The following is a 110,263-nucleotide window of genomic DNA, read 5'->3' as shown; positions in this document are numbered from 1 at the left end:
TCGTGCCGTTGCATCGCCTGATATCAGTCACCATCGGAGTGCCGAATGTCGCGGAGACGGCGGCCTACTACACCGACTTCGGGCTCGAACCCGCGGGGGAGGGGTGGTTCCGGACGCGGGACGGCGGCCGTCAGCTCCGGCTCGTTCCGGCGGCCACGCGCCGGCTGGTGGAGCTGCGGGTCGCGGCCGACTCCGCGGACGATCTGGGGGCCGCCGGTAGCCGCCTGTCCCGCCTCGGCGTGCCGTACGACCTGAGCGACGCGTCGCTGACGGCGGTCGAGCCGGCCACCGGTGTACGGGCCGTGCTGGAGGTCGCGTCCCGGCTCGTCCAGGCGCCCGTTCCGGCGACGGCCTACAACGGCCCCGGCCGGGTGGAGCGGACGGGTGAACGCGCGCCGGGGGTGGTGCGTACGAGCGCCGTCCGGCCGCGCAAGCTCGGGCACGCCGTGCTGGGCACGACCGATTTCGCCATGACCACCGCGTTCTTCCGGGACGGGCTCGGCTTCCTGACCAGCGACCTGATCAAGGACGCGGGGATCTTCCTGCGCTGCTCGACCGACCATCACAACGTGCTGGTGCTGGCGGCGCCGGTCAGCTTCCTGCACCACACCTCGTGGCAGGTGGACGACATCGACGAGGTCGGGCGCGGCGCGTACGCGATGCTGGAGGACCATCCCGAACGGCACGTCTGGGGCCTCGGGCGTCACCACGCGGGCTCGAACTTCTTCTGGTACCTCAAGGACCCGGCGGGCAACTTCTCCGAGTACTACTCCGACATGGACTGCATCGTCGACGACCAGCTCTGGACGCCCGAGACGCTGGAGGGTGCCAAGGGCCTGTTCAACTGGGGTCCGCCGCCTCCGCCGTCGTTCCTGCGTCCCGACGACCTCGCCGCGCTGATGACCGGCGCCCACGGCGGGTGAACGTGGACACTCCCGTACTCATCGCAGGAGGCGGCCCGGTGGGGCTCGCGACCGCGCTGGAGCTCGCCCACCACGGCGTCCACAGCCTCGTCGTGGAGCCCAGGGCGGAGGTCTCGTGGCTGCGGCCGCGCGCCAAGACGACCTCGGCGCGCACGATGGAGCTGTTCCGGCGCTGGGGCCTGGCCGCGGTGATCCGCGAACGCGCTCCGCTGCCGGTGTCCTGGTCGGACGAGGCGGTGTTCGCGACCAGTCTCCTCGGCCGCGAGATCACGCGGTTCCGGGGTTGCTTCGGCCTGGACCTCACCGGAGACGACCTGGTCGCCGAGCCGGGCCAGCAGGTCGCCCAGCCCCTCGTCGAACAGGTGCTCCGCGAGGCTGTGGAGGCCTCGCCGTACGCCATGCTGCTCACCGGATGGCGCGTCGAGACCCTGCGCGAGGACGCCGAAGGCGTGTCGATCACCCTGCGCAACGACGGCACCCTGCGCAACGATGCCGCACTGCGCAACGAGGAGCAACGAACGGTCCGCGCGGCCTACGTCGTGGGCTGCGACGGCTCCCGGAGCGTGACACGCGAAGCGATCGGGGCACGCTACGAAGGCCGCGACGACGCGCGGCCCAACTTCAACGTCGTCTTCCGTGCCCCTGGCCTCGCCGAACGCGTGCCGCATGGCCCGGCGGTGCACTACTGGATCCTGAGCCCGTCCCAGCCGGGTCTGGTAGGACGCCTCGACCTGGCTGACACCTGGTGGTGCATCGGCCAGGGCGTCACCCGCGAGGAGGCCGACCCTCTCGGCCTTGTCCGCGCCCTCGTGGGCGACGACATCCAGGCCGAGATCCTGGCGACCGACCCGTGGAAGGCCAGGATGTTGCTGGCCGACCGGTACGCGAGCGACCGGGTGTTCCTCGCCGGGGACGCCGCGCACCAGAACCCGCCGTGGGGAGGTCACGGCTTCAACACCGGTGTCGGTGACGCGGTCAACATCGGCTGGCGGCTCGCCGCCGTCGTCAACGGCTGGGGCGCGCCCGCGCTGCTGCACGGCTACGAGGCCGAACGACGCCCGATCGCCCAACGAACGATCGCCGAAGCCGCCCGGAACATGGCAACCCTCAGCCCCGAACTCACCGACCCGCGCCTAGCTGGCGACGACGCGACGTTCAAGTCAGCCCGGCCAGGCGTAGCAGCGGCCGTCCATCGCGCAAAGGACAGTGAGTTCCACAGTCTCGACCTCGTCCTCGGCTACACCTACGCAGGCTCGCCGCACGTATCAACCGGAGCAGGGGAACGCCTTCCCCACCGCTGGCTAGCACCAGGCGTCTCGCTCTACGACCGCCTAGGAAAGGCCTTCACCCTGATCGGCGACTCATCAACCCTAGCCGCGGCCGACATCACCAAGGTCGCCGCCGAGCTAAGCATCCCCCTGACCACCTGGCACGACCCCACCCGCGTCGGCCTAGCCCTGGTCCGCCCCGACCAGCACGTGGCCTGGACCAGCACTACCGCAGACGAAGACGGCCGAACGGCCCTACTCCGCGCCACAGGGGCCCATCCGGACGGTCGTCGAAACGTCCGGATGGGCCTAGTCGGCAACTAGGGAGTCGTTCGGAAATAGGCGGCGGCGCGGTTGGGGGAGTCGGGCGCGGCCCAGGCGCTGGCGAACCCATGACGGGTGGCGACGAGACCCATCTGCTCGCCCAGGAAGAAGCCGCGCGGGCTGGACGCGTCAGGGATGCGGGGAGCCTGGCGCATATCGAACGAGCTAGTGGTCAGGCGCTTCTCCCGCCATTTCGCCGCAGGGCTCGTGCACAAGGCCATGCAGTGGGCCAGCCAGCGGTCGGTAAGCAGGGGTACGTCCGGGTCGTTGTGGCGGAAGTCTGAATAGGAGACGGCCAAGGTTCCGTCGCGGCCCACCTCTGCCGAGACGGTGAACGCCTGCTGGTTCGCGATGGGGGCCGTGGTCGGAGTCCTGTTCACCTTGACCGGCTCAGACCACGTACGTCCGCCGTCGCGCGAGGAGGCCAGGGCGATGCCGTCGACGCGATCGCCGTTGAACCGCGCGTCCTGCCAGGCCACGTACAGCCGTCCGGTACGGGGGTCCAGCGCGACGTCGGACAGCAGGCTCGTGGTGTGCGAGACATGGTCGCCCGTCTCGGGATCCTGGATCGCGATCTTGGTCTTCATCTCCGCGATCTTCTGCGGCGCTGACCACGTCCTGCCGCGATCGGTGGAACGCGCCGCCTGCAGGGTGTACTCGCTCAAGCCGGGGCCGCCCCTGAAGCGGATGTGAGTGTGCACGTCCAGGAGCGTCCCGTCGCGGAGCACGGTGAGACGATGCCCGGTGACCATGGTGCCCTCGTCCGCCTCCACCACGACACGCGGCGGCTGCCACGTTCGCCCGCCGTCAGTGCTGCGGCTGATCCAGCCGAGGTTGCGGGTCCGTGCCGCCGCCGGGAACCGCGGGCCGGCCACGTACATCACGTCGGCATCTCGCGGATCGGGCACGGCCGGGCCGGACGCGACGCCGCCGCGCAGCGGATCAGCTTCCTCCAGGATCACCGAGACGCCGCTCCAGGTCCGGCCGCCGTCATCGGAACGAGCCGACACGGCCGCCGACGACGAGTGATCGGCCATCGTGACGCCGCCGGTGACCACGAGCCCGCCATCGCGGGTGAAGGTCGCCATGGGGTCGTCCACGTAGTCGTAGCGACCGCCCGAGCAGCGGGTCAGACCCGGCACCACCGAGCGCTTCCAGGTACGCCCACCGTCGCGCGTGACCGCGAGGACCACGCCGCGATGGTGGTCCTGCGGCCACACCGCCGCGAGACGGCGCGGATCGGACGGATCGGCGGCCAGCGCCGGCTCGATCGCGCCGTCGGCCTTCTCCGCGTCCAGACCTCCCGGCGCGCAGCGGGAGAACGGGCTGGCCCCCGACAACCGGGACCGCTCACCCGCCACCGCATCGGGCACGGCGAGCCCCACCAGCATGGGCGCGACCAGAACGGGCAGAAACATGCGCATCGCGAACTCCTCTCAACGGATGATCGCGATTGTCCGAACCCCCCACCGCCCCTGTCGTCCTACACCAGCGGTAACCGCAGATACCCCCACAGGCGCAGCCCCCACCCCCGCCCTACGCCCACGCACCCCGCACCGGCAAACTCCAGCCACGGCCGAGCCGAGCGCCGACGCCCGATCCGCCGACGCCGGACCTAAGCCCTGAACGCCGCCATAACGCGCGCCACAGGCCCCAATACCTCTGGCCCTCAGTCACGCGGCGAATCGCGCCCATACGATCTTGCCGCCTTCCGCGATCGGCCGGGTTCCCCACTCGACGGCGGTATCCGCGATCGTCAGGAGACCCCGCCCGCCAAGTCTGTCGGGGGTCGCCGCTTGTATCGCAGGGACGCCCGGTCCTTGATCCCACACCTCAATGACCGGGTCGTTCTGCTCATTTCGGAAGACTCGGATGATGATCTGTCCGTCGCCGTGCTGGAAGGCGTTCGTGACCAATTCAGAGACGACGAGTCGGCCGATGTATTGATCAGTGATTCCACCGCCCGGCTGTACGTTCCTGATCGACGAAGGGGTGCTGCTTCGCGAGGTCGGCAGCCCCGAGATCATGCGCGGTCAGCTCCAGCTCCTGACCGACGGGGCATATGAGAACATAACGGTACAAGTCGTACCGATGCGAGGTGATCACCTTGGTAACGCCTCTCCTCGTTCACCATCGCCGTGATGGAGGACCAGCGAGAGATCGCCTACGTCGAAAGCGTCGCTCGTGGCTGGACGATGGAAGACGGCGAAGATCTGTCCGCGATGCGCCGTGCGCTACGCGAGGTCAGAGCCCGTGCGCTCCCCATGAACATGTCGATGGACCTGATTCGCAGGACGGCGGAAGAACGATGGAGCAGCTAGGTATCTGGCGCAAGAGCAGCCACAGCGGAGGCAACGGCGGTGAGTGTGTGGAGGTGGCGAGCCTGCCTCACGCGGTCGCCATCCGTGATTCCAAGGACCCGGACGGCGGTCACTTGGTGATCGATCGGGCGTCCTTGCGTGCCCTGATGGCGCAGATCAAGCACTAGCCAACGCAGGCGACCCTCGGTCGCCGTGGGCCTCGTTGCGGCTCAGCCCTCGCCTGAACATGTCGATGGACCTGATTCGCAGGACGGCGGAAGAACGATGGAACAGCTAGGCAACTGGCGCAAGAGCAGCCACAGCGGAGGCAACGGCGGTGAGTGTGTGGAGGTGGCGAGCCTGCCTCACGCGGTCGCCATCCGTGATTCCAAGGACCCGGACGGCGGTCACCTGGTGATCGATCGGGCGTCCTTGCGTGCCCTGATGGCGCAGATCAAGCACTAGCCGACGCAAACGACCCGCGGGCCGCCGTGAGCCCGTTGCGGCTCAGTTGTCGTGCTGTGGCCACCGCGAATCGCCGCGTTCGGTCTGACGCTGAGCACCGACCGGAACGCCGCACAGGCGGCGGGGACGGGTCAGGAACCTGGTCGGGATGCTTCGACGAGCAGGGTGCCGACGTGGTCGGGCTCGGGTGCGGGTTCGATCCGGGCGTGCACGTCGGTGAAGCCGTGGGTGTGCAGGATGCCGCTCCAGGTAGCCGGTTCGTAGGCCCACCGGTAGACCCATACCTGGCGTCCGGTGAATCCGTTGCCGTACATGCCCTGGACGCCATAGCTGCCGGGGACGGCGGGCGCCTGGGAGAACACCAGCCGCCCACCGGGGTCAGGCGGTCCAACGGGGAGATCACCAGAACCGTCGACAGCCGCCGCAGCGTGTCGACGGTTCTGGTGCCGGGCGCCGGTCTCCAACCGCGACACCGTCGACGCCGAACAGCACAACCGTTCCGCGAGCTGGGCCTGCGTCCAGCCCCGGGCTGCCCTGACCGTCCGTATCACCGTGCCGATCCGGTTGCGCACGGCGACCTCTCACCACCAGCAGACAGTCCCCACCGTTATGCCCGCCCCGGGCACATCACCCACATCCGGTTACGGACCGGTCAAACACCACCGTCTGCCCTAGCACGTGACAGAGCACGAGATCCCTCGCGAAGGGCAACCTAGATCACCGGTCGGGTCTGCAAGCTGACCACAGCGGCCGACGGTGTCTTGCACGGTCGTGAAACGTGCTCGGGGCTTAGGGGTTGACCACTGCCATCCAGATTGGTTCGGCGCGGGTTTGCATGAGGTCTACGGCGCGTTCGGCTTCGGTCAGGGGGAAGCGGTGGGTGATCAGCTCTTCGGCGTCCAGGGTGCCCTCGCGGAGCATGTTCAGGACCTGTTGCACGTCGGTGCGGGTGCAGGCTCGGGTGCCCACGAAGCGCCAGCAGTTGGCCATCCAGACGCGAGCGGGGATGGACAGCGGGCCGTTGTTGCCGCCCATGTGCACGAGGATTCCGCCGGTCGTCATCGCCAGGGTCGCCTGGGTCATCACCGGGCCGTCCGGAACGAAGTCCAGCACGCCGTCGATGGGGCCGAGGTCGCGGAGGCGGCGGGTCAGGTCCTCGACCGAGGGCAGGTCCTCCAGGGCGACCGTCTCGGTGTGCAGGCCGCCCGCGAGGCGGCGGACGGCGGTGAGGCGTTCGGCGCTGCGTCCGACGAGGATCAGGCGGCCCACGCCGAAGTGCGGGGCCAGCTTGACGGCGGCGGTGCCCATCGAGCCCGTCGCGGCGGTGATGACGAGGGTGGAGCCGAGGGGGAGCGCGGCGCACTTGTAGGCGCGGACGGCGTTGGCCAGGTCGTGGACCTTGGCGCCGACGTCGAAGCTCACACCGTCCGGCAGCCGGTCGACCAGCCAGTACGGGACGCGGACGTACTCGGCCAGGCCGCCGTCGTGGTACTCGGCGTACAGCGGCATCGGGACGTCGCTGAACGCGGCGTGCCCCACCATCGCCTGCTGCGCGCACATCATCTCGCGGTCGGTACGGCAGTAGACGCAGCTGCGGCAGGTGAGGTTGGGGTGTACGCGGACGCGGTCGCCCATCGAGACTCCGGTCGCCTCCGCCCCCACGGCGACGATCGTGCCCGCGGCCTCATGGCCGAGCGTGGTCGGCAGGTGCTTGAACGCGCCCATCCTCAGCAGCTTCATCATGCCGGGCGCGAGCCCGGCCGAGGCGACCTTGACCAGGACGTCGAGCGGCCCCGGTTCGGGAACGGGCGTCTCGGTCAGGTGCAGCGCGGTGGAGCCCTGAAGCGCGCGGGCGGCCAGCATGACGTTCATGAATCTCCCAGGTGGCGGTCGAGGAAGGCGTGGGTCCGGCCCCAGGCCTCGGCGGCCGGTCCGGTCCGGTACATGTGCGGCCGGGCGTCGCACGCGAAGGCGTGCCCGGCGCCCTCGTACACATGCTGCTCGAAGTCGGCGCCCGCGTCCCGTAGCGCGGCCTCGATCGCCGCGATCTGCTCGGCCGGGATGGTCGGGTCTTCGGCGCCGACGTGCAGCAACATCGGCGCGGCGATCGACTTCGCCCGGTCCAGGACGGCGTGGGGACCGGCGGCGATGCCGGGACCGTAGAACACGACCGTCGCGGCCAGACCCGGGATCGCGGTCGCGGCGGTGAACGCGGCGCGGCCGCCGAAGCAGAAGCCCACGACGGCGGTACGGCCCGTGGGAATGCCCTCGCCGGCCGCCAGGTGATCGAGCACGGCGCGCACGTCCATGGTGATCGCGTCGGCCCCGATGGCACCGATCAGCGGCATCGCCTCGGCGTGCTGGTCGTAGCCGAGGGTGCCCACGCCGTTGCGGTGGAAGAGGTCGGGCGCGAGGGCCAGGAATCCCCGGGCCGCGAAACGCCGGGCGATGTCCTGGATGTGCTCGTTGACGCCGAACGCCTCCTGGAGGACGACGACGGCGCGCCGGGCGGGTTCGGGGGGCCGCGCCACGTACACGCGCATCGGGCCGTCGGCGGTGGCGGCCGTGATCCAGTCGTTCATGTCGTCTCCTTCAGAGCGTCGTAGTAGCGGGCGGCGCCCGGGTGCAGCGGGATGGGCGTGCGGCCCATCGCCACGGGGTCGAGCGGGTAGGTGACCGGGCTGCGCTCCGGCGGGATGTGGCGGTACTGGCGTTCGAGCAGCTCGCGGGTCTCGCCGAGCACCCAGGCGATCGCGTACGCGACGTCCTCGGGCAGGTCGGACCGCGTCAGCACCAGGAAGTCGGAGAAGTCCAGGGTCTGGAAGCGCGGGCAGCCGGGGAAGTAGCCCTCCTCGATCACGGCCGACGGCCACGAGAAGTCGTCGCGCAGCCCGTCCAGGACGTCCTGTTCCACCTCCAGGAAATGCATGTCACCCCCGAACCGCTGCCAGTGCGGAAGCATGACGGCCTCGTGGATGACGGCGTTCGCGCGGCCCGTCAGCACGTGGTCGAACGACTCGAACGGCCGCTCGTCCTCCAGGAACGAGCCGCCCCACCCGGTCACGTCCACGCCGGAACGTTCCAGCAGGGCGTTGGCGGCGAGGCCGACGTAGTTCTCGCCGTCGTTCACCGAGGTCGCGAGCGTGAGCGCGGGCTTGGCCTCGCGGAGTTCGGCGAACGAGGTGATGCCCAGCGACCGGTGCACGCCCATCACGAGCCGGTCGCGTTGCGGAACGGTGCCGAGGGCCCGCAGCTCGGGGAAGCTCTCACCCGCGAACGCCCCGCGCCCGTCGAGCGCTGCCGCGGTGAACGCCGCGGGCGTCGTCAGGGCCACGTGCACCTCGCCACGGCCGACGGCGCGGGCGGCGTCGGAGAAGCCACGGCTGTTCCAGATGGCGACCTTGGTGTACGGGCCGCAGCGGTCGGTCAGCTCCTGCGAGATCCATCCGCAGACCCGATGCAGATTGGCCATGCCCCAGTCGCCACGCAGATGCAGCGTGAGCGACCGTTCGATCTTCGGCTCGGGTGGGTGGGCGCTGACGGCGGTGGTCGTCGTCGGCCGTGCGTCGGCGGCGGCCTTCGGCTCGGGCGGCCGTGCGTCGGCGGCGGTCTCCGGCTCGGGCGGGTGTGCGCTTGCGGCGGCGTCGGTCATGGCGTCCTCTCTCGTCGCGGCTGCGGCGACACGGTCGAATGGCGGGCCAGGGCGGCGCCCACGCGCGCGGCCTGGGTCGCCGGGAAGACGGCGGCGATGTAGCGGTCGGGCTTGACCAGAACGAAGCGTCCGGTGGCGCCGCCCAGCGCGGCTTCGAGCCGGCCGTCGGCGTCGGCGATGGCCTGCCGTTCGCCCTGCGGGCGGGGGAGCCGTTCGCCGAGCGACACCTCGACGTGCGTGATCGGAAGGGAGTCCGGGAAGGCCGCCGTGACGCGGTCCCAGTCGCCGCCGCCGACATCGACGCCGAGGACGGCCAGGCCGGTGCCGAGCACGTGGTCGAGCAGCAGCGGACGCAGGCTCGGCGGGACCAGGACGCGCGGCTGGGGGAGCTGGGTGCCGACGAGCCCTTCGTCGCCCGTTCCGGTACGGACCACGAGGCCGCCGGTGTGAACGGGACGGGGGCGGAACCGCATCTCGCTGAGGTAGCGCCGTCCCCATGGCGTCAGCAGGAGGGCGCGCACGGCGCCGTCACGGAGGCGGCCACGCAGCGGGTCGGTGGTCATGACGACCCGGCCGAGCCGTTCGGAGAACGCGACCATGGCGGTGGCGTGCGGGCGGCGTTCCGGCTCGTAGGTGTCGAGCAGGCTCTCGGCGGCGCGGCCGTGCCAGACCTCCGCCAGCTTCCAGACGAGGTTGGCGGCGTCGCGTACCCCGGAGTTGAGCCCCTGCCCGGCGAACGGAGGCATCATGTGCGCCGCGTCGCCGAGCAGGAAGCAGCGCCCGTCGCGCCAGCGGTCGGCGACCACCGCGTTGAACGTGTAGTTGGTGCAGCGTTCGACCTGCTCGGGGGTGATGTCGCGGTACGGGGCGACGAGCCGCTCGATCGTCGCGAAGTCCGGCTTGGTGCCGCCTTCCCCCTCGCCCGGCCGCAACCGGAACTCGTAGCGGCAGCGCCCGTCGCGGCCGGGCACGATCACGGTGGGGCGGTCCGGGCGGCCGAGATGCATGCCGTAGCGCTCGTCGTGGTCGTCGCCGACCGTGTCGGCGACCAGCCAGACGTCGCGATGGCTCGTGCCGGTCATGTCGATGCCCCGCAGTTCGCGGATCGTGCTGCGGCCGCCGTCGCAGCCCAGCACCCAGCTCACCGGCAGGTCGACGACCTCCCCGGCGTTGTCGAGATGGGCGATCACGCCGTCGGGCGCCTCGGTGAGCGCGACGAGTTCGGTGGCGAAGCGCACGTCCACGCCGTCCCGTTCCTTGAGCGCCTGCAGGAGCAGGCGCTCAAGCTCGGGCTGGGCGAACTGGTTCTTGAACGTGTAGCCGAGCCGGTAGGGCTCGGGGCCGCGGGCATGGAAGAGCGGCCGGCCCTTGCGGTCGTAGTAGCGGGTGCCGGTGCCCGGGACCACGATGCCGAGCACGGCCTCCGCGAGCTCGGCGGCCTGCAGCGTGCGCAGCGACTCGTCGTCCAGGCTGATCGCCTTGGCCTCGTCGCTGGTGGTGGCGTTGCGTTCGACGAGGACGACCGGCACGTCCCGGGCGGCGAGCAGGTTCGCGGTGGTCAGCCCGACGGGACCCGCGCCGACGATCAGGACGGGAAGGTTCATGTCACGACGTCCTTTCGGGCGAGGTACTCCCACCCCGCGTGGAGCTGGCGGGCGTTCCAGCACTCCGACTTCTTGGCGGCGGCCTCGGCGGCGTCCGAATACACCCGGACCGGCCCGGCCGCCATCGCCCTGAGCTGCACCTGGCAGGCCCGGTCGAGCAGGACGGCGTGCATCACCGCGGCCTGCACGCTGGTGCCCGCCGCGACGAGCCCGTGCTTGGGCATCAGGGCGGCGGGCGCGTCGCCGAGCGTCTCGGCGAGCGCCGCGCCGAGCTCCGGGGTCTGCACGAGCGCGCCGGTCAGCGTGAAGCGCGGCACGTCCCGGCCGCCGAACAGCGTGCCCTCGTGCGAGATGGGCAGCAGGGGAGTGTCGAGCGCGGCGAACGCGACGGCGGCCTGGGCGTGGGTGTGCACCGTGCACTCCAGCTCGGGTCGGCGCTGAAGGATCTCCAGGTGGATGGGGCATTCCTTGTGCGGAGCGCCCTCACCTTCGAGTACCTGCCGGTCGAACGAGACGAGCTGCACCCGTTCGTCGTCGATCTCCTCGAAGCCCCAGCCGGGCGCCTTGATCCAGATTCCGCGGCCGTCCGGGTCGCGGACCGCTACATGCCCCCAGACCATGTCGGACTGGCCGGCCGCCGCCAGCGCCCGGCTCGCCCGAACCGCCATCGCCTTGGCCTCCGCGGGCGTCCTGGCCGCACCACCGCCTTGGCCGCCCTCGGCTGTCACGTCCGCACCGCCGCCAGCTTGCATGGCCGCCCCGCCGCCGCCTTGGTCGGGCGTCATGGCACCACCACCGCCAGCTTGCATGGCTGCACCGCCGCCATCTTGCTCGGGCGTCATGGGTGCACCACCGCCATCCAGATCGGTTCGGTGCGCCGCCGCGTGGCGGCGAAGGCCTCGTTGACGTCGGCGAGCGCGTACCGGTGGGTGATCAGGTCGTCGGCGCGGAGGGCCCCGGAGCCGAGCAGATCGAGTACGGCGGCGGTGTCGGTGCGGGTGCAGGCGCGGGTGCCGACGACCCGCCAGCAGTGGTGCTGGAGGTCACGGGCCGAGTACGGGAAGGGCGCGCGGTTGCCGCCCATGTGCACGAGCGTGCCGCCGGTGGCGAGCGCGGCCGTGGCCTGGGCGGTGCCTCCGCCCTGCGGCAGGAAGTCGAGCACCGCGTCGGCGCCGTCCGGGACGAGGTCGCGCAGCCGGCCCGTCAGCCCGCCCTCGGTCTCCCAGTCGCCGTCCAGCTCGTCCAGGGCGACCGTGTCGGCAGGCAGCGAGCTCAGCTCCCGCACCCGTTCGAGCCGCTGCGCCGAACGGCCGACGAGCACGAGCCTGGCCGCTCCGAAGAACGGCGCGAGCTTGACCGTGGCGGTCCCCATCGTTCCGGTCGCGGCCGTGACCACCAGCGTGCCGCCGGGCGGCAGCGCCGCGCACTTCAGGGCACGGACGGCGTTGGCGAGGTCGTGGGTCTTGGCGGCCACGTCGAACCCGACGCCGCCGGGCAGCACGTCCACCAGCCATGACGGCACGCGCACGTACTCGGCGAGGCCGCCGTCGTGATAGCGCTCGTACAACGGCATCGGACCGGTCCCGTGCGCGCCGTGGCCGATCATGGCGACCGACGCGCACATCTGCTCCCGGTCGCCGCGGCAGTACCGGCACGTGCCGCACGCGAGCACGGGATGCACGCGCACCCGGGCGCCGGCGAGCCCGGGGTCCGCCTCGTCGCCCACCGCCACGACCGTGCCCGCGATCTCGTGGCCCGGCACGGTCGGCAGGTGCTTGAACGAGCCGCGCTCCAGCAGCTTGAGCAGGCTCGGCGCCAGTCCGGCCGAGGCCACGCTGACCAGGACGTCGCGCGGTCCGGGCTCGGGCACGGCGACCTTCTCCAGCCGGAGCGTGCCCGTCCGGTCGTGGACCCGGGCCGCCGCCATCAGCGTCATCGCAGCCGCTCGATCTCGTCCGCGGACAGCCGTCCGGCCGTCTTGGTGCTCTCGGAGACCTGCGGCAGCTCGCGCGCCGACACGACGGTCAGGTGCGCGCTCGGCTCGTGGTGGATGCTGGTGAACGCGATGCCGACCGGGACGCGCACGAAGTCGCCCGGCTCCAGCAGCACCGTGCCGCGCTGCGTGACGAGCGTCCGCCGCCCGTCGATCTGGTACTGGATCTCGTCGGCGTTGCGGATGCGGCGGTAGACGCGGCCGTCGGAGGACTCCTCGTACGTCCGCCCGATGTGAACGTGGGACGAGGTGTACAGCCAGGTCGTCCCGGCGGCGTTCTCGGGCTTGAGGATGCGCAGCCGTTCGGGCTCCTCCTTGGCATGCTCCAGCAGCGCCAGCTCGTCGGTCGGGGCCATGACCACGTCGTGGCCCGGCCCGCCGAGGCACTCGGTGATCAGCTCGTTGGTGATGACCGGCTCCCAGCCCTCGAACGGCGGGATCAGCACCTCCGACGTCCGGTACTCGGGATGGGCCTCGACGACCGGGGCGGGCACGTAGAAGAGGATGTGGATGTCCTCGCGGCCGAAGTTGTCGTGGGCGACGCCGACCGGCAGCCGGGAGAAGTCGCCCGGCACGAGGTCGACGCTGCCGAGGTCGGTCATCAGCGTCCGCACGCCCGTGACCTGGTAGGACATCTCGTCCACGTCGCAGTTGCGGTGGTAGAACGGCTGCCGGTTGTTCATGGTCTGCCATTCGAGTCGCATGAACTCGCTCTCGTAGACGCCGCGCGGGTGGGCGAACGGCTGGTCCACGTACTCCGGCGGGAAGTGCACGACCTGGATCTCGGGGTGGTCGCGCCAGCGCTTGCGGCCGTCGGGCGGCATCAGCGGCCCGGCCAGCAGGAGCTCTTCCTTCCGCTCGAACACCCGTGGCGAGTCCGTGAACGGGAAGGTCTCGAAGTGCTCGTGCACGATGCCCATGTCAGTTCTCCTCGGTGGACGCGGTGAGAGTGGGAGCGGACGCGGCGGACCCGGACGCGGCGGACCCCGACGCGGCGGACCCGAACGCGGCGGACCCGGACGCGGCGGACCCCGACGCGGTGGACGCGGTGAGGTGGCCGTTCTCGCGGTAGTACGCCTCCGCCCCCGGATGCAGGGGTACGGGCAGGTCGCGGCAGATCTCGCGCATGTCGACCGGGCCGGTCATGGCGCGGGTCGGCCCGGTGAAGCGGGCGGAGATGGTGTCCTTCTGCTCGTCGATCGCCCGGACGGCCAGGTAGGCGAGCTCGTCCGGGAGGTCCTCTGCGCAGTAGAGGATCCACCCGGAAAAGTCGATCGTGGGAACGTCCCGGTCGAGCCCTCGCAGCCGTCCCCGTTCCAGCACCCCGGCAGGCATCCCCATGCCCGTGCAGTGCCGGAGCACGTGCTCCTCCAGCGGCAGGAACCGCAGGTCGTACAGGGTGGTGAGCTTCTGCCAGCGCACCGTCATGATCGCCTCGTCGAAGACGGCGTCGAACGACGGGTCGGCGGGCACGGCGTCGGGGGAGTTCTGCGAACGGGGCCGGTCGCGCAGCACCTCGCCGCCCCAGCTCTCCAGGTCCTCCTGGGTGAAGCCGTGGCAGGCGAGGATCTCGTCCATCACCCAGCGGGCCGGGTGCCCCATCTCGCGAGTCGGCATGGAGATCTTGAGGGGCCGCCGTTCCGCCGCGATCTCGCTCAGGCTGGTGATCCCGGTCTCCGCCCGCACCGCGAGGGCGAGCCGGTCGTCGTGGGGGAACGCGGCGATCGCCCGCAGCGGCAGCGGCTCGTCGTAGGGCCCCTTCCCCTCACACGCCATGGCCAGCGCCCAGTTGGGGGTGGTGATCCCAAACTGGTAGCGCCCCGAGGCCACCAGGCGCGGCCCGTCCATGGCGAGCGCGGCCGGCGGCGTGCCGGTGACGGCGGCGATCGTCGAGCCGTCCGGGAGCGGGCTGCCGTAGCCGCCCATGCCGTTGGCCAGCAGGCTGCCGATGTTCATCCAGTTCTGGCCGGGACAAAGGATCTTGATGTCGACCGCTCGCACGTTCCGCCCTCCTCTCACGCGAGACCGCCTCAGGCCTCGGCCCGCACGGTGTTACGCAGCGTGCCGATGCCGCCGATCTCGACCTCGACGACGTCACCGTCGGTGAGAAAGACCTGAGGATCGCGACGGTATCCGACGCCGCCCGGGGTGCCGGTGAGGATCACGTCGCCGGGCTCCAGCCGGGTGAACTCCGAGGTCACCCGGATCAGCTCGGGCACATCGAAGATCAGCCGGTCGGTGGTCGAGGACTGCATCTCGCGCCCGTTCAGCCGCAGGGCGATGTCGAGCTTGCCGGGGTCGAGCTCGTCGGCGGTCACCAGCACGGGTCCGAGCGGGGTCGAGCCGTCCCAGGCCTTGCCCTGCATCCACTGGTGGGTCTTGTACTGGTAGTCGCGCATGGTGACGTCGTTGCAGATCGTGTAGCCGAGGACGTGCCCGAACGCGTCGTCCCGCGAGATCCGGCGGCCCGCTTTGCCGATCACCACCGCCAGCTCGGCCTCGTAGTCCACCTGCGCCGACTCGGGCGGGAGCGTGATCGGCGCGCCGTGCCCGATCAGGCTGGAGGCGAACTTGGGGAACAGCACCGGGTAAGTCGGCAGCTCGCGTCCGGTCTCGTCCACGTGCGAGCGGTAGTTGAGCCCGACGCAGAAGATCTTCCCGGGCCGGGCGACCGGCAGCAGCGTCAGCGTGTCGAGCGGGACGCCATCCTCCTCGGCCCGCGCGTCGAGCAGGGCGCCGGGGGAGGCGGTCCGGTCGATGCGGTCGACTCCGCGGAGCCGGTGAACGTGCGTGCCGTCCAGCCTGCCGATCGCCTCGGCTCCGTGGTCGTCCAGATAGGCGACGAACCGCATCCCGTCTCCTCACTCTGTCCTGTTTTTCAGGGCAGTCATCCTGTATTTCGAAACAGATTAGGGCTGGAGGGGGCGAGGGTCAATGAGTTAGCCTCGTTCCATATCTCAGGATCTACATCCTGAATCCTAGGACAAGGAGCGTCAGATGGCCATCGCCGAACTCGGGCACACCGGACTCTGGGTGAACGACCTCCCCGTGATGAGGGACTTCTACGAGCGCGTCCTCGGCCTCACGGTCACCGACGAGGACGACGAGCTGGGCATCGTCTTCTTCAGCTCCCGGCCGGAGGAGGAGCACCACGAGTTCGTCCTCCAGCGCGGCCGGACCGCGGAGCCCGGCGCCAAGCAGCAGCACCAGATCTCCTGGCGCGTCGACTCGCTGGAGGACATCCGCGCGTTCCACCGCACGTTCGAGGAGGAGGGCGTCGAGGTCCAGCAGGAGGTCACCCACGGGAACGCCTTCGGCATCTACTTCTTCGACCCCGAGGGCAACCGCAACGAGGTCTACCTGCGCCTCGACCGGGACGTACGGCAGCCGTTCCGCAAGTCGATCGACTTCGGCCTCCCCGCCGAGGAGATCTACGCCGAGGCCGACCGCCTCCTGGCCGACGACGGCCCGGCCTACCAGCCCGTGCAATAACGACGGAAGGCGCGGTGCAGGATGCACCGCGCCTTCTCCGAGCAAGGCCCTCGCTAGCGCTCGGACAGCCCCATCGAGGCTCCCGCCCCGAACCCCAAGCTGGGGGGCAAGCCCCCCAGACCCCCCACCCCATCCGTGGACCAAGCCCTCGGCAACCGACCCGTTAAACGCGGAATGCCCGAGGGAGCCTCAGCGCCGTATGGGAACCGGAGGGCGAGGAACCGGGGGCGTTCCGGCGTCTCTAGACCGTCAGGTCCCAGGCGACTGGCTCGCCGTTCGCCATGATCCAAACCGTTTGAGTGTGGCCGTCGGTGCGGATGCGGAACTGTTCTTGCGGCGGGCTTCCCGCAGCGCGCCACAGGCCGACGGACGTCTCGACGTCGTCCCACAGGTGCGCCGGTCCCGTCTGCCGCACAGTCCAGCCGCCGTCGGGCTCGGGTGTGAGCGACGCGGCCGAGTCGGTCTCGGCGTCGATGAGGTAGTCGACCCATGCGCCGTCGCCGATGCGCCGGGACTGCCATTGCGCGCCGGGTGCGCCGAGCTGCGCCACGAACACGCCGGTCCAGTCATCGCGGATGTCCGGGCCGACGACGGCCGGCCGCGGCTCGGCGTCGGCGAGCGCCTTGGTCATCTCGGTCCAGTGCTCGTCGCTGATCGAGGGTGCCGCCTGTGGTCGGGCGATCATGAACGAGATGGTTCCGGACAGGAATCGGCCCTCGGCCGCGCCGTCCTCACTGACGTTCAGGACGGCGAGCCCGTACCCGTGAAGCCATCCGGTCATCGTGACCAGGATGCGCCCGCCCGGCCTGGTCTGGTCGAGCCATGCGCGTGGGACGTGCCGGACCGAGCACGTCGCGATCACGCCGTCGTAGGGCGCGTGGTCGGGGGCGCCGTCGAGGCCGTCGCCGATCACCAGGTTCGGGGAGAATCCAGCGCGGCCCAGAGCGGCGGCGGCGCCGGCGGCGACATCAGGGTCGACCTCGACCGAGGTGACATGATCGTCGCCGAGCCGATCGCACATCAGCGCCGTCGAGTACCCAGTCCCCGTGCCGATCTCCAGCACGGTCGTGCTGTCGTCGACGGCGAGATGCTCCAGCATGTGCACGACCAAGCCCGGCAGCGTCGACGATGACGTCGGGTTGCCGCTGAGCGGCTCGGTCACGTCCTGCGGTACCAGGTGCCCATCGAGTTGGGTCACCAACGTCTCATTGCGATAGGCGAGGTCGAGCCATCGACCGACGTCGTGCTCGCCAATGACCGGTTTCCAGCGGGTGCCCTGGTCGGTGTCGGTGCGCTGGAAGACTTGGGGTACGAACAGGTGGCGCGGCACCCGTTCGACGGCGCGTCGCCATTGCGGCGAGTACAGGTCGCCGGAGCGTTCGAGCTCGTCGGCGAGTGTGTGCCGCAGGGACACGGCGCGTGCGTTGATGTCGTTGGTCATGCGGTCCCCCGTTCGAGGAGATCGGCGAGCGCTGACGTCATGGGAAGGCCAGTCTCGTCTTCCAGCCACGCCCATTGACCGTTGGGATTGCACTCCAGGAACACTGCCTCGCCGTCGGGGCGTAGAACGAGGTCGAACGCGCCGAAGACCAGTCCGAACCGGTTGAGGTAGGCGGCGATCGGCTCGGTCATGCCGGGCGGCGGGTCGGTGGCGGTGTAGGTGAGCGCGTCGTAGTTCTGTCTCCAATCCAAGAGGTCGCCGGAGTCGATCCGTACGCAGAACACGTGGTCGCCGATCGCAGCCACCCGTAGGTGCCCGACGGCTGGAACGCGGCTTTGGAACAGGTGCGCGGTCGCCTCGACCGACTCGTCGAGCTCGGCGGGTTCGACCTCGGTGACCCAGATCGTTCGGGCCACGCCGCCCTCGCGGTACGGGCTTCCGCGAAGCGGCTTGTAGATGATCGGTCCGTGCTCGGCGGCGAACGTCCAGGCTTGGTCGAGATTGTTGGTGATCAGGGTCGGCGGGATGGTGAACCCGACGTCGGCCGCGACAGCGAGTTGCGCGGGCTTGAACTCGGCGTCGGCGATGGCGTGAGGATGGTTGACGTACAGGCAGTCAGGTAGGGACGCCAGCACGCCACCGAGCCCGTAGCGGGCTTGCAGGGCGGCAAACCGCGCGTCCTGCTCGTCGAGGCCGGGAAGGGTGAAGCCGCGCGGTCGGCGGTAGTACAACGACCGCACCGCGCCGAGCTCGACCTGGCGCGAGGCGGTCGTCATGATTCCACGCAACCCGTCACCGTCGATCTTTGCCGACAGGCTGAGCGCGTGCGGGAAGTCCGCGGTGTCGAACCGCAGGAGGGGCACACCGCGCCGGTTGAGCTCGGTGACGACGATGTCGGCGGTCACGTCGTCAGGTTGAGTGACGATGAGTACGGGACGAGGTTTGGTCATCAGTCCTGGTCGGCGTCCTGGCTGTGGTCTTCGTCCTGGTCGCCGTCCGAAGAGGTCCGCGTTCTCGTTTCCGTGCCCGTGTTGGACCTCTTGTGCTTGGCTTCGACGAAGTCGCCGTCGCTGGTGGCGCCCGTCTGTGTCACAGGGTCGATCTGCGTCGCGACAACCCCGACGTCGATCGTGTGGGGGTAGGGCGCCATGCGGCGCAGGCCCCACGGCCGCGCGGCGCGGGGGGCGTCGGTCGGCGACGGGGCAGCGGGCAGACGGTCGGCGTTCTGGTACATCGGACAGCACTCCTGGGAATCGGGGGCGAGCCGGCGGCACCGGTTCCCGCCGTGCCGTGTTGACCGGCAAGGGCACAGGCGCTCGCGGCGCGGCGTCTCCTTGACCAAGGCGCCGACGCCTGTCTGGGGAGTCGTGGTCGTCACAGCCCCCACCTTTCGGCGTGCTTAGATGTCGAACTCTCCCGCCTTGATGGCGGCTACCAGGTGCTCCCATTGTGCTGGGCTGAAGGCCACAGCCTCGCCCGCTGCCATGCCGGTCAGCAGGACGGCGCGGCCCGAGGGGGCGATCGCCACCTGGGCGCACGGCTCGGCGCAGTCGGCGCAACCGCTTGGTGACCTGAACCGGTAGCCAGGCCCGTACCCAACCGATGGGTCGTCGCGGTCCAGCCGAAGTAGCCGCCGTGACCGGGATCGCACGTCTCGCCACAGCGAGGACCGAGGCGGTGTGGCTCCGGCCAGGGGCGCGTATCCCCGGTGTGTGCCCCGCATGGTGAGTCTCCTTCACGATGGGCAGCGGACACGGGCGGTCTTGGACTTCCACCCGGAGGTCGGGAAGCGGTACCGCTTGCCGTCGGGAGTGACGCCCCGGAGCCAGAACCGCACCTGGTAGCGACCAGGTTCGCACTCCGACACGCTGATCGGGTATTCCTTCCGCTTTCCCGGTGCGGGGATGTCGGAGTCGACGACGTCGTTGATGTCGATCCATCGGTGCTGCTGGTTCTCTCGACGCAGCTGAAGGTGGATCGAGTGCTCGCGTTGACGTTCGACGCACTTGACCGCGACGATCGCCTTTACGCCTGCCAGGTCGCCGCTGCGGAAGCGTTGCGGCCACTTGAAGACCCAGGCGTCGCAGCCCTTTGGTGAACCGCCGCTGCCGCTGCCGCCGGTGGCTTTGCCGCATTCCTCGGCGGCCCCGAGCGATACCGCGGCGATGAGCGCTAGCACGGCGGCCCGGATGGTGTTCGAGGTGTACATGGCCCCTCCTCACGGTGGGCCCGCAGCCCCGGGGTTGGGGGAACTTCACCCGGGGTCGCGGGAGGCTTACGTCATGTCCGTCAGCGCGGCGCGCCGGGCTTGTAGAGCGGTCGCCCACAGCATGAACACCAGCTGCCCGAGCTGCTCGGCGTCCATCCGGTTGAGGACCGCGTCGGCTTCGTCGTGGCTGCCGCGTGCCCGCGCTTTGACGTACGTGCGGGCATGGCGCAGCATCACGCGATGGATGCCGCGTGCCTTGACCCGAGTACCGGCCGAGATCCCCAGGGCCATCACCCGCGCGTACCCGTGCCGCTCCGAAGGCGCGAGCCGCCCCACGTCCGCCACACCTGCGATGACCACGCCCGCCGCAACGGCGTCCCGCTGGATCGCGTCCGCCAACACCTCGGCCATCACCGGCCCGGCCACCGCCCACCCCGGCGCGACCTTGACCCGCTCGAAGTAGCGCAGCGGCCCCTCGACCGCCCCGGACACACCCGCCATGATCAACGCCTCGCACTCCGCGCGGACCTGACCCCGGTCAACCACAAGGGATCCCTTCCTTCATTTCGGGGGATTTAGGAAAGCTGTTGGCAGATCAGGTCGGCGGCGGCCACCACGTCGTCCACCGGGGCGATGTCCGCCCCGACGTAGGACCCACGGCGCCACACGAACCGATCCCAATAGGCGCCGACCTCACGTCCGGGCCCCAACGGCACCGCGCACACCCACATCTGCACCCCGCGGCCCTCGGTGTGCCAGCCACGGCCCTCCAGCTCGGCCGCCAGCGCCTCGACCGCCGCCCGGCGCCGCGCGATCTCCGCACCCGGCAGCACCATCACGTCGCGTACGGGCCGTACGGCCCCGACGTCGCAATCAGGCGGACGCGTCGCTCAGCATCCCGGGTCACCTCGTCGGCGGTGCCCAGCAGATACCCCTGACGGCCCAAATGGCGGGCGAACATCGGCCGCACCGCCGACAGCGCGCGCTGCAACGCGGCCGTCGCGTCCATCTCCGGCTCGCCGCCAAGCTTGGTCTCGGCCTCGTCCTGGACGAACGACAGCACCAGGTCCACGATGCGCGGATGGAGCCGCTCTTTCCCGGCTTCCTCGAACGCGCCGAGCACGACCGGAAACATCTTCAACGGCGTCGCCTTCGGCGCCTCCGCCGCCGTGGCGAGCCGCCGGGCGGCCTCGTCCTCACCGACGCCGTCCGGAAAGTGCGGGCCGCTGCTACTCACTGGCGCTCACCCTGGCGAGCTGGGCGTGCAGATCGTCCGGGCTGTCGGCCTCGAAGCACGAGGCGCCGTGCTGAACCAGCTCGCCCCGCTCGGGGGCGCGGGTCGCCCACCATCGACCGGCGCTGCTGGTGATGATCGACCAGTCAGGAAACTCTCGCCGTAGCTGGTCCTTGATCTCCGCTACCGTCGTCATCAGCCGGACTCACTTCCGGTCAGGCCCTCGGCACACCGGCGTTCGCCCGCCGGCCGAGGGCCGTTCGTTCGCGTCACCCCTCACGCTTCCGGCCCGGCTGGCTACTGTGGAGATGGTGTCCGGTGTCTGTCCGGCATGGACACCACCGACACCAGGTCAACCCCGGGCAAAGCGGGTGAGGCGATGACCTTCGGCGAGAAGCTGGCCGCTCTCATGGCCGAACGCGGCATCGGGTTGCGTCAGCTGGCACGCCTGGTCCCGTGCGACCACGGGCACCTGTCGAAGCTCCGCTCCGGTGACAAGACACCCTCAGCGAAGCTCGCCGACCGTTTGGACGAGCTTCTGTGTGCTGATGGCGCCCTAGCCGGCCTTAGGCCATCCGCGCCGACTCACCGGACACTGCACAATGGCCCGTTGTTCGACCGCGAGGGACTGGTGTTGCTGGCTCCTCCGACCGAGCGTGGACGCCTGGCTGACGCCGACTATGTGCAGACACTCCGCGAGGACAACCAGCGCTTGATCAGTATGGACAGCCTGCACGGTGGGAACGATGTCCTGCCGTTAAGCCTCCGGATCTTCCGATCGGCGCACGCCAAACTGGCCGCTGGAAGCCACGAGCGCACCGTTCAGCGGGACCTGGAGGCCGCCGCTGGCGAGACCGCCGAGATAGCAAGCTGGATCGCCTACGACGCGGACAAGCAGGAGATCGCTCGGCAGATCATCCATGAGGCATTGTTCCTGTCCCGTCTGGCCGGTGACCGGTCGATGGAGCAGTTCGAGCTATCTCACCTGGCACTACTCGCCTTGCACGAGCGGCGGTCCCGCGAAGCACTGCGGATCTGCGAGGCCGTCCAGGATGATCCCAGGATGCCGCCGCGTGTAGGCGCCTTGTTCGATCTACGCCGAGCCCGCGCACTCGCGCAGATGAACGATTGCGCCGCTGCGTTCCGGGCGCTAGAGCAGGCCGCCGCCACCATCGGCGAGAGCATCACCGAACGCGACCCGTCGTGGACGTGGTGGCTGGATGACGCCGAGCTGGCATGGCATCGCGGGATGCTGCACATCGAGCTGGACGAATGGGGGCGCGCGGTGGACTGCATGGCCGCCTCGGCGCGAACGCGAACGAACGCACGACGGCTGGCCAGCACCCGGACCCGAGCGCGATACAACGACCTCGCACATCTGCTTGAGGCCCTGGTGCACGTACAGCAGTGGAACGCTGCGGAGTCGGTCATCGCCGACGTGCTCGACCAGGCGGCCGAGGTCGGGTCGGCCCGCACCGCCAAGCTCCTGCGCGGTGTGGTCGCCCAGGTCGCCCGGGACCGCGCACCATCCACGGTCGCGGACGCCAGCGAAGACCTGCGCCAGTTGCTCGCGGTCGTCGATCCTGCCTGAGCGGTTTGACGAGCTCATGACGGCATTCGAGCCGTACGAGGACGTGCCCGAGGTTCGGGAGCTGGTGGCGATGGTCAGGGGTCACTGACGTCGAGCACGGCGCGGACGAGACTGTCGGTGTCGGTGAGGTCGTCTAGGACGAGCTCGGCGCCTGCGGCTCGGAGATCTGCGGCGTCGCTGGAGCCGGTGGCGACGGCGACGATGCGCGCGCAGGATGCGGCGCTGGCTGTCTACCCGGCGCGAAACTGGCAGGCTCGCACGCAGGTCGAGCTGCACCGTGCCGGTGTGCTCATCCGTAGCGGGGATGTCGACGAGGGTGCCCGCCACCTGGTAAGGGTCCTGGGGGCCGTGCCGGGCGAGCTCCGCCATGACGGGCTGCTGCACCACAGCGCCGTAATGTCTCTGAAGATGGCTCCACCCGCTCAGGCCGCGCGGGCGTCGATCGCCGAGGCCCGCGAACTTCTCGCCGCCAAGGGAGACGCATGACCCCGCCGAACCTGTCGATCAGCCGCCATGATCCGACCGAGGCGCTCGACATCCTCGACAGCGTGATCGTGCCGGTCTACGTCGCCAGCCACCCTGACGTGATCGACCGGCCGTTCTACACCGCGGAACGGTTCGCCGAGCGGTTCCCCGGCTACGCCAAGGCCCCCGGCTTCGAGATCGCCATAGCCCAGATCGATGGCCACCCGGTCGGGCAGGCCTTCGGCTACACGCTCCCTGCCACCACGCGATGGTGGAACGGCCTCACACCGTCACCGCCTGAGGGCTTCGCTGACGAGAGCGGCAGCCGGACGTTCGCGTTCAACGAGTTGATGGTGGTTCCGGAGTGGCAGGGCAAAGGCGTCGCCCATGCCCTGCACGACGAGCTCCTGAACGGCCGGGTCGAGGAGCGCGCCACCCTGCTGGTCCGCGAGGACAACGACTCGGCGCAGACGGCCTACCGGCGGTGGGGCTGGGAGAAGGTCGGCAAGCTGCAGCCCTTCGCGGACTCGCCGCACTTCGACGCGATGCTCATCTCGCTGCCTCTGCACCCGTAGCCGCGAGGGATGGGGTTCACCCACCCCGAAACCGGTTTCGCCCCCGGTATCAAGGTGGCCTGCAAGGTTTCGGATTTCGGAGTCGCCGAAGCACCCCTCAAATCTGCCCTACAGCGGCCTCTGAGAGGGTGCCAGGCCGAAACCGTTCAGCCCTCCAAAGACACCTTCTGCCGTGTCGGAAGGTCTTCAGTCGGATGCCCTTCGCGCCGCCGCCGGCACCCCGCCGGTTGATCTGGCGGGTCGCCACTCCGTACGGCTTCAACGCGCTCGCGAGCGTCGTGGACGCCGCCGCGCGGGCCCCTGCGCAGCTGCGTCTCGTCGAGCCCTTCGACATTCAGCCACGTCCCATAGATCTCCGGGCGGTAGGCGGCGAGGGCTTCGATGAGGCGGGCCGAGTGCACCGCGTTCTCAACCGCCAGCCATACCTCACGGATGTGGTCGATGAGGTCGCTCTGGTCGACCGGGTCGGACGCCTCGCCCGCGGCCTGACCGGTGAGCGTCCCGGCGGCGATGCGCAGTGCGAGCGCCCGCTTGCCGATGTGTTCGGCCTCGGTCTGCTTGATGAACGCGGCGCGTACGGTGCCGCCCTCGCGGCCACGGAGTGCTCTGCTCGCTGACCGAGATCTCGGTGGCGCGTAGCCCGCGCTCGTGGGCGCCGGTGCCGAGCACGTTGTTGTTCGCGCGCCAGTCCATCGCCGCCAAGCAGAGCCGGGTGCCGACCCTGGACGACACCGACGACGGTAGCGACGGGGCGTCGGGGTTCTGGATGAGCAGGATCAGGATGATGCCGTACGCGCGACCTTTCTTGATCAGCCGCGTGCACAGATCGGCGGCCTCGTCCTTGTACGCGGGGTCGGTGAACAGCTCCTGCGCCTCGTCGACCACGTGCGGAGATCGTCTTTGCTGGGCGTCTGCTTGCCAAGCTCGAGCTTCGAGACCCTGCTCTCGTGCCAGCCGGCGAGTTCGGCGAGGCGCCGCTGCGGGAGCCGCGAGTCCTTTCGCAGCCCGCGCAGCCGCACGCCGAGCGCCTCGCGTGGTTGCTGGGGAGATGTAGACATGTGAACCGGTCACACGCTCCGAAGGAACTCGTCCCGGGTGGCGGACGCTTTCCACGCGATGTCTCGCCACTTCTGGTGTTGCTCGACGGTGGCCGCGTCGTCGACCAGTTCGGCGCCGAGCAGGCGGTCATCAGTGTCGAAGTGCAGGACGGCGACTCGATCATCATCGAGCAACCAGGCGTCATGCGGCGGCCTGACCGGCAGGCCGAGCGCCTCGGCCAGGCCGCGCTTGAGATACCGGATCCGCTCACCGGCCCGGAGGTTCCCCTGAACAGACCAGAGTGCATAGCGCGAGTAGTCACCGAGCGGGACCGTCACCACTCGGACGCGACGGAACGGGCGGCCCTCGGCCGCCGCGGCCCGCGTCATCGCTCCCCACTCGTGCGCGCCGAGCAGGTAATCCTCGTCCGGGTCGCCGGCCAGGAACCGCCGTATCGGCTCCTGCTCGGACGGCGCGTTGTAGCGGTCGCGCGTCTCCAGCCGGAACGCCGAGCGCCGGACGGCATGGAACATCGCGCCGAAGGCATCCCCCGTCAGCAGGTCGGCCACGGTCATCCCTTCGTGTGGTGGTCGTAGTAGTGCTCGATCAGGTGCCGGACGAGAGACGGTTCGATCTCCACCACGGTCTCGTCCTCGGCGAGGTCGCGGACGTCGCCGATCGCTGCCGTATCAGTGACGATCTTCCCTTGGACCACGTACGTACCGCAGTCAGTGGCGTACATCGCTGGGCAGCCACCTTGGTCTGAGTCCGAGGAACCGTGGCCGCATGGTCTTACCTCCACCTAGCTGCTTGCGGGGACTTGCCCACCCGCGGCAGCCTGAGTGCACTTCCGTCAGCCCGTCAATCGCCCTACAGCCACACGGAAACGCGTGGCAACCGCACCCTGTCACCCAGGGGCGGGCGCTGGGTACGCCTTCCGGGCCGCGACGGTCAGACCGCTGATCTCGGCCAGGAGTTCCGCGTCGTGACCATCATCGGCCGCATGTCCGAAGTCGCCCAGCGGCTCGGCCACAGCCGCTTCGAGGGCGATCCCCATGCCGGCGTTCTCAGCGGGTACGGGCGTTCCAGTCCGGATCGCTGGAGCACATCACCCGCGCGGAGACTTCGTGAGCCCTTACCCGACCCGCATGTCCGACCATTGGTGGTGGCGCCCGGGAGTACGGCCCGGTCGGTGTCTGCTCGTCTTGCACATCCTGCTGCACGACCAGCCCGATGCCCGCGACGTCGTCCGCCAGTGCCAGGACAAGCTGGCCGGTCTGGACATGGTCCCCGAGGAGTGGCTGCACATGACCACGCAGATCGTCGGGTTCGCGGACGAGATCAGCTCTACCGAGGTCGAGCAGATGATCCACGAGACGCGGCTCCGCTTCGCGGCTCTGGCGCCGGTCGCGGTCCAACTGGGCCGGCTGTGGTTCCACAGCGAGGCCGTCATGCTCGGCATCCACCCGCCGCAGGATCTCGATCCCGTTCGCGAGGCGATCCGCGACGCCGTCGCCGAGTCCGTTCGCGTGCATCAGCTCGCGGACGAGCCCGAGTGGACGCCACATGTCTCGGTCGCCTACAGCCATGGCGACGGCCCGGCAGAGCCCGTTCTCGACGCGCTCGCTGCTCGGCCGGAACCCCGCGCCCTGCGTGTTCACGAGGTTCATCTCGTCGAGCAGGTGCGCGTCGGGCGACTCTACCCCTGGGACGTGCGCACGGCCCTCACGGTCGGCCGATTCCCAGCCCGCCGGAGGACCTTGGAGTCCCTTCAGCCCCCTCTGTGGGGAGTGAGCCGACAGACCCGGGATCGTGGCGGTCGGTCCCTACTATGGGTGTATGAGCGTGACGCCGAACCTCGCGGACCGTCTTCGATCTGTGCGCAAGCGGAGGGGGCTCACGCAAAAGGATCTCGCTGACCTGTCAGGAGTCTCCTTGTCGTTGATCCGGAAGCTCGAACAGAACGAGCGCGACGACACGAGGCTTGAGACGCTCCGAAAGCTCGCTCGCGCTCTCGAGGTCTCCACGTCCGGCCTGATCGTCCGGCCAGAGCACAAGGAGACGACGGCCGGCCAATGGGCGCCGGTGAGAGACGCCTTGCTCAGGCGGAACGGTCAACCTGAAGAGACGCCCACGGTTGAAGGCGTGCGGAGTGCGGTGGAAGCCGCCGAGCCACTCTTCACGGATAACAAGTACAGCCAACTCGGGGCGTTGCTTCCTTCCCTCCTCCGGGATGCCGAAGCCTTGGGTAAGCCGGGACGGCCCGTGCGCTCCCGTGTCTTGCACCTGGCCGGCTTGCTTCTGATCTCAACCCGTCAGTTCGATGCGGCGGACATCGCCTTGCGGCGTGCGCTTGATGATGCGCCGGGCAGGCTCGAAGAGGCAGCGATCTTCAACACCCGTTGCTGGCTGTTGATGCGCCGGGGAGACCTAGCCGCGACACTCGAACTGGCCGTCCGCTCAGCGGATGAGATCGAGCCTCGACTTTCGCGCGCCACGCCGGAGGAGCTCGCGGCGTGGGGCGGACTGCTGTTGCGTGTGGCGACGGCAGCATCCAGGAACAACGAACCGGGCGAAGCAGAAGACGCATTGCGGTTTGCCCAGGCCGCAGCAGTTACCTTGAAGAACGAGTGGGCTCCTCCGTCTGATCCGTTGCGTACATTTGGCCCAATCGCCGTAGCGACCCGGCGGGCTGAAAACTACATGATCGAGGATCGGCCCGATCGTGTCCTAGTGCTGTCTGAGAAGATCCCCAAGTCGGGATTCAGGGCCAGGGCCTCCAGCCGGAACCGCCACCGACTCGACGTGGCGAAGGCGAACGTGCAGCTCAAGCAATACACAGACGCGTTTGAGGTCCTGCAAGAAGTACGAGCGATCAGTCCGGAATGGATCGTCAATCAGCGCATGGCGCGAGATGTCCTTGGCAAGATCGTGACCAAGCGGCGGACGCTTACACCTGAGATGCGAGAGCTGGCTGACTTCGTCCATTTGGAGTACTGACCTCAGCAAATAGCGCTGGGGGGTACTTCGGGCTGTGCCCTGTTCAGACTGCCAATGACAGGCCCTGTAGGGCGTCTTAATTTCGCTGTCATGAGCTTCGACAGGCCACGCACCAACGACGCTCCCTCTACACAGACTCCGCAGCAGCGTGCGGAGGTGCTCCGGCAAGGGCACCGGGAACGCTGGCTGCTGCTGTGGTCGGTGTACGAGATGACCGAGATCGAGCATGTTTCGCGGCCGGTCCGGTGGGATCAGCGAACGCGGTCGTTTCCCGGGGTTCCGTCGTGATCGCCATTCTTCCTTCGAACCTGATGGAGATCGCTGTCGCGATCATCGGTTACGGCGCGGTGTGTATGGCGGTCGCGTTCGTGCTCGGTTTCATCGCGGGGAGCACGTGAGATGGATGGTGCTACTGCCCCGCAGATCCAGCGGATCGTGATGCGGCTTGCCGTCGAGGTCGTGAAGGTCGCCTATCAGGAGGCTCTCGTCAGGCACGGGATGTTCCCGGGCACCGTGGCTTTGATCGACTGCTACACCCAAGAGCATCTGGCGGCGTTGGACAGCGATCCCGAAAGCCTTCCCGGCGACGTCATCTATCAGTTGCTCGATGCGGCCGAGGATCTGATGGACGGCTCCGCGTGCCGTGACCTGCCGGAGCATTCACCGCCGTAGAGATTCCTCCGGGCGGGTGGTGTCAGTTCGTTCTCCAACGATTCCCGTGATCTGTCCGCCCGGAGGTTCAGACGCGGTAACCGGCCGCGTCCTGAGGCTTCTTAGGAGGAAGCCCGATGCCTGTTCACGTGACGCAGACTGTCACTGATCCTCGTGACCTGATCGACTCGGAGGTGTTCGGTCGGCTCGTTGATGGTCTCGCGAGAGAGAACCTGTTGAGTTCGGCTCTGGCCGACCGCGTCATGGTTCAGACGCTGGCGTTCCTGTTCGCCTGCGCCAACAACGAGGGGACCAAGCTGGCCCCGTCGCGGATGGTCGACCTGGGATGGCACATGTTCATCCTGCACACTCGCGAGTACATCGAGTTCTGCGATCGGGTCGCGGGCCGGTACGTCCACCACGTTCCCCAGAGCGGCGCGTTGGAGGTCCACGCGCCTGCGGTCGCCGCTACCCTCGCGGCCATGCGCGACCTGGGCCTGGTGGTCGATGACGAGCTGTGGCCCGTGGCTGGCGATTGCTCGCAGTGTCACGCCGGATGCACCGACTCACCTTAGGGACTGACGTTGCCCCGTACCCCTTGGCTTGACCTACCCGCTGATCTGCGTGCGGCCGTAGAGGCCCGCGCGGGCAAGGTGGACCGGGAAGACCCCTCGGATGCTGGGATCAATTCCGAGATCACTTCGACCCTGCACACAGTGCGGGGTCGGGTCTTCGTCAAGGGGTCGGCCGATGAGCGGGCGCGTAGAAGCCTGCGCAACGAGGCTGCGGTCAGCCCACATGTGTCCGCGCTTGCCCCCCGGCTTCTGTTCGATGTGGAGGCCGGGGGGTGGCGGCTGCTGGCGTTCGAGCATCTGGACGCCCGGCCGATCGACTACGGTCCTGGATCTGGGGACCTGCCGAAGCTTGCTGAGCTGATCGGGCACCTTCAGCAGACCCCGCGACCTGCGGTAACGACGTTGCCGTTCGAGCGTCGTTGGTCCCAGCTAGGGGACGCCGGGCTATTGGCCGGTGATGCGCTGCTGCACACCGACTTCAACAGGGCGAACGTGCTCATCACCCAAGAGCGGGCCTATCTGGTCGATTGGGCCTGGAGCTGTAAGGGCGCCGCCTGGGTGGATCTGGCGTTCCTCGCGGTCCGCCTGATCGCTGCTGGCCACCACCCCGCCGACGCTGAGCGATGGGTCGCTCAGATTCCCGCGTGGAAGACCGCGCCCGCCGAAGGGATCGACGCCTTCGCCACGCTCCACCTTCGGCTGTGGGAACGAGCCGTACAGCGAGAGCCCCGGCCTGCCTGGGTCGAACTAGCGGCCACCGCTAAGACATGGGCCGCCTACCGAGGTTTGTAGGGTCTGGCACCACCTAACGCTCTTGATGGCCCCGGTCGGGACGACCTGGGGCCGGTTTCGGCTCGATCGTTCGTAGGGTTCCCACAAGGGTGTTACACGGCTGCTGGGACCGGCGCTTGGTTCGGGGTGGCTCTGCGAGGAAAGCCGCTGGCAAGTCGATCGACTTCGGCCTACCAGCCCGTCCAGTAGCCCGAAGGCGCGGTGCCAACGCACCGCGCCTTCCCCATAACAAGGCCCTCGCTGCGCTCGGACAGCCTCATCGGGGCTCCCGCCCCAAACCCGACCTGAGTTCAAGGGGTTGTCGCAACATCTGAGGTGTAGGAGTGTGCGATGGTGCTCCCCGAAGCGCCGACGCTCGTCAATCGGCGATGGTCGTCGACCACCGTCCGCGGCGCCGGGTTATCGCCCCATCGGGCGCGACCATCGCGTGGGCGCCGTTCACCGGTAGGTGCCCCTCACGGAGCCATCGTGTCCGGATGGCGTCGAGCAGATCCCACAGGCGGCGTGGCCCACCCTGGTGCACGGTCACCTGACCGTCGGGCGCTTCGACGGCACGCGTCCAGGAACCGTCGGGGTGCGCCATGATCGCGGTTCGGGTGTCGCATCCTTCCCGGTAGTCGTGGTCGATGCCGGGTGCGGTGACCCCGAGCATGGACCACAGGTCCCACGCTTCCATCACGTTGACGACCGGGAAGCGGCCGGCGGCGACGTGCTCGCCCTCGGCGGTGCGTGCCACTTCGATTCGGTCGACGAGCTCGGGCGGGTAGTCAAGGCCGGTCCGCGTGGTCATGAACCCGGCTCGGTCCCATTCGATGCGGCCCTCAGCGCCACCGTCGGGCGTGCGGTCGGCCGTGAGCAGCAGACCGGCGCCCGCGATCGAGGTGACCAGTCGGCCGCCGGGACGTAGCGCGGCGAGCCACGACGTAGGGATCGGCCGAACCGAGACGGTCGCGATGATCCGATCCCACTCGCCGTCGAGCGGCCCGGTAGCATCCAGCGTCCGGACGATGGGACGGTATCCGGCGCGGTCGAGGCGTTCCTCGGCCGGCGCGACGAGGTAAGGGTCGACGTCGATCGAGGTGACCCGGTCGCCGCCTAGACGCGCGGCGAGCACGGCCGTGCCGTAGCCCGATCCGGTACCGACGTCGAGCACGTGCATGCCGTCGATAATGCGGGCGTGCTGGAACATCGACACCAGCAGACTCGGGAGCGTGGCCGAAGACGTCGGAGCGCCGATCGCTCGATTGCCGGGATCGGCATCGTCGGCATGGACCCCGCTGACCCGGGTGACGAACGACCGATCGGTGTAGGCCGTGTCCCGCCAGGAGTCACGGTCAGCCGCCCCGATGCGCACTTCCCAGATCGCCGAGCCGTAGGGACCAGGCGCCGGTACGAGCGATGTCCACCAGCGCGGCACGAACTCGTGCCGTGGGATGGCCGCGACGACCGGGCGCCACCGCGACGTGGCATGGGGTGACCTGCTCGGCGAGCCTTTCGGCGTGCGGTTTCCAGTCCATCGGCTCAGATTGACCGCACCGATCCGCCTAACCCGGGATCGCGTCGACGACCTCGACCCAGCGGTCGCCGGTGAGCAGCGCGGCGAGCGCGGACTCGCGAACGTTGCCGGCGTCGAAGTCGCGGCCGAGCACGCACGGCATCAGGCGCCCGTTAGTGTCGATCGCCGCGCGGCCGTCTCCGCACATGCCGCATAGGTCGTCGAGTCCGCCCTCGGCCGAGTGCTCGACCGACCGGGCGGGCGTCGTCGACGTTGTAGTTCGTGATGCCGATCCCGAGGATCTGCTCGACGGCGCCGTCGATGTCCTGGTCGTCGAAGACCTGACGAGCTCGACCTGATCGGGATGTCGCGACGCACGACCTCGCGCAGGTTGCGTCATAGGCTCCGGGCGGGCGCAAGAGGCGGTCGTGCTCGTCGGAGTTGGCCGCGAGGACCACGAAGTATTCGCTGTAGAGGGCGAACTGCTGCCCCTTCGCCATATCCAACGAGGAACCCCGGATGCCGCGGTCGCCTCCCCATGCCCCCGCCGACCCTCCTGTTGCAGGTCTTTCGTATGGCTCGGGCGAGCAACCAAACGGGGACTTGTGCGTGTAAGGGACGTGGAAATCGACATAGTGGCAGCGATGAGTCATGCCAGATCGAGATCGACGCCGGGCGAGCACGCGGCCGCATCGCCGGCGGCGGAGGTCCTGACCTCGCTGTTCCGCGAGCACCAGCTCGCCCTCGTCCGCACCGCGCTTCTGATCGTCGGTGACCGGGCGACGGCCGAGGACGTCGTCCAGGACGCGTTCGTCGACCTGCACCGCAGGATCGACAAGCTGACCGAACACGACCGGATGCTCCCCTACATCCGCGCCGCCGTGGTGAACAAGTGCCGGTCGGTGCTACGCCGTCGCAAGCTCGCCCTACGCGTCGGACGGACGCACGAACCTCCGGTGTGGTCGGCCGAATCGGCGGTGCTGCTCGGCGAAGACCGCCGCGAGGTCTTCCTCGCGCTGCGCCGCCTGCCCCAACGGCAACGCGAGGCGCTCATACTCCGCTACTACCTGGAGCTCGACGAGGGCGAGATCGCCGAGGCCATGGGTGTCAGCCGGGGAACCGTGAAATCCACCACCTCGCGGGCGCTCACGGCGCTCGCCAAGCGCCTCGGGGAAGAAGCATGACCAGGACCGAAGACCGCCTGCGCGCCGCCCTCGACGACGCGGCGCAGACCGTGGCGCCCGATTCGCTCGTACCGCTGACCGTTCCGCCGAGGCGCAGGTTCACCTGGATGGCCCCGCTCGCGGTCGCCGCCGCGCTGGCCCTCGTCGTCTTCGGGGTCACGACACTGATCCCCAAGCCGTCCGACGAGCCCGACAGGACGGCGTTCGCGGGAGCTCCCACCCATCTCCTCGCGATCCGCAAAGGGCAGGCCGTGGTGCTGGACGGCACCGGCCGGAAGGTCGCCGACGTTCCCGCCGCCCAAGGCCGTTACGAGGGAGTGGCCGCCACCGCCGACCGCCGGACGTTCTTCCTCGCCGCCGCGGCCGGCAAGGACGAGTACCTGCTCTACCGGGTCGAGATCGCGGCGGACGGATCACCCTCCCGGCCCCGGCCGCTGCCCGGAGGGGCGGTCCGGCTGGCCGTGCACTCGTTCGGCTCCGAGAACGGATTCGCCGCCGCCCCCGACGGCTCGAAGGTCGCCCTCGTCGGCCTGCAGAGCCACCCGCGCACCACGGCCGTCGTCATCGACGCCAGGACCGGTGCCCGCCGGACGTGGAGCGCCCCCGGCTCCGGCTGGATCAAGAGCGTGTCCTGGTCACCCGACAACCGCACCCTCGGCTTCCTGTGGTGGGACGGACAGGCCCTGACCAAGAAGGCCACCCTGCGCCTCCTGGACACCTCCCGCGACGGCACGGACCTGCTGGCCTCCCGCCCCCTGCGCACGATCGAAGTGTCCGGCCCCGGAATCCCGGCCCACGGCGAGATGAACGTCTTCACGTTCAACCCGGACGGCGAGACGCTGACGGCACAGGTCCAGGGCGCGGAATACGGACCCGACGACGTTCCAGAGTCCGCACTCGCCGGGCTCTCGGCTCGTACGGGAGAACCCACGGGTTGGACGGCCCGCCTTCCCGTCGACTCGTTCTTCGTCAAGACGGACGCCTCCGGTAACCACTTCCTCCAGGTCGACGACGGCAGGCTCGGACGTGTCGACAACGGCAGGTTCTCGTGGATCACCAAGACCCACGAGGAGTACGAAGACGCCTCGTGGTGAACCGCCGCCGCTGATCTACGAAAACCTGCATGGATCAAGGTAGATTTTCGAGGAAACGTCGGGTAGAGTTCCTGTCATCGAAGAGAAACAAGTCCATGAGACGTGGCAGAGGACGAACTGCCCGGTGAGATGGATGGCACGAGCCGGACGTGCCGGGGCCAACGCAGTGCAAGGGGCCCTGGCAGCCGGTATCGGGCCAGGCGGCCAACGGGCCGCGCGCAACATGGCACGAAGTACAGGTAGTGATGTCGAGGAAGGGAGTGTTCGGCGCCATCGGGATCGCCCGTCGCAGGCTGTGTTGACGCCGCGCGGGTACCGCAGTTCCACGGACAAGGTGGTGGTCTACGGTCACGCATTCGCGATCCCCGCGTCCCCGCTCTGGCGAGCGGCTGACGCGGAGCAGGACCGGCCGTACGGCCGGATAGATGGTGTTGTACCTCAAAAGGGGCCCCGGTGCCGCAGTTGGCACCGGGGCCCTCAGCGACTTCCCCGGCAACCACTTCCGCGACGAGCACGGAAGGGTTGATGGAACCTCACACCGCACGACCCGGCCACACCCCGGCCGGAAATCTCAAGGACCGCGCCGTCACGCTGGACGACCAGCTTGACGACAGGCTCAACGACGAGGACTACCCGGCCTACAGCATGGGCCGCGCCGCCGAGCTCCTCGATGTCACCCCCGCCTTCCTGCGCAACCTGGACGCCGCCAACCTGTTCGTCCCGCAACGATCACCCGGCGGCCACCGGCGCTACTCCCGCTACCAGCTACGCCTGGCCCAGCGCGCCCGCGACCTGGTCGACCAAGGCACCCCCCTGGACGCGGCCTGCCGCATCATCATCCTGGAAGACCAGCTCGCCGAAGCCCAACGCATCAACGCCCAACTCCGCCAACACACCGACCAACCCCCCACCTGATACGTCGTCCCAGGGCGCGGGCGGCGAGGGTCGCGCGGGCGGGGCCCAGGACGAATTCGGCCGTGCGGTAATCGGAACTGAGACTGGGATCCGAACCGGCCGCCCGGTGTGCGGCGATGCCATCACGAGCCGTACCCGCACAGCGCGATGCCTGACGAGCGGATCCTGTTGGCGTTGTGCGGCTCACGGCGCGGTCGCCTCACCCAACAGGACGGGACCCCCGTCGACGCCGACCTGCACACCGTCCTCGCCAGGTAATTCGGCCGTGCCGCTAGTCGGTCTGGCCGTGGAGCCTGGTACGTGCTGCTCGTCGGTCTGGCCCGTGGAGCCCGGGACGTGCCGCTAGTCGGTCTGGCCGGAGCCCGGTACGTGCTGCTTGTCGGTCTGGCCCGTGGAGCCCGGTACGTGCTGCTCGTCGGTCTGGCCCGTGGAGCCCGGGACGTGCCGCTTGGCCGCTGGAGCCCGGGAAACGAAGGGCGACTGTTGGATCACATCGGTCGTGCGCGCAGGATGGGCTCGGCGAGGAGGCGGGCGGCGAGCGTCTCGTCGCAGCCGACCACGGTGTACGAGAGGTCGGGGTCGCTTGACAGGCACCAGGTGCGGTCGGCGGGCCAGAGCATCGTCACGGGCTGTTCGTAGTCCCAGCGGGCCTCCCATGCGGTGTACACCAGGTCCTGGAGGGGGCCGGCGACGAGGAGGTAGGCGATGTGCCCGCTTGCCCGTTCGGCCAGATCGTCGAGCGACGAGTCGCCGGGGCTGTCGGCGGACACGGCGTTGTCTGGCGGCGACGCCGGACCGGGACCGGTGGAAGTGATGAGGAGTTCGGTGCCGGAGCCAGGGTCAGCGTCATAGGACGCCAGGCAGGCAGGGGCGCCGGGGCCGGTGGTCGTGAGGAGGATCCGGTCGAGGACGGTCTTCTGCGTGTCCGACGGGTGTCCTTCGGCTGAGGACGGCCCATGGAAGGGCGCCGTCAGGCCGCTTGTGGCCGGTTCGGCGCCGGGATGAAGCACCGCGATCGTACGTTCGTAGGCCGCCGGCAGCGGAGGGCCGTCAGCCTGTTCGGCCGAGGCAGCGACCCAGGCGGCGAACCAGGCGAGCTGATCCGGGGCGATGCGTTCGATCATGAGACAAACCTATATTGCCCCAGGGCCGACCGCATTCTCGGATTGTGAGACGGTGAGGGCGGTCGCGGAGGGCGTTTTGCTGCCTGACGTGCACAAAGCCCTATAGAACGGGCGATTGACGAAAATTATCTCGTTCGCTGTGCTTCGTGTCGATACAGTGCGTTATGCCCCGCGGCCATGTCGGCTATCGTGCCCCCGTCCCGCGACGAGGTAGCGGGGGTGGCTGAGGGAAGGCTGGATCTGTCGACGCAACCGATGTGCCGTGACAACTTACATCCCGCCCTCATGGTAATTGGTCTCATCATTTGAGAATGTGGTCAGCTCCTGATATTTTCCCCCATGACTGCCCCTACGCAGCAGGAGGCAAGATGAAGAAGCTATTGAGGATGACCTGCTTTTCCACGGCCCTCGCGATTAGCGCAGCCTCGTTCTCTCCATCACCCGTCCACGCCAGCCCCGGCTCTCCGGCCGCGCCCGTCGCTGGAAGCCTCGGCGCGGAAGTGTCTCAGGGCTCCGCCGTCGATGACGAGACCTTCACTATCACGGCCCAGTCGACCGGGGCGAGCCTCCAGGGCGGCGCCGCCGCGAGAATCACCTGCACGGGCTCGTTCAAGGGCAACAGGCCCTATGACTCTCCGCATCCCGGGGCGAGCTCGAAGAAGCGGAAGATCAACGCACACCTGTCGGTCACCTGCACCGGCGTGGGTGCCGGAGCGACGCTCGTCACGGTCAGTTCACGGATGACCGATGGCCGCCGAGCGGGCAAGGCGAGCACGGGCAGAGGCTTCCGCAAGGCCCGGACCGGCGGCGACCTCGCCTGTGTGTCGAGCAAGCGCGCCTATCGGGCCTTGGGCCTCGTGATCATCAAGTTCCCCCCGCGGTACAGCCCTCCGTCAGCGAGAGCGACCCCACGCAGCATCGCCAAGGCCTTCAAGAAGAACAGGAAGGGAATCTGCGTCAAACCCTGACTGAGCATTAAATGAGGCTTACCCGAAACCCCTATCCCATACGTCCATAGTGGCGCACTGACCTGCGGAAGCGCTAGTCGGTGGGGGTTTTGGGTAAGCCTTAATGCTGGAATGTCTTGTGAACGGGTTATACCGGCACTCGATTCACTCAAAGATTCGAGTTGCGTCGCGCCCCGAATTGACGCTATGACGGCGTTGCTGAGCGCCTGGCCCGACCGCCGTTAGATTTCTCTCTACGTTCGATGGCCCTGGCGCTTTGCCACCAGTTGCGTCCTTTGTCATCAGTGGGCGATCTGGGGAGCTGTCCAGCGAACACCCGGGACCTAGCGGTCAACAACCGCAGGTCCCGGCAGCCGGACCGTGCGGTACGTGCCCGGTACGGCTGCTAGGCAGCGTGTTCCATGGCTACGTGAGCCTGGGGGCCGCCGGTGCGTTCAGCAACAGTCGACGCCTCGTGGTCCAAGGCGCTGGACATGGCTTGAGGTTGGACGAGAGCCGGATGCGCGAGGCCGATGAGGCGTGGGTCCGAGTGGCGGTTCGACCTGACTTGCTGCCGCTCGGTGTTCCCGTCGCACCGCGAGGCCCCCTAGAACCACCAGTCGAGCCAGTCCAGCATCGCGATGGCAGCAAGAGCAGCGGCCAGGCCGGCTATGTCGCCCCAGACCACGCCCTTGCGCACGGCTTGAATGACGACGAGCACGAGCGCCAGTGCCCCAAGAACAAAGAAGCCGTTGCCAGCCCACGCCCACAAGCCCTGGTCAGAGACCCAGTGCAGCCCACGGCCGATCAACCCGGGGATCAAGCAGAGCGTGAGCTCGAAGATGCCGACCCGTTCATCGACATCCTCCTCGGACGGCTCGAATGTCATGACCTCAGCCAACCGCGTCGGCACCCCAAGAACCTCCTGCAGACGGACGGATTCGCTCTCAATCCTGAGATTGAGACGCCATCAGCCTGGTGCGGTCGTGTCACGAGATCGGGACACGGCCATGACGTGGCCAAGACGGCCGTGGAATGGACTTGTGTTGCCTGGCCCGCGGAGGGCCACAACAAAGGAGTTGTCTTATTAAGAAGCTGCGAGTTCCGGCGGCCTCAGCCGCACACCACCGCATCAGCGGACGAGCAAGCAAGCTGGCGGCGATCGGGGTGGCCGCTGCCGTCTCGGCCACTCTCGTCAACGCCCCCTCGGCCTCGGCCTCGGCCTCCGCTTCACCGTCGACCGCGCGGGCAGATGCGCCCGCCGCGGCTGCCGCGCCGGTCAGGGAGAAGTGCAAGACCGTTCCCGAGGGCTTCTTCTGCGTCGGGGTACGGCCAGGGAAGAACAAGAAGTACGGCGCCGTGACCGCCCACTACGTCAAGCTCAAGGGCCGCATGCGCCTCGTCGCGTACTACATGCGCCGACCTGGCAAGAAGTACGCGCACATGCGCACGTTGGCCGTGAAGCCCGGCTCGCAATCAGAGGTCGGCGGGATCGAGCGGCTCAAGCGCGGTTGCTATCAGGCGCTGCTCGTTCTCGGCAAGCGCAACTACTCGACCGGATGCCTGCAGTACCGGGGCTACTGATCAACTGACGCCGTGGTTCGGCGGGCGGGTGGGCTGGCTCCCCGCCGATCGCACCGCCTCACTGCCCGGTGGCTCCGGGACGTCGGCCCGAGTCCATCCGGACTCGGGCCGACGCGCACGATACGCCGGAACGGCGAGCGACGGGCAGATTCGCGGCGAACCGCTCCGCTGGTCGGCGGGGAATGTCCTCCTGACCGGGCTGAATTCCTGTCATCTCCGCGCCCAAGGACTGACTCATGCCGATGAGAAGCTGATCAACGGCATGAGGACGGGATGTCTCAAGTACTTACAGCTGCCTGCCGGTGACGCTTGTCCTGGCTTCTGTGCTAGCTGAGATCCCGGACGCTCACGAATCCCAGTGTGGTGAGGCCTTCGGATAGGTACAGGCGTTCGGAGGCCGCGTTTGCTCGGGCTTGGAGCACTTTATTGGCGGCGCCGTTCTGGTGGGCCCCAGGCCATGGCCACGGCCTCGAACAGGTCCGCAGAGAGGGCTTGGGGACGTACGGGCCCAGAGTTGGAACGTATGGCGTCTGTACCACTGGGTTCAGCCAGTCCCACTGGAAACGCATGCCCGCAAGCGCAACCATGACCCGCAATGCGACGCCCCGACCCGCAATGCGACGCCCCGACCCGCAATGCGACGCCCCGACCCGGTAAGCGCCGGGGCCGGCTTGGTCGGGCGGCCCCACAGTCAGAGCGCGCTCGGCGCTCGTTTGTGAACCCTGCTGAGGGCCCAACCAGACTGCGACCAGGTCAGATCACCGGGCCACACCGCCCACACTCAAGATCAACGGTCCAGACGCAGTCGCTTTATCTTGTTCTCCTAGTACGTCCGTTCGATCTGGATGCGGAGGAAGTAGCGGTGCGCCCCGAGCGCCCCGGTCGCTGAGCGCCGTGAGGTCGACGGCCAGGTACTCCGCGAACGCGGTGTGGACGGCGGGCTCGGAAGCCTTGTTGCGTTCCGCGTCGCCGAGCGGCGAAGACGGGCATTGACGGGTGGATCATTGCGAGGAGACAGGCGCCCTCACGCACGCGGGCGGCGGTCACCTCGGCGGAACGTGCGGTTCTGGTCACGTCCGGCCTCGGCTCTGCTCTCAGTTCCCGCACACCACGTGAAAGCAGTCGCCGACCAGCATGTCTTCAATGTCTCGTTGTGACACCAACGAGGGCGCCACGGCGGGATCACACGACGATCACCGATCGCCCGAACCCCATCTCGTGCTGCTCGGCTTGGTGGTTGCTCATCCCGGATGAACGTTGTGAGCGGGTCTTCCGTGTTCGCCGCGGTCGCGCTGCGCGGCGTCCCCCGTCCTGCCGCCGCGCCCGTCGGCACCGGAAAGGTCGCCGGGCCCGCGTGAAAGCGATCCGGGGGGCGAGCGAAGTAGAAGTGATGACCATCCTCTTGGAGGTGCCCATGCCGGACCCAACGGAAAGGGCGGCAGCGTGACCGCTCCACCCGACACGGCCCCGACGGACGCGGAACTGCTCGCCGCGTCCGTCCGCGACACCGACCGCTTCACCGCCGTCTACGACCGGCATTACGCCGATGTCCACCGCTACGTCGCCGGTCGCCTCGGCCCGCAGACGGCCGACGACGTTGTGGCCGAGACCTTCCTCGCCGCGTTCCGCGGCCGTGCCGCCTTCGACCCGTCCCGCGGGTCCGTCCGGCCCTGGCTGTTCGGCATCGCGACCAATCTCATCGCCCAGCACCGCCGCACCGAGACCCGCCGCTACCAGGTGCTCGCGCAGGTCGGCGTGGACCGCCACCCCGGCGGCCACGACGACCGGGTCGCGGCCTCGGTGTCGGCCGAACGGCTCCAGCCGTCGCTGGCCCGCGCGCTCGCCGCGTTGGCCCCCAAGGACCGCGACGTCGTGCTGCTCAAGGCCCTTGCCCAGCTCACCCACGAGGAGATCGCCGACGTCCTCGGCATCCCGTACGGCACCGTCGGCTCCCGCCTGAACCGGGCGCGCAAGAAGCTGCGCGCCGCTTTGCCCGCGCACACGGAAGGACTGTGACCATGGACGAATTCCAAATGATCGCCACGATGCTGGATGAGCCGCCCACGCCGGAGAGCGAGGCCGCCGTTCGCCATCGCCTCCTCAACGGGGTGCGCGAGCCGGAGCGGCCGGCGCGCCGCGCCTGGCGGCGTCCCGCACTGTGGAGCGGCTTCGGCCTGGCCGCCACAGCCGCCGTCGTCACGGGGGCCGTCGTCCTGTCGTCTGGGACCACCCCGCGCGCGCCCGATTCCGACCCCGGGCCCGCCGCCGCGCAGCCGATGTCGGCCAAGACCGTGCTGCTCGCCGCCGCCGAGCACGCGGAGGCCGCACCGGCGACCGGCAAGTACTGGCACGTCCTGACGGTGCAGTCGAGCGCCTTCTGGAACGAGCCGGGAGACTACTGGATGCTCGGGCGGCAGCTGATCGGGGTGTGGAGCCGACCTGACGGCCGGTCCTGGACTGGACACCGGGGACTCGGCGGCGTGCCCATGACCGCCAAGGACGCGCCCGCCTTCCGGCGGGACGGCTCGCCCGACCCGAACCCGATCTCGCCCGTGCTCATCAAGGAGACCGGGACGAAGACCTTCCTGGTCTGCGACAGGGAGATGACGTTCAAGCAGGTCCAGGCGCTGCCAACCGAGCCCGGCAAGCTGAAGAGCGCTCTGAAGCGGGCGATCCCGCGCAACCATCGCACCGCGGGCGACACCGCGGACGAGGTCTTGAAGAACTGCGTGACCGACCTGCTCAGCTTCGTCCCCGCAACGCCGAAGGTGCGCGCCGCCGCCTACCGGATGCTCGCCGCCATGCCCGGGGTCACCGCCATGGGCGAGGTCACCGACGAGCGCGGCCGCAAGGGATTCGGGCTGCACGTTCGGGTCATGCGCCGCGTCGCCGACACCGTGATCATCGACCCGCGTTCCTCGCTCGTGCTGAGCACCTCGCGCACCGTTCCCAGCGTTCCCGGCAAGGTCGACAAGGTGCTGTACCTTCAGGCCGGCTGGACCGACAGCGACCCGAGGATCCCCACCCTCCCCTAAAGCGTGAACGTGAACGGTTCGTCGGCCGTTCACGTTCGAGCACCGGCACGAAAGGGGCCCCGCCGCTCGGGCGGGGCCCTTCACAATTCGCGCGTACACCAGGTTCCTGCACATCGCGCGAGGGGCCGTGCGCGCAACGCTCACTGCGGTTCGTCCGGGGTTCATCCGATCCTCACCAGGCTACGGTGGAGATGTTGACCTGTTGCCCGACCGGTGGCGGGCAACGAAAAGACGGGTCAACCCGGGGCGAAACGGGTGAGGCGATGACGTTCGGAGAGACGCTGCGTCAGCTCATGGCCGAGCGGGAGATCAGCCTGCGCAAGCTCGCCAAAGCGGTGCCCTGCGACCCCGGCCACCTGTCGCGGATATCCAACGACCGCAAGCCCCCGTCTCCCGAGCTCGCCCAGCGGCTTGACGAGCTGCTCGGAGCCGGGGGCGCGCTGGTGATGGCGTCACGGCTTCGGAAGGCGACGAACGGGGATCTGACTCCGGAGGACGAGGAACGCCTCCTCTTGGCTGCCAGGAAGCCGACCCGTGCCGACATGACCGTGGTGGACAACCTGGCGACCATTCTCTCCGCGCAACGCCGGACGGAGGACGTCGTCGGCTCTGCCCCGCTCATCGAGCCGGTGCGCGCGCAGGTGCGTGCTGTGGCGGAGATGGTGAAGGAGGCGCGCGGTCCGATGCGGGCGCCGCTGCTCGACGTCGGCGCGCAATGGTCGCAGTTCGCCGGCTGGCTGCACGCGAACGTGGGCCGCCCCGACCGGGCGCTCGGCTACCTCGGCATGACGCTGGAGTGGGCGAGCGAGCGCGGTGACCGGGCCATGGTCGGTGCGGTCATGTCATGGCGCGGGTACGTCGCCGAACGGGCCGGGCAGATCGGACCCCTGATCGGCCTGTCCCAGGCAGGCCAGCGGCTCCGCGACTCCGTGGGACGGGTGTACGACCTCTACCAGGAATCCCGGGGCCATGCCCTGCTGGGTGACGCCGACGAAGTCGATCGGCTCACCAGCCTCGCCGCCGAGGAGGCCGAGGGGCAGCGGCCCGAGAACGGACGCCCCTGGGAGTATTACTACTTCGCGCCCGGGTTCTTCACCATGGAGCACGGCGTGGCCTACCGGATTCTCGGTCGCACCGATCCGAGCCGCAACGCCGAGGCCGTCGAGTTCCTGACTCGGGGCTTGGGTGAGCTTCCGGCGGAGATGCGGGAGTCGGAGTGGGCGGGGGAGTTCGTTTACCAGCTCGGTCGTGCGTACCTGCAGGCGCGCGAGCGGGAGGAGGCCGGGCGCTTGGCCGTCGAGCTGGCCGGGCTGGCCGAACGGATCGGGTCCGAGCGCATCGCGCGGCAGGCCGCCGCGCTTCACGCGTGACTCTTCGCCTCATTCCCTTGCGGCGACCTTCGACCCTCCACCCGCTTCGCCGCGGCCGGGCACGTTGGGCCGGGCGATCGCGGGCGCTCTGGACGACGCCGGACTCGCGCCCGAACAGATAGGCGTGGTCCTCGTCGACGGCCGACCCGACCTGGACGTCGCCTGCGCTCTCTTGATCATGCGCCACGGCCTCATTCCCGGCGTGCCCTACCAGCCCGACCTGCCACCGGCGTACGACCTCGATCTGGTCACCGGAGAGCCCAGACCGGCGGATGTCCGGCACGCGCTCGTGATCGCACGCGGCCACGGCGGATTCAACGCGGCACTGGTCGTCAGCACCGTGAAGAGAGAGGCGCGGTGACGATGAGGGCGAGGCGCCGGACGGTCAGGTGATGACTGAGATTCGGTCGGCGGGTAGTTCCAGCCACACTGTGGCTCCCGGGTCGGCGGTCAGGTGGGGGTCCTGGCGTGTGACCCAGGTCGAGTCGCCGACGCGGACGTGGCAGTCGACGCATTCGCCGACGAACATCACCCGCTCCACCTCGCCCTTGACGACGTTCGGTATCGCCGGTTCGGAGAGGTGCAGCCGTACGGCTTCGGGGCGTACCGCCAGGAGTACGTCTTCGCCTGGCGACGTGCCCGGGTCGGAGGTGACGTCGAACGAGCCGGTCGGGGTATCGATGCGCCCGGCGGCCGCGCGGGTGCCCTCCAGGAAGTTGGTGGTGCCCACGAAGTCGGCCACGAAGCGGGTCGCCGGGCGCTGGTAGACCTCGCGGGGCGTTCCCTCTTGGACGATCTTTCCGGCCTGCATGACGGCGATCCGGGTGGACATGCTGAGTGCCTCGTCCTGGTCGTGCGTGACGAAGAGGGTGGTGATGCCGAGCTCCTGCTGGAGGCTCGCCAGCTCCGCCCGCATCGCCTGCCGCAGCTTGGCGTCCAGGTTGGACAGCGGCTCGTCCAGCAGGAGGAGCTTGGGGCGGCGGACGAGGGCGCGTGCCAGGGCGAGCCGCTGCTGCTGGCCGCCGGACAGCTGCGTCGCCATCCGGCCCTCGTAGCCCGGGAGGTGAACGGCCGCGAGCGCGTCCTCGACCCGCTTCTTGATCTCCTTCTTCGGGACCTTCGCCACCTGGAGGGGGAACGCGGCGTTGTCGAAGACGTTCATGTGCGGCCAGATGCCGTAGCTCTGGAACACCATGCCGATGTCGCGGCGGTTGGGAGGGACGAAGCGGCCCGTGTCGGTCACCACGGTGCCGTCGATGACGATGCGGCCCGCGTCCGGGCGTTCGAGCCCGGCGACGGCGCGCAGCGTCGAGGTCTTGCCGCAGCCGGACGGGCCGAGCAGCGTGTAGACCTCGCCCTCGCGGATCTCGAAGCCGACGTCGTCGACGGCCTGCACGGTGGTGCCGCGGTCGGCGAACCCCTTGCGCAGCCCCGCGACCGCGAGCGGTGTGCCCGTCATGAGATCGCCTTTCCTTCGTTCTTACGCGTGAGCAGGAGGAACAGCACGACGACCGGGGTCATGAAACCGATCATCAGCAGGGTGAGGGCCGAGGACGCGCCCACCTGGCCGGTACTGAAGAGCGTCCAGGACGCCACCGAGAGCGTCAGGGTGTCCTGGCCGCCGATGAGCGTCGGCACGGTCAGGTCGCGCAGGGTGAGCAGCGCCAGCCACAGCCACGTGTACGTCAGCACCGGGCGCAGCAGCGGCAGCGTGATCCGGCGGACGGCCGTCCAGGTGGACGCGCCCGACATCGCGGCGGCCTCCTCCAGCTCGACGTGGATCTGCAGGAGCCCGGCGTTGAACATGCGGGTGCCGAACGCGAGCTGGATGAGCGCGGTCACCACGACCAGCAGCGTCAGCGTGCCGTACAGCCCGTACCAGCCCTCGGTCCAGTACAGCGCGGCGATCATGGCGCCGAACGCGAAGACCGTGCTCGGCACGGCCTGCGGCAGGAACGCCACCAGGTCGTACACGTACCGGTGACGGGCCCGCGACCGGACCACGACGAACGCGAACGCCAGGCTCATCAGCACCGCCAGCGTCGGCGCGAGCACCATGAGCTTCGCCGACGTCTCCAGGCCGCGCCCGACGAACGACCAGTCCAGGTGCCGGTAGTTGTCGAGCGACACCACCTCGAACGCCGTGGCCGACGGCTTCTGGACGAACGGCAGCAGCGAGATCCAGACGACCATCAGCATCGGCAGCACGATCGACCAGAGGAAGTAGCCGCCGACCAGCAGCCACGCCGCCCACCGCCAGCGGCCCAGCTGGATGCGGGCCGGCCGGTGGCCCTTGCCGGCCACGACCTGGTACTTGCGGCCCGAACGCAGCGTCCGCTGGTACCAGAGGCTGAACGCCAGCCCGAGCAGGATCATCACGCCGCTGAACGCCGCGGGCACCCCGTACTCCGGCTGCCCGGCGGACGGGTTGGTCGCCACGTAGAGATAGCTGCTGAAGACGTAGATCCGGTTCGACAGACCCATGATCAGCGGGATGTCCAGCGACGAGATCGCGATCGTGCCCGCGAAGAGCGCCGCGCCCAGCAGGCTGGGGTAGATCAGCGGCAGCGTCACCCGGCGCAGCACCGTCCACGGCCCGGCGCCGGACGCCCGCGCGGCCTCCTCCAGCGACCCGTCCAGAGCGCGCAGGCCGCTCGACACCATCGTGAAGACCAGCGCCGACAGCGCGAGCCCCTCGACGAAGCCCATGCCGACCAGCGACACGATGTTCACCGGGGCCTTCGACAGCCCGAACGCCTCCATGAGCCACTGGTTGATCGCGCCGATGCGCGGATGGAACAGGAAGATCCAGCCCATCGCGGTGAAGAAGCCGGGGATGAGGATGCGCAGCACCATCACCGTGCCGAGCGTCCGGCCCCAGCCGAAGTCGGTGCGTTCCACCAGCAGCGCGATCGCGGTGCCGAAGAACAGCGCCACGACAAGGGTCACGGCGACGTAGACGACGGTGTTCTGCACGACGTCCCACACCTGGGCGTCGCCGAAGAGCGCCCGGTGGTTGCCCAGGGTAAACGCGCCGTCCGGCGAACCCTGCGTGCGGAAGCCGAGGTAGACCACGAGCGCGAGCAGTCCCGCCACGCACAGCGCGGGCACGCTGATCAGGGCCGCGAGCACGCCCGTGGCGGTCGGCCTCCGCCGCGGCGCCCGCGATGCCTCGGCCGTGGTGAGGTCGTCCGGACGGGTCTTGAGCTGGGTCATTTGGCCGTCAGGAGTTTGATCAGCTCACCCTTGAACCTGGGGTTGTAGAGCTCGGGATGGGCGAGGGTGAACTCGTAGTCGACCCGCGTGAACCGCACCCCCTGCCCCTCGAACTCGGCGAGCTGCTTGGCGGTCTGGCTGCCGGCAATGCGGCGGTTGTCGGCGAAGTCGTGCTTGAAGACGACCTTCTGGGCCTCCGGCGTCAGCAGCCAGGTGACCCACAGCTTCGCGGCGTTCGGGTGCCGGGCGTTCTTGGGAACGGCGACGTAGCGGGTGGAGGTGATCGCGGCGTCCTTGAGCACCGCCGTCTTCAGCGGCGCGCCCTGCGCGGCGAACACGTCGGCGATGTTCTTGCCGCACGAGATCCACATCGCGGCGAACTCGCCCGACGCGATGCGGTTGAGCTCGCCGCAGCCGAGGAAGCCCGCGGCCTTGAAGTTGCCCAGGTACGTGCGCAGGCCGGCCGCGCCCATGCCCTCCTTGGCGCCGAGCACGTTGAACTGCGCCGCGTACGGGGTGCTGGCGACCGGCTTGCCGACCTTGAGCACGTCCTGCGCCGTAGTTGGCGGTTGGTCGAGCTGGGTGGTGTTGTAGGTGAAGCCGGGAATCAAGTCCACGAACGTCAGCGCGGTGCTGTCGGAATTCGCCAGTCCCTTGGTCCACGGCGCGAACTTGGCCCAGTCGACCTTCTCCAGCACGTCGTCGCGCTTGGACCCGAGGCCGAGGACGAGCTCGGGGCTGCCGAGGTAGGCGTCGGTCGAGGCGGGCGACTTGGCCTTGTACTCCTGCGACAGCTTGGCCGCGTTGCCGGGCTGGTTCTGGTTCGGGGTCAGCGTGATCTTGATGTCCAGCCCGTACGCCTGCTTGAACGTGTCGATCAGGACCTTGCCGGTGTCGCGCCCGTCGAAGCCCCAGTTGAGGTCGAGCGCGCCCTCCTTCTTGGCGGCCGCGACCAGTTCGGCGAGCGCCGGGTTGGCGGCCAGGCGCTGCTTGGCGGCGTCGGCGGCCTGGGTGGCGGCGACCTTGTCACCGCCGTCCGACCCGCAGCCGGCCGTGGCCGCCGCGATCAGTGCCCCCAGTGTCACGGCCGTGATGACGGGCCGCGACCTCAGCCGCCCGGGCCTGCCCAGTTGGAGCCTCATCCGAACCCTCCTCCTCGGAACTGTCCCGTTTTGCGGGACAGTAGTCCTGAATTATGCAACTGAGGTGGAGTCAGGACAAGGGGTCCGGGGGGTTGTCCTGTGATGGGCGACACAGTTCCTAACATACGAGACACCGCTCTGAGCTGGGAAGACGTGCTTCACCGGGGCCTGCGAAAAGACGTGCCCGGAGGGACAAAAAACAGCGGCCTCGGAGACGCTTCGAGGCCGCTGTACGCGGAATCATGGCCTTACAGACCCCAGCCCGTCACACCGTAACCAGCGGCCCGTCCGATCAGGACGCAACCACAGCGGCCCGTCCGACCGGGACGTGACGACGGCGAGACGGGTCGGTCGGGACGTGACGACAGCGGATCGTTCGGGACGTGACGACCGCGGGCTGTTGGGTCGGGACGTGACGGCGGCGGGTTGTCGGTCGGGACGTGACCACGAGCGAGCGGTCCGGTCGGAACGCGACGACGACGAGATGGTCGGTCGGGACGTGACGACGGCGGGCCGTTCGGTCAGGACGTGACGACGGTGAGACGGTTGGTGATTTCGGTGGCGGCCGCTCGGACGGCGTCCGCCACCTCGTCCACGCGCTCGTCGGGAACGCGGTGTGACAGCGCCGCGATGCTCACCGCGGCGACCACCGCGTCGCCGGAGTCGCGAATCGGCGCGGCGATGCCCAGGACGTCGGCGTCCAGCTCACCGCGCGTCACGGCCACCCCCTCGGCCTTGATCGTGGCCAGCCGTTCGCGCAGCACGTTCGCGTCCGTCACCGTCGCCCCGGTGAACCGCGGGAGCCCGCTCTGCTCGATCACGTCGGTGATCTCGGCGTCGGACGCCCAGGCCAGCAACACCAGGGCCGCCGCGCCCGCGTTGATCGGCAGGACATGGCCGCGTTCGTAGGAGAGCCGCACCGGGTGGTCGGTCTCCTCGCGTTCCAAGCAGACCACCGTCGCACCCGCACGGCGGGTCAGCAGCACCGCCTCGCCGACCGTCTCCACCAGTTCCCGCATCACCGGGCGGGCGATCTCCGACAGCCCGATGCCCTTGCGGGCCAGCCGGGCGAGCTCGAAGACCCGCGGGCCGAGCCGGTAGCCGGCGGGCCGCTGCTCCTCTATGAAGCCGGACGAGACCAGGCTCTGCAGATAGCGGTACGCGGTCGAACGGGCGACCCCGAGCTGGTCCGCGACGTCCTGGCCGGTCACCACGAGCCGGGAGTCGTCGAAGAGCTGGAGGATGTCCAGGGCGCGGTCGGCGGTGGAGTTGCGCTCCCGATAACCGCTCGACCGGGCGGACCGCTGTCCTGTCATGCAGGAGACGTTACACGAATTGTAGGTATTCAACCCCGGCTCGGTGCATCACGCTCATGGCTCCGCGTCAGTGGCTCGTGATGGCCAGGACGGCGTTCTGACCGCCGAACGCCGCCGACAGGCTCAAGGCGAAATCGTACGAGTGGTGGCACGGAGACGTCGGGAGGACGAGGTCGGTGGGCTCCGGGTCGGTGAGGTTGACGTTGGGCGGCACGACCTGTTCGCGCAGGGCCAGGGCCGTGAACGCCGCCTCCACCGCCCCTGCCGCTCCCAGAAGGTGCCCGGTGACCCCCTTGGTCGAGCTGACCGGTGGGCCATGCGGCAGGTTCCGGGCGAGCAGCGCCGCTTCGAGCCGGTCGTTGACCAGGGTGGACGTGCCGTGGGCGTTGACGTAACCGACGTCGGCGGGGACGGCGTCCGCGTCACGGAGAGCGGCGTCGATGGCGGCCTGCGTGCCGTGGCCGTCCGGGTGGGGACGGGTGATGTGGTGGGCGTCCGAGGTGGCACCGAAGCCCGCCACGTACGCGTGGGGGGTGACGCCCCGGGCGCGTGCGTCGGCCTCGCGTTCGAGAACGAGCACACCCGCGCCCTCCGCGCAGACGAAACCGTCCCGGCCCTTGTCGAACGGACGCGACGACCCGGCCGGATCGTCGACCCTCTGCGAGAGGGCGCCCAGGCGGGCGAACCCCGCGACGACGGCCGGTGTGACGATCGCGTCCGTGGCTCCCGTCAGGACGACGTCATAGCGGTCGGCGGCCAGCAGGTCGCGCGCGACGCCGATGGCCGTGGCCCCGGACGAGCAGGCCGTGGCGACGACCATGCCGGGGCCGGTGGCGCCCACGAAGGCCGACAGCTGACCGGCGACCATGTTGGGAAGCATCTTGGGCAGCAGCAGAGGCGAGACGAAGCGCGCGCCCTGCGCCTGGAGGACGGCGTACTGTTCCTCGGCGGTCTCCACGCCCCCGGTGGTGTTGCCGAGCACGACGCCGACTCGGGCGCCGTCCCAGCTCGCCGGATCGAGTCCCGCGTCGGCCACCGCCTCCTGCGCGGCCACCAGGGCGAACTGGCTGAACCGGTCGGTTCTTCGCGCCAGCACCGGGTCGAGGAGCGCCTCGCCGTCGAAGTCGGGCACGCGGCAGCTGAGCGCGGCGGGAACCTGCCAGAGCAACGGGTCTACCGCCGCCATGGTCTCGGTGCCGTTGCGGACGGTGTCCCAGCAGACCTTGGTGCCGATCCCGGCAGGCGTGAGCAGACCGATGCCGGTGATCGCCGCCCGCGACCGCCCGGCCTGCGAGCGGTCGGCGTGCGAAGGGCTCAAGAGGGGACTTCCTGGAGGCCCTGACGCCGTGCCGCGAGGAGATCGGAGAACTGGCCGACCGTCAGCGACGCGGTCCGGGCGAGCTCCTCCTCGCTGAACGCGATCCCGAGGTGCTGCTCGACGAGCAGGCCGAGCTCGACCAGCGCGAGGGAGTCGACACCCGCGTCCTCCAGCGACGACTCCGGCCTGATGAGGCTCTCGTCCAGCTTCAGCTGCCGGACGAGCAGTGTCTTCAGCTCAGCGAACACGTCTTCCTCCGCGGTGGTCTCAACGTGCGCGACAGGGCGAGAATCTCACCGCGGTCACTACGGGTGTTCAGATGAATGCGTATAGTCTCACCATCCGATGGGGGAGAAAGCAACTAACCGTGGTCTCTCGGCAGGCGCACGCCAGCCCCAAGGAACGTGATCTCATGAAGGCCCCGCAGTGCGCCTGAGCTCGATAGACGACTTCACACCCGAACCGGGGCGTCTGGTCGAATGGACGGCCCGCGCGGGCATGGTAACCGGCGCCTCACCCGATCCCGCTCCGCCCTCGTACTCCCAGCGGTTCCACATCGACTGGCACAGGGCCAACGTGGCAGGCGGCGCCAGGCCTTCGTCGTGGTTGACGGCCGTCTTCGATCTCCCCGGTCCGCTGGACGCCGAGGCCATGGCGGCGGCGCTGGAACACTGGGTACGCAGGCATCCGACGCTGCTCACCTGGTTCCGGATGGACGACGGGCGGCCGCAACGATATGCCGTCCGTTCCGCCGACTTCAGCCTGGCTCCGGTGGCGGTGGGCACGTTCGACAGCGGCGCGGGCATCCGTGACTTCCTGCAGCGGCAGTTCGACTCGCGCATCGATCCGCTGACCTGGCCGCCGTTCGTCGTGGCCGCAATCGACCGGGCGGACTCGGCCACCCTGTTGTTCGCGGTCGACCACACGCACACCGACGGCTATTCGCTGATTCACATCTTCAGCGAGGTGCGCGCGCTGTACGAGGCCGAACGGGCCGGAACGCGCGCCGAGCTTCCCGAGGTCGGCAGCTATGTCGACTACTGCGCCTCGGAGGTGACACGCGCCGCCGAGATCACCGGTGACTCGTCCTCCGTCGGCAAGTGGCTGGAGTTCGCCCACGCGTGCGGCGGCACCCCGCCGGGCTTCCCCCTCGACCTGGGGCTTCCGCCGGGAGGGAGGGCCCCGGGTGTGTCCTACGCGATGGAACTGTTCGACGAGACGAAGGCCGGCGCGTTCAACGCCGCATGCGTACGCGCCGGAGCGAGGTTCTCCGGCGGCCTCCTCGCCGCCCTCGGCATCGCCAACCAGCGGCTCGCCGGACAGGAGCACTACCGCGGGCTCATGACCCTCCACACCCGCACCGAACCTCGATGGCTGGTCGCCCAGGGATGGTTCACCAACCTCGTGCCGGTGCAGTTCCCGGTGGCCGGAGCCTCCACGTTCGCCGATCTGCTGCCGAGGGCGCAGCTGGCGCTCCTCAGGGCGGCCAAGCTCAACAACGTCCCTTTTCACTGGATCGCCCCGATACTCGCCGAAAAGCTGAATCTCCTGGGCGATCCGCGTTCGGTGGTACCGATGACCTCGTACATCGATGTTCGCCGCGCCCCCGCCTCGAAGGACTTCGAGGCGGCACGCTTCCAGGTGGTCGCCGGGCACAGCGAGTTCGACGAGGTCTTCATATGGATCAATCGTGACTGGCACCGCACCACCTTCACCGCCGTCCACCCGGACACGTCCGTGGCCAGGCAGAACGTTCACCGCTACGCCGAGCTCGTGCGCGGCGTCCTACGCGAGGTGGCCGACAAGGGCGACGCACCGCTGTAGCAGCGCCGCACGAGGCGTCGAACGGTGAACGAGGACGACCGTCACCCGCGACCGGCGCGGTTCCGGGACTCGCCGTTCTTCCCGGCCACGGTGATCGTCCTGATCGTGAGCGCGGCGGCGTCGTTCTTCGCCGCCTCGTACACCTACGCGATGGCCGCGCCGACGCCGACCAGGATCCCCGCCGCAGTGGTGAACAGCCCCGACGCGGCGAGACAGCAGCGGTTCCTGACCGCGATGAACAAGGCCCTCGGATCATCGCTGCGCCTCGTTCCCTACCGCACTTACGACCAGGCGCGACGCGCTCTGGACGCGCAGAACGTCCTGGCCGTCGTCGACTTCCGCGACGGCAGGGGAACCGAACTGGACGTGTCAGGCGCGTCCGGCGCCCAGGTCGCCGAACTGCTGAGCGACGCCGCGCCCCAGGTGGCCAGATCGGTCGGCGTCCCGATCACCGTTCACGACCGGCATCCCCTGCAGCGCAGCGACCCGCGGGGCCTCACCGTCTTCTACATCTGCCTCGCCGCCATGATCATGGGCTTCATGGGCGCGGTGCAGCTCGTCACGCATGCCTCCAAACTGAGCTTCCGCGCACGGACCGGCTTCACCGCCGCCTACGCGCTGCTGGGCGGCTTCGGAATCTGCGCGATGGTGGACTGGGCGTTGCACGCGCTGGAACTCCCGTTCGCACAGTCATGGCTGATCCTGGCGCTGGCCATGTTCACCTCCGGCATGGTCTTCACGATGTTCCACACGCTCATCGGACGCTGGGCGATCATCCCGACGTGGGCGGTCATGGTGCTCGTGGGCAACCCGTCCTCCGGCGGGCCCGTACCGTGGCCGCTACAGCCCCAGTGGCTCGCGCAACTGGGACACTGGCTGCCCCCGGGAGCGACCGTCAACGCACAGCACACCGCCATCTACTTCCCCGGCCACCAGCACCTGCTGCCGTTCGTCGTTCTGACGGCATGGGCGGGCACCAGTACCCTGATCTCCTGGCGCAAGTCAACATCCTCGCCCCGCAAAGCAGAACCTCCGCCGCACGATCCGGAATCGCCGCCGCACGACCCGGAATCGCCGTCGCGTGACGCAGAGTCTTCGTCGCGCGTTGTGAATGCTTCGCGTTCCGGGCAGGGTGACGAACGAGCCCGCGGCCCTGCCGCGGGCCGCGCGTCTCACCGCACGTCAGCGGGCGAAGGCGATGGCCGTCGCGGAGCTGATGGCGACCGCCAAAACCACGATGACCACGGGTGAGGACAGTGGTCTCTGGCGCCTGCGTGGCTCGGCCTGTTCACGTTTGATCCGGGGTGGCGCGGGCGTGGCCTTGCGGGGCGCCGGGCGCCGGGGAGGGGCGGCCCTGACCGGCGGTGGCGGGGCAGGGGGAGGCGCCGCCACAGGCCTGGGGCTCGTGGAGGGGGCGGGTGGGGGTTTGGGCTTGGGTTTCGGCCTTGGTCTGGGCTTGGGCGGCTTCTTGGGCGGTGGGGGTGGCGGGGACGTGCTCGGCGGCGGTGGCGTGGGCGTGGGTTCCGGCGGAGGCGGGGGAGGGGTCTTGACCGGAGGCCGGCAGCAGCGGGGACGGTCGATGCTGACGCAGGCGGTGACGTCGGCCTCCATGTGGATGGTGACCTCGGTGCCCACGCAGACCGAGAAGCCGGGCGGTGGCGGATCGATGATCACGGACGAGGAGCTCAGCCCCGCGAACAGGCCGGCGGTGAGCGCCGCGGCCACTGTGACGGGCATGGTCAGCCGCTCCCGGGGATGCGCTGGAGTTCGTCGAGGATGGCGGTGAAGGCGTCCGGCTTGACGCCCAGCGCGCCGGTGAACGTGTGGGAGATGTCGAAGGTGAGGTACATGCCGATGCCCAGCAGCGCGGCCATCAGCGCCAGCGGCAGGATGCTCATGCCGCGCGGGCGGGCTCCGGCCAGGATCGGGAAGAGCAGGACGATCAGCCCGGTGAGCAGGGTGACGGCCAGCAGTCCGGGGGGCGGGGTTGTCTTGGCGTCCATGGCCCGCTGCCGCCGCGCGGAGGTGATGTCGGCGATGTCGTCCAGGACGGCGGCCTGGGTGTCCTTCTGGTCAGTGCTCTTGGCGGGGAACGCGGCGACGTCACGGCGCAGCCGTTCCAGCCGGGTCCAGCCGTCCGGGCTGAGCCTGCCGTTCGCCATCAGCCGCCATTCCTGCGTACGGACGAACTGGGCGTAGTCGTAGAGTTCGGATCTGACCCGATTGCTGTAGGTGGGGGGCAGGTCCGTGGCCGACCAGGCGCCTTCCACGATCGCCTGGCTTTCGGCGTAGGTGTTGAGCCTGGCCGAGTCGGTCGTGGTCCACGGGACGACGATCGCGATGGCGAACGCCAGCAGGAACAGAGCCGACAGCATGGCCCCGGTGTGGCCGGTGGTCGGCCCGTCGGGCGCCTCGTCATCGGTTCCGGAACGGACGCGCCGGACCAGCAGGGCGGCGATGATCACCAGGCCGACGGCCGAGGCGGCGGCAATGAAATAGACGGTCATGCACAACTACCTACCGTAGTTATGCCATAACCATGAGCTATCTTTGCGTATGTACTTGTGTTGCGCAGGGTTATTGTCTCGCCACAATGCCTGCTTCCGACACCACCGGCCGGGATATCACATCGCAGACATCTGCGTCAGGTCTGGAAAATCCACCATGTCACCTCTGCTCGGCACATGGCGGTACGAATATGGGTGATCCAAGCCCGCACAAGTAACCATTCCTTGAAGGAATCTTCTCGTTGATCTTGCGAGTGTGATTTGACTGGCCTGGGTAAGCCATGGCCTGTCGATCTTCACCGATTGGAGGTGAACGGAGATGTTCGTTTCATCGACGGCCGCATGTTGTGCGGCCGCCACAGTCGCACTTACGCTGACTCCGGGGAACGCGGAAGCGGCCGAATATGTCCCACCTGACAAAGAGCGACCTCCGGCGGCCTGGGAAGTCGAAGGCCCGGAGCGGGACGTTCAGGCGAAAGGCAGCCAGGCCCACCGCGTACGCACATCGGTCGCATGGCACAACCGCCGGCCGACGAACGCCCGGCTGCTGGCATCCCTTCAGCAGTCGGTGCGCCGCCAGCGGGCACGTATGGAAATGCATTGGCGACGACGCGCCGACCGCGCGATCGCCTTCGCGCTCGAACAGAAGGGGCGCCCCTATATCTGGGGCGGCACAGGCCCCCGCGGCTTTGACTGCTCCGGGCTCGTTCAGCAAGCCTGGCGCCGTGCCGGAATTTCGATCCCGCGGGTGGCCGCGGACCAGTACAACAGAGCCCGCCACCGTGTCGCACGCCATCGGCTCAAGCCCGGCGACCTGGTGTTCTTCAACCGGCTCGGACACGTGGGCATGTATCTCGGCTCGTCGAAATTCATTCATTCACCACGACCGGGACGACGCGTCAGTGTCGATCGCTTGAGGGGCTACTACCGACAGCGCTATGTGGGCGCCGTCAGGCCCGGTTGGCGACCATTGCCGGCGATCCCGTCAAGGCTTGGCTGACCCCGTTGTGCCGCGCGCCCGCTGCGCATCGGCCCGCGCGCAGCGGGCGCCGGTTCACGCGAACCCATTGGCTCCATTTCCGCCGCCGGGCTGATGTCGACGACCTTGACCTGCCGGTCGAAGTCCTCTTCCGTCACAATGGCGAGCTGGGCTGCGACGTCGGATTCGGCGGGGCCAACGGCCAACGCGACCAGCAGAGTGTCGGTGTCTTCCGCGGGGTTCATCACGAACGCGACGTCGACCTGCCCGCGTTCGATCTGAGAACGCGCGGTCGCCTCGTCCTCGACCACGACGGCGTGCACCGGAGTGCCGTGCAGGCCGTTCAGCTTGGCGAGGATCTGTCCTCGCGCCTGAACAGGAGCGACAACGGCGGCCGCAATCGTAGGCGCGGACGGAAAAAGCAGAGCCCCAACCCGTGCCGTGAAGAACCCGAACTGAACCAGCAGGACTGCGGCCACCAGCGCTCCCACCGCAGGCGTCACCACCGCGCGAAGGCCAAAGGGCCGCGAACCGGCGTCACAACACGATTCGGAACCGCTACTCATGGTGATGATCCTATGAGGGGCCGGGACGGCTGCCGCGAGCGGTATGGACGGCGATTGACGGGTAAGCGGTCCCAGCAATGCAAACAGAGGGGGAGAGATGGCAGAGCGCGCCGACGGCAAGGTTCTTCATCCAGGGCAGAAGGCCGAGCAGAGCGGAACCTACGAATGTGATTCCGGCTGCGGCCACCGCTGGAGCACCGACGTCAAGGGGCAGCGGCTTCCTCCGCTCCCCGACGACTGCAAGGGCGACAACTGGATTCCCGCAGGGGCCCCGCTGGACCGAGGCCCGGGCGCGAGTTCCGGATCGGAGAGCCAGCCCCAGGAGAGAGTCGTCCCCGGCATGGGCAGCGCCACCGAGGGATACGACTCCCTGGCAGGAGGCGGCACCCGGCACGGTGACCCACTGAGCGGCATAGAGAAGGCCGACTGACACTCGTACCCGGCGTCCACGATCTCGCCAGGATCGCCCGGGCGAAGCTAGACCGCGCGGCAACCGCCCTAGCCCGCCCCCGCGATCAAACCACCGCCCTCGATATCGAGTCGTGCAGAGCCGGATGTCTGTTCTCTGGTCCCCGGACCATGCGCGCCAGGCGACCTCCGGCTGCGGCCCGTTCCACGGCCCGGCATCACCGATGACCACCACCGGCCCGGACGTCGCCAAGCCAAGCACGGCCATCGCGTGACCAGTGCGGCCTGGAGATCGGCGGTCGCGCGCTGGCGTTCGCCTCCATTCTGCCGCCCGCCTGGCTCGCCGGGACCGCGACCCTCACGGTCGCCAAGATCCTGGAGAACATGGAGATCGGGCACAACGTCATGCACGGCCAGTGGGACTGGATGCGCGACCCGAAGATCCACTCCACGACGTGGGAGTGGGACAACGCCTTCCCCGCCGAGCAGGTGGAAGGGAAGCACTCCCACAATCCGCAACCACCGACGGCATCCCCAGCATGATCACACCACCGCCACGCCGCGGCAGTGCCACAGGGCTGCGCGCTGCACGGCCACGTGACGGCCGTTGCGCCTAAGAGCTCCTAACGCAAAGGGTCTAGCGCGGCCCGGGCAGCAGGCGGTGGCTGGGGAGCATGGGCCACAAACGACAGCCACCCCCGTGGATCGTGTCGGATGAGCCATGGACCGCACCCGCGGGTGATCGCGTCAGGAGCTCCAAGCGATACAGCGGGGCGGTACGCTTCCCGCCGCGCTGGAGCGGCTTCGTGTCCTGGTCGTCCAAGCCGACCGAGCGTTGTGCTGACCGGCTCAGGCGCGATCGTGGGCGGCGTCGTCCATCGGTACGGTCATCGGTCCGCCGCGCCATGACGGCGCGTCCCGGCGGCCGGAGCACACCTCGAAGGCGGCCCGGGCCAGCAGGCGGGTGGAGTCGAGCACTGGCAGGGGCGAGTCGTCCGGCGTGATCAGCAGCGGGATCTCGGTGCACACCAGGGCGACGGCGTCACAGCCCTTCGCCGCCAGCCTGTCGATGACGCGGACGTAGGCGGCGCGCGAGCTGTCGGAGAAGACGCCGTTGACCAGCTCGCCGAAGATGATCCCGTCCACGAGCGCACGGTCCTCGGCCCCGGGCACCACCGCCCCGATCCCGCGCGCGGCCAGCGTCCGGGGATAAATCTGATCGCCCATCAGGTACTTCGTGCCCAGCACACCGACCCGTTCGCGGCCCGCACGCGCCGCGGCCTCGGAGACCACGTCGGGAAGGTGGAGCCCGGGGATCGGCAGTTCCTCACCCGGCACCTCCAGGGCGATATGGGCGGTGTTGTCCGGGCAGACGAAAAAGTCCGCCCCCGCACGGGCCAGCCTGGCCGCGCTCAGCGCGAGCGTGTCCCGGATAGCCGGATAGTCGGCCTCGTCCCAAGCGTTCATGCTGCGCCCCATGGCGATGCAGTCCACGGTCACGTCCGGATGCTCATGCGGGCCCAGTTCGTGGAAGCCCTCCTGGCAGAACGCCCGGAAACAGAGCGCCGCGCCCTCGGCGCTGTGCGCCAGAATGCCGAGCTTCTTCATACCGAACCACCCCTTGATCTGTGCATTCACCTGCACAGAGGAAACCAAGCGGTGCCTTAATGCGCAATATACAAAGCGGAAGATGAGCAATATGCACGGTCGAAGGTCGGTGCGAGTTGGGAGAGTGGGCACTATGCGAAACGACGACCTCCTCGATGTGACCGACGCCCGCCTTCTTCTGGCCCTGGCCGACAACCCTCGCGCCACGGCCATCGCCCTTGCCGAGCAGGTGGGCCTGTCGCGCAACACCGTCCAGGCCAGGCTGGCCAAGCTGGAGGAGAGACGGGGGCTGGGCTCCTTCGAGCGGCGCGTGTCTCCCGCGTCCCTCGGCTACCCGCTGACCGTCTTCGCCACCGTGCAGGTCCTGCAGCGCAGGCTCGGCGAAGTGGCGGTGGCACTGACCGGCATCCCCGAGGTCATCCAGGTGCACAGCGTCAGCGGACCGGCCGACCTGCTGGTCTACGCCGTCGCGGCCGACACCGACGACCTCTACCGCATCGCCGGGATGATCCTGGCCATCCCGGGCGTCGAGCGGACGAACACCTCTGTGGTCACCCGCGAGATCGTCGGCTACCGCGTCACGCCCCTGCTGAACCGCCTCGCGGAAACCCGTTAGGCGGCCGATCCCCGCGGCCGAACGTCCCACCTGGCCGCTCCCAGACCCCGCGATGCTGATCATCGCCGAATGCTCCGACGCGCATTGCGTGAAGAGCTCAAAGACCCCCGCGTGACGAGCGGCTGTACCTAGAGCGCCCGCGTGACAGGCGCCAGCATGACCGATCGCTGCGCCACCCACGTGCCGACCGCCCACGTGCCGACCGCCCACCCGCCGACCGCCCACCCGCCGACCGCCCACCCGCCGACCGCCCAACCTGACGGCCGCCCACGTGTCGGCCGCCCACGGCCGGCCGCCCACCCGCCGACTATCCACCCGCCGACTGCCCACCTGTCGGCCGCCCACGTGCCGACCGCCCACGTGTCGGCCGCCCACGGCCGGCCGCCCACCTGTCGGCCGCCCAACCTGACGGCCGCCCACGTGTCGGCCGCCCAACCTGTCGGCCGCCCACGTGTCGGCCGCCCACGGCCGGCCGCCCACCCGCCGACTATCCACCCGCCGACTGCCCACCCGCCGACTGCCCACCTGTCGGCCGCCCACCTGTCGGCCGCCCACGTGACGGGCGGCTGCGTGCCGGACGCCTGTGCCTAGGGCGGTCGCGGTGAGGGGCGCTAGCGTCACGGGCGCAGCTGCGTGTCGGGCGGCCCGGTGTCGGACGGCCACGTGTCGGACGGCTGTGCCTAGGGCGGTCGCGGTGAGGGGCGCCAGCGTGCCGGGCGCCAGCGTCACGGGCGGCTGCGTGTCGGGCGCCAGCGGTTGCGTGTCGGGTGGTCACCGGCTCCGGGCCTGCGGATGCCGGGTGAGCCTCTCACACATCCCGGGCCAGGCCCGAGGCGCGGGAGGTGCAGGCGCGGCGCGGACGAGGTGTGGTCGCGGGCCTTGCCCTGCGACTTCCGGTGACAGATGCCGGGCGCGTCGAGGTCCGAACGGCCATTCGCTTCGTGCGGGACGGTCTGCGGCTGCAACGTGGGCCCAGGCCGTAGGCGGTGGAGGCGGAGGCCGCGCTGACGGCTTGTGGTTGCCAGGGTCTCGCCATGTGAGCTCCGCTGGCGTGCCGAGCCTTCGCCGCAGCTCAGGCGGCCTTGCTTGCACGCTCTCCTCGACGGCTTCCATGAGCCGCCTGGTCGGTCGGCGGGACGCCCGCGACACGTGCGGATTACCAGGCTGCGGTGGAACGTGTTTGGACACCTCGACGGGCTCGTTAGGTCGGCAGCTTGGTGTTGTTGTGGGGATTTGTCTCACTTATTCGCGCGGATGGTTAGGGTTCTGGGGCTGTGTGGGGTGAAGTTCGGCTTGGAGGGCGTATTGGCTTGATGGTTTGGGAACTCTTTTCCGTTGGTTGACCTGTCGGGGGGCGGACAAAACGGACGGAGTATTCGGATGCGGCGAGCGTGGATCGTGGTCTGTGCCCTGGTGCTGGTGACGGTGACTTCGGAGCCGGTTCGGGCTTCGACGTTGCGTTCGTACCCCGGGAGAGCGTGTGTGTTCTACGCACCTTTCGCTGGCATCGGCCATGTCGGATGGGCGGTGCTGGCCGAGAATGGGCAGTGGTACGGCGGAGCGACGGAAAGTACGGACGGCTGGCCTCTGCCGCCGGGGAGAAGCTGGCTTGCGGGGCCGTACGACTGGCCCCGATTGCTGGAGGTCTTCCGGGTCAAGCGGAAATTTTCCCCTTATCGGGCATTCCGGTGCCGCAATGTCCGCAGCCAGGGATCGGCGGCGGCATTGGCGAGGTTCCGCTCTCTGGTGGACGTCCCATACCACGTGTTCACCAACAACTGTCTGACTAGGACCGTGCGAACGCTGCGGGCCTACTCTAGTTGGTTCGGCGGTATGCATAGCGGAGTCGGAAAAACGCCATGGGAGTACTACCGCAGCGGTCTTAGCGCGTACGGCTGGGAACCCTCGCGGAGGTTGTGACAGAAGGCCCGGGCGGGGGAGAGCGCGGTTCCCCCGTCCGGGCCTCTGGTCTGTGCTAGAAGCAGGACAACAACAGGAGCAAGCCATAGCACTTGTAGACAGGCCCAGCGCCGTCACCGTGGTGGTGGTGACCACACCCGTAGTCTCGGCAGTCGCTCACGGCGCTGGCCTTTGACGAGGTGGCGGCGTTCGCCTGCGCCGGAGGCGTCGCGGCAAGGGTGCCGGCGAGAAGCCCGGCTGTCGCGACCGTCCCGGCAAGAAAGTGCCTTGTATTCACACTGCTCTCCTCTGTGTCGCAGCGGCTAGACGCTGTGCAATGCCCGCCCGACCACTGTGTGAGTTGATCTTTCACTATCAGTGATAAGCCGGAATTGTGCCGGGCCGCAAGCCTTGTCCGGTAGATCTTCCTTTGATTGTTCTTGTGGGAGGGCGCGTGAGTGCTGGCGAAGTGTGGGAGATGCCCCCACGGGCCATCCCAAAAGATGATCAGGATGGAGCAAATGGGTGGGGGCGAAACCACCCAAAAATACCAGTTGGTAGTCAGCAGGTTACAGAGAGGGATGTGAAGGGGTATGGTCGGCGTGAAAGAAAGTCAATGCCCCCGGCCGGGCAGGCGAAGCCGTGTTACAGCTCGCCACGGAGGAGATCACCAACGCGCTCATCGACTTGGAACAGCTAAGCGCCGCCCCCGTGTCTTGGCGTGCGCGCTGATGTGCCATCCGTCCCACAACGTTCCAGGGGAGCCCTCGCGATCCCAGGCTTGACATTGGTAACGGATCGTTCCCCCTGGGCCGTGCTAATCGCTGACTGCCAGAGGTGTCCGACCCCCCGACGTACGTTCCGGCCGCCACCGGGGCCGTCGCTTATCGGTTCACCTGGACGGAACATCAGATAGACATTACTCACCACACGGTGAGATTGCCGGGTCATGTGCAGAACCCGAACCGATGCCCACTCCCGGAGGAAGGGCGTATTGCCCACGCCCTTCCTCCCCATGGAATTGGCCGCCCCCTACAACCGGTGTGCACCCACCGTGGGGCGGCCTTCGGCAAGCTTCCAAACCGGGTGTCGTTTCGGGTGCTGCCCTTCAACGATCCGGCTGCTTCGTGCCGAGCAGCTGAATCGAAATCGGTGCTCAGCTGGGCAGGCGGCAGCACCCGGCGGAGCTGGGCATCGTGACGCGGTCTGATCAGCCCGCCTCCTCCAGGGAGGACCTTCTTGCTGGACGGGCGTTCTAGGGCCTGTCCCATGATCATGTGATCGGACAGTCAGTCCTTAAGGGGTTGGGGGCACGGGGCCGGAGAGACTGCGAACGTGCGCGGATGCTAGCTTCCTTCCCCGTGATGGAACATCAGGACGACATCAGGGCGGCCTACGACGGGGTCGTCGAGCTGTATGCGTCGATGTTCGCTAATCGGTTGGAGACGCAGCCGTTCTCGCGGAACATGATCGGTACCTTTGCCGAGCTGGTGCGCGGGACGGGGAACCTGCGGGCAGTCGACGTCGGGTGCGGGCCTGGACATCTGACGGCCATGCTGCACGATCTGGGGCTGGATGCCTTCGGGCTCGACCTCTCCCCGGGCATGGTCGACCACGCCCGGCGGGCCCATCCGGCGCTGCGGTTTGATGAGGCGCGGATGGAGGCCCTACCGGTCGAGGACGGCGCGCTCGGCGGTGTGCTGGCCCACTACGCGATGATCCACACCCCTCCTGGGGAATTGCCCGCGCTGCTTGCCGAGCAGGTGCGTGTCCTGGCACCGGGCGGCCTGCTCCTGGTCTCGTTCTTCGCGACCGACGGCCCGGAGCCGGTCCGCTTCGACCACAAGGTGACGCCCGCCTATAGCTGGCCAGTGGACCGGTTCACCGAGTTGCTCGCCGGGGCCGGGCTCGTCCCGTTCGCCCGGCTGCTCCACGACCCGGCCTCCGAGCGGGGCTTCCTCGACGCCCACTTGCTGGCCCGCCTCCCCTAGATCGTGCCCGTGGTCTTTGGGGGCGGTTTGGTGTAGATCATCTTTGTGGATGAGGAACGTCTGAAGCGTCATGATCTTACGGATGCGGAGTGGCTGCTGTTGGAGCCGCTGCTGCCGCTGCAGACCGTGCATGGAGCTCGTTGGAATGATCATCGGACGGTGATGAACGGGATCTTCCATCGGACGCGTACGGCCACGCCGTGGCGTGACCTGGCGCTCTGTTATGGCAGGTGGAAGACGGTCTACAACCGGCATCGCCGGTGGTCGCTGGATGGGACGTGGGAGCGGATCCTGGACGGGCTGCGGGCGGGCTGCGACGAGATCGAGGGCGAGGATTGGACGGTCAGCGCGGACTCGACTGTGGTCCGCGCGCACCAGCACGCGGCCGGGGCGCGGCACGCTCCGGCCGTCGACCTGCCTTCAAAGGGGCTTGTAAGGGATCATGAAGTGACGTCGGCGGGCCGGGAGGCCCTGGGACGGTCACGGGGCGGGCTGTCCACAAAGATTCACCTGGTGGCCGATCGGCGGTGCCGACCGATCAGCCGGATCCTCACCCCGGGCCAGCACGCGGACTGCCCGAAGTTCATCCCGCTGCTGAAGTCCATCCGCATCCCGCGCCGTGGCCCTGGACGACCCCGCAACCGGCCGGCCCGGGCGATGGCCGACAAGGCCTACTCCTCTCGCACCAACCGCCGCTACCTGCGCAAACGCAACATCAAGGCCGTCATCCCGATGAAGAAGGACCAGGCCGCCAACCGCACGAGACTCGGCTCCAAAGGCGGCAGGCCCCCGGTCTTCGACCGGGAGGCCTACAAAGAACGCAACACCGTCGAGCGCTGCGTGAACAAACTCCGCCAGCATCGTGCCGTGGCCACTCGCTACGACAAACGACAACGCATCTACCAGGGCACCATCGACGTCGCCTCGATCCGCATCTGGCTCCGCGACCCCGTCACATGATCACGGGACACGGCCTAGTTCGCGGATGAGTTGGCGTTTGCGTCGTTGGGGTGCGAGGCGGTCGTGGTAGCCGGTCGCGCCTGCCGACCGGGCGGCGATGACCAAGGCCAGGTCGAGGACGTTTGCGGCCGAGCCCACCAGCGCTCCGGCGTAGGCCTTGTCGGCCCCAGGCGCAGGCCATCTGGGGCTGATCTGCGCGGAGCTGGAAGTACAGGCCCGGAGCGGCGTCGCGGTCCTGGACGACGCGGCGTGACCACTTCTACCGCCACAACCGCGCCCAGCACGCCGAGCGGCAAAACACGCGTCCCGACGAGCGCGGGCCGCCAACCACACGCCGGACAAATCCGTCAGCCCGCACACCAGCAGCCGACAACCCGCCCGCGACCGCTCCCGGCCCGCCACACCAGCGGCCAGCAGCCCCGCGCGCGACCGCTCCAGCTCCCCGCACACCAGCGGTCGGCAGCCGCGCCCGTGCCCGTTCCCGGCCTGCCGCACACCAGCAGCCGACAGCCCCGTCCGCGACCGCTCCCGGCCCGCCGTACATCAGCGGTCGGCAGCCGCGTCCGTGACCGGTTGCGGCTCGCCGTACATCAGCGGTCGGCAGCCGCGTCCGTGACCGGTTGCGGCTCGCCGTACATCAGCGGTCGGCAGCCGCGTCCGTGACCGGTTGCGGCTCGCCGTACATCAGCGGTCGGCAGCCGCGTCCGCGACCGTTCCCGGCCCGCTACACATCAGCGGTCGGCAACCCTGCCCGCGACTGTTCCCGGCCCGCTACACATCAGCAGCCGGCAGTCCCTGCCCGCGACCGCTTGCGGGCGCCGTACATCAGCGGTCGGCAGCCCCGCCCGTGACCGGTTGCGGACCGCTGTACATCAGCGGCCAGCAGCCGTGCCCGCGACCGCTCGCGGGCCGCTGCACATCAGCAGGCGGCACTCCTGCCCGCGACCGCTTCCGGCCCGCCGCACACCAGCAGCCGACAACCCTTGCCCGCGACCGTTCCCGGCCCGCTGCACATCAGCGGTCGGCAGCCCCGCCCGTGACCGCTTCCGGGCCGCCCACACCAGCGGTAGGCAACCCCGCCTGCGTCCGCTTGCGGGCCGCCGTACATCAGCGAGTCCGCGGCCGTGTCCGCGGCCGCTTGCGGGCCGCCCACATCAGCCGGGCGGCAGCCTCGCCTGCGACCGGTTGCGGGCCGCTGCACATCAGCGGTCGGGAGCCCTGCGGCCGCTTGCGGGTCGCCGTACGCCAGCAGCCTGTGCCCCAGGAAGACCCGCAGCCTCTTAACCACGATCGCCGTTCTTGGACGTCTTGTGTGGGATGTCGGCGTTTGCGGGATACGCGCGTGGATCCGCCAGTGAACCTGCTGGCTAGTCCGCCGACTCTTTCAGGACCGCGAGCGATGTCGTGTACGTGGGCTGGGGCTTTTGGCCGGTTCGCATGTTGCTGATCGTCGCGTGCTTGGGGGAGCTCGGGATGGAGCTGCTCAGGAGATCCGCCACCGTGATCCCTCGGAGCTCGTTGACGACGGCCCCGACTCCCGGGTCGGTGGTGTTCATCTTCCCCAGCACCCCGAGCTGCTGCAGCGGGTTCACGCGGGTGAACTCGGTGAGCATGGCGGCCAGCCGGTTGGGATCGGCCTGTTGTGGCGCGGTGGCGGCCGACGTCGTGGCGGGTAGCGCCGTGGTGACCACCGCGGTGGTCAGCAGCAGGCCCGCCGCACGAAGGGAACCCTTCATTCCGGTGCTTCCTCTCTGTTCGACAGGTGAACACCAGCGATCCTCACGGCGACCCTGGCGGTGTCGGCACGGCAAAACCATCGCCCGACCGAATCCGGACCGAATCGTGGTACGCGGAAGGGGTGGTGGGTGCCGTGCACGATCATCGGCTCGGCACCCCTGTCGGTTGTCCAGGTAAAGCAATCACCAAGGGTGTTGATATGTTTACGTAAAGTTATACAGTCATGCCCTCAGCTCCCCCAGAGAGGACGTTCATGACAAGGACAGGCAAGCTCGTGATGATCGCAGGGTTCGCGGTCGCCGGTGTGATGGGCTCCCCCGGCCTGGCGTTCGCGGGCGGCGACGGCCACGACGGTCCCTACTCCGTCATCGGAGGGACCGGCTCCAACGAGGGCAGCTCGAACGCGACGGGCCACAGCAACAACTGCGGCAACGGCTACTTCTCGATGGTGAGCCCGACCGACTGCAAGAACCACCACTCGGCCGGCCACGAGGCGGAGGGCGGCGCCGAGTTCATCGGCGGCCTGTTCTCCAACATCGGCAGCTCGAGCGCGAGCGGCCACAGCAACAACTGCGGCAACGCCTATGTCGCGTTCAACAGCCCGACCAGCTGCACCAACTCGCACGATTAGCTCCGTGCGCGGACGGGCGTGAGGTCTGCCTCGTCGACCATGCCGCGCACGAAGAACGGAATGGCGCCGGGGCGAGGATGGCACTCCTTCCTCGCCCCGGTCGCCTGTCCCCGCAGTGGAACCTGGGCAAGCTACTTGAAGAGGCTGGTGAACTCGCCGACCATGCCGGGGAAGCCGCTCGATTCGGCCGGTGAGTCCGCTATGTAGCAGTCCTGGGTGAAGAACGGGTTGTAGACTTTGCAATTATCTGGCTTTGCCATCGCGGGGGTCGCGCTGACGAGCATCGCCGTCGTCAGCGTCGAGACCACGGCGATCCTGCGGGCGGCCGGGGGGACCTTTTTCATCCTCTGCCTCCGTTCTCCGGATTCATTCGGGTGACCGTTGGTGAACTACCCGTCTGATAATTGGCCATTCGTTACCTTCGGTAGATAGTTCTTTGGCGTTTGGACATATCGGTTGCTTTGTGTGCAGATGTTCATTTGTGGGGGCGGCGGTTGAGGTAGCGGTCGTCGGCGCGGCGTTTCAGGTCGCCGACCATGGCCGCGAGACGGTCAAGGCCACGGGGCGGTGGCGGAGGGGGAGTGCGCGGAGGTGGCTCCGCCGCCGTGAGCGCGACGTCCTCGTACAGCCGGGCCAGCGGACCGGGCGCCCGCCAGTTGGCGGCGCTTCCCAGTCGCAGGAACGCCGGGGCCAGCAGCAGCCTCACCACGACCGCGTCGGCGATCAGGGCCGCGGCCAGGCCGAGCCCGACCATCCGCACGACGGTGGAGCCGGAGGTCGCCAGCACACAGGCGGGGATCATTATGGTGACGACGGCGCTGAAAGCCGGTATGGCGGCTTGCGCGGCACCGGCCGCGATGGCGTCCGGGTGGCTGAGCCCAGTTTCGTAGAGCCGTCTCGTGCCGGCCAGTAGCAGCGCGGTGTGGGCCACCGCGAGTCCGGCCGCGACCGCCAGGACGGGCGGCAGCGCCGTCGCGTCCAGGAAACCCACCGGTGAGAGGTGACCGGTGAGCGCCCGCAGCGTGGCGTCCTGCATGGTCACGACCAGGGCTGCGCAGGCTGCCGCCGGGGCCAGGGCGCTGAGCAAGATCCCCTTGAACGCCGCCAGCACGCCGCCGGAGAACAGGAACAGCAGCGCCAGGCCGAGGAACGCCCCGGCGAGCACCGCCAGCGGCAGGGCCTGGCTCGTCCTGGACGCGGTATCGGCGGCGCGGGCGGCGGCTCCCGTGATCAGTGTCCGGCTCGGCGCGTCGGCCGTCCGGACGCGGTCGAGCACGTGATCTGCCTGGCCGTGTCGCGCGGCGGAAACGGTCACCAGGGTGGCGCCGAGATAGCTGTAGCGGCTGGGAGGTGCGCCTCGTCGTGCCTGTTCGGCCAAGGCGGCTTCCCTGGCCAGGATCGTCTGCCTCGCCCGGGCCGCCCTCTTGGCCATTTCCGCTTTCATCAGCGCCTCTTGCTTGGCCATTTCCGCCTTGGCCAGCGCCGCCTTTTGGAGCAGGGCCGCCTTCTGGGCCATCGCGCCTCGTTGCGCCATCGCCATTTGCTGGGCGAGTGCGGCTCGCTGCGCGAGAGCCTGCTGCTTCGCCAGCGCGGCCTTTTTCATCAGCGCCGCTCTCTGGGCCAGCGCGGCTTTCTTGGCTCGGGCCATCTGCTCGGCTTGAAGGGCGGCCAGGGGAGAGCTGTCAAGTGGGATGAAGGGTGGGGGAGCGGGCGGCCGTTTTGCGGGGACGCGCGGGTAGGCGGGCGGCCCGGCCGGTGGGCGGGGTGGCCACGGCGACCACGGCAGGTTGGCCGCCGCCAGCCGCATCCCAGGCGCCGTGCCGTCGTAGGAGCCGGTGACCGTCCGTACGCGCTGAACGCCGGGGATCTTGGCGAGGTTGCGGGCGTAGCGTTCGAGCTGCGTGCGTTCGGCCACGTCGTCGGCGTCCAGATCAGGAAGGATCACCTTGAGCTGCTGGTCGGGCGGAAAGTCGAACTCGCGCTGGATGCGTTGTGCGGTGGAGTGCGACTGGGCGTTGGTGGGCAGCACGCGTTCATCGGGCAGGCTGAGGCGGGCCTGCGGCGCCGCCATGACGACGACGGCGGCCAGCAGCATGCCGATGCAGCCCAACACCACCGGACGCCGGGTTGAGACGGAGGCCACGCGGCGCCACGTACGTTCACCGAAGCCCTCGGAGATCTTGGGGGAGGGTGCTCCTTGGGGCTTGGCGGATTGCCTGGCACGTGACCTGCCGCCGCGCTGCGAGCGGCTGCCGCGCGAGTCGCTGCTGCGCCTTGAGTCGCTGCCGCGCGACCCGCTGCCGCGTTGTGAGCCGCTGCCGCGCAGCGTGCCGCTCAGCAGGTAGCAGAGGAGAAGAAACGCCGACACCCGCAACGGGCTCTCGCGCTGCGATCGGCGCCGCCGGATCGCGGCGACTCCGGGCCCGGCCTTGACTCGTCCCGCAGACGTGGCCGAGCTGTCGGTGATCGGTCCCGTCGGTCTGGTGGTGAGGATCGCGACGTGGAGGATGGTCGTGACGGCGAAGCCGAAGGTCACCGCTCTCCGGAGAACGCCACGCCTCGTACCGGAGCGGCTCGTACCCGAGCGGCTCGTACCCGAGCGGCTTGCGGACGCATTACGGCCCAGCTTTTTCCGCGGCTCTTGGCTGGTCCCTTCGTTCGGCTCTCGGCCTGGCTGTGCGGTCGGCTCTCGACTGGGTTGTTGGCTCGACTCGCGGCTTGGCCGTTCGTGCGGGCTTCGGCTTGGCCGTTCGTGCCGGTTTGGGGTTGGCGTCCCGACTGGTCGTTCGGTCGCGTTCCGGCTCGGCCTTCGCTGCTCGCGCCTGGACGTGGACGCGTTCAGCCGCATCAGGTGGCTGACGCCTGAGGCCAGGACGAGGCTCCAGGGAGCTACCTGCCGCTTGGCCTTCATGGCGGGTACCGAACGGGTTGTCTGCACTGCGCGGGTGGAACGGCGGCGCAGCCGGGCGAACATGTCACCGCGCTGGATGCGGCTGCCGATGACCGCCAGCAGCGCGGGCAGCACCACCAGCGTCACGGCGGCCGCCGCACCGGTCGCGAAGAGCGCGGCCAGGGCCAGGATGCGTGCGGCATCGACGGGCAACACCAGCAGGGCGGCCAGCGTCGCCGCGACGACGACCGCCGAGCACGCCGCCGTATGGCCCGCCGTGACCAGGCTGCGTTCGAGCGCGTGCTCCATGTCCGCTCCGGCGGCGAGCTCGCGCCGATAGCGGGAAACGATGAGCAGGCCGAAATACAGTGCCAGCCCGAACGCGATGACACCGGCCAGCGGCAGTGCCACCAGCGGCAGAAGTGTTAGCCGGCTCAGCGGCCAGAGTGACGCCAGAGCCCCCGCCGCTGCCAAGGCGGCCATCAGGACCGGTGCCAGCGCGCCGTACACCGGGCCGATGATTAGCAGCAGCGCCACCGCCGACAACGCGACGGCGATGAGCGCGGCACGCGGCAGTTCGTGCCGCAACTGCTGTGTTTGCTGGACCAGCGTCCAGGCGTTCCCGGTGGCCGTCACCTCAAGCCCGTCCGACACGCGGGCGGCCGCGGGCACCAGGCGCCGGGCGGTACGTGCCTGCGCGGACGCGTCGCCGGACAGCTTCACCAGCACCAGCGCCGCACGGTGGTCGCGCGAGCGCAGGTCGGCGGGCTTGCGCGGCCAGTACGACCGGACCTTGGTCACCCCGCGATACCGGCTGACCAGCTGGGTGAGCCGCCGCCCGTCCGCCGCCACCTCGGGCGAGTCGACCGCCGCGCCCGCCGCCACCCGCAGCGTCAGGTCGGGCTCGCTGTCCTGGGGGAAGCGGCGGTCAAGGAAGGCGTCGGCGTCGGCGGAAGCGGTGTGGGGGGCGGCCGCCGCACCGGCGGCCAGCCGGCCTGCGGCGGCGGCCGCCGGGATCGGGGCGAGCAGGGCCACCACCGCGGCGACTGCCAGCACGAGGTGCCGCTGACGTACCGACCACTGGGTCAGGACGGTGAGCGACTGGTCGCCGGCCCGCCGGGAAGCTCGCCGTGGCTGCGACACCGCACCTCCTAAATCAGGGTTGGGGCAGGTACGGGTGGCGGGTCAGAGCCTCGGACCGGACATCGCGTACAGGTCTGACCCGTCCCGGCTGTCGAGGCACCGATAGTCACGAGCGTTGCCGAGCATTACGAGCCAGTGCCCGGTGCCGTTGCAGGCCATGAAGTTGGGGAAGGAGCCGACGTAATGCCAGTACACCTTCGGACGTGGTTTGGCATGGGCGGGAGCGGCGGTCGCCGCGGGGGCCGCAACGGGGGCCGCTGTCACCAGGGCGGTGGCCGCCAGGAGCATGGCGGCCCTGCGGACGGTGCGCCGGGGGGCGGGGGGCATGGACGCTCCTTCACGGGCGGGAGGTTGGAACGGCCAGCGGGCTCGGACACGCCGGGCCCTCCTTGTTCACGCGCGACCCATTCCCGTGACTATCAGTAGCCAAACAAGGCCATACTGTAAGTCTGATGGCGAGAGATCGGGTGGTCGCGGCATTGGTGTGATCTGGCGCCATTGAGGGCGAAATGTCCCCCCGCCCATCGGGGGAGGCGGCACTGAGTACGTTCTGACCGGCACCAACTTCCCTCTGGACCCGCGCCCGAGCAGCCGTCTAGGGATGACGCCGCAGCGGCGAACGGCCCGAAACTACTCATCGTCACTTCCTATAACTCCTCGTTATTCTTGGACGATGACGCAGAATCTCGTTCGTGCCATGACGACGGGCGTCGCCTTCAGCGCCGCGCTGCTCGCGTTCACCCCTGTCGCCATGGCCGACACGCCCCCCGCCGCCCCCTGTACCGACACTGCCCTCATCGTGCCCATCGCCGTTCCCAACGGGGCGGGAGGAATCCCCGTGCCTCCGTGGAGCATCCCCGCCTGCCCCGGGACCCCGAGCGACACCGAGCCGCTGCCCGGCCACTGACCCCGTACTCGCTGAACCCACACCCCCGGGCGGCTTGACCATCCCGCTGCCGAACGGTTCGTCAGCCCCATGAACGGCCCACCAAGCCGGACATGGGGCTTTCGTATGCCTGAACCCACGTCCGCCAGCGGCATTTAGCCGTACAGATTATCGTCTTCCGGGCAAATCCCCAGGGCGCGCATTTACTCCCTCTCGGGCGGATATGGAGAAAACTCTTTCCGCCTGTTCGATGGTCAACGTTATTGCTAAGGTCCAGGACGTCCAAAAAGAAGTCAACTTCGAGGGGCGTTCCCTATGTTTATTTCATGTCGCGCGCTAAGCGCGGCATTGCCGGCGGCGGTGATGGCCGCGTCGGTGTTCACCGGTTCTCTGGCCGTGCCCCAGGCGGCAAGGGCCGACGCCAAGCCGGCACAGCCGCCGGGGCCGAGTCTGACGACGACGTTCCCGACGGCTCTGGCCTTTTCGATGCTGGCTCCCGAGCAGTCGCCGCCCGGTGCCAACGACTGGTCGTGCGTGCCCTCTGCCGCCCATCCCGAACCAGTGGTCCTGGTACACGGCACCTTCGCCAACGCCTACGGCGCGTGGGCTTATATGGCCCCGGCCTTGAAGAGGGAGGGTTATTGCGTCTACGCCCTCAACTATGGCGCGCGCCGCGGCAACCCCGTTAAGGCCACCGACGACATCCGCCGGTCCGCGCGGACTCTGCGTGATTTCATCGACCGTGTCCTTGCGGCAACCGGCGCTCTCCAGGCCGCCATCGTCGGGCACTCCCAGGGCGGCATGATGCCCCGCTGGTATCTGAAATACGAAGGCGGCACCAATCCCGACAACCCCAAGCGCAACAAGGTGGCCCGGCTTGTCTCGCTGGCGGGCACGAACCACGGCACGAGCGTCATGGGCATCATGTCGCTCGTGGACATGCTGGGAATCCGCAAGCAGGTCGGACGAGTCATCAGCACGGCGGCAATCCAGCAGGGCACGGGGTCACGCATGCTGCTGACCCTCAACCGGGGCGGCGACACCCAGCCCGGCGTGGCCTACACCGCGGTCGGCACCCGCTACGACCAGGTCGCCACGCCCCCCCGGCAGACGTACCTGTCGGCCGGCCCCGGCGCGACGGTCCACAACGTAGAGCTGCAGGACGGATGCGAGGTGGACCTCACCGACCACCTGGGCATCACCTACGACCCCCGGGCTCTGCACTACGTCAAGAACGCCCTGGACCCGAAGCGCGCCGACACCCACACAGGCCGCGTCGCCACCTGCCAGCCCTTCGCCCCCGTCGTAGGCCCCCCGCTCAGCGAATGACCACGTTCCCCAGATAAACCAACCGCGGCCCCCGTCGCCCACCCAAGCGACGGGGGCCACCCCCGCCCCCGCACAACCCCCCGCTCGCAACCCCGCGCTCGCAACCTCCGCGCTCGCAACCTCCGCGCTCGCAACCTCCGCGCTCGCACCTTCCGCGCTCGCACCTTCCGCGCTCGCACCTTCCGCGCTCGCACCTTCCGCGCTCGCACCTTCCGCGCTCGCACCCTCCGCGCTCGCAACTCCGCGCTCGCTAACTCCGCGCTCGCTAACTCCGCGCTCGCTAACTCCGCGCCCGCACCTTCCGCGCCCGCACAACCCCGCGCTCGCTAACCCCGCGCTCGCTAACCCCGCGCTCGCTAACCCCGCGCTCGCTAACCCCGCGCTCGCTAACCCCGCGCTCGCTAACCCCGCGCTCGCTAACCCCGCGCTCGCTAACCCCGCGCCCGCTAACCCCGCGCTCGCTAACCCCGCGCCCGCTAACCCCGCGCTCGCTAACCCCGCGCCCGCTAACCCCGCGCCCGCACAACCCCGCGCTCGCACAACCCCGCGCTCGCACAACCCCGCGCCCGCACAACCCCGCGCCCGCACAACCCCGCGCTCGCACAACCCCGCGCTCGCACAACCCCGCGCTCGCACAACCCCGGCCCGCAATCCCCCGGCCCGCAATCCCCCGCACCGCAATCCCTCGGCCGTAAACCCCTCGGCCATGCCCGTCGGGCTATTACGGTGTGAAGGCCCCGGCGGCCCCCTGGATCGTGGAAGGTGCTTAGGACGAGTCGTCCAGCACCTGCAGTAGCTCGGAATCACCGGCGGCGGGACCATCTCACTGCCGGCGTGCGCCATTCCTTGATGCCGGGAAATGCGTGTATCGCGGGTGTATCGAAAACCGCATACGCCACCGCAACAGTCTCCCGTCTTCAGTGGAGACATGGACCACCGCATCACTGTCAGCACCACCCCGTCGTACGCGCAGGATTGGGCTCGTCAGTCTGGCGATCCTCGGTGCAGCGATCGCCGGCCTTGCCTGATGCCCGCCTCGCGCGCCGTTCGCCTCCGGACGGCCGAGGGCTCTGCCCACGGCCTGACTCTTCGGCGGTGAGCTGTGGTGAATGAACCCGTGGGCAACAGGGCTCGCGCCCTGGCGATGGTCACCCGGCTCGTCGCGGTGCTGCTGGTGCCGGTCGCCTTCTGCCGCGCACCCGGCCGCGCCCGCTTCCTGGCCTGCCAGTGGGCGTTGAGCCTGCGCTTCCCCGCCGAGGATCTCCGCGGGCTGGCGCCGGAAACGCTGACGGCGTTCACGCACGCGCGGGCCGAGGCGTTCTGGCGCGACGGGCAGCTGATCGGCCTCACCTCGGGACATCGCGACGCCGCCGAACAGCACCGGATCTTCACCGAGGAGGTGCGGCGCACCGGCTCGGTGTCGGCGGCACGCCGCCGGGTGCTGCCGCCCGAGGAGTCCAACCACGTGCGGGGCCTCGCGCTCGACGTCCGGCCGACCGAGGGCGCGCAGTGGCTCGAACGGCACGGCGGACGGTACGGGCTCTACCGCGTCTACGACAACGAGTGGTGGCACTTCGAGTACCGCACGGTCAAGCCGGTCCCTCTGCCGCATCCGGATGCCGCGGCTCGGCGGCCTGAGCGCCGCGCCGCGTACGGACTGATCCATGGCGATGAGTCGTGGCGTCACGACCTGCGTCCCGATGAGGACGGTCGCCGACCGATGTTCGCGGATCCGGCTGAGCCCCCCGGGACGCGGCCGTGAGCGAGGTCTCGATCGCGCTCCAGCACCGAGCGACTTTTCGACCGCCGACCTTGCAGACGCTGCCTCTGGCGGTGACCGCGAACGTGGCCAGGATCCGTGCACGGACGCAGAGCATGATCATGGCCGTGGTCAAGGCCGACGGTTACGGCCACGGCGCCGTCACCGTCGCCAGGGCCGCCGTCGCCGCCGGGGCCGGGTGGCTCGGGACGACCAGTGTCGCGGAGGCTTCGGCGTTGCGCGCCGCGGGGCTGGCGGTGCCGATCCTCACCTGGCTGCACCCCTCCGGGATCGATGCCGACGCGGCGGCGGCCGCCGGGGCCGATGTCGCGGTCGGGTCGGTGGCCGAGCTCGACGCGCTTCTTGCGCAGGCCGCGTCGACGGTGCGGGTTCATCTCCATGTGGACACCGGAATGTCCCGTGGCGGCTGCCCCCGCGGGCAGTGGGACGAACTGATCGCTCTGGCTTGGCGTGGTCAACAGGCCCGGAGGGTCCGCGTCGTGGGTGTGATGGGGCACCTTCCGCGGGCCGACCAGGCCGATCCCGCGGCGAACGCGCCGGCGGTCGTCGGCATGCAGGAGGCGTGGCAGGCGGTCCGGGCGGCGGGGCTGAGATCGCCGCTTGCCCATCTCGCGGCCACGTCGGGGACGCTGACCGACCGGGCGACCCATTTCGGCATGGTCCGCGTCGGGGCGGGACTGGTCGGTATCGATCCGTCCGGGACCGTGGAGATGCACGGCGCGTCCCGGCTGACCGCACCGATCGTGCACACGACGGCGGTACCGGCCGGCACGCCGGTCGGTTACGCCGGCGCGCATGTCACCGATCGTGCCACCCATCTGAGCGTCCTCCCCGTCGGGTACGCCGATGGGATTCCGCGAGAGCTCTCGCCCCAGGCCGGCGTCGAGGTCCGTGGGCGCCGCTTCCCGGTCGTCGGACGGGTCTCGATGGACCAGATCGTGATCGATACCGGCGCCCAGTCCTTCCCGGTCGGCACGTCCGCGACCCTGTTCGGCCCGGACGGGGAAGCGACCCCGACCATCGGGGACTGGGCTCGCTGGGCCGCGACCATCCCGCACACCATCGTCACCGGCATCGGGCCGCGCGTGAAAAGGAGCATCGCATGACACGGCGGATAGTGGTGATCGGCGGCGGAGAGAACGCCGAGCACGAGGTCTCCCTGGCCACTGCCACAGCGGTCGCACGGGCGCTGCGTTCCAGCGGATTCGACGTCGACGAGCTCACCATCGACCGCGACGGGACATGGAGGCGGGGCGCGGACGCGCTCGGGTCGCGGGCCGCCGATTCCCTGGCGGCGGCACTGAGCGCCATCGAACGTGCCGACGTCGTCTTCCCCGCGGTCCACGGCCCGGCCGGCGAGGACGGGACCCTCGCGGCACTGTGCGCCCTCGCCCACACGCCGATGGCAGGCTCGGGCCTGCGCGCCGGAGCGCTCGGCATGGACAAGTGGGCGACCAAGCTCGTGGCCGAGGCCGTCGGGCTCCGCACTGCTCCCGGCCGGCTGGTGGCGGCGGCAGAGATCGCCGACATCGAGTTCGCGAGGGATGTGGTGGTGAAGCCGGCCTCGGCCGGGTCGAGTTTCGGTGTCGCCTTGGCCCGCGACGCCATCCAGTTGCGCGCCGCGCTCCGCGCCGCGGCGCGATTCGACGACCGGATCCTGATCGAGGACGTCGTCGCGGGCCGGGAGATCGATGTGGCCGTCCTGCGTGAGGCCGATGGCCGCCGCTGGGCGGCACCGCCGCTGGAGATCCACGCCGGCGGCCTGTTCGACACCCGGTCCAAGTACGACGGTTCAGCCCGGTTCAGCGTGCCCGCCGACATCGACAGCGCGGACCAGGCAGCCCTGACCGGCGCGGCACTGCGGATGTTCGACGCGATCGGCTGTGCCGGTGTCGCCCGCGTCGACTTCTTCCTCACCGACCACGGGCCCGTCCTCAACGAAGTCAACACCATGCCCGGAATGGCCGCCGCCTCCCAGGTACCCAGAATGTTCGCCGCAGCCGGACTGCCCTACGAGCAGCTGGTCGAGCGCCTGGTCGACGCCGCCACCATGCCCGAACCCCGAGCCCGGGCGCTGAGCGTGTGAGGCCATGACCCGCCCGAGAAGGCTGGGCAGACGTCGTGAAAAGCAGAGGAGATCGCGGCCACCGTGCCGGGGGCGCGGGTCCGGTTTGCATATGTCGGCGATATGCCGTGCGGCTTAACCTTCAGGTATGCGCGTGCTGATCGTGGAGGACGAGCCCTACCTGGCCGAAGCCGTCCGTGACGGTCTGCGGCTGGAGGCGATCGCCGCCGACATCGCCGCCGACGGCGACACCGCCCTGGAACTACTCGGCACCAACTCCTACGACCTCGCGGTCCTGGACCGCGACATCCCCGGCCCCTCCGGCGACGAGATCGCCCGGCACATCGTCGCCTCCGGCAGCGGCACCCCGATCCTCATGCTCACCGCCGCCGACCGGATCGACGACAAGGCCTCGGGGTTCGAGCTCGGCGCCGACGACTACCTCACCAAACCGTTCGAGCTTCGCGAGCTCGTCCTGCGGCTAAGGGCGCTGGACCGCAGACGCGCGCACGCCCGACCCCCGGTCCGCGAGATCGCGGGCCTGCGGCTGGACCCCTTCCGGCGGGAGGTCTACCGCGACGGACGCTACGTCGCGCTCACCCGCAAGCAGTTCGCCGTGCTCGAAGTCCTCGTCGCCGCGCGAGGCGGTGTCGTCAGCGCCGAAGAACTCCTGGAACGGGCCTGGGACGCCAACGCCGACCCCTTCACCAACGCCGTCCGCATCACCGTCTCCGCCCTGCGCAAACGACTCGGCGAACCATGGCTGATCGCCACGGTGCCCGGCGTCGGCTACCGCATCGACGCTCAACCGGACACCGGGCGTGAGGGAGGAGACCGTGGATAGAGCCCCAGGTTTGAGCGTTCGCCTCAGACTCACCCTCAGCTACGCCGGCTTCCTCATGCTCGCGGGTGCACTGCTGCTCGCCGCCGTGTGGATGTTCCTTCTGCGAGACTACGGTTTTCCCGTTCCCCGCCTCTCCGATTTCCAGCGCGTCTTCGCCCCAGGCAGCTTCGGCCCAGTCGTCTTCGTCCCAGCGGCAACCGTAGTGCTGGCGTTCCTGCTTGTGTTCGGCCTCGGGGGAGGGTGGATCCTCGCCGGCTGGATGCTCGCACCGCTGACTCGCATAACGGACGCAACACGCATGGCCGCGAACGGATCGCTCGCCCACCGAATCCGGCTACCGGGCCGCACAGATGAGTTTCGCGAACTCGCCGACGCCTTCGACTCCATGCTCGACCAACTGCAATCCCACATCGCCGAACAGCAAAGGTTCGCCGCCAACGCCTCCCACGAGCTGCGCACCCCGCTGGCGATCTCGAAGACACTCCTGGACGTCATCCGCAACGACACGGCGCGGGACCAGGGCGAACTCATCGAACGCCTCCACATTGTCAACACGCGGGCGATCGACCTCACCGAGGCCCTCCTGCTGCTCAGCCGCGCCGACCGAGGGAGCTTCCCCCGCGAGCTGGTCGACCTGTCCCTGATCGCCGAAGAGACCGCCGAAACGCTGCTTCCCCTCGCCGAGCGGCGCCAGATCACGCTCGACGTCACCGGCGAGACGACACAGACCGTCGGCTCCGCGGCGCTCATCCTGCGGATGGCGACCAACCTCGTCCAGAACGCCATCGTCCACAACCTCCCCACCGGCGGCACCGTCACGGTCCACACCGAATCGCAGCACGACACCAGCGTGCTGCGGGTCGAGAACACCGGCCCTCGGGTCCCGTCGGAACTCATACCGACCCTCACCGAACCCTTCCAACGCGGAACACAACGCACACGCACCGACGAACACGCCGGCGTCGGCCTCGGGCTGGCCATCGTGCACAGCATCGTCCGAGCACACGACGGAACCCTCGACCTCACACCCCGCCCCACCGGCGGTCTCCTTGTCACGATCCGGCTTCCCCGCACACCGCACGGATCGTCCCCGAACGGGACCCACTAGATCGTCTTCAGGGACTCCACCCAGCGGCAGCCGCAGGCATCCAAAATCCCGCCGCCAGCGGCCGCACCCGCAACGGCTTGCCCCCACGACGTTCACCCAACGTTGCTCCAACGACGCCGTACCGGCTCCAGAGCACGCCCCACCCGTCCGCTCACAGTCGACCAGTCAACGGCGACCCTCCTTGGCCCCGCCGCCGCGCACCCGACCAGCGACCCCACCACCAGGCGATTCGTCGTCCAACCCCGCCGCTGGGTCATCGAACCCACCTTCGGCTGGCTGATGCAGCACCACTGCCTGGTCCGCGACTACCAAGCCCTGCCCGCCCGCTCCGAAGCCATGATCCACCTCGCCGCCATCGACCTCATGAGCCGACGCCTCACCGGCCAATCAACACCCACCTGGCGCGGCACCTGACCCACAAACCAAACCGACTCCAAGGGACCAAACGCCCTGTAACCCCCCGCCGCCCCCGCGATGAGGCGTGCATCCGTGCGATTTCCGGCTCTAACGGAGCTGGTGTAGCGATTAGGGACGGGTCAGGGAAGGGCTCGATGTGGCTGGCAAAGGCGCGGAAGGCTGACTCCGTTCTGTGCTGGCACTCGTCAGTTGGTTTTCCGATTGCTGGACACCGGTCCCATGCGCGTCGTGGCGCCGAGATGCTGGTGCCACGGAATCAACGCATGCTAAGTCAGCTTTCCGCGAGGTGGCGGTTTACGGTCTCGACCTTCGAGGTCAGTCCGTCCGTCACTCCGGGCCGGAGGTCGGCCTTGAGTGTCAGTCCGACACGTGGACTACGTTCCGCCACGGCGTCAACGGCCTGCTTGATCACGGTCATGACCTCGTCCCAGTCGCCCTCGATGGTGGTGAACATGGGGTCGGTCCGGTTTGGCAGGCCGCTCGCCCTCACGACGCGGACGGCCTCGGCCACGGCCTCGCCGACCTCTTCGCCGATTCCGAGGGGGGTTATGGAGAAGGCAACGAGCATCTTGGACTCCTCAGGTCGGTTAGGCGCTCGAAGCCGAGCACAGCTTTGATGCTAGGTTCAGCCAGCGTTTTCGTACTGCGGGGCTTTGAGGACGGTGCGTGCCCGCCGGGGGTGCATCAGCCCGGTGGGCGGAGGTGGTGGGGCTCGTCTGCCACCAGGCCGTGGCGTTGGGCGTACAGGGCGGCTTCGACCCGGCATTGCAGGCCCAGCTTCTGGAATATCGCGTGGACGTAGTTCTTGACCGTGTTCTCGGCGATGCCCAGCGTTCTGGCGATGCGCCGGTTGGACATGCCCTGGCCGATCAGCGCCAGCACCTTGCGTTGCTGGCTGGTGAGCCACAGGTCGCCGCCGTCTTGGTGGATCAGCTCGGCGAGCGGCTCCGGCTGCTCGGGCATCGGGGTCGGTGCCGGAGGGCGGCCGTCGATGGAGTTTCTGGCCTGTTCCAGTTGCCGTAGCAGCTTCATCTGCAGGGAGAGTACGCGGTGGGCCATGGCGATCATGGTTTCCAGGTCCGGCTGCTCGCCGGGGTGCGCGGTCAGTCCCCATGGTCCGGCGGAGGTGGGCTTGGCGGCCGGGTCGGCTGCGTCCATGGTCTCAACTCCTTGTACTGGGGGTGAACTAGGGAACGTGGGTGCCGCCGGATGGTCCGGGAGCACGCAGCAGCGCCAGCATTCGCGCGAGCCGGTGCGGCCGAGGCTCGGTCAGGTCCGCCTCGGACAGCCCGGCGCGTTCGTGCAACCGGGCCAGCGGGCGCGGAGCCCACCAGTTGGCCGGGCCAGTCAGCCGCATGACGGCCGGTACGAGCAGGCCACGCACGATGGTGGCGTCGACCAGCACGCCCAACGCCAGACCGAAGCCGATGATCTTCAGCAGCTGGAGGCCGGAGACGGCCAGGAAACCCATCGACACCGCCACCGCCACCGCGGCGACGGTGACCAGCCGGCCGGTACTGGCGATGCCCCGGACCACGGCGGCGGTGTGGTCGCCGCCGGCCCGGTAGTACTCCTTGATCCGCGACAGCAGGAACACCTCGTAGTCGATCGACACCCCGAACGCCACCGTGACAGTGAAGATCAGCGACATCAGCTCGACCTGGTTCATCACCGTGAAGCCACCCAGCAGCGAGCGCAGATGCCCGTCCTGGAAGATGGCGACGATGGCGCCGCAGCTGGCGGTCAAACTGATGGCGCCCACCACCAGCGCCTTGACCGACACCAGCAGGCCGCCGGTGAACAGGAACAGCAGCACCAGCACCGCGCCCATGACCAGCACTCCGGCCAGCGGCAGCTGCCCGCGTATCACCGCGAGGCTGTTGATCGCCTGCGGGGTCCGGCCGGCGATCAGGCGTTCGCCGGGGGCGGGCACTGCGCGGATCCGTTCGAGCATGCGGCGGGCGCCCGCGCTCTGGACGCCGTGGGGCCCCGACACGACTACCAGCGTCGCGCCGCCGGCGGTGTGGCGGCGCGCGAGCATGACGTCCCGTACCTTCGCCGGGTCCGGTGCCCGAGGTCCTGTCACGTGCGCGGCGTCGCCGCAGCCGAACCGTTGCTCCCGCGGTGCCTTCTTCGGCAGCTCGGCCTTTTGCCCCGCCCTGGCGCCGGTGGTGCCACGGTAGATGCCGGTCACGGTCCGTACCGCGACCACCTCGGGAACGGCGGCCAGCCGTTCGGCGTATGCGGCGACCTTCTTGCAGGAGGCGTCACGGGCGGCGTCGGTGCGCGGCAGGACGATGAAGAAGTCGCGCTCGATGGGCAGGGAGAAGTCGCGGTTGAGGCCGACATTGGTGACGTGCGCCTCAGCGGACGTGGGCAGCACACGTTCATCGGCCATGCCGAACCGGATGTGCGCGAAGGGGATAGCCAGCAGGCCCAGCACCACCACGCAGACCGCGCTCATCGACACCGGCCGCCGCGTGGCCAGTGTCGCGATGCGATGCCAGAGGGCGTGTTCGTCGTCGCGGTCGTCTTTCCTCTGCGACCGAGCCCGGCGCGTACGCGCCTGGCGCGATGGCGGCTCGCGGTGCGTTCTCACGTCGGCGGGGGAACGCCGACGCGCGGACCGGCCGCGTAGCCACCCCACCGGGTCGCCCCGGTTGATGCGCTCGCCGACCGTCGCCAGCATCGCGGGCTGGACGAGCATGGTGGAGACGACCCCCATGATGACCACGAGAATGGTGGTCCATGCCAGCGACCGCACCACGCCGACCGGGATGACCAGCAGCCCGGCCGTGGCCGTGGCCACCGTGAGGCCGGAGAAGAGCACGGTGCGGCCCGCGGTCATCATCGACCGCTGCAACGCCTCCTCGACCGCGGCGCCGCGTCTGAGCTCGTCGCGGAACCGCGTGGTGATGAACAGGCTGTAATCGATCGCCAGCCCGAGGCTCAGCCCGATCGCGACGTTCGGCGCGTACACCGAGACCAGCGTCACGTGACTGGTCAGCCGGAGCGCGGCCATCGTGGCGACGAACGTCAGTCCTCCGATCAGCACCGGCAGGAGCGCCGCGTAGGCCGACCGGAAGGCCAGCAGCAAGATGAGGGCCAGCAGGGGCGTGCTCAGGAGTTCGGCTCGGTGCAGATCTCGTTTGGCCATCTGCAGCGCTTCCACGGAGGCCCACGCGGCTCCGCTGACCGTCACGCGCAACGGCCGTGCCTGTTCGGCTATGCGTGGCACCAGGTTTTCGGCCGCCCGTGCCGCGTCGGCGTCACTGCCCGGAAGGTCCGCCTGGATCACCGCCGAGCGTTGGTCGGAGGACCGCAGGACCGGGTCCAGGGAGATCCAGTAGGACTGGACGCTCCTCACGTTCTCCTGCGCGGCGATCCAGCGGCTCAACCTGACACCGGCTTTGCTCGCCTCGGGCGAGTCGACCTTGTCGTTCGCGGTCACCCGGAGCACCAGGTCGGCGGGGCCGGCGCCGAAGCGCTTTGCCAGCACCGCCTCGGCTCTCGTGGACTCGATGCCGCCGGCGACGACCCCGCCGTTGGACAGCTGGTTGTCGAGCCCGAGCGAGACCAGCCCCAGCACGGCGCCCAGCACGAGCCCGATGGCGAGCAGCCGCCGGCGATGGGTCCCGCACCAGCGCGCGTAACCGGCCAGTCCGCCGGGATAGCACGACAGCGAGGTGCCATGCCCCACCCGACGGCGAAGACGGCTCACCCGCACCCACCACTCTGCCCGCCAACAGCACACCGAGGGCCGCGCGGGGCGGTGTGTTGGTGGGGGTGCTCAACGGTGTGCCGATGAACGGGTTGGTCGGTGAGCTGGTGGAGGCCTTGGTCGATGTGCTGGAGAACGAGGTGGTCGGCCTTGCGTGCGGGCCGGTCCGTCGCCGGACGGAGCGGGTGTCCGGTCCATGGCGAGGGCCTGGTCCGGCTCGCCGGCCGCCTGGAGTGGGGGGTGGTCATCGGTGTTCCTTGGCGTCGATGCCGGCCGGGACATGCGCAGCCCAAGAACTGACGATCCGAACCCGGGCGTGACGCACCCCTTCACATACCATTACCTTACGAAATCAAAACTTGACTCTCCGTAATAAGCAGGCAATGCCGGGGTTGAGCGGATATGAGCGAGCAATTGGGTCATCGGACGACGTAGGGAATCCGGGATTGGGTTAGGCCACTTTGCGGAGCCGGCGTTCGATGGAGCATTGCTCTGGCATTTCCCGCGATTGTGGTCCCAGCGGAATAAAGCGGTTCGCATAGGGGCGCGCTTGCGGAGCTGAGGCTGGGTCTGCCGGCACCCGCGACATCCTGTGGATGGCCTTGGCGGCGCGTCGCCCCGCCTCCGCGAAGGCATGCGGTGGTGGTCGGCCGCGGTGGGAGCCGGTTAGCGGTAGCCGGTCAGCGTGGCCAGATAGAGGTCCCGGACAGCGGTGATCCGCTGGTCGAGCTCGGACACTTTCCAGCCGGAGACGTCGATGGGCGGGGCGACGGTGACGCGCACCTCGCCAGCCGCGGTCGTCATGGCGGAACGCGGCATGAGCTGAGCGGAATTGTGAATGATGATCGGGACGACCGGAACGCCCGCTCTCTTGGCGATGAGGAAGGCCCCCTTCTTGAACGTTCCGGGGCTGGGGGTCAGGGACCGGGTGCCTTCGGGGGCGATGATGACCGAGGTGCCGCGGCGTAGCCTGTCGACGGCGTCGGTGAACATCCGCAGTGCCGCCCTCGTTGAACTACGGTCGACGTAGACAAGGTCGGTCACCCGGGTCAGTCCCGGTACGCGCTGGATGCTGTCCTTGGCCACGAACGTGACGCCGTGCTCCGCGAGCTGGATGGCGATGGTCACGTCCAGGGGGCTCTGGTGGTTGATGATGAACACGGCGGGCCGCCGGGACCAGAGATGTTCCTCTCCCTCGACCCGCAGCCGCACTCCCGCGATCCGCATGTACGTGCGGCTGGCCAGCGCGAGCTCCAGTCCGCTGACCCGTGCGCCCCGTCCGGCCGCCACGTTCACCCCCGCGCCGGTGGTCAGCATCGGCGCGAGACTGCCCCAGGCCAGGAGGGAGCGGGCCACGGTGCTTGGACGCGGCGGGCGCCGGTCCAGCGGCAGCACCGGCCAGCGGGCAGTGGCGGCGGCGCGGGTCGTGGCGCCGTTGGGGCTGATCACGCAAGGTCGCGCGACCGTCCGCAGGAACGCCAGGTCGTCGCGGGTGCCGGCGTAGCCGTGACTGCGGGACAGGTCGATGGTGTGCGCCGTGGCGAAGGCGGCGGCCGCCTCGGCCTTGTCGGCACCGCGCAGCAGCGGGTCGCCCGCCAGGCGGCCGGTGAACGTGCCGTCCTTGATCTCCAGCTCGGTGCACAGCAGGTGCTCGACCTCCAGCTCACGGGCCAGCGCCGCCAGCTGACAACGGGGCGCCGACGACACCAGGGCAACGGTGTGGCCCATGTGATGGTGCGCCTGGATGAGCCGCCAGACCTGGCAGTTCAGCCGTTCGGCCATGGCGCGTGCGCCCATGGAGTCGAGCTCTTCCTCGCTGCGGCCTGCCCAGGCCGACAGCGCGAGCTCGTAGACGGCCCGCAGTTCGTCGTTGTTCGTATTGCGTCCGGCAACTGACGCCGGCCGAAGGAATCCGGCTACGCCGACCGTGCTGACCAACTGGCGCAGTCGCGCTGGTTCGGCCGCGAGACGGCGCAGCCGGGCGTTGAGGAACTCTGTGACCGAGTACCCCGCTACGACGGTGCTGTCGAAGTCGAAGAACGCCCCAATCTGCGCGCCCCGCGGACCGGCGAGTATCTCGGCGATGCGGGCCTGCTCGGCCATGGACGGCCGGGGGACGCCGGTGCCGGTGGACGTCTCGCTGGATTCCTGGACGGCTGCGAGGGGGGACGTCTCGGTCATGGCTTCTCGCTCCCGTCATCGGTGCGGACGATGCCGCGGGCCAGAGTCCTGCTGTCGGCGAAGCGCAGCGGCACCGCCGGGGCCGCGGCGCCGGTCTCGTCGGTACTGAACGTGGCCGGACTCTGGTCGTCGGTGGTCTCGTTCACGGTCGGCATCTCGCCGTCGGCCGTCGGCCGGGTCTGGTCGGCGGCGGCATGGGTGTCGAGGTCGGCGAGGAAGTCGAGTGCGCGTACCAGGGTGGCCAGCTCGGCGGCGTGGGCTTGCCGCCTTTCGGCGCGACGCTCGGTGTCCTGGCCGCTGTTGGTGGCCTTGGTCGCGGCGGTGACCGCGGCACGCCACCGTTCCTGTGACCGTGACTCGGGCCAGCGCCCGGTGAGCGCGCCGTTGCCGGCCGGGAGTTCGGGGCGTTCCGTCCGCGTCGGGTCGTCGGCGAGGACGGTGGCCGCCGCGAGCGCGGCCTCCAGCGCACCGCCAAGCACGCGGTGTGCCAGCAGAAGGGGCTGGGCGGTCAGCAGGCGGACGGGATCCGGTGCCGCGTCGGCGCCGACTCGTTCCCCCGGCCAGCCCATCGCGGCCAGCTCACGGTGCAGGCTCTCCAGGAACGCCGGCAGCTCAGGCAGTGGGAACAACCCGCCGAGCACACTGTGGAGGCGCGATGCGCGTTCCTCGGCCTCGGCCTCGGCCTCAACGGCCGCGCCGTAGCTGGTGGTGGCCAGGACGAGTTCGGCGATGGCGCGAGGCACGAACCAGTGGGCGGCCTGTTCCCGGTAGAACGCCGCCAGCCGGGCCTGTGCGGAGCCGATCCGATAGCGCCGGGGGAAGGCGGCATCGCCGGTGGTCTCGACCGTGCCTGCACGTACGAGTCGCTCCAGTACATGCTGGACCTCCGCCTGTGAGGCCAGCGCCTGCAGGTCCACCGTCGGTATAGCGCGATCGCCGACGAACGCCATCAGCGGCTTGAGCTCGCGCATGATCTGCCATACGTCACGGGGCTCACGGTGCCCGCCCGTCAGGAGCAGCAGGAGCAGGCCTCCGGGAGTGATGGGGTTCGCGGCCCGGAGGCGACCCGCGAGTTCGGTGGCGACGGTGCGGGCCGCCCTCCACGTACTGGCGCCCGCTTGCGTTTGGCCTGTGCATTCCCGGATCGAGAACGGACTGCCGAAACTGACCCATGCACGCCCGCCGCGCAACCGCCAGCAGGTCAGCCAATGATCGACCAACCACCGTATCCCCTCGGGGTGTTTGGTGACTCCGGCGTCCTCGGCGACGAGCTGCTCGGCATCGGGGAGGATTTCGTACGAGACGGTCACCGGCACCACGTAGGCATCGCCGGACGGACAGGAGTCCAGGGCATCGATCAGGTCGCGGATGAGGCCGTTCCGGACCGGCCGGAGCCGTCCGGTCCGCGATCGGCCGCCCTCGGGGTACCACTCCAGGTTGAGGCCCTGGCGTACCGCATAGCGGAGGTAGCTTCGGACGGCCAGCGCGTACAGACGGTCACCGACGAAGCTTCGCCGGATGAACACCGTACCCGTCCGGCGGCCCAGACTTCCGAGGGGCCAGAAGGACAGGTTGTCTCCGGCGAACCGGATGGTCGGCGGCAGCCCGGCCGTCTGGAAGACTCTGGTAAGGATCATGGGGTCGGCGTACGAACGGTGCAGTGGCAGGAAGACGAGCGGGTGACGTTCGCCCAGGCGGCAGATCTCGGCCGCGGCCGACCGGTCCATCCGCAGGTCCCAGCACAACCCCATGGCGGGGTACATGGTCCGGCGCGTCAGCCGCGCGGCCAGCTTTTCCTGTGTCGGGATCAACGGTGGAAGACAGGCCCTGAGCTTCGCCTCGGCCTGCTCGGTCGACATCCCGAGCTGGGCGGCGGTCGCGGCGGTCATGGCCTGGACGTCCGGGGTGCCGAGCACTTCGTCCACTACCGGTCTGAGACTGGCTCTTCTCATGCCCTTTCCAATCTCGGTTGCGTTGGGGGGTGACGACGCGCGGGCGGCATGGGCAGGGCACACCCGTCCGTTGAGGCTCCTCTCGTCTCGTAGAGGAATGACTACCCTCGCGACACAAACAGATACGCACAGTGGCGAGGTAAGAACTTACCGGTGCGATAGCTACCGAACGGGCCACGTAACGGCTTCCGTCACCGCGATGAGACCTCCGGTGCCGCGATGAGACCTCTGGTCGCGATGAGGATTCCGGCGCGGGACGCGAAATGTGGCGTCCGGCGCGTATTGCGGCGTCCGTGGCGTACTGCGGCGGGCGGCGTCACGTTCGCCGGGCTACCATGACCTCATGAACACGTCCGCTCGCCAAGCGATGATGCCCCGCTCGCGGGGCCGCTGACGCTGCACGGACGAACGTTTCCGAGGCCCTGTGACGGGGCCTCGATTCATGTTCGCGGTCGGGAGCCCCGGAACTCGATCTGGAGGTTCCCATGACACCACCGCGCACCTACCTCACGACCACGATCCCCTACGTCAACGCCCGGCCGCATCTGGGCTTCGCGTTGGAGCTCGTACAGGCCGACGTCCTCGCCCGCCATCACCGTCGCCGTGGCGGGCAGGTCAGATTCCAGACCGGCACCGACGACAACTCGCTCAAGAACGTCTTGGCCGCGCAAGCCGCAGGGGTCGCGGTCCAGGACTTCGTGGACGCCAACGCCGCCAAGTTCGTGGCATTGGCGGATCCGCTGTCGCTGTCGGTCGACGATGTCATCCGTACCAGCCGGGACCCGCGTCACCGGGAGGGAGTGGAACGCTTCTGGCGGGCCTGTGCCGATTCGGGAGACCTCTACCGCAAGCATTACGAGGGCCTCTACTGCGTGGGCTGCGAGCAGTTCTACACCGAGGCGGAACTCCGGCAAGGCCACTGCCCCGACCACGGCACTCGGCCTCAGCGGGTCTCGGAGGAGAACTGGTTCTTCCGCCTGTCCCGCTACACCGAAGCCCTGCACGACCTCATCGCCTCCCGGACGGTACGGATCGAGCCCGCCGAACGCCGTAACGAGGTCCTGTCGTTCATCGCCGGCGGCCTGGAGGACTTCTCCATCTCGCGTTCCACCGACCGGGCCCACGGCTGGGGCATCCCCGTTCCGGGCGACCCGAGCCAAGTGATCTACGTGTGGTGGGACGCGCTGGGCAACTACCTCACCGCACTCGGCTACGGCACGGGCGGCGATGCCCTCCGGCGTTGGTGGACCGAGGCCGACCACCGCATCCATCTGGTCGGCAAGGGAGTGCTTCGCTTTCACGCCGTCTACTGGCCCGCCATGCTGCTGTCGGCGGGCGAGGCGCTTCCTACCGGCGTCTTCGTCCACGACTACCTCACCGTGGACGGCCGCAAGCTCAGCAAGTCCGGCGGGGCCACCGTCGATCCCGCCGCGCTGGTCGAGCGGTACGGCACCGACCCCGTCCGCTGGTGGCTGCTCCGCGAAGTCCCGCGCGTCGGCGACGCCGACTTCACGCTCGAACGCCTCGTCAGCCGCGCCAACGACGAGCTCGCCAATGGACTCGGCAACCTCGTCAACCGCACCGTCAGCATGATTCATCGATACCGGAACGGGATTCCTCCCGTCGCCAAGGCATCGGCGCCTGACGCCCATGCCCTGGACCAGGCCACGCGGCGGGCGGCCGACCTGATCGGATCAGCGCTGGCCGACTTCGACTTCCGGCGGGCCACGGCGGCGGTCTGGGACATCGTCGACGAAGCCAACCGCTACATCAACCACGTCCGTCCGTGGGAGCTGGCCAAGGCCGAGCACGGCGAGCACGGCGAGCACGGCGAGCACGGCGAGCACGGCGAGCACGGCGAGCACGGGCAACTGGATGCGGTCCTGGCCACGCTCCTGCGTAGCTGCCATGACATCGCCGAGCACCTCGCCCCGTTCTTGCCCGACGCCGCCGACCGGATCGTTCGGCAATGCACGCCCGTGAACGGGAAGCTGCCCGCACCGGAGCCCGTTCAGCGACGACTGACCCTCCCCGAGCCGGACGGGAGGACGGCAGCCAATGGATCATGAAAGCGGCCTACTGTAGCTCGCTATGGCCGGGTTTGGGGTGGGGCGGCGGCCCCGGGACGCCTGGTGGTCCTGGGCAAGGCAGGCGCGGGCAAGACCGTGCTCGCCCTGGAACTGCTGATCCAGCTGCTGGAAGAACGACGCCGTGACCCTGCCGGGCCCGTGCCCGTGCTGATCAGCGCCGTCGCCGTGGACACCCGGACGCCGTTCGAGACCTGGCTGGCCGGCCATCTGGCCAGGCGATTCGGCCTGAACGAGGCCGACACCGCCGACCTGGTGCGGCGGCGGCGCATCCTGCCCGTGCTCGACGGGCTCGACGAGATGGACGCTGAGCACGCTTCCGAACGGGCGTCCGCCCTCGTCAACGCGCTGAACGCCTACATGCTGGGACGCGACCGCGCGCCCGTCGTCGCCACCTGCCGCCCCCGCGAATACCGGCGGCTGCCCGAGGCACTCGACCGCGCCACCCATGTCGAGCTGGTCCCCATGGGCGGTCACGGGTCGGCCGCCTACCTGCGGGAGCAACTGCGCGATGAGGACGACCTGCGCCGGTGCGCGCCGGTGCTGGAGGCGCTGGAGGACGACCCCGGCGGACTGGTGGCGGAGGAGCTCGCGACGCCCTGGCGGCTGACCCTCGCCCTGACCGTCTTCCTCAATGACGGCGACCCGGCCGCTCTTCTCCCGGGCCCTTCCGCCGATGCCGCCGCGTACAGGAACGAGGTCAACGCCTTGCTCCTGGACCAGTACGTGCCCGCAGTGGTGCGCCTTCGCGATCCGAACGGACGTTATCCAGCCGAAAAGGTGGCCTCCTGAGGGTTCCGCTGGTCCTCCTGGCGGGGGCGCTCGTCATCGCGGTGGGCTTGGCCCTCGTGGAGGTGCCGTCGTCAGCCAACAGCACGATCTTCGGGAGCGTGTGGGTGCGCTATCACGTCGCCGTCGCCGTCGCCGTCGCCGTCGCCGTCGCCGTCGCCGTCGCCGTCGCCGTCGCCGTCGCGGTCGGTGCGTTGCGCGGCTCGAATCCTTGGCGGTTCGGGGCGTTGTTCCTTGACCACTGCCACCGGCTGGGGCTGCTGCGCGTCTCTGGCACCGCCTACCAGTTCCGCCACCGCCAACTCCAGGAGTGGCTGCTCCTAGGAGCCGGAGACCGCCCGCCAGGCGCTGAGTAGGACGCGCGGGCGGGGCGGAGCACTGGATAGCGCGCTATCACGGACAATGACCGTTTCTTTACTCTTGGTGACCGGACGTGGTCGGAGGGGAGTAGAGAAGGTGCGGATCGGCAACGTTCCCTGCTGCGTCACGCCTCCTCGGCTCAAGCCGCCCGAGGACTGACAGCAGAGGGGGGAAACAGCACTTCTACGCCGACTCGTTCTGCGCCCCGAACGTCTTCGTCACGTTCGGCAGCCGGATTCCCATGAGCGTGCGGTTCGGTTGACCGCATCCCCCGGAAGGGAAGTTCCATGAAGAAAGCCCTGATCACAGCGCTGACCTGCGGCATGGTGATCGCGTCCGCCGGTGCCGCGACCGCCGCGCCCAGGCCGGACCGCTCGGTGGCCGACTGCACTGTCGGCGCGGCGCCGAATCTGACCTACACCAACTACGAAGCCCGTGCCGGGTTCAATGTGTTCTGCTCCTCGGCGCATTGGATCGTGGCGGAGATCGAGGTCTACGACGCGCCAGGCAACCCGCTGGGCCGGCAGAACGCGGGCAGCACCAAGCTGAATGGCGACGGCCAGTGGCACTACCTCACGAGTCTGTTCAACTGGGGTCACTGGAAGCCGGTCGCCCATGCCTGTCTGTGGATCTACCAGGACAACTCGGTGGCGGGTCCGCTGCTCTACTCGGGCTGCACCCTGTAGTCGCGATAGCCGAGGCCAGGGATGAGCCTGGCCTCGGCCGCCGTCCTACCAGTCTTTCCAGTAGTAGAGGGCGTTCCTGGCGGACCGGATAGGCACGGCCCCGGTCGCGTCGTTGTGCCAGGTGTTGTCGTAGTAGTTCCAGTACGACTGCGGATAGGCACCGCTCGTCAGCGAGACCAGCTCGCTATGGTCGATGCCTCCCGCTTCGTAGTAGCGGACGTAGTGACCGGCGCGCATGCCGTGAGCCGCGTACGTCGGGACGGTCCCGTCGGCGTCGCTGCCGAGCAGCGTCCAGTCAGGCCCGTAGTTGTAGCCGGTGTTCGGGTTCTCCAGTAGCCATCTCCGGAACGCCGAGCCCTCCTCCATGTCGACGCACTGCTGGCTTCCTGTGGCACTGGCGCAGAGCCGGGCGAGCGGTGGGGCGCTGTGCGGGGTGCCGAGCGTCGCCACGTCCTCGATGTAGAGCGCGGGCGGGTACTCAGGGTCCTTCTTGCTCACCCCCGTGACGGCCGCGCGAACGATGAGCCCGCCCATCGAGTGGGCCATGACATCGACGTACCGCCCGTGCACGGTGTAGGAGCTGTAGATGTTCCAGGCGAGCCGGCTGCCCAGCCACCGCAACGCCAGGGCGTACGAGCCGGACTCGATCCGGGTGTTGCACCCGGACGCGTTGGCGTAGAAGCACACGACGTGCGCCGAGCCGCTCCACCCCCAACGCTGCATCGCCTCGTACACCGGTTTCCACTGGCCCTCCCAGAGGTTGCCGTGGGAGCTGGCCGAGCTGAAGCCGGGCACGAAGTAGACGGGCCTGGCGGAGCTGTTGGCACGAGCCGGAGGCGGGGGAACGGCAGCCCCAGCCGGAACGATCGCGACGCCCGAAGCCATCAGCAGCACCGCGCACACGAACAGGATTCGACGTATCACGAAATCCTCCTCCTCTAAAGAAGAGCTCGGAGGCGCACATCGTGAGACACCAGAGCCAGAACGAACAGGTCTAAGAGCGCACACCAAGCAGCCGTCCGTGCACAACCACAAGCGCCCACCCAGCGCGTCCCCGCACCCATACGCGCAAGATGCAGGCCTCGAGCACCCCCACACGTCTAGTGCGTTCGTGGACGTCGGTCCGTTCGTGCGTGTACGTCCAGAGGGTGCGCGTCCGTGCGGCCTGTAGGTCTTGGGGGTTCCTGGACGTTCGGGTGTGGCGGGTTGTGTTCGTGTCGGTTCTCGGACCGGCTTGGTGTCAGTCGCGCGCGGTGATTTGCTGGATGGCCCAGCTGTTGCCGTCGGGGTCGTCGAAGTAGCAGATGCCGACGTTGTTGAGGTCGTCGCCTTCGCGCATGGGACGTTGCCCTTCCCTGGCATGGACCATGACCTCGGAGACGTCCACTCCGCGCGACGCGAGCTCGGCGCGTGCGGCCTTCACGTCGTTCACCACGAGCTGTACGCCCTTGAGCGAGCCGGGCTCCATGCCTACGGGGCGGTTGCTGAGCACCACTGAGCAGCCCGACCCCCGCGGGGTCAGCTGAACGAAGCGCATGCCGGCGCTGCCCTTGGTGTCGTGATCGACGACGAAACCGAGCTGGTCGGCGTAGAAGGCCTTGGCGCGGTCGACGTCCGAGACCGGTACCGATACGACTTCGAGGGTCCAGTTCATGTGCGCGTTCTCTCGGCTCGTGTTTCCTCGGGAAGCTTTGTGTCCGGCGGACACATTGCGTACTGTAGACACGAGGCTGGGCGCGAGCAAGGCCCAACGCAGTGGACGGGAACCGATGACCGATACCGGCGATCAGAAGAACCTCGGGTTGCTCTGGGCGCTGCACGCACGTCCGACCCGGGAGGCCCGTCTGGTCCTCACCGTCGACCGGATCGTGAACGCCGCGATCGACATCGCCGACGGCGAGGGCATCGAGGCCGTGTCGATGCAGCGGGTCGCGGCGAACCTCGACGTCACCAAGATGGCGCTCTACCGTCATGTGTCGAGCAAGGCCGAGCTCGTGGCCGTCATGATCGAAACGGCCGTTGGCGAACCACCGGACGTCACGCACATCCGGGGCGGCTGGCGTCCGCGCATCGAACGCTGGGCCGAGCTCATGCGCGCGACGTGGCAGAAGCATCCGTGGCTGCCCACCGCCACCACTGGCGACCGCGCCATCGGGCCACGGGAGATCGGCTGGACCGAGAGCGCCCTCAGCGCGTTCGCCGGCACACCGCTCAGCGGCGCCGAACGCATCGACGCGGTGTTCCTGCTCAGCGGGCACATTCGCAACACTCAGGCGGCGGCGGGCGCGGGCACCCAGCCGTGGACCGACGAGCGCCGCGCCCGCCCCGAGCTCGCCGAACTCCTGCGCGGGCATGGAGACCGGTTCCGGCACATCCTCAGTGCCGTGAACGATGCCCACGACGCGCCGCCCGACAACGGCTGGGCCTTCGGGCTCGACCGGATCCTGGCGGGCCTGGACCAGCTCATCAAAGAAAAGCGCGCCTAAGCCCTTGCCGAACCGGTGCGGCGTTGGTGGCGTGCGCGTGCCAGTTGGTGTGCGGTGCGGAGCAGGTCGCGGGTCGCCGTTTCGGTGCGTGGGCCGGGGTTCACGACCGCCAGCCAGCTGACGCTGCCGTAGACGGGGTGTGCGGTCACCGTGTCGTCGACGTCGTCGCGTGGCGTGTGGCCGGTCCAGTGAGCGAACGCGTCCTTCCCGGCGGAGACGTTCACGCGGAAGGTGCCCGGCCGGTCGAGGCGGGAGGACTCGTCGCCGGGGTAGTTCTTGGTCACGATCGTCGCGAACGGCTGGGTCGTCGGAACGATCCCGTCGGGCGCGTAGTAGAAGAACGTGTCGCCCCAGCTGAGTTCGGGCGAGCCGTCTCCGGGTGACGGCTGGACGGTCAGCACGCCGTCGAGGCCGTCCACGAAGGTGATGATCTCTTCCATCGTCATGCGTTCCAGGGTTGCATTAAAGTGCTTATGGAGACTTTGGGCGGGTTGTTGAGGGGTTTTGTGGTGCCAGTCTCAAATCGGTTGAGCTACGTACCGTCGACGTCGCGCGGCGTGCGGGCTACTCCGTCCAACAGGTGCGCAATCTGGAGCGCGACGGCGTACTTCCGCCAGCGACGCGTACGGCCTCGGGCTATCGCGTCTACGGGGAACGGCACGTGCGTTCCGCGCTGGCCTACCGGGCTCTTGCGGCGGGCGTCGGCCCGACCGAGGCCAAGAGAATCGTTCGGGCCGCCCACCGGTTCCCTGCCTCGCCGGTGCTCGCCCTCCTCGACGCGGCGCACGCCCGGCTCGACGCCGAACGCACCGGACTCAGGCAGGCCAAGGAGGCCGCGCGGGCGATCTCCGGCGAGCCGATCGAGGACGTCCGTTCGTCGGACGCGATGAGCGTCTCCGAACTCGCCGCCGCCCTCGGGATACGCCCCTCGACCCTGCGGCACTGGGACGCGGAGGGCCTCGTCGTTCCCGACCGTGAGCGGGGTACGCGGCGATACACCCCGGCCCAGGTGCGGGACGCGCGGATCGTTCACCAGCTGCGTCTGGCCGGTTACCGCGTTCCGGCACTGCGGGCGCTCATGCCGGAACTGCGGCGCGCCCGCCGCCTGGAGGACGTCATGTCCGCGCTGGCCGCCCGAGACGCCGGCATCGAGGCTCGTTCCAAGGCGCTCCTCGACGCCGCCGCCGCTCTCAGCGCCATACTCGGCTAGGCGTCGCAGTCCGCTGAACGGTCGAGCCGTTCGGTGGTCTCGATGAGGGGTGTCGAGCCTGTCGCGCGGCCAGGAGCTCGGCCGCCGCGGCGCTGAGCCGCACACGTTCGCCATGCAGGTCCGGGGCCGGTGTGAGCGCCTCGCCGTCGTCGGTCATGCACGGCCGCAGCTCACCGACCGTCGCGGTGCCGATCCCGGCGGCGACGCCCCGCACCGTCGCGGCGTCCTCCGCCCGGTACTCGCGATAGCCGCTCGGTCTCCGCAGCGGCCGGAGCAGGCCTAACGCAGCGACCCGCACGCTGACGCCCGTCAGCCGGGACAGCGCTCCGAACCTCATGTGGCGACCGCCACTTCGAGTTGATCCCCGCCACCTCGGCGCGGCTCCGGGCCTCGCGGTGCTGTTCGGGATGATGTACGGCTTCCCGCACGGCGCCGCTCTGACCGGCTCGGCGAACGTACCCGTGGCCGAAGTCGCGCTGGGCTGGTTCATGCCGGTGGTGCTGGCCCCCGCTGGCCTCGCGGAACGGGTGCCGAGCCTGCGGCAGGGCGCCAACCCCGGCGACCTCGGCACCATGAAGCTGAACGCGTTGGAGCACATCACCCCGCGCCAGTTTCGTCGGAGCTGCCCCGGCTGATCAACGCGCGATCACCAGGGCCACGGCGCCGACATGTTCGAGGTCTTGAAGAAGCCCGCCCTCGTAGCGGTCCTCAGGTTGTCGCGCCCACTCGTTCGCGCAGGTCGTCCTCGATCTGCTGGGGCGAACGTCCACGGGTCTCGGGCACGTACTTCGCCACGAAGATCAGGCCCACCAGGCAGACGGCGCCGAAGACCCAGAACGTCCAGCCCTGCCCGATCAGGCCGGCCAGCGGTAGGAAGGCCTGGTTGACCGCGAAGTTGGCCAGCCAGTTGACCATCGTCGCCAGCGCGGCCGCCTGGGCGCGGGCGAACGGCGGGTAGATCTCGGAGTTCACCAGCCAGAAGACCGGGCCCAGGCCGAGACCGAAGGCGGCGATGTAGACCAGCATGGAGATCAGCGCGACGACGCTGTGGCTCTGGCCGGACAGGCCGAGGAACGACCAGCCGAGGGGCACCGAGGCCACCAGCATGCCCGACAGCGAGATGAGCAGGAGCGTCCTGCGCCCGGCACGGTCGGTGAGCGCGGTGGCGATCACCGTCATGATGAGGTTGATCGCGCCGATGATGATCGAATAGATGAGGGCGTTGGAGGCGTCCAGCCCCGTCGACTCCATGATGGTCGGCGCGTAGTAGAGCAGCGCGTTGATCCCCGCGAACTGCTGGAGTGCCGCCAGCACCAGCCCGACCAGCACGATCGGTCTTACCGTGCTCGAACGCAGGAGTTCGCGGGCCGACGCCTGTTCCCCGGAGTCGTCCTGCTCGTCCTTCCGGTAGTCGTCAAGCGTGCGTTCGACGGTGTCCGGATCGGTGGTGCCGGCCAGCACCTTCCTGGCACGATCCTCACGGCCGCGCCCCGCCAGCCACGCGGGCGACTCCGGCACGGCGAAGAGCCCGAGCACCATGAGTACGGCGACCACGAACCCGGCCCCGAACATCGCCCGCCAGTTCCCCGAGCCGGACAGCGCGAGGTCGACGACGTAGGAGACCAGGATGCCCAGGGTCATCGTCACCTGGTTGGCCGTGACCAGCCTTCCCCTGATCTCGGCCGGAGCCAGTTCGGAAAGGTAGACCGGACACAGCGAGGAGGACGCGCCGACCGCCAGGCCCAGGATCAGGCGCGCGGCCAGCAGCAGCCAGAAGTCGGGTGCGAACGCCGCGAGCAGGCTGCCCAGCGCAAAGATCATCGCGATGGCCAGCATCGTGGGCCGTCGCCCGAGCCGGTCGGCGAGCCGGCCCGCGGCCAGCGCGCCCACGGCGGCACCGAGGAGCAGAACACTGACCACGGCGCCCTGCGCCACAGACCCGAGGTCGAAGTCCTCCCGCACGAACAGCAGCGCCCCGGACACCACCCCGGTCTGGTAACCGAACAGGAACCCGCCGAGCGTGATCACCGTTGCCCAGAAGTAGAGCCGCATCCGGCTGCCGCCGGCCCGTCCCCGGCTCATGGCGGCCCAGCCGGCAGCCGACCCATGTCAGCCTCCGACCTGAGCGCGAAGGTTCCCATGACGTGCCCCCTCACAACGTCCGGGTTGCATCTAGTCCCCATGTAAGCACGGTGCGTAATCATGCAGGCGGGAGGGGGTTCGTTAGCCGAGACAACCGAACCCGTCGCGAATCTTCCAGCCCCGCGACCTCGGCGCGACGCAGTGGTCATGGCGAGCCCACGTTGAGTTGCCCCAGCCACGAGCCCGGCGGGATCTTCCAGCCCCGCGAGTTCCGGCGCAGGTGCTTCGCCATGGCCTGTCCCGCGTGGGCGGCCGGGCTACGGCGGTCTTGGCGCGGGCGCTCTGGTCATGTCGAGCCCGCGTTGGGTTGCTCCAGCCACGGCGAGCCCGGCGCGGGGGGTCTTTCAGCCCCGGCGAGTTCCGGCGAGGGTGGTGCGGCCATGGCGAGTTCCGGCGCGGACGGTCCGGCCATGTCGAGCCCGGCGTGGGTGCTCCGCCCTCGCCTGTCCCGCGTGGCGGTCGGGCTACGGCGAGTTCGGCGCGACGCAGTGGTCATGTCACGGCCGGCGTGGGTGGGTCAGGCATGGCGGGTCCGGCGTGGGTATGGGTGGTGTCGTCCAGGTGCCAGGGCTAGGTGATGTTGAGGTGGAGCAGTCGGTGTCTCGCGATGTTGTGGACTTCTGCGGCGTAGCCCGAAACGTGGCCGGCCATCCATACGAGAAGTTCGTTTTGAATGGGACCGGCGTCGCCCCACATTCCGTAGAAGCGCTGCCTGGTGGTGCAGATAGGACGCAGCGTTCCGGCCAGGACCGACTGCCAAACGGCAGCGGCCGAAGCGGGGTTGTCTCCCGTCCGGTAGCCGCTGATGACGAAGATGCCGTTGGCGCGGAGCAGGAAACGTACGGTCTCGATGCCGGTCAGGAGTTCGTCGTAGCCACCGGTCGCCATAAGGTGTACGAATCGGAAGCGCTTTGTGTACTCGTTCCGTAGCGCCTTCCAGTCGGTCGTGCTCAAATCCGGCGTCAGGTAGCTCTCGCCTTCCCGGCAGAATCGGGACGCCCCCAGGGCAGTGGGACCCAGCTCCAGAACGTCCCCTTCGCGGCAGCAGCTGCCGGCCTGCTCCAAGAACCAGGCGGCCAGAGTCTCTTCCGGGCTCGCCGGAATCTCCTCCCGGGTGGCCGGAATCGTTGCATCGAAATTTCCCATTGGTTCGGCTCTCAGTCGCTGACAGGTACCGGAGTCGCTGGTATTTCCCCCAGTGACTCCGGTTGCTTTTTGAATTTCTTGGTCCAGGGGCCGCTCAGGTAGCGTGCCGCGCCGAGGACCACCGCGTCCTGCGGGCATGCGTTCACGTGCACGGGCAGATCCAGTCGCTGGCACAGCAAGGTGGGCAGCCTCGGCGCCAGCGCCCCTCCACCGGACAGCACCAGGCCGTGGATCAGCAGTTGCCGGGTCAGTTCGGGATCGCAGGAGTTGCGCAGGTCCTCCAGTGCCTCAACGATCTGGTCGAACACCCGCGTGGACGCGGCGGCGACCTCTCCGGCCGTGACCGTGTGGACGGTCGGCTTGCCGGTGTCGAGGTCCTGGCCGCAGATCTCCAGCGGCTCGTGGTCGCCCGCCTCGACGATCAGGGTCTCGGCCTGCACTCTCGACCGTTCGGCCGCCTCCAGGCTCACGACCAGCCGGTACTCGCGCAAGGCCCACGCGGCGATCGCCTGGTCGAGCCGCAGGCCGCCCACGGGCAGCGTCCGGTGTGCCCAGACCCGCCCCTTGGCGACGATCGCCATCTTGGTCGCGTTCCCGCCCAGGTCCGCCACCATCCGTGCCGAGATCCCTGATCCTTCGGCGTGGTGGCCGAGCGCGGCGGCAAGGCCGTGGTCGACGGGCACCACCTGACGGGCCCCGGCTCGCGAGATCACCTGTTCCAGGGCTCGCCGTTCCATCTTCGCGGCGCCCGAAGGGACCGCGACCGCCACCCGGGGCCGCACTCGGCCGCGCCCCCGGTGCGCGGCCTTCAGCAACCAGCGAACCAGGGCGACGGCCGCGCCGTATTCGGTGACGGTGCCATTCCAAACCGGTCTGACGAGCTCCATGTCACGCCAGCCCAGTTGGTCTCCCTTCAGCGCGGCCTCACCAACGACAAGGGGTCGCCCGGTGGCGCGACTGACCATGACGACCGAAGGCGCGCAGATGCGCACCTGCCGTTCGGGGACGAAGATACGCGAGTGGACGGTGCCCAGATCCAGCGCGGTATCCGCGTTCACGACCGCTGAAAGCAATCCCATGGAAGACCCTTAAGTGGTTTGTTCATTCGCATACCGTAAATTACTCGATCTTGAGCCTGACCGAACCCATCACCTGGCAAAAAGATCATCAAGCGCCAAAGAAAGAGGGGTGAGGAATTTCCCTACCCTGCTTAGTGTGCGGCCAATCCCGTTGCCCTTATCCGGCGGCGCGCCGCCGTCCGCGAAGTAGGCGGAACCCGGTGGCACGTCCTGTCATCCCGACACAAACCCACCCAGATCAGACCCAAGAAGGCCAGATTGCCGTCCGCTGTGCGCGCCCCATGGAAGCGGCGGTCTTGCTCATGAATGGCGATATCACTGTGTCCAGCGGACATTTCAATGCAGTTTATGGCTGGGCATTATCTAGCGCACAATGCGCCATTCCCGCTAGCTTGCATCCACCCCGCCCACCCAATCGTCTGACCGTCCGGCCGCCTGACCGCCTGACCGCCCGGCCGTCCGATCGCCCAGCTGCCAGCCGCCAGCCGCAGCCGCCCGTCGCCAGGGCGGCGGGATCTATCTGCGGGCGAGCAGGGCACGTCGTTCGCGGACGGCGCGGTCATCAGCGGCAATGCCGTCACCGACAGCAAGTTCACTCCCGAATGGAACGTCGGCATCTCCACCGACGACAGCACCAACTGGGTCACCGTGGACCGCAACGTCGTCTATGACTACGTGGCCTCCATCGGCGGCTGCAGCGAGGAGTGGGGCAACCGTCCCGTACAGAACGTGCGATACCGCGCGAACTTCTGGGACGACGCCGTACCGGAATGGCTGAAGCGGCGGGACCACCCCGGAGCCTGGCCACCGGCCGACCAGCACAACCCTGAAGAGGGATGCGGTGAGCCGCGGAAGCTGGAGTTCGCGAACAACACGCGCCTCAACCCTGGCCAGGCCTGCTCCGGCAACCCCGCCTGCACGGCGATCGTGCGCAACGCCGGACTGCTCCCGCCCTATCGCCACCTCCTTCGCCGACCGTGACCGCGGAGCCTACGGGCACTTCTTCCACGAGAAGTGATAGATGGTCTTGATGCCGCCTCGCGTGGAGTCCATGGTCATGAAGCTGGTCTTCGCCGCGTCGGAGCCGCCTCGGTTGACGCGCAGTTCCGTGTTGATGTTGAGGTTGCGGTCCTCTCCGCAGGGCTTGTAGACGAGCGCCGCGACGTCGGTGGTGTCGGTGAACCGCCACTCGTCCGAGTACGGGCCGCGGATGGTGTGGCTGACCGGGTGGTTCTCCGGCGAGCCCTGGAAGTAGTAGTTGGCCCGCTGCAGGCCGTCGGCGCCGGCCTGCAGATGGGCGAAGCCCTGGTACTGGGCCGAGGCGATCGCGTACGTGAAGCCCTGGGGAATGTGGATGGCCAGGTTGAGCTGGCAGTTCTTCCGTGAGTCGACCGGATCGGACGAGCCGCCCGTACGAGCCAGGTAGTCGCTGTAGGAGACGGTGAACCCGGCGTTGCCGGGCAGCGGGGTCACTCTCGCGGTACCGGCCGGGCAGCCGGAGCCGTTGACGGTGACGACCTCGACGGTGATCTGGCCGGGCGGGGAATCGGCGGACGCGGGGGCCACGACGCCCGCCGTCGCCATCACCACGACCGCGGCCGTGACGTTCACTCGTGCACGCATGGGAAGTCCTTTCTTGCCAGCGGAAGGGGCCACACCTTCACAGACGGGGAATGGTGAAGGTGTGGCCGGATTTGTGAACGTTCATCGGTTACTTGCGCGGACACACCTTCCAAGCGAAGTGATAGACGGTCTTGAGGCTTCCGTCGACGGAATCCATGGTCATGAAGCTGACCTTGGACGGATCGGAGCTACCGAGATTGACGCGGATCTCGGTATTCACATTGAAGTTGCGATGCTCGCCGCACTTCTTGTAGACGATCTGCCCGAAGGGGACCTCGTCACGGAACTGCCAGTTGTCGCCGTGGGGCCCCTTGACCTGGTGGCTGATGGCCGTCGTGGTCGGGTCTCCCTGGAAGTAGTAATTGGCCTTCTCGACGCCGTTCGCGCCTGACTGCAGGCTGGCGAAGCCGCGGTAGTCGGCTGCCGCGATCCCGTACGTGAAGCCCTGCGGGACGTGCACGATCAGGTTGATCTGGCAGTTCTTGCGGAAGTCGGTCGGGTCGGAGGTGCCTCCCGTCCGGGCGAGGTAGTCGCTGTAGGTGACGGTGAAGGCGGTGTCGTCCTCCGACACGGCCACGGCGACCGTGCCCTTCGGGCAGCCGGACCCGTTGACGGTCACGATCTCGACGGTGACCCCGTCCGGGCCCTCGGACCCGGCGGACACCGGAGCGGATGCCAGCGCGCTGATTGCGGTGGCGGTCAAGGCCATGGCGAAAACACTCATGCCTCTGCGCATTTCATCCCTCTTGCCTTGGGGGTGGACGCGAAGAATTCGCGCGAGAATAGGGGGATGGCAGACGCTCACGCCGCGGCCAACGGCGCATTCATCTGGATTCGAATGGTGACGGACGGGAGCACCCGGCACTGAACATTGACCCAGGATCTCGCCCGAGAGTAATCACCCTCCGGGTGCCCGTCAACGCCAAGAATTTGACATCGATTAACATTCGATGACAGTTGCTGTCAATTGCCCCCCGAGAGCAAATAAACAATCATGCCCACCCCCGCCGCCCCGCCTGCCAGACGCCGTACGCGAGCCGCCGTCCGCGCAACGCGCGACGCCGTACGCGCGACGCCGTACGCGAGCCGCCGTCCGCGAGCCGCCGTACGCGAGCCGCCGTACGCGAGCCGCCGTCCGCGGGACGCCGTCCGCGGGACGCTAGGCGCGGCTGGCGGGACAGCAGCCGTGGGTCACGTGGCCGCGCGGTGCCGAGACGCGCATCGCAGGGGCGCGAGACGCCAAGCTCCGGAGCCTGCGGATGGCGTGCGGGGGCCTCGGCTGGAAGATGCCGGAAGCGGATCGCGGGATGGCGGACGCGGGGCACGGGATGCGGACGTGTGTCGCCGGGGTGCGAGATATCGGGTGGGACGCACAGCGACAGGCAGCGAACGTGGACGCCGGGGCCAGGGTGTCAATGATGGGCTGGCGAAGCTGAGGGGCCTCAACCTCTCGCTGCAACCGTCTGAGCGGTGCGGCAGTCGCAGTCGTCCGGTGACGTAATCGCTGCGCTGGACGGGCGTGGCTGTGGCACGTACGCGTGAAGGTTTCGTGGACGAGGTGGGTGCCAGGGGAGATCGGTGCGCTGGTCGATCTGGTGTATCTGAAGGGCGGGAGGTGCAGAGCGGCTAACGGGGGATGCCGGGGCGCCGGTGTGGAGGCGCGGGCCGGCCGGGTGCAGAGTGCTGTGCGTGGGGTGCGGGCACTGATCGCCAGGTGCCGGGGAGTGGACGCCGGGCGCGGGTGCGTGTCGCGGGGCCTTGGTCGTCGGGCGGGTGATGCGGGGCGGCGAGTGTGGGGTGCGGGTTCCGGGACGGCGAATGCGCGTCGCGGGGTGCGGAGAGCTGAATATCGGTTGCGTGGTGGCGGGTGGGGGCAAGCGGGTGCGGGCTCGGTGTCGAGGCGGGTCGCGGCCACGTACTCGGGATCGAGGTCGGTCAGCACGTACCCCCGCCTCGTGCAGCCCTGCTGGCAACGGGTGTGGCGCGGGGAGTGGACACGGCGCGGAGAGCGTGGGGCAAGCGGGCGCGGGGGTGGTGGTGGGTGGGGTTAGACGCGGTCGGCTGCGATCAGGAGGTAGTGGAAGCTGCCGTCGGTGTAGGCGTTGAGGAAGGCGTCTTCGATGCCGGTCGTCAGGTGGGAGCGTGCGCGGAGTCGCCAGTAGGGGATGGTGGCCTGGGTCAGGTCGGTGACGTCGATCGGGACGAGGCCGTGGGCGGCCATCGCGGCGAAGTAGGCGCTGCGTGGGTGGATGTCGCAGATGTAGTGGGAGTTGATCTGGCTTACCGATCGGGAGGGTAGGCCGTACACGTCGTTGTAGCAGCCGGTGATGCAGACGTAGCGGCCGCCGCGCTTCAGTAGCCTGCTGTGCTCGGCGAACAGGTCGTCGAGGTTGACGTACATCGTGGACTCGTTGTTCCAGATGCCGTCGAACGAGCCGGTGTCGAAGCCGGTGTCGAGCATGTTGCGGAACTCGAAGCTCACCTTGTCGGCCACGTCCCGTTGTGCGGCCTGCTCGTTGGCGAACCTCACCTGCTCTTCGGAGATCGACACTCCGGTCACCTGGCAGCCGAACCGCAGGTTGGCCATGAAGCTCGTGCCGCCTCGTCCGGAACCGGCGTCCATGAGACGGCCCGTGGCCGGAATCGGGCCGAGGTGATCCAGTAGGAGGTCGGCCTGTGCCGTCTCCAGGCGGTGCAGCTCGGCGGTGAGGCCCTCCTCCGGGCCTTCCAGCACCGTCCAGTCGGGCTCGCCGATGCCGTAGTGGTGGTGGTAGGTGCCCGAGACGTCGCCCAGCGCGAGGTTGACGGGGTTGCGTTCGGCGTTCCAGTAGTCGGCGACGGACCGCTGGTAGGCGCTGGTCAGGATGCTTTCGGTGGGCGCCGTCATGGCTGGTCCTTCCGGGCGTAGCGGGCGTTGGTGGTGTGCCATTCGACGCCGCCGCCCATCCACGCCCTAAGCCCGCGCATGAACCACTGGAGCTGCGGGGACGGGACGGCGGCCAGGGCCTGGTGGTCGCGCTCGAAGTCACGGACGAGGTCGTTGTGGAGGGCGACCGTGACCTCGACGGCCTCCTCGACCGGGCAGCCCCGGTCGGCGGCGACGAGCAGCACCATGTTGCATACCGGCTTCTCGTCGGCGGCGTCCTTCTCTACGGAGAGCAGATCGTTGACCAGTACGGACGCGGCGCCGGCCCGGAACGCCGCGTGCCGTACCCGCGGGTCGTAGAACAGGTCGGCCGGCAGTTCGTAACCGCCGACCACGTCGATGAGCGTCATCGAGGTGTAGAAGCTGTCGTGCTGGCGGGCGGCGAGGTATTCCCACGCGGATGGGTGCTGGCCGCGTTCGCGCCAGGCCGCGTAGGCCGTCCAGCTCACGAACATCGCGAACGTCGAGTAGCAGATCCGCTGCACTTGGGCGGGTGTGGCGTGCCGGCCCAGGTGCTCGACGGAGGAGGTGAACATGCGCAGTACGAGGTCGTCGCGCAGCGCCTGCTCCAGCGGAGGCGTGAACTCGCCCGCGGGGGGCGGCCGGTCCATCGCCGACATGGCGAGGGTGAGCCGCTCGGGCAGCAACGCCGGGACGGCGCCCAGCGCGGAGTCGTCGGCGTAGTAGTCGTCGGCGGCCCACCAGCTAGCGTTGAGCTGGGCGGCGACGAGGAGGGCGTCGGGATCGTCGGTGTCGGGGTGGGTGAGCATGGCGAGGCGGCCGAACTGGGTGCGGCGCAGGCCGTCGAGCTCGTGCTCGGCGAATCCGCGTTCGGCGGCCCAGGTCAGCAGCCGCGCGTCGACCTCGGCGGCGAGCCGGTCGTCGACGCGTTCGACGGGCGGGCAGTACAAGGGCGGCGCGTCGCCGTCGCCCCAGGCGCGCTCGGTGTAGGCGACCTGCGGAGCCAGCGTGAGCGGCGAGAAGTCGCGCCTGCCCTGGCCGATCGCGCACGTACCGAAGTACGCGGGCACCTGGGCCGCGGCCGTGCCCAGGCCGGTCGGGCCGGGTGCCTGCCACGAGCCCAGAAGATTCCCATGCATGATCCGGGACCTCTTTCCTGGATTCCGAACCCCTGGAGAATCTCACACAGAGTAGCTAATCCACCACCATAAGTATCTGGCCTGTGAGTAACAGGAAGAACACCCTCCGGAACGAGCGGCAGCTCAGATCAGTCTGCTCGCGATTGAGTGCGTCGCGCGTACGCGCGGGCGGCGCGGGCGCGGTCGCCGCAGCGGGTCGAGCACCAGTGGCGACGGCCGTGGCGCAGCAGATAGCGGCTGCACGGCCTGGAGTCGCAGGCGGTGAGGCGTTCGGCGTCGGCACCGGTGAGCAGATCGGCCGCGTTGGCCGCCAGCGTCGCCAGGGCGCGGTCGAGGATCTCGTTGGTGGGGCACGTGAACGCGCGGTAGGGGCCGTTCTTGTCGTCCCACTGCAGCAGGGCGGCCGTGGGGGCCTTGCTCAGTGCGTCATTGACGGCCGACAGTGCCGTCGGCAGTGCGGGCATCCCGGCAACGCGGGCGGCGAACAGCGCCCTGACGTTCTCTCGCAGCGAACGCAGTTGCGCCGCGCACATCTCCTGCACCCCGGCATCGGCCGGGGCGAGGTTGCGTTCGGTGAGCCACCGATTGGTCGCCTCGGGGGTGCCGAGGAGATCGAGGAACTGCCCGCCGGGCAACGCGATGGCGCTGTTGACGAAGTCGAGGGCGAGGTGGTCCTCCGCCCCGGGCGCCGGGGGCAGCACGGCTTCGACGGTCATGGTTCTCATGGTACGGGTTGCGCTCGTCCGTGAGACACGGCTACCGTCATTCACGGATAAGCCCCTTCTCATCCGTGAGGTATTTGGATGCCCGGTATCAGCACGTCCACAGATCACGTCCCCGTCCGTGTGTTCGGCGGCCCGACCGCCCTCGTCGAGTACGGCGGGCTGAGGTTCCTCACCGACCCGACGTTCGACGCTCCCGGCGACTACCCCGTGCCGGGCGGTTCGCTCACCAAGACGGCGCCCGCCTCCGCCGCACCGGACGAGCTCGGCCGCATCGACGTGGTGCTGCTCTCCCACGACGAGCACCCCGACAACCTCGACAACTCCGGCCGGGCGCTCCTCGCGGACGTTCCCCTCACCCTCACCACGCCCGGCGGCGGACGGCGTCTCGGCGCCAGGGGACTCGCCGACTGGGAATCGATCGAGCTCGACCGTCCCGGCGGCGGCACGGTCACCGTGACGGGCGTGCCCGCGATCCACGGTCCGGGCCCACGCGAAGAGGTCGAGCCGTTCACCGGCCAGGTCGTCGGTTTCGTTCTGACCGGCGACGGCCTGCCCACGGTCTACGTCAGCGGCGACAACGCGTCACTGGACGCGGTGAAGGAGATCGCCGAACGCTTCGGCCCGGTGGACACCGCCATCCTCTTCGCCGGTGCTCCGCGCTTCACGATTCTCTTCGACAACGCGCCCATCGTCCTCGACAGCGCCCAGGCCGCCGAAGCCGCCGAGATCCTCGGCGCCCGCCGGGTGGTGCCGGTCCACTACGACAGCTGGGCCCACTTCACCGAGGGCCGCGACGACCTCCTGGCCGCCTTCACCGCCGCCGGACTCCTCGACCGCCTAGACCTGGCCAAGCCCGACAACCTGAACTGACCGCCCGACCTACGTGGGCTGATCTGCCGACGGCTCGGCAGGGGGGCGTGTTGGGTGATGGGGTTGTCGACAGGAACGTAGCCCAGGAACGACGTCCCATAATCGGGGTCATGCGTGTGGGGATAGCCCATCATTTCGGTTGGGCGGTGGCCGTCACGGCATCGGCGGACCATCGGGTCGCGGACCGCCGGCGGATCGAGCTGGTCGAGCCTGGCGTGCCGACGGCGCCCATCCACCACGAGGGCAAACGTCTCGACGACGCGGCGGCGTCGAGGCTGGTCGCCCGGGTGCGGGCGTCGGCCGAGCGGGCGACGTCGGCCGCGCTGGACGAGCTCGCCGCCGCGCTGGACGGACCGATCGTGTCGATGTCGCTTCGAGCGTGGCCGCCGGACTTCCCCGCCGACATCGCCGTCCAGCGCCGCGTTCAGCACGAGGCGCGGGCCGACTCGATCATGTACCGCCAGGTCCTGGCCGAGCTCGCGCACGCACGCGGCTGGACGGTTCACCTCTACGACGCCAGGACCGTCGAGAGACAGGCGGCCACGCTCTTGGCCGAACGCGCTGGCGAAGTCCTGCACGGACCTCGGGCGGTGCTCGGGCCGCCGTGGGCGAAGGACCATCGCATGGCGCTCGCGGCGACGATCGTGGCCGCCGAGCTCCGAGATGGAGGCAAGGTCTGATCGAACGCCACGCGGACCGCGGGGCGGCTGCGCGGTTATGCCGGGCGGCAGCCGTTGGCGGACAGGAAGCCGTTCCATGAGAAGAGCGAACGGCAACGGTGGCTGCCTGCGGCCGGGCCGACCATGACCTTGACCACGACATCGACGTAACCCCCACCGGCGCAACCGTTGGCGGTGAGCTTGTAGTAGCCGTCCTCGGTGGGTGTGCGCTCGGCTGAGAAGCACTCGTGGAGACCGTCCGCATGGGCCGGTGGGGTGGACAGCAACGGCGCGGCGAGCGCAGCTCCGGCGACGGCGACGGCTAGTCGTCTGGTGCGGTGCATGATGCTCCCTTGCGAATTGGGGGATGCCCAACAACCTAGAGAGCCGGATGCCACCGGTCTATGTCAGGAGACCTGGCTGAAGCGCGTGGTGATCAGCCGGAACGCGTCCGGTGCCACGCTGATGCCGCCGCCGAACGGGTAGTTCAGGTTCCAGATCAGGAACATCGCCAGTGCGACGAAGGCGCCGAGCAGGCCCACCATCGCCACGCTGCGGACGGTGACCTGCACCCCGGCGAGCAGTGGTGCGCAGATCATCAGGACCGCGCCGACCAGCAGCCCGATCCACAGGAAGCCGGGCAGTCCCTGCTCGGCATGCAAGGCCCGCAGCCGTCGCGCCTCCGACACGTTCCGTGCGCTGGTCAGCGCGCTGTCGTGCATCCTGGCCATCTTGTCGCCGCGCGGCTCGATCTGCTGGAGCCGGTCACGGAGGCGGTCCAGCGTCGCGGTGGCCCGCGGGCTCATACGGCGATCGCTCATCGCCCGCCACTCCTCGTTCACCACGGCCGAGGTGTACTCGCGGACCAGGCCCTGGATCTCGCGGTGCTCGGGGTCGGGCATCCCATGCGCGGCCCAGTAGACCTGCATGAGCTCGCTCGCCTCCTTGGTGGTGTTCTCCCGGGCGTCGTTGTAGTGCTGCATCCCGGTGACCACGACGAACGCGAAGACGAAGGCGAACATCGTCTTGATGACGTCGGTGACCAGGGTCCCGGCGGCCTCGTCCTCCTTCTGCCGCCATCCCTCGGGCCGCAACCGGCCAAGACCGCCGAACACCGCGATCGCGGCGAGTGCGGCGACGATGGCGATGACTACGGCCTGGAGGAGCATGCGGACCTCTTCCGTCGAGGGTCGATCCGGTGACACGGTGTCATCGTTTCGATGCGGAATGTCGTTACCGTTGCTGGACCGCCGTGATCAGTCGTGCGACCATTTCGTGGTCGTTCAACGAAGATGAGGTGCTCATGGCGAAACTCGCTGACTTCGCCAGGCTCGTTCCGGGCGATCACGGCCTGTGCGTGGTGTCCACCCTGCGGGCGGACGGGACCATCCAGTCGTCGGTGGTGAACGCGGGGGTCCTGGCGCATCCGGTGACCGGCGCGCAGGTGGTCGGGCTGGTCGCGGTCGGCGGGGCGCGCAAGCTCGCCAACCTGCGGGCGCGGCCGCGCGCGAACGTGGTGGTCCGCGCGGGTTGGGAGTGGGCCGCGGTCGAAGGGCCGGTCGAGCTCGCCGGACCCGACGACCCGCTGCCCGGCGTTGACGGCGAACGGCTCCGCCTTCTGCTGCGCGAGGTCTTCACCGCCGCCGGTGGCACGCATGACGACTGGGCCACCTACGACCGGGTGATGGCGGAGGAACGCCGGGTGGCCGTGCTGCTCACGCCGGAACGGATCTCGGGCAACTGATACCGCAGGAGTTGCAGTCCGGTACCGCCCTGGGTGGAGATGTGATTCGGCTGGTCGTTTGACGACTTTTGAGCTTGCCCGTTCTTGGATGAAGGCCTGACTACAAGAAGGGCATCTCATGCAGCGCCTTCAGCGCATGCTTGTCGGAGCGGGAACGGTCGCCTTCGCGGCGCCCCTCGTCGCGGGTGTGGCGGCAACGCCGGCACACGCGGACACACGGGAGGTCAAGGGGCCGTCCTTCAGCGCGGGTGGCGCCGTCTGCCGCAACTACGTGCGGATCGACGACTCCGCCCGCCCGCGGAAGGTTCGGGTCACGGCGACCACCTCCTGCACCAAGAAGATGTGGCGGATCGCGGCGACCGCACAAGGCCAGCGCAAGGGCGGTCGCAAGCTGACGAAAAGCTCCCTGTGTACCAACACGCGGAAATGCACGGCTTATCTCTACATCGACAACACGGCGGGTTACGACCGCTGGACGGGCTGGGCCTCCACTCAGATCACGAAGACGAGATGGTCCGGCATTTTCACCAGCAAGGGAAAGCAGAACCCCTCTGCGTGGATCCTCAGCTGAGGAGGCGCGTCGCCGGTTGACGTGACGCGGCGCGGAATGGCCCGCTCTCGCCGTGGCGAGAGCGGGCCGCTCGCGTCGGAGCGGCGGCCCCGCTCTCAGTTGGCCATGCCGCCGAGGCGGTTGACGAGGGCGAGGATCTGCGCGACGGGGATGCTCCCCAGGCCGCCCATCGCGACCATGCCCGCCACGGCGCTCATGAGCAGAGCGCGCGATACCGATGACCGGTTCACGTCCAATGTCCCTTCAGTAGGAGAGGCCGACTCGGCGAAGGTAACGGACGGTGATTAATCATTGCTTTGAGTGAGCGTCCTGGTCGCCTAAAGCTCGCACGCCCCGTGTGCTTGGCGACGTTTACTTACCACGTGGTAAGAATTGTGCCTGACGCATGTGGAGGCACAGTGAACGAATCGACCCCCGTAGTCCCGCTGCCCCAGCACGCGCTGCCGCTCGACGAACCGGGGCTCCGGCTCAACGAGCGCCTGCGCGTCGCCGTACCGGAGCACCTGCGTGAGCTGGGGGAGACCGTGGCGGGGTTGCTCGCGCGGCTCCACGGGCTGGAGGCGGACGTCGTCACCGGGGACGACGCGGACCTGAGACTGGTGATCGGGGCGCCCGCGCGGGAGGTCGAGGACGTGCAAGGCGTCGATCCGCGCGGTGCGGGGGAGAGCGAACGTTACGAGCTCGTGGTGAACGAGCACACCGCTACGGTAACCGCCCCGGCAGCCGAGGGGCTGTTCCGTGGGAGCACCACGTTCGCCCAGCTGCTCGGCGACGACCGGGTCGCGCCCGCGGTCCGGATCATCGACGGTCCCGCGATGGCCTGGCGTGGGCTGTCGCTGGACGTGGTGCGGCGGTTCTTCGGCGTCGATCAGGTCAAGAAGGTCATCGACGTGCTGGCGTTCTACAAGTTCAACGTGCTGCACCTGCATCTGAGCGACAGCCAGGCGTGGCGGCTGGAGATCGACGGCTGGCCGCGGCTGACCGATCCGGCGGCCTGGCCGGGCGGGGCTCTGGCCGACGAAGGCGTGCGCCCGTACTACACCCAGGACGACTTCCGCGAGATCGTCGCCTACGCGGCGGCGCGGTTCGTCACGGTCGTCCCCGAGATCGACATGCCGGGTCACGTCCTGGCGGCGGTCAGGGCCTACCCGGAGTTGCAGGGAACGGCGAAGCCGCCGCACGAGCTGCTGGCGTTCCTCGACCCGCACGCCGAGGTGGTCGAACGCTTCGTCGCCGAAGTGCTCGGCCAGGTCGCCGCGCTCACGCCGGGACGGTTCCTGCACGTGGGCGGGGACGAGGCGTTCGGGATGCCGCCGGAGCTGTACGGCGCGTTCGTGGCGAGTGCCCTCCGCACGGCGCGCGCGACGGGCAAGCGGCTCGTCGGCTGGCAGGAGATCTCCCGGTCCGGAGCGGTGACGCCGGACGACGTCGTGCAGGCGTGGATCGGCGCCGGGGACGAGTTCGACCTCGACGCCGCCCGTGAGCAGGCTCCGCCGGAGTACCACCCGCTGCTGGAGCATGTCGCCGAGACGTTCGCCGAGTCGGTGCACGACGTACCGGCGGCGGTCGCCGCGGGAGCGGCCGTGCTCGTCTCGGCCAGCAGCGTCCTCTACCTGGACCGCCGCCACGCTGAGGACTCGCTGCTGGACGAGCAGAACGAACGCCGTACACAAGTGGGCTTCGGCTCCTACACGCCGCGTACCTGCCGGGACCTCTTCGACTGGCGGCCGGGCACGCTGCCCGAAATCCCCCCGGAGGCCAGGCGTGCCGGTATCGAGGCGGCGATCTGGTGCGAGACGGTCCGGGGGTTCGACGACCTGGCGTTCCTGATGCTGCCCCGGCTGCCCGGTGTCGCCGAGAAGGCGTGGACGCCGCAGGACACCGCATGGGACGGCTACCGACGCCGCGTGTCGGCGCACGCGCCCTGGTGGGACCGCCTCGGCTGGAACGGCTACTACCGTTCGACCGAAATCTTCCGCCGATGAGGCGTTTGCCTGCCTCTCGGACGGGTGGGGACAGATGGCGACAGGTGGGGACACCCACAACCCCACGCACCACAAACAAGGCCCTCGCTGCGCTCGGACAGCCCCATCGAGGCTCCCGCCCCGAACCCCAGGCTGGGGGGCAAGCCCCCCAGACCCCCCACCCCATCCGTGGAACAAGCCCCCGGCAACGGACCCGTTAAACACTGAATGCCCGAGGGAGCCTCACCGTCGTATGGGGGACCGGGTGCGCTCTCGGTCCCGAATCTCGAAGTCCATTGCACCTCTTAGATACTCGTGACGAGTGCGCGGCCGATCGCTTCGGCGACTCGGTCGACGTCGTCCAGCGGGCCGATCTCCACGCCGGCGTCGGGTCCGCTGTTCCACGCGAACGCCGCGATCTGCTCCTCCCACACCACGCGCCGCGGCTCGCCGCCGTTGTAGGAGACGCGCATGAACAACCGGGGCACCCCTGGCATGTGCAGGTTCGGGATGCCGTTGTCCACGCATTCTCCGGCGATGTGGGGGACACGGCGTCGGATGGCGGCCCACAGGGCGTCCAACGGCCCGTACCGGTTCGGCCGACTGTGCTGGTCTGCGTTCATGGTTCCCTCCGGTCGGTGCCGAGCATGCGGTGGACGATGTCGCGCCACGGCTCGGCGATGCGTGGCTCGACCCACATGCCGCGGACGGTGCCGGACGGC

At 69.0% G+C, this 110,263-nt stretch carries 121 protein-coding genes and 2 pseudogenes; 57 read left to right on the top strand and 66 right to left on the bottom strand.

Going from position 1 to position 110,263, the window contains the following annotated elements:
• Window positions 1-2 precede the first annotated feature (2 nt).
• A complete protein-coding gene (locus tag ABD333_RS44045; RefSeq protein ID WP_344548753.1) occupies window positions 3-923 on the top strand; it encodes a VOC family protein in 921 nt (306 codons plus the stop codon).
• Window positions 920-2,515: an FAD-dependent monooxygenase gene (locus tag ABD333_RS44040; protein WP_344548751.1), complete on the top strand. Its 1,596-nt coding sequence runs from the start codon at window positions 920-922 to the stop codon at window positions 2,513-2,515. Before ABD333_RS44045 ends, ABD333_RS44040 begins: the two co-directional genes overlap by 4 nt.
• Here the strand turns inward: ABD333_RS44040 and ABD333_RS44035 are convergent.
• Window positions 2,512-3,939: a sialidase family protein gene (locus ABD333_RS44035; RefSeq protein WP_344548749.1), complete on the bottom strand. Its 1,428-nt coding sequence runs from the start codon at window positions 3,937-3,939 to the stop codon at window positions 2,512-2,514. The genes ABD333_RS44040 and ABD333_RS44035 overlap by 4 nt on opposite strands.
• A gap of 249 nt (window positions 3,940-4,188) precedes the next feature.
• The gene (locus ABD333_RS44030; protein WP_344548747.1) at window positions 4,189-4,542 is read right to left on the bottom strand and encodes an ATP-binding protein; all 354 of its coding nucleotides are present in this window, start codon (window positions 4,540-4,542) and stop codon (window positions 4,189-4,191) included.
• On the opposite strand from ABD333_RS44030, the gene ABD333_RS47760 reads away from it, so the two are divergent.
• From ABD333_RS47760 to ABD333_RS44015, 4 genes are all read left to right on the top strand, one after another.
• Window positions 4,466-4,657: a Scr1 family TA system antitoxin-like transcriptional regulator gene (locus tag ABD333_RS47760; protein ID WP_425546967.1), complete on the top strand. Its 192-nt coding sequence runs from the start codon at window positions 4,466-4,468 to the stop codon at window positions 4,655-4,657. The genes ABD333_RS44030 and ABD333_RS47760 overlap by 77 nt on opposite strands.
• Window positions 4,648-4,836: a Scr1 family TA system antitoxin-like transcriptional regulator gene (locus ABD333_RS44025; RefSeq protein ID WP_344548767.1), complete on the top strand. Its 189-nt coding sequence runs from the start codon at window positions 4,648-4,650 to the stop codon at window positions 4,834-4,836. The genes ABD333_RS47760 and ABD333_RS44025 overlap by 10 nt, the downstream gene beginning before the upstream one ends.
• The gene (locus tag ABD333_RS44020) at window positions 4,824-5,003 is read left to right on the top strand and encodes a DUF397 domain-containing protein (RefSeq protein ID WP_344548745.1); all 180 of its coding nucleotides are present in this window, start codon (window positions 4,824-4,826) and stop codon (window positions 5,001-5,003) included. The genes ABD333_RS44025 and ABD333_RS44020 overlap by 13 nt, the downstream gene beginning before the upstream one ends.
• Before the next feature lie 97 nt (window positions 5,004-5,100).
• Entirely contained in the window at window positions 5,101-5,280 is a 180-nt protein-coding gene (locus ABD333_RS44015) for a DUF397 domain-containing protein (protein WP_344548742.1), read from the top strand.
• A gap of 131 nt (window positions 5,281-5,411) precedes the next feature.
• Here ABD333_RS44015 and ABD333_RS44010 read toward each other — a convergent pair whose 3' ends face one another.
• From ABD333_RS44010 to ABD333_RS43960, 11 genes and pseudogenes are all read right to left on the bottom strand, one after another.
• Complete coding sequence (locus tag ABD333_RS44010; RefSeq protein ID WP_344548768.1) at window positions 5,412-5,642, bottom strand: hypothetical protein; 231 nt, start codon at window positions 5,640-5,642, stop codon at window positions 5,412-5,414.
• Between the two features lie 60 nt (window positions 5,643-5,702).
• Window positions 5,703-5,831, bottom strand: a pseudogene (locus ABD333_RS44005) (helix-turn-helix domain-containing protein); the annotation flags it as partial.
• Between the two features lie 238 nt (window positions 5,832-6,069).
• A complete protein-coding gene (locus ABD333_RS44000; RefSeq protein WP_344548741.1) occupies window positions 6,070-7,152 on the bottom strand; it encodes an alcohol dehydrogenase catalytic domain-containing protein in 1,083 nt (360 codons plus the stop codon).
• On the bottom strand, window positions 7,149-7,862 hold the full coding sequence (locus ABD333_RS43995; protein ID WP_344548740.1) for a dienelactone hydrolase family protein: 714 nt from the start codon (window positions 7,860-7,862) through the stop codon (window positions 7,149-7,151). Before ABD333_RS43995 ends, ABD333_RS44000 begins: the two co-directional genes overlap by 4 nt.
• Window positions 7,859-8,932, bottom strand: a complete 1,074-nt coding sequence (locus ABD333_RS43990) for a TAXI family TRAP transporter solute-binding subunit (protein ID WP_344548738.1) — start codon at window positions 8,930-8,932, stop codon at window positions 7,859-7,861. Before ABD333_RS43990 ends, ABD333_RS43995 begins: the two co-directional genes overlap by 4 nt.
• The gene (locus ABD333_RS43985; RefSeq protein ID WP_344548736.1) at window positions 8,929-10,536 is read right to left on the bottom strand and encodes an FAD-dependent monooxygenase; all 1,608 of its coding nucleotides are present in this window, start codon (window positions 10,534-10,536) and stop codon (window positions 8,929-8,931) included. Before ABD333_RS43985 ends, ABD333_RS43990 begins: the two co-directional genes overlap by 4 nt.
• Entirely contained in the window at window positions 10,533-11,321 is a 789-nt protein-coding gene (locus tag ABD333_RS43980; RefSeq protein WP_344548734.1) for a class II aldolase/adducin family protein, read from the bottom strand. Before ABD333_RS43980 ends, ABD333_RS43985 begins: the two co-directional genes overlap by 4 nt.
• Before the next feature lie 53 nt (window positions 11,322-11,374).
• Entirely contained in the window at window positions 11,375-12,472 is a 1,098-nt protein-coding gene (locus ABD333_RS43975) for an alcohol dehydrogenase catalytic domain-containing protein (RefSeq protein ID WP_344548732.1), read from the bottom strand.
• Window positions 12,469-13,449 (bottom strand): cupin domain-containing protein, encoded by a 981-nt coding sequence (locus ABD333_RS43970; RefSeq protein WP_344548730.1) that lies wholly within the window; start codon window positions 13,447-13,449, stop codon window positions 12,469-12,471. Before ABD333_RS43970 ends, ABD333_RS43975 begins: the two co-directional genes overlap by 4 nt.
• A gap of 1 nt (window position 13,450) precedes the next feature.
• Window positions 13,451-14,530: a TAXI family TRAP transporter solute-binding subunit gene (locus ABD333_RS43965; RefSeq protein ID WP_344548728.1), complete on the bottom strand. Its 1,080-nt coding sequence runs from the start codon at window positions 14,528-14,530 to the stop codon at window positions 13,451-13,453.
• Window positions 14,531-14,559: 29 nt separating this feature from the next.
• Entirely contained in the window at window positions 14,560-15,381 is an 822-nt protein-coding gene (locus ABD333_RS43960; protein WP_344548726.1) for a fumarylacetoacetate hydrolase family protein, read from the bottom strand.
• 145 nt (window positions 15,382-15,526) lie between these two features.
• Between ABD333_RS43960 and ABD333_RS43955 the strand changes: the two genes are divergently transcribed.
• Entirely contained in the window at window positions 15,527-16,021 is a 495-nt protein-coding gene (locus ABD333_RS43955) for a VOC family protein (RefSeq protein ID WP_344548724.1), read from the top strand.
• A gap of 241 nt (window positions 16,022-16,262) precedes the next feature.
• On the opposite strand, the gene tgmC is transcribed toward ABD333_RS43955, so the two are convergent.
• The 9 genes from tgmC to ABD333_RS43910 form a co-directional block, all read right to left on the bottom strand.
• Window positions 16,263-17,462: an ATP-grasp peptide maturase system methyltransferase gene (gene tgmC / locus ABD333_RS43950; RefSeq protein WP_344548722.1), complete on the bottom strand. Its 1,200-nt coding sequence runs from the start codon at window positions 17,460-17,462 to the stop codon at window positions 16,263-16,265.
• Window positions 17,459-18,412, bottom strand: coding sequence for an ATP-grasp ribosomal peptide maturase (gene tgmB, locus ABD333_RS43945; RefSeq protein ID WP_344548720.1), 954 nt, complete (start codon window positions 18,410-18,412; stop codon window positions 17,459-17,461). Before tgmB ends, tgmC begins: the two co-directional genes overlap by 4 nt.
• Entirely contained in the window at window positions 18,412-18,696 is a 285-nt protein-coding gene (tgmA, locus tag ABD333_RS43940; RefSeq protein ID WP_344548718.1) for a putative ATP-grasp-modified RiPP, read from the bottom strand. Before tgmA ends, tgmB begins: the two co-directional genes overlap by 1 nt.
• A 165-nt stretch (window positions 18,697-18,861) precedes the next feature.
• The gene (locus tag ABD333_RS43935) at window positions 18,862-19,185 is read right to left on the bottom strand and encodes a hypothetical protein (RefSeq protein ID WP_344548716.1); all 324 of its coding nucleotides are present in this window, start codon (window positions 19,183-19,185) and stop codon (window positions 18,862-18,864) included.
• 12 nt (window positions 19,186-19,197) lie between these two features.
• Window positions 19,198-19,671, bottom strand: a complete 474-nt coding sequence (locus tag ABD333_RS43930; RefSeq protein WP_344548714.1) for a hypothetical protein — start codon at window positions 19,669-19,671, stop codon at window positions 19,198-19,200.
• 66 nt (window positions 19,672-19,737) lie between these two features.
• Complete coding sequence (locus ABD333_RS43925; RefSeq protein ID WP_344548712.1) at window positions 19,738-20,217, bottom strand: hypothetical protein; 480 nt, start codon at window positions 20,215-20,217, stop codon at window positions 19,738-19,740.
• A 29-nt stretch (window positions 20,218-20,246) separates the two neighbouring features.
• A complete protein-coding gene (locus ABD333_RS43920; RefSeq protein WP_344548710.1) occupies window positions 20,247-20,510 on the bottom strand; it encodes a hypothetical protein in 264 nt (87 codons plus the stop codon).
• Window positions 20,507-20,908, bottom strand: coding sequence for a hypothetical protein (locus ABD333_RS43915; protein ID WP_344548708.1), 402 nt, complete (start codon window positions 20,906-20,908; stop codon window positions 20,507-20,509). The genes ABD333_RS43920 and ABD333_RS43915 overlap by 4 nt, the downstream gene beginning before the upstream one ends.
• Window positions 20,901-21,101, bottom strand: coding sequence for a hypothetical protein (locus tag ABD333_RS43910; protein WP_344548706.1), 201 nt, complete (start codon window positions 21,099-21,101; stop codon window positions 20,901-20,903). Before ABD333_RS43910 ends, ABD333_RS43915 begins: the two co-directional genes overlap by 8 nt.
• A gap of 135 nt (window positions 21,102-21,236) precedes the next feature.
• Between ABD333_RS43910 and ABD333_RS43905 the strand changes: the two genes are divergently transcribed.
• From ABD333_RS43905 to ABD333_RS43890, 4 genes are all read left to right on the top strand, one after another.
• Window positions 21,237-22,496 (top strand): helix-turn-helix domain-containing protein, encoded by a 1,260-nt coding sequence (locus tag ABD333_RS43905; protein ID WP_344548702.1) that lies wholly within the window; start codon window positions 21,237-21,239, stop codon window positions 22,494-22,496.
• 186 nt (window positions 22,497-22,682) lie between these two features.
• Complete coding sequence (locus ABD333_RS43900) at window positions 22,683-22,982, top strand: hypothetical protein (RefSeq protein WP_344548700.1); 300 nt, start codon at window positions 22,683-22,685, stop codon at window positions 22,980-22,982.
• Window positions 22,979-23,536, top strand: a complete 558-nt coding sequence (locus ABD333_RS43895; protein ID WP_344548698.1) for a GNAT family N-acetyltransferase — start codon at window positions 22,979-22,981, stop codon at window positions 23,534-23,536. Before ABD333_RS43900 ends, ABD333_RS43895 begins: the two co-directional genes overlap by 4 nt.
• Before the next feature lie 194 nt (window positions 23,537-23,730).
• On the top strand, window positions 23,731-24,153 hold the full coding sequence (locus ABD333_RS43890; protein WP_344548696.1) for a hypothetical protein: 423 nt from the start codon (window positions 23,731-23,733) through the stop codon (window positions 24,151-24,153).
• A gap of 192 nt (window positions 24,154-24,345) precedes the next feature.
• Here ABD333_RS43890 and ABD333_RS43885 read toward each other — a convergent pair whose 3' ends face one another.
• From ABD333_RS43885 to ABD333_RS43870, 4 genes are all read right to left on the bottom strand, one after another.
• Entirely contained in the window at window positions 24,346-24,594 is a 249-nt protein-coding gene (locus tag ABD333_RS43885) for a helix-turn-helix domain-containing protein (RefSeq protein WP_344548694.1), read from the bottom strand.
• Between the two features lie 9 nt (window positions 24,595-24,603).
• A complete protein-coding gene (locus ABD333_RS43880; protein WP_344548692.1) occupies window positions 24,604-25,149 on the bottom strand; it encodes a DUF6879 family protein in 546 nt (181 codons plus the stop codon).
• Window positions 25,146-25,316: a hypothetical protein gene (locus ABD333_RS43875; RefSeq protein WP_344548690.1), complete on the bottom strand. Its 171-nt coding sequence runs from the start codon at window positions 25,314-25,316 to the stop codon at window positions 25,146-25,148. The genes ABD333_RS43880 and ABD333_RS43875 overlap by 4 nt, the downstream gene beginning before the upstream one ends.
• A gap of 165 nt (window positions 25,317-25,481) precedes the next feature.
• Entirely contained in the window at window positions 25,482-25,631 is a 150-nt protein-coding gene (locus ABD333_RS43870) for a hypothetical protein (RefSeq protein ID WP_344548688.1), read from the bottom strand.
• Between ABD333_RS43870 and ABD333_RS47755 the strand changes: the two genes are divergently transcribed.
• The 5 genes from ABD333_RS47755 to ABD333_RS43845 all read left to right on the top strand — a co-directional run bounded on the left by ABD333_RS47755 (window position 25,630) and on the right by ABD333_RS43845 (window position 29,592).
• Window positions 25,630-26,493 carry a 2'-5' RNA ligase family protein gene (locus tag ABD333_RS47755; RefSeq protein ID WP_425546966.1) on the top strand — a complete coding sequence of 288 codons (864 nt, stop codon included), beginning with the start codon at window positions 25,630-25,632 and terminating at the stop codon, window positions 26,491-26,493. The two genes, ABD333_RS43870 and ABD333_RS47755, sit on opposite strands and share 2 nt — an antisense overlap.
• Window positions 26,414-27,574 carry a helix-turn-helix domain-containing protein gene (locus ABD333_RS43860; RefSeq protein ID WP_344548684.1) on the top strand — a complete coding sequence of 387 codons (1,161 nt, stop codon included), beginning with the start codon at window positions 26,414-26,416 and terminating at the stop codon, window positions 27,572-27,574. The genes ABD333_RS47755 and ABD333_RS43860 overlap by 80 nt, the downstream gene beginning before the upstream one ends.
• Window positions 27,575-28,009: 435 nt before the next feature.
• A complete protein-coding gene (locus ABD333_RS43855; RefSeq protein WP_344548682.1) occupies window positions 28,010-28,246 on the top strand; it encodes a hypothetical protein in 237 nt (78 codons plus the stop codon).
• Window positions 28,247-28,461: 215 nt separating this feature from the next.
• Window positions 28,462-28,800 (top strand): glycine-rich domain-containing protein, encoded by a 339-nt coding sequence (locus tag ABD333_RS43850; RefSeq protein ID WP_344548680.1) that lies wholly within the window; start codon window positions 28,462-28,464, stop codon window positions 28,798-28,800.
• A 141-nt stretch (window positions 28,801-28,941) separates the two neighbouring features.
• Entirely contained in the window at window positions 28,942-29,592 is a 651-nt protein-coding gene (locus tag ABD333_RS43845) for a phosphotransferase (protein WP_344548678.1), read from the top strand.
• Between the two features lie 358 nt (window positions 29,593-29,950).
• Here ABD333_RS43845 and ABD333_RS43840 read toward each other — a convergent pair whose 3' ends face one another.
• The 3 genes from ABD333_RS43840 to ABD333_RS43830 all read right to left on the bottom strand — a co-directional run bounded on the left by ABD333_RS43840 (window position 29,951) and on the right by ABD333_RS43830 (window position 31,587).
• Window positions 29,951-30,946, bottom strand: coding sequence for a methyltransferase domain-containing protein (locus ABD333_RS43840; RefSeq protein WP_344548676.1), 996 nt, complete (start codon window positions 30,944-30,946; stop codon window positions 29,951-29,953).
• A 190-nt stretch (window positions 30,947-31,136) separates the two neighbouring features.
• Window positions 31,137-31,250, bottom strand: coding sequence for a hypothetical protein (locus ABD333_RS47850; RefSeq protein ID WP_344548674.1), 114 nt, complete (start codon window positions 31,248-31,250; stop codon window positions 31,137-31,139).
• A 10-nt stretch (window positions 31,251-31,260) separates the two neighbouring features.
• Entirely contained in the window at window positions 31,261-31,587 is a 327-nt protein-coding gene (locus ABD333_RS43830; protein ID WP_344548672.1) for a hypothetical protein, read from the bottom strand.
• Between the two features lie 144 nt (window positions 31,588-31,731).
• Here ABD333_RS43830 and ABD333_RS43825 point away from each other — a divergent pair, with 144 nt between their 5' ends.
• The 3 genes from ABD333_RS43825 (at window position 31,732) to ABD333_RS43815 (ending at window position 34,280) form a co-directional block, all read left to right on the top strand.
• Entirely contained in the window at window positions 31,732-32,271 is a 540-nt protein-coding gene (locus tag ABD333_RS43825; RefSeq protein ID WP_344548670.1) for a SigE family RNA polymerase sigma factor, read from the top strand.
• Window positions 32,268-33,365 (top strand): WD40 repeat domain-containing protein, encoded by a 1,098-nt coding sequence (locus ABD333_RS43820; protein WP_344548668.1) that lies wholly within the window; start codon window positions 32,268-32,270, stop codon window positions 33,363-33,365. The genes ABD333_RS43825 and ABD333_RS43820 overlap by 4 nt, the downstream gene beginning before the upstream one ends.
• A 645-nt stretch (window positions 33,366-34,010) precedes the next feature.
• Window positions 34,011-34,280, top strand: coding sequence for a MerR family transcriptional regulator (locus ABD333_RS43815; RefSeq protein WP_344548766.1), 270 nt, complete (start codon window positions 34,011-34,013; stop codon window positions 34,278-34,280).
• Between the two features lie 488 nt (window positions 34,281-34,768).
• On the opposite strand, the gene ABD333_RS43810 is transcribed toward ABD333_RS43815, so the two are convergent.
• Entirely contained in the window at window positions 34,769-35,404 is a 636-nt protein-coding gene (locus tag ABD333_RS43810) for a hypothetical protein (protein ID WP_344548666.1), read from the bottom strand.
• A gap of 368 nt (window positions 35,405-35,772) precedes the next feature.
• Between ABD333_RS43810 and ABD333_RS43805 the strand changes: the two genes are divergently transcribed.
• Complete coding sequence (locus ABD333_RS43805) at window positions 35,773-36,372, top strand: hypothetical protein (protein ID WP_344548664.1); 600 nt, start codon at window positions 35,773-35,775, stop codon at window positions 36,370-36,372.
• 586 nt (window positions 36,373-36,958) lie between these two features.
• Here ABD333_RS43805 and ABD333_RS43800 read toward each other — a convergent pair.
• Window positions 36,959-37,240, bottom strand: a complete 282-nt coding sequence (locus tag ABD333_RS43800) for a hypothetical protein (protein WP_344548662.1) — start codon at window positions 37,238-37,240, stop codon at window positions 36,959-36,961.
• A gap of 278 nt (window positions 37,241-37,518) precedes the next feature.
• On the opposite strand from ABD333_RS43800, the gene ABD333_RS43795 reads away from it, so the two are divergent.
• The 5 genes from ABD333_RS43795 to ABD333_RS43775 all read left to right on the top strand — a co-directional run bounded on the left by ABD333_RS43795 (window position 37,519) and on the right by ABD333_RS43775 (window position 42,701).
• Entirely contained in the window at window positions 37,519-37,935 is a 417-nt protein-coding gene (locus tag ABD333_RS43795) for a hypothetical protein (protein ID WP_344548660.1), read from the top strand.
• Window positions 37,936-39,378: 1,443 nt separating this feature from the next.
• Window positions 39,379-39,951, top strand: coding sequence for an RNA polymerase sigma factor (locus tag ABD333_RS43790; RefSeq protein WP_344548658.1), 573 nt, complete (start codon window positions 39,379-39,381; stop codon window positions 39,949-39,951).
• A 2-nt stretch (window positions 39,952-39,953) separates the two neighbouring features.
• A complete protein-coding gene (locus tag ABD333_RS43785; protein ID WP_344548656.1) occupies window positions 39,954-40,970 on the top strand; it encodes a CU044_5270 family protein in 1,017 nt (338 codons plus the stop codon).
• A gap of 263 nt (window positions 40,971-41,233) precedes the next feature.
• Window positions 41,234-42,340, top strand: coding sequence for a helix-turn-helix domain-containing protein (locus tag ABD333_RS43780; RefSeq protein WP_344548654.1), 1,107 nt, complete (start codon window positions 41,234-41,236; stop codon window positions 42,338-42,340).
• Window positions 42,341-42,404: 64 nt separating this feature from the next.
• Complete coding sequence (locus ABD333_RS43775; protein WP_344548651.1) at window positions 42,405-42,701, top strand: beta-ketoacyl-[acyl-carrier-protein] synthase family protein; 297 nt, start codon at window positions 42,405-42,407, stop codon at window positions 42,699-42,701.
• Window positions 42,702-42,725: 24 nt separating this feature from the next.
• Here the strand turns inward: ABD333_RS43775 and ABD333_RS43770 are convergent, their stop codons facing one another.
• The 6 genes from ABD333_RS43770 to ABD333_RS43745 form a co-directional block, all read right to left on the bottom strand.
• On the bottom strand, window positions 42,726-43,799 hold the full coding sequence (locus ABD333_RS43770; RefSeq protein WP_344548649.1) for an ABC transporter ATP-binding protein: 1,074 nt from the start codon (window positions 43,797-43,799) through the stop codon (window positions 42,726-42,728).
• Entirely contained in the window at window positions 43,796-45,556 is a 1,761-nt protein-coding gene (locus ABD333_RS43765; RefSeq protein ID WP_344548647.1) for an ABC transporter permease, read from the bottom strand. Before ABD333_RS43765 ends, ABD333_RS43770 begins: the two co-directional genes overlap by 4 nt.
• Window positions 45,553-46,698, bottom strand: coding sequence for an ABC transporter substrate-binding protein (locus tag ABD333_RS43760; RefSeq protein ID WP_344548645.1), 1,146 nt, complete (start codon window positions 46,696-46,698; stop codon window positions 45,553-45,555). The genes ABD333_RS43765 and ABD333_RS43760 overlap by 4 nt, the downstream gene beginning before the upstream one ends.
• A gap of 521 nt (window positions 46,699-47,219) precedes the next feature.
• Window positions 47,220-48,014, bottom strand: a complete 795-nt coding sequence (locus tag ABD333_RS43755) for an IclR family transcriptional regulator (RefSeq protein ID WP_344548643.1) — start codon at window positions 48,012-48,014, stop codon at window positions 47,220-47,222.
• A 67-nt stretch (window positions 48,015-48,081) separates the two neighbouring features.
• Window positions 48,082-49,332: a beta-ketoacyl-[acyl-carrier-protein] synthase family protein gene (locus tag ABD333_RS43750; RefSeq protein ID WP_344548641.1), complete on the bottom strand. Its 1,251-nt coding sequence runs from the start codon at window positions 49,330-49,332 to the stop codon at window positions 48,082-48,084.
• Window positions 49,329-49,580: an acyl carrier protein gene (locus ABD333_RS43745; RefSeq protein WP_344548639.1), complete on the bottom strand. Its 252-nt coding sequence runs from the start codon at window positions 49,578-49,580 to the stop codon at window positions 49,329-49,331. Before ABD333_RS43745 ends, ABD333_RS43750 begins: the two co-directional genes overlap by 4 nt.
• 178 nt (window positions 49,581-49,758) lie before the next feature.
• Here ABD333_RS43745 and ABD333_RS43740 point away from each other — a divergent pair, with 178 nt between their 5' ends.
• The gene (locus ABD333_RS43740; RefSeq protein ID WP_344548637.1) at window positions 49,759-51,156 is read left to right on the top strand and encodes a condensation domain-containing protein; all 1,398 of its coding nucleotides are present in this window, start codon (window positions 49,759-49,761) and stop codon (window positions 51,154-51,156) included.
• A 24-nt stretch (window positions 51,157-51,180) separates the two neighbouring features.
• The gene (locus ABD333_RS43735; protein ID WP_344548635.1) at window positions 51,181-52,407 is read left to right on the top strand and encodes an ABC-2 transporter permease; all 1,227 of its coding nucleotides are present in this window, start codon (window positions 51,181-51,183) and stop codon (window positions 52,405-52,407) included.
• On the opposite strand, the gene ABD333_RS43730 is transcribed toward ABD333_RS43735, so the two are convergent.
• A complete protein-coding gene (locus tag ABD333_RS43730; RefSeq protein WP_344548633.1) occupies window positions 52,339-52,893 on the bottom strand; it encodes a hypothetical protein in 555 nt (184 codons plus the stop codon). The genes ABD333_RS43735 and ABD333_RS43730 overlap by 69 nt on opposite strands.
• Before the next feature lie 2 nt (window positions 52,894-52,895).
• Window positions 52,896-53,663 (bottom strand): bestrophin-like domain, encoded by a 768-nt coding sequence (locus ABD333_RS43725; protein WP_344548631.1) that lies wholly within the window; start codon window positions 53,661-53,663, stop codon window positions 52,896-52,898.
• A gap of 319 nt (window positions 53,664-53,982) precedes the next feature.
• On the opposite strand from ABD333_RS43725, the gene ABD333_RS43720 reads away from it, so the two are divergent.
• Entirely contained in the window at window positions 53,983-54,663 is a 681-nt protein-coding gene (locus ABD333_RS43720; protein ID WP_344548628.1) for a C40 family peptidase, read from the top strand.
• Here ABD333_RS43720 and ABD333_RS43715 read toward each other — a convergent pair.
• Complete coding sequence (locus tag ABD333_RS43715; protein WP_344548626.1) at window positions 54,600-55,208, bottom strand: hypothetical protein; 609 nt, start codon at window positions 55,206-55,208, stop codon at window positions 54,600-54,602. The two genes, ABD333_RS43720 and ABD333_RS43715, sit on opposite strands and share 64 nt — an antisense overlap.
• A 97-nt stretch (window positions 55,209-55,305) precedes the next feature.
• Between ABD333_RS43715 and ABD333_RS43710 the strand changes: the two genes are divergently transcribed.
• Both ABD333_RS43710 and ABD333_RS47750 read left to right on the top strand, forming a co-directional pair.
• The gene (locus ABD333_RS43710) at window positions 55,306-55,638 is read left to right on the top strand and encodes a hypothetical protein (RefSeq protein ID WP_344548624.1); all 333 of its coding nucleotides are present in this window, start codon (window positions 55,306-55,308) and stop codon (window positions 55,636-55,638) included.
• Between the two features lie 362 nt (window positions 55,639-56,000).
• Window positions 56,001-56,159 carry a hypothetical protein gene (locus ABD333_RS47750; protein ID WP_410558243.1) on the top strand — a complete coding sequence of 53 codons (159 nt, stop codon included), beginning with the start codon at window positions 56,001-56,003 and terminating at the stop codon, window positions 56,157-56,159.
• A 306-nt stretch (window positions 56,160-56,465) separates the two neighbouring features.
• Here the strand turns inward: ABD333_RS47750 and ABD333_RS43700 are convergent, their stop codons facing one another.
• Window positions 56,466-57,254: an aspartate/glutamate racemase family protein gene (locus ABD333_RS43700; protein ID WP_344548622.1), complete on the bottom strand. Its 789-nt coding sequence runs from the start codon at window positions 57,252-57,254 to the stop codon at window positions 56,466-56,468.
• A gap of 103 nt (window positions 57,255-57,357) precedes the next feature.
• Here ABD333_RS43700 and ABD333_RS43695 point away from each other — a divergent pair, with 103 nt between their 5' ends.
• The 4 genes from ABD333_RS43695 to ABD333_RS43680 all read left to right on the top strand — a co-directional run bounded on the left by ABD333_RS43695 (window position 57,358) and on the right by ABD333_RS43680 (window position 62,690).
• Window positions 57,358-57,840, top strand: coding sequence for an Lrp/AsnC family transcriptional regulator (locus ABD333_RS43695; protein ID WP_344548620.1), 483 nt, complete (start codon window positions 57,358-57,360; stop codon window positions 57,838-57,840).
• A 156-nt stretch (window positions 57,841-57,996) separates the two neighbouring features.
• Window positions 57,997-58,431 carry a hypothetical protein gene (locus ABD333_RS43690; RefSeq protein WP_344548618.1) on the top strand — a complete coding sequence of 145 codons (435 nt, stop codon included), beginning with the start codon at window positions 57,997-57,999 and terminating at the stop codon, window positions 58,429-58,431.
• Between the two features lie 2,669 nt (window positions 58,432-61,100).
• Window positions 61,101-61,730: a class I SAM-dependent methyltransferase gene (locus ABD333_RS43685; RefSeq protein WP_344548616.1), complete on the top strand. Its 630-nt coding sequence runs from the start codon at window positions 61,101-61,103 to the stop codon at window positions 61,728-61,730.
• 60 nt (window positions 61,731-61,790) lie between these two features.
• Window positions 61,791-62,690 carry an IS5 family transposase gene (locus ABD333_RS43680; protein WP_344548765.1) on the top strand — a complete coding sequence of 300 codons (900 nt, stop codon included), beginning with the start codon at window positions 61,791-61,793 and terminating at the stop codon, window positions 62,688-62,690.
• Here ABD333_RS43680 and ABD333_RS43675 read toward each other — a convergent pair whose 3' ends face one another.
• Both ABD333_RS43675 and ABD333_RS43670 read right to left on the bottom strand, forming a co-directional pair.
• Window positions 62,691-62,828, bottom strand: a complete 138-nt coding sequence (locus tag ABD333_RS43675) for a hypothetical protein (RefSeq protein ID WP_344548614.1) — start codon at window positions 62,826-62,828, stop codon at window positions 62,691-62,693.
• A 1,229-nt stretch (window positions 62,829-64,057) separates the two neighbouring features.
• Window positions 64,058-64,426, bottom strand: coding sequence for a hypothetical protein (locus ABD333_RS43670; RefSeq protein ID WP_344548612.1), 369 nt, complete (start codon window positions 64,424-64,426; stop codon window positions 64,058-64,060).
• A 254-nt stretch (window positions 64,427-64,680) separates the two neighbouring features.
• Here ABD333_RS43670 and ABD333_RS43665 point away from each other — a divergent pair, with 254 nt between their 5' ends.
• Window positions 64,681-65,058, top strand: a complete 378-nt coding sequence (locus ABD333_RS43665; RefSeq protein WP_344548610.1) for a hypothetical protein — start codon at window positions 64,681-64,683, stop codon at window positions 65,056-65,058.
• A gap of 131 nt (window positions 65,059-65,189) precedes the next feature.
• Here the strand turns inward: ABD333_RS43665 and ABD333_RS43660 are convergent, their stop codons facing one another.
• The 3 genes from ABD333_RS43660 to ABD333_RS43650 form a co-directional block, all read right to left on the bottom strand.
• A complete protein-coding gene (locus ABD333_RS43660; protein ID WP_344548608.1) occupies window positions 65,190-65,402 on the bottom strand; it encodes a hypothetical protein in 213 nt (70 codons plus the stop codon).
• Between the two features lie 131 nt (window positions 65,403-65,533).
• Entirely contained in the window at window positions 65,534-69,091 is a 3,558-nt protein-coding gene (locus tag ABD333_RS43655; RefSeq protein ID WP_344548606.1) for an MMPL family transporter, read from the bottom strand.
• Between the two features lie 42 nt (window positions 69,092-69,133).
• Window positions 69,134-69,418: a hypothetical protein gene (locus tag ABD333_RS43650; RefSeq protein WP_344548604.1), complete on the bottom strand. Its 285-nt coding sequence runs from the start codon at window positions 69,416-69,418 to the stop codon at window positions 69,134-69,136.
• A gap of 346 nt (window positions 69,419-69,764) precedes the next feature.
• Between ABD333_RS43650 and ABD333_RS43645 the strand changes: the two genes are divergently transcribed.
• From ABD333_RS43645 to ABD333_RS43610, 8 genes are all read left to right on the top strand, one after another.
• On the top strand, window positions 69,765-69,998 hold the full coding sequence (locus tag ABD333_RS43645; protein ID WP_344548602.1) for a hypothetical protein: 234 nt from the start codon (window positions 69,765-69,767) through the stop codon (window positions 69,996-69,998).
• 342 nt (window positions 69,999-70,340) lie between these two features.
• The gene (locus ABD333_RS43640; RefSeq protein WP_344548600.1) at window positions 70,341-71,306 is read left to right on the top strand and encodes an esterase/lipase family protein; all 966 of its coding nucleotides are present in this window, start codon (window positions 70,341-70,343) and stop codon (window positions 71,304-71,306) included.
• 1,105 nt (window positions 71,307-72,411) lie between these two features.
• Window positions 72,412-73,068 (top strand): M15 family metallopeptidase, encoded by a 657-nt coding sequence (locus ABD333_RS43635; RefSeq protein ID WP_344548598.1) that lies wholly within the window; start codon window positions 72,412-72,414, stop codon window positions 73,066-73,068.
• Window positions 73,065-74,192: an alanine racemase gene (gene alr, locus ABD333_RS43630; protein WP_344548596.1), complete on the top strand. Its 1,128-nt coding sequence runs from the start codon at window positions 73,065-73,067 to the stop codon at window positions 74,190-74,192. The genes ABD333_RS43635 and alr overlap by 4 nt, the downstream gene beginning before the upstream one ends.
• Window positions 74,189-75,172, top strand: a complete 984-nt coding sequence (locus tag ABD333_RS43625; RefSeq protein ID WP_344548594.1) for a D-alanine--D-alanine ligase family protein — start codon at window positions 74,189-74,191, stop codon at window positions 75,170-75,172. The genes alr and ABD333_RS43625 overlap by 4 nt, the downstream gene beginning before the upstream one ends.
• Before the next feature lie 127 nt (window positions 75,173-75,299).
• Window positions 75,300-75,995 carry a response regulator transcription factor gene (locus tag ABD333_RS43620; RefSeq protein ID WP_344548592.1) on the top strand — a complete coding sequence of 232 codons (696 nt, stop codon included), beginning with the start codon at window positions 75,300-75,302 and terminating at the stop codon, window positions 75,993-75,995.
• A 10-nt stretch (window positions 75,996-76,005) separates the two neighbouring features.
• Window positions 76,006-77,103: a sensor histidine kinase gene (locus tag ABD333_RS43615; RefSeq protein WP_344548590.1), complete on the top strand. Its 1,098-nt coding sequence runs from the start codon at window positions 76,006-76,008 to the stop codon at window positions 77,101-77,103.
• Window positions 77,104-77,205: 102 nt separating this feature from the next.
• Window positions 77,206-77,517, top strand: a complete 312-nt coding sequence (locus tag ABD333_RS43610; protein WP_344548588.1) for a transposase — start codon at window positions 77,206-77,208, stop codon at window positions 77,515-77,517.
• Window positions 77,518-77,791: 274 nt separating this feature from the next.
• Here ABD333_RS43610 and ABD333_RS43605 read toward each other — a convergent pair whose 3' ends face one another.
• The 5 genes from ABD333_RS43605 to ABD333_RS43585 all read right to left on the bottom strand — a co-directional run bounded on the left by ABD333_RS43605 (window position 77,792) and on the right by ABD333_RS43585 (window position 85,347).
• Window positions 77,792-78,088 carry an MTH1187 family thiamine-binding protein gene (locus ABD333_RS43605; protein ID WP_344548586.1) on the bottom strand — a complete coding sequence of 99 codons (297 nt, stop codon included), beginning with the start codon at window positions 78,086-78,088 and terminating at the stop codon, window positions 77,792-77,794.
• A gap of 116 nt (window positions 78,089-78,204) precedes the next feature.
• Complete coding sequence (locus ABD333_RS43600) at window positions 78,205-78,678, bottom strand: LuxR C-terminal-related transcriptional regulator (RefSeq protein ID WP_344548584.1); 474 nt, start codon at window positions 78,676-78,678, stop codon at window positions 78,205-78,207.
• A gap of 28 nt (window positions 78,679-78,706) precedes the next feature.
• Window positions 78,707-81,241: an MMPL family transporter gene (locus ABD333_RS43595; protein WP_344548582.1), complete on the bottom strand. Its 2,535-nt coding sequence runs from the start codon at window positions 81,239-81,241 to the stop codon at window positions 78,707-78,709.
• A gap of 666 nt (window positions 81,242-81,907) precedes the next feature.
• Entirely contained in the window at window positions 81,908-83,422 is a 1,515-nt protein-coding gene (locus tag ABD333_RS43590) for an HAD-IB family hydrolase (RefSeq protein WP_344548580.1), read from the bottom strand.
• The gene (locus ABD333_RS43585; protein ID WP_344548575.1) at window positions 83,419-85,347 is read right to left on the bottom strand and encodes a 1-acyl-sn-glycerol-3-phosphate acyltransferase; all 1,929 of its coding nucleotides are present in this window, start codon (window positions 85,345-85,347) and stop codon (window positions 83,419-83,421) included. The genes ABD333_RS43590 and ABD333_RS43585 overlap by 4 nt, the downstream gene beginning before the upstream one ends.
• Before the next feature lie 512 nt (window positions 85,348-85,859).
• Between ABD333_RS43585 and ABD333_RS43580 the strand changes: the two genes are divergently transcribed.
• The 4 genes from ABD333_RS43580 (at window position 85,860) to ABD333_RS43565 (ending at window position 89,296) form a co-directional block, all read left to right on the top strand.
• On the top strand, window positions 85,860-87,443 hold the full coding sequence (locus tag ABD333_RS43580) for a methionine--tRNA ligase (RefSeq protein WP_344548573.1): 1,584 nt from the start codon (window positions 85,860-85,862) through the stop codon (window positions 87,441-87,443).
• A 63-nt stretch (window positions 87,444-87,506) separates the two neighbouring features.
• A complete protein-coding gene (locus ABD333_RS43575) occupies window positions 87,507-88,253 on the top strand; it encodes an NACHT domain-containing protein (protein WP_344548571.1) in 747 nt (248 codons plus the stop codon).
• 47 nt (window positions 88,254-88,300) lie between these two features.
• Entirely contained in the window at window positions 88,301-88,606 is a 306-nt protein-coding gene (locus ABD333_RS43570) for a hypothetical protein (protein WP_344548569.1), read from the top strand.
• A 291-nt stretch (window positions 88,607-88,897) separates the two neighbouring features.
• Window positions 88,898-89,296 (top strand): hypothetical protein, encoded by a 399-nt coding sequence (locus ABD333_RS43565; protein ID WP_344548567.1) that lies wholly within the window; start codon window positions 88,898-88,900, stop codon window positions 89,294-89,296.
• 45 nt (window positions 89,297-89,341) lie between these two features.
• On the opposite strand, the gene ABD333_RS43560 is transcribed toward ABD333_RS43565, so the two are convergent.
• Both ABD333_RS43560 and ABD333_RS43555 read right to left on the bottom strand, forming a co-directional pair.
• Complete coding sequence (locus ABD333_RS43560; protein WP_344548565.1) at window positions 89,342-90,220, bottom strand: esterase/lipase family protein; 879 nt, start codon at window positions 90,218-90,220, stop codon at window positions 89,342-89,344.
• Window positions 90,221-90,536: 316 nt separating this feature from the next.
• Entirely contained in the window at window positions 90,537-90,950 is a 414-nt protein-coding gene (locus ABD333_RS43555; protein WP_344548563.1) for a VOC family protein, read from the bottom strand.
• A gap of 115 nt (window positions 90,951-91,065) precedes the next feature.
• On the opposite strand from ABD333_RS43555, the gene ABD333_RS43550 reads away from it, so the two are divergent.
• Window positions 91,066-91,782, top strand: a complete 717-nt coding sequence (locus ABD333_RS43550; RefSeq protein WP_344548561.1) for a TetR/AcrR family transcriptional regulator — start codon at window positions 91,066-91,068, stop codon at window positions 91,780-91,782.
• Here ABD333_RS43550 and ABD333_RS43545 read toward each other — a convergent pair.
• Window positions 91,779-92,228 (bottom strand): DUF6194 family protein, encoded by a 450-nt coding sequence (locus tag ABD333_RS43545; RefSeq protein ID WP_344548558.1) that lies wholly within the window; start codon window positions 92,226-92,228, stop codon window positions 91,779-91,781. The genes ABD333_RS43550 and ABD333_RS43545 overlap by 4 nt on opposite strands.
• Before the next feature lie 107 nt (window positions 92,229-92,335).
• Here ABD333_RS43545 and ABD333_RS43540 point away from each other — a divergent pair.
• Together ABD333_RS43540 and ABD333_RS43535 are read left to right on the top strand one after the other, a co-directional pair.
• Window positions 92,336-92,494, top strand: a pseudogene (locus tag ABD333_RS43540) (MerR family DNA-binding transcriptional regulator); the annotation flags it as partial.
• Window positions 92,495-92,668: 174 nt separating this feature from the next.
• On the top strand, window positions 92,669-92,992 hold the full coding sequence (locus ABD333_RS43535) for a MerR family transcriptional regulator (RefSeq protein WP_344548764.1): 324 nt from the start codon (window positions 92,669-92,671) through the stop codon (window positions 92,990-92,992).
• Here the strand turns inward: ABD333_RS43535 and ABD333_RS43530 are convergent.
• On the bottom strand, window positions 92,973-93,329 hold the full coding sequence (locus tag ABD333_RS43530) for a MerR family transcriptional regulator (protein WP_344548556.1): 357 nt from the start codon (window positions 93,327-93,329) through the stop codon (window positions 92,973-92,975). The genes ABD333_RS43535 and ABD333_RS43530 overlap by 20 nt on opposite strands.
• Between ABD333_RS43530 and ABD333_RS43525 the strand changes: the two genes are divergently transcribed.
• Window positions 93,328-93,627 (top strand): hypothetical protein, encoded by a 300-nt coding sequence (locus ABD333_RS43525; RefSeq protein WP_344548554.1) that lies wholly within the window; start codon window positions 93,328-93,330, stop codon window positions 93,625-93,627. The genes ABD333_RS43530 and ABD333_RS43525 overlap by 2 nt on opposite strands.
• A gap of 73 nt (window positions 93,628-93,700) precedes the next feature.
• Here the strand turns inward: ABD333_RS43525 and ABD333_RS43520 are convergent, their stop codons facing one another.
• The 3 genes from ABD333_RS43520 to ABD333_RS43510 all read right to left on the bottom strand — a co-directional run bounded on the left by ABD333_RS43520 (window position 93,701) and on the right by ABD333_RS43510 (window position 97,359).
• Complete coding sequence (locus ABD333_RS43520) at window positions 93,701-95,074, bottom strand: sugar porter family MFS transporter (RefSeq protein WP_344548552.1); 1,374 nt, start codon at window positions 95,072-95,074, stop codon at window positions 93,701-93,703.
• A gap of 630 nt (window positions 95,075-95,704) precedes the next feature.
• Window positions 95,705-96,280 carry a hypothetical protein gene (locus ABD333_RS43515; protein ID WP_344548550.1) on the bottom strand — a complete coding sequence of 192 codons (576 nt, stop codon included), beginning with the start codon at window positions 96,278-96,280 and terminating at the stop codon, window positions 95,705-95,707.
• Window positions 96,281-96,291: 11 nt separating this feature from the next.
• Window positions 96,292-97,359 (bottom strand): rod shape-determining protein, encoded by a 1,068-nt coding sequence (locus ABD333_RS43510; RefSeq protein ID WP_344548548.1) that lies wholly within the window; start codon window positions 97,357-97,359, stop codon window positions 96,292-96,294.
• A 648-nt stretch (window positions 97,360-98,007) separates the two neighbouring features.
• Between ABD333_RS43510 and ABD333_RS43505 the strand changes: the two genes are divergently transcribed.
• Complete coding sequence (locus ABD333_RS43505; protein ID WP_344548546.1) at window positions 98,008-98,340, top strand: hypothetical protein; 333 nt, start codon at window positions 98,008-98,010, stop codon at window positions 98,338-98,340.
• Between the two features lie 9 nt (window positions 98,341-98,349).
• On the opposite strand, the gene ABD333_RS43500 is transcribed toward ABD333_RS43505, so the two are convergent.
• The 5 genes from ABD333_RS43500 to ABD333_RS43480 form a co-directional block, all read right to left on the bottom strand.
• Window positions 98,350-98,982 (bottom strand): DUF4360 domain-containing protein, encoded by a 633-nt coding sequence (locus ABD333_RS43500; RefSeq protein WP_344548544.1) that lies wholly within the window; start codon window positions 98,980-98,982, stop codon window positions 98,350-98,352.
• An 88-nt stretch (window positions 98,983-99,070) separates the two neighbouring features.
• Window positions 99,071-99,691, bottom strand: coding sequence for a DUF4360 domain-containing protein (locus tag ABD333_RS43495; RefSeq protein WP_344548542.1), 621 nt, complete (start codon window positions 99,689-99,691; stop codon window positions 99,071-99,073).
• A 1,338-nt stretch (window positions 99,692-101,029) separates the two neighbouring features.
• A complete protein-coding gene (locus ABD333_RS43490; RefSeq protein ID WP_344548540.1) occupies window positions 101,030-101,869 on the bottom strand; it encodes a geranyl diphosphate 2-C-methyltransferase in 840 nt (279 codons plus the stop codon).
• Window positions 101,866-103,008, bottom strand: coding sequence for a family 2 encapsulin nanocompartment cargo protein terpene cyclase (locus tag ABD333_RS43485; protein ID WP_344548538.1), 1,143 nt, complete (start codon window positions 103,006-103,008; stop codon window positions 101,866-101,868). The genes ABD333_RS43490 and ABD333_RS43485 overlap by 4 nt, the downstream gene beginning before the upstream one ends.
• A gap of 128 nt (window positions 103,009-103,136) precedes the next feature.
• Window positions 103,137-103,724: a CGNR zinc finger domain-containing protein gene (locus ABD333_RS43480; RefSeq protein ID WP_344548536.1), complete on the bottom strand. Its 588-nt coding sequence runs from the start codon at window positions 103,722-103,724 to the stop codon at window positions 103,137-103,139.
• An 87-nt stretch (window positions 103,725-103,811) separates the two neighbouring features.
• Here ABD333_RS43480 and ABD333_RS43475 point away from each other — a divergent pair, with 87 nt between their 5' ends.
• A complete protein-coding gene (locus ABD333_RS43475) occupies window positions 103,812-104,603 on the top strand; it encodes an MBL fold metallo-hydrolase (protein ID WP_344548534.1) in 792 nt (263 codons plus the stop codon).
• A 110-nt stretch (window positions 104,604-104,713) separates the two neighbouring features.
• A complete protein-coding gene (locus ABD333_RS43470; protein ID WP_344548533.1) occupies window positions 104,714-105,283 on the top strand; it encodes a hypothetical protein in 570 nt (189 codons plus the stop codon).
• Window positions 105,284-105,318: 35 nt separating this feature from the next.
• On the opposite strand, the gene ABD333_RS43465 is transcribed toward ABD333_RS43470, so the two are convergent.
• Together ABD333_RS43465 and ABD333_RS43460 are read right to left on the bottom strand one after the other, a co-directional pair.
• Window positions 105,319-105,606, bottom strand: coding sequence for a hypothetical protein (locus ABD333_RS43465; RefSeq protein WP_344548531.1), 288 nt, complete (start codon window positions 105,604-105,606; stop codon window positions 105,319-105,321).
• A gap of 63 nt (window positions 105,607-105,669) precedes the next feature.
• Window positions 105,670-106,467 carry a bestrophin-like domain gene (locus ABD333_RS43460; RefSeq protein WP_344548530.1) on the bottom strand — a complete coding sequence of 266 codons (798 nt, stop codon included), beginning with the start codon at window positions 106,465-106,467 and terminating at the stop codon, window positions 105,670-105,672.
• A 98-nt stretch (window positions 106,468-106,565) separates the two neighbouring features.
• Here ABD333_RS43460 and ABD333_RS43455 point away from each other — a divergent pair, with 98 nt between their 5' ends.
• The 3 genes from ABD333_RS43455 to ABD333_RS43445 all read left to right on the top strand — a co-directional run bounded on the left by ABD333_RS43455 (window position 106,566) and on the right by ABD333_RS43445 (window position 109,562).
• Window positions 106,566-107,006, top strand: a complete 441-nt coding sequence (locus ABD333_RS43455; RefSeq protein ID WP_344548529.1) for a TIGR03618 family F420-dependent PPOX class oxidoreductase — start codon at window positions 106,566-106,568, stop codon at window positions 107,004-107,006.
• Window positions 107,007-107,124: 118 nt separating this feature from the next.
• Window positions 107,125-107,577: a hypothetical protein gene (locus ABD333_RS43450; protein WP_344548528.1), complete on the top strand. Its 453-nt coding sequence runs from the start codon at window positions 107,125-107,127 to the stop codon at window positions 107,575-107,577.
• A gap of 398 nt (window positions 107,578-107,975) precedes the next feature.
• Entirely contained in the window at window positions 107,976-109,562 is a 1,587-nt protein-coding gene (locus tag ABD333_RS43445; RefSeq protein ID WP_344548527.1) for a family 20 glycosylhydrolase, read from the top strand.
• Between the two features lie 284 nt (window positions 109,563-109,846).
• Here the strand turns inward: ABD333_RS43445 and ABD333_RS43440 are convergent, their stop codons facing one another.
• Window positions 109,847-110,164, bottom strand: a complete 318-nt coding sequence (locus ABD333_RS43440; RefSeq protein WP_344548526.1) for a hypothetical protein — start codon at window positions 110,162-110,164, stop codon at window positions 109,847-109,849.
• Window positions 110,165-110,263: the final 99 nt, after the last annotated feature.

Source organism: Actinomadura fulvescens (assembly GCF_039533225.1).
GTDB classification, from domain to species: Bacteria; Actinomycetota; Actinomycetes; order Streptosporangiales; family Streptosporangiaceae; genus Spirillospora; species Spirillospora fulvescens.
This window is presented reverse-complemented; position numbering and strand designations above follow the sequence as displayed.

Coding starts and splice junctions, on each gene's coding strand:
- ABD333_RS43755 (WP_344548643.1), bottom strand. CDS start 48,014: ATGACAGGACAGCGGTCCGCCCGGTCGAGCGGTTATCGGGAGCGCAAC.
- ABD333_RS43545 (WP_344548558.1), bottom strand. CDS start 92,228: ATGACGATGGAAGAGATCATCACCTTCGTGGACGGCCTCGACGGCGTG.
- ABD333_RS43820 (WP_344548668.1), top strand. CDS start 32,268: ATGACCAGGACCGAAGACCGCCTGCGCGCCGCCCTCGACGACGCGGCG.
- tgmB (WP_344548720.1), bottom strand. CDS start 18,412: ATGACCAAACCTCGTCCCGTACTCATCGTCACTCAACCTGACGACGTG.
- ABD333_RS43475 (WP_344548534.1), top strand. CDS start 103,812: ATGCCCGGTATCAGCACGTCCACAGATCACGTCCCCGTCCGTGTGTTC.
- ABD333_RS43930 (WP_344548714.1), bottom strand. CDS start 19,671: ATGTACACCTCGAACACCATCCGGGCCGCCGTGCTAGCGCTCATCGCC.
- ABD333_RS43715 (WP_344548626.1), bottom strand. CDS start 55,208: ATGAGTAGCGGTTCCGAATCGTGTTGTGACGCCGGTTCGCGGCCCTTT.
- tgmC (WP_344548722.1), bottom strand. CDS start 17,462: ATGACCAACGACATCAACGCACGCGCCGTGTCCCTGCGGCACACACTC.
- ABD333_RS43830 (WP_344548672.1), bottom strand. CDS start 31,587: ATGGCGAAGGGGCAGCAGTTCGCCCTCTACAGCGAATACTTCGTGGTC.
- ABD333_RS43805 (WP_344548664.1), top strand. CDS start 35,773: ATGAAGAAGCTATTGAGGATGACCTGCTTTTCCACGGCCCTCGCGATT.
- ABD333_RS43525 (WP_344548554.1), top strand. CDS start 93,328: ATGTGGCGACCGCCACTTCGAGTTGATCCCCGCCACCTCGGCGCGGCT.
- ABD333_RS43625 (WP_344548594.1), top strand. CDS start 74,189: ATGACACGGCGGATAGTGGTGATCGGCGGCGGAGAGAACGCCGAGCAC.
- ABD333_RS43990 (WP_344548738.1), bottom strand. CDS start 8,932: ATGACCGACGCCGCCGCAAGCGCACACCCGCCCGAGCCGGAGACCGCC.
- ABD333_RS43890 (WP_344548696.1), top strand. CDS start 23,731: ATGCCCTTCGCGCCGCCGCCGGCACCCCGCCGGTTGATCTGGCGGGTC.
- ABD333_RS43995 (WP_344548740.1), bottom strand. CDS start 7,862: ATGAACGACTGGATCACGGCCGCCACCGCCGACGGCCCGATGCGCGTG.
- ABD333_RS43960 (WP_344548726.1), bottom strand. CDS start 15,381: ATGCGGTTCGTCGCCTATCTGGACGACCACGGAGCCGAGGCGATCGGC.
- ABD333_RS43975 (WP_344548732.1), bottom strand. CDS start 12,472: ATGACGCTGATGGCGGCGGCCCGGGTCCACGACCGGACGGGCACGCTC.
- ABD333_RS43510 (WP_344548548.1), bottom strand. CDS start 97,359: ATGGGATTGCTTTCAGCGGTCGTGAACGCGGATACCGCGCTGGATCTG.
- ABD333_RS43825 (WP_344548670.1), top strand. CDS start 31,732: ATGAGTCATGCCAGATCGAGATCGACGCCGGGCGAGCACGCGGCCGCA.
- ABD333_RS43730 (WP_344548633.1), bottom strand. CDS start 52,893: ATGCCCGTCACAGTGGCCGCGGCGCTCACCGCCGGCCTGTTCGCGGGG.
- ABD333_RS43725 (WP_344548631.1), bottom strand. CDS start 53,663: ATGACCGTCTATTTCATTGCCGCCGCCTCGGCCGTCGGCCTGGTGATC.
- tgmA (WP_344548718.1), bottom strand. CDS start 18,696: ATGTACCAGAACGCCGACCGTCTGCCCGCTGCCCCGTCGCCGACCGAC.
- ABD333_RS43440 (WP_344548526.1), bottom strand. CDS start 110,164: ATGAACGCAGACCAGCACAGTCGGCCGAACCGGTACGGGCCGTTGGAC.
- ABD333_RS47750 (WP_410558243.1), top strand. CDS start 56,001: ATGGAGATCGGGCACAACGTCATGCACGGCCAGTGGGACTGGATGCGC.
- ABD333_RS43580 (WP_344548573.1), top strand. CDS start 85,860: ATGACACCACCGCGCACCTACCTCACGACCACGATCCCCTACGTCAAC.
- ABD333_RS43495 (WP_344548542.1), bottom strand. CDS start 99,691: ATGGCCTTGACCGCCACCGCAATCAGCGCGCTGGCATCCGCTCCGGTG.
- ABD333_RS43555 (WP_344548563.1), bottom strand. CDS start 90,950: ATGAACTGGACCCTCGAAGTCGTATCGGTACCGGTCTCGGACGTCGAC.
- ABD333_RS43640 (WP_344548600.1), top strand. CDS start 70,341: ATGGCCGCGTCGGTGTTCACCGGTTCTCTGGCCGTGCCCCAGGCGGCA.
- ABD333_RS43500 (WP_344548544.1), bottom strand. CDS start 98,982: ATGCGTGCACGAGTGAACGTCACGGCCGCGGTCGTGGTGATGGCGACG.
- ABD333_RS43590 (WP_344548580.1), bottom strand. CDS start 83,422: ATGACCGAGACGTCCCCCCTCGCAGCCGTCCAGGAATCCAGCGAGACG.
- ABD333_RS43935 (WP_344548716.1), bottom strand. CDS start 19,185: ATGCGGGGCACACACCGGGGATACGCGCCCCTGGCCGGAGCCACACCG.
- ABD333_RS43815 (WP_344548766.1), top strand. CDS start 34,011: ATGGGCCGCGCCGCCGAGCTCCTCGATGTCACCCCCGCCTTCCTGCGC.
- ABD333_RS43695 (WP_344548620.1), top strand. CDS start 57,358: ATGCGAAACGACGACCTCCTCGATGTGACCGACGCCCGCCTTCTTCTG.
- ABD333_RS44015 (WP_344548742.1), top strand. CDS start 5,101: ATGGAACAGCTAGGCAACTGGCGCAAGAGCAGCCACAGCGGAGGCAAC.
- ABD333_RS43895 (WP_344548698.1), top strand. CDS start 22,979: ATGACCCCGCCGAACCTGTCGATCAGCCGCCATGATCCGACCGAGGCG.
- ABD333_RS43780 (WP_344548654.1), top strand. CDS start 41,234: ATGACGTTCGGAGAGACGCTGCGTCAGCTCATGGCCGAGCGGGAGATC.
- ABD333_RS43860 (WP_344548684.1), top strand. CDS start 26,414: ATGAGCGTGACGCCGAACCTCGCGGACCGTCTTCGATCTGTGCGCAAG.
- ABD333_RS43910 (WP_344548706.1), bottom strand. CDS start 21,101: ATGACGACGGTAGCGGAGATCAAGGACCAGCTACGGCGAGAGTTTCCT.
- ABD333_RS43485 (WP_344548538.1), bottom strand. CDS start 103,008: ATGCATGGGAATCTTCTGGGCTCGTGGCAGGCACCCGGCCCGACCGGC.
- ABD333_RS44000 (WP_344548741.1), bottom strand. CDS start 7,152: ATGAACGTCATGCTGGCCGCCCGCGCGCTTCAGGGCTCCACCGCGCTG.
- ABD333_RS43665 (WP_344548610.1), top strand. CDS start 64,681: ATGACAAGGACAGGCAAGCTCGTGATGATCGCAGGGTTCGCGGTCGCC.
- ABD333_RS43605 (WP_344548586.1), bottom strand. CDS start 78,088: ATGCTCGTTGCCTTCTCCATAACCCCCCTCGGAATCGGCGAAGAGGTC.
- ABD333_RS43450 (WP_344548528.1), top strand. CDS start 107,125: ATGCAGCGCCTTCAGCGCATGCTTGTCGGAGCGGGAACGGTCGCCTTC.
- ABD333_RS43980 (WP_344548734.1), bottom strand. CDS start 11,321: ATGACGCCCGACCAAGGCGGCGGCGGGGCGGCCATGCAAGCTGGCGGC.
- ABD333_RS43670 (WP_344548612.1), bottom strand. CDS start 64,426: ATGAAGGGTTCCCTTCGTGCGGCGGGCCTGCTGCTGACCACCGCGGTG.
- ABD333_RS43760 (WP_344548645.1), bottom strand. CDS start 46,698: ATGAGGCTCCAACTGGGCAGGCCCGGGCGGCTGAGGTCGCGGCCCGTC.
- ABD333_RS43515 (WP_344548550.1), bottom strand. CDS start 96,280: ATGGGAAATTTCGATGCAACGATTCCGGCCACCCGGGAGGAGATTCCG.
- ABD333_RS43690 (WP_344548618.1), top strand. CDS start 57,997: ATGACCGATCGCTGCGCCACCCACGTGCCGACCGCCCACGTGCCGACC.
- ABD333_RS43530 (WP_344548556.1), bottom strand. CDS start 93,329: ATGAGGTTCGGAGCGCTGTCCCGGCTGACGGGCGTCAGCGTGCGGGTC.
- ABD333_RS43800 (WP_344548662.1), bottom strand. CDS start 37,240: ATGACATTCGAGCCGTCCGAGGAGGATGTCGATGAACGGGTCGGCATC.
- ABD333_RS43550 (WP_344548561.1), top strand. CDS start 91,066: ATGACCGATACCGGCGATCAGAAGAACCTCGGGTTGCTCTGGGCGCTG.
- ABD333_RS43645 (WP_344548602.1), top strand. CDS start 69,765: ATGACGCAGAATCTCGTTCGTGCCATGACGACGGGCGTCGCCTTCAGC.
- ABD333_RS43455 (WP_344548529.1), top strand. CDS start 106,566: ATGGCGAAACTCGCTGACTTCGCCAGGCTCGTTCCGGGCGATCACGGC.
- ABD333_RS44030 (WP_344548747.1), bottom strand. CDS start 4,542: ATGATCTCGGGGCTGCCGACCTCGCGAAGCAGCACCCCTTCGTCGATC.
- ABD333_RS43720 (WP_344548628.1), top strand. CDS start 53,983: ATGTTCGTTTCATCGACGGCCGCATGTTGTGCGGCCGCCACAGTCGCA.
- ABD333_RS43650 (WP_344548604.1), bottom strand. CDS start 69,418: ATGCCCCCCGCCCCCCGGCGCACCGTCCGCAGGGCCGCCATGCTCCTG.
- ABD333_RS43770 (WP_344548649.1), bottom strand. CDS start 43,799: ATGACGGGCACACCGCTCGCGGTCGCGGGGCTGCGCAAGGGGTTCGCC.
- ABD333_RS43565 (WP_344548567.1), top strand. CDS start 88,898: ATGAAGAAAGCCCTGATCACAGCGCTGACCTGCGGCATGGTGATCGCG.
- ABD333_RS47850 (WP_344548674.1), bottom strand. CDS start 31,250: ATGCCGTGCGTGCTCGGCCGCGACTTCGACGCCGGCAACGTTCGCGAG.
- ABD333_RS43620 (WP_344548592.1), top strand. CDS start 75,300: ATGCGCGTGCTGATCGTGGAGGACGAGCCCTACCTGGCCGAAGCCGTC.
- ABD333_RS43660 (WP_344548608.1), bottom strand. CDS start 65,402: ATGAAAAAGGTCCCCCCGGCCGCCCGCAGGATCGCCGTGGTCTCGACG.
- ABD333_RS43710 (WP_344548624.1), top strand. CDS start 55,306: ATGGCAGAGCGCGCCGACGGCAAGGTTCTTCATCCAGGGCAGAAGGCC.
- ABD333_RS43970 (WP_344548730.1), bottom strand. CDS start 13,449: ATGGGCATCGTGCACGAGCACTTCGAGACCTTCCCGTTCACGGACTCG.
- ABD333_RS43785 (WP_344548656.1), top strand. CDS start 39,954: ATGGACGAATTCCAAATGATCGCCACGATGCTGGATGAGCCGCCCACG.
- ABD333_RS43765 (WP_344548647.1), bottom strand. CDS start 45,556: ATGACCCAGCTCAAGACCCGTCCGGACGACCTCACCACGGCCGAGGCA.
- ABD333_RS44020 (WP_344548745.1), top strand. CDS start 4,824: ATGGAGCAGCTAGGTATCTGGCGCAAGAGCAGCCACAGCGGAGGCAAC.
- ABD333_RS43905 (WP_344548702.1), top strand. CDS start 21,237: ATGGACACCACCGACACCAGGTCAACCCCGGGCAAAGCGGGTGAGGCG.
- ABD333_RS43465 (WP_344548531.1), bottom strand. CDS start 105,606: ATGCACCGCACCAGACGACTAGCCGTCGCCGTCGCCGGAGCTGCGCTC.
- ABD333_RS43520 (WP_344548552.1), bottom strand. CDS start 95,074: ATGAGCCGGGGACGGGCCGGCGGCAGCCGGATGCGGCTCTACTTCTGG.
- ABD333_RS43600 (WP_344548584.1), bottom strand. CDS start 78,678: ATGGACGCAGCCGACCCGGCCGCCAAGCCCACCTCCGCCGGACCATGG.
- ABD333_RS43880 (WP_344548692.1), bottom strand. CDS start 25,149: ATGACCGTGGCCGACCTGCTGACGGGGGATGCCTTCGGCGCGATGTTC.
- ABD333_RS43480 (WP_344548536.1), bottom strand. CDS start 103,724: ATGACCGTCGAAGCCGTGCTGCCCCCGGCGCCCGGGGCGGAGGACCAC.
- ABD333_RS44035 (WP_344548749.1), bottom strand. CDS start 3,939: ATGCGCATGTTTCTGCCCGTTCTGGTCGCGCCCATGCTGGTGGGGCTC.
- ABD333_RS43985 (WP_344548736.1), bottom strand. CDS start 10,536: ATGAACCTTCCCGTCCTGATCGTCGGCGCGGGTCCCGTCGGGCTGACC.
- ABD333_RS43470 (WP_344548533.1), top strand. CDS start 104,714: ATGCGTGTGGGGATAGCCCATCATTTCGGTTGGGCGGTGGCCGTCACG.
- ABD333_RS47755 (WP_425546966.1), top strand. CDS start 25,630: ATGCCGGCGTTCTCAGCGGGTACGGGCGTTCCAGTCCGGATCGCTGGA.
- ABD333_RS43885 (WP_344548694.1), bottom strand. CDS start 24,594: ATGTCTACATCTCCCCAGCAACCACGCGAGGCGCTCGGCGTGCGGCTG.
- ABD333_RS43490 (WP_344548540.1), bottom strand. CDS start 101,869: ATGACGGCGCCCACCGAAAGCATCCTGACCAGCGCCTACCAGCGGTCC.
- ABD333_RS43810 (WP_344548666.1), bottom strand. CDS start 35,404: ATGATCGAACGCATCGCCCCGGATCAGCTCGCCTGGTTCGCCGCCTGG.
- ABD333_RS43875 (WP_344548690.1), bottom strand. CDS start 25,316: ATGTACGCCACTGACTGCGGTACGTACGTGGTCCAAGGGAAGATCGTC.
- ABD333_RS43870 (WP_344548688.1), bottom strand. CDS start 25,631: ATGGGGATCGCCCTCGAAGCGGCTGTGGCCGAGCCGCTGGGCGACTTC.
- ABD333_RS43955 (WP_344548724.1), top strand. CDS start 15,527: ATGGCCATCGCCGAACTCGGGCACACCGGACTCTGGGTGAACGACCTC.
- ABD333_RS43535 (WP_344548764.1), top strand. CDS start 92,669: ATGAGCGTCTCCGAACTCGCCGCCGCCCTCGGGATACGCCCCTCGACC.